Source organism: Rhizomicrobium electricum (assembly GCF_011762045.1).
Classification (GTDB): domain Bacteria; phylum Pseudomonadota; class Alphaproteobacteria; order Micropepsales; family Micropepsaceae; genus Rhizomicrobium; species Rhizomicrobium electricum.
The window spans coordinates 115,344-225,151 of the sequence record NZ_JAASQS010000008.1 but is presented as its reverse complement, the minus strand read 5'-3'; the positions used below and the strand labels follow the sequence as shown (position 1 = coordinate 225,151).

Annotated in this window: 112 protein-coding genes and 2 pseudogenes (2 of these 114 cut by a window edge); 51 read left to right on the top strand and 63 right to left on the bottom strand. The window is 63.8% G+C overall.

Annotated elements, in window-relative coordinates:
* Positions 1 to 876 carry the 5' portion of a malate dehydrogenase gene (gene mdh / locus FHS84_RS16710; RefSeq protein ID WP_166936433.1) on the bottom strand. Its footprint begins 90 nt before the window's first position, so only the first 876 of its 966 coding nucleotides appear in the window; its start codon is at positions 874 to 876; its stop codon lies off the left edge, out of view.
* A gap of 207 nt (positions 877 to 1,083) precedes the next feature.
* Positions 1,084 to 1,395: an HU family DNA-binding protein gene (locus tag FHS84_RS16705; RefSeq protein WP_166936431.1), complete on the bottom strand. Its 312-nt coding sequence runs from the start codon at positions 1,393 to 1,395 to the stop codon at positions 1,084 to 1,086.
* Positions 1,396 to 1,845: 450 nt separating this feature from the next.
* On the opposite strand from FHS84_RS16705, the gene FHS84_RS16700 reads away from it, so the two are divergent.
* Entirely contained in the window at positions 1,846 to 2,223 is a 378-nt protein-coding gene (locus FHS84_RS16700) for a hypothetical protein (protein WP_166936429.1), read from the top strand.
* Positions 2,224 to 2,437: 214 nt separating this feature from the next.
* Complete coding sequence (locus FHS84_RS16695) at positions 2,438 to 2,803, top strand: hypothetical protein (RefSeq protein WP_166936428.1); 366 nt, start codon at positions 2,438 to 2,440, stop codon at positions 2,801 to 2,803.
* Positions 2,804 to 3,034: 231 nt separating this feature from the next.
* Here the strand turns inward: FHS84_RS16695 and rplS are convergent, their stop codons facing one another.
* From rplS to FHS84_RS16660, 7 genes are all read right to left on the bottom strand, one after another.
* Positions 3,035 to 3,433: a 50S ribosomal protein L19 gene (gene rplS / locus FHS84_RS16690; protein WP_166936426.1), complete on the bottom strand. Its 399-nt coding sequence runs from the start codon at positions 3,431 to 3,433 to the stop codon at positions 3,035 to 3,037.
* Between the two features lie 75 nt (positions 3,434 to 3,508).
* On the bottom strand, positions 3,509 to 4,204 hold the full coding sequence (gene trmD / locus FHS84_RS16685; protein ID WP_166936424.1) for a tRNA (guanosine(37)-N1)-methyltransferase TrmD: 696 nt from the start codon (positions 4,202 to 4,204) through the stop codon (positions 3,509 to 3,511).
* Positions 4,205 to 4,206: 2 nt separating this feature from the next.
* Complete coding sequence (gene rimM, locus FHS84_RS16680; protein WP_166936422.1) at positions 4,207 to 4,749, bottom strand: ribosome maturation factor RimM; 543 nt, start codon at positions 4,747 to 4,749, stop codon at positions 4,207 to 4,209.
* An 8-nt stretch (positions 4,750 to 4,757) separates the two neighbouring features.
* Positions 4,758 to 5,108, bottom strand: a complete 351-nt coding sequence (gene rpsP / locus FHS84_RS16675) for a 30S ribosomal protein S16 (RefSeq protein WP_166936420.1) — start codon at positions 5,106 to 5,108, stop codon at positions 4,758 to 4,760.
* A 38-nt stretch (positions 5,109 to 5,146) separates the two neighbouring features.
* On the bottom strand, positions 5,147 to 6,523 hold the full coding sequence (gene ffh, locus FHS84_RS16670) for a signal recognition particle protein (RefSeq protein WP_166936418.1): 1,377 nt from the start codon (positions 6,521 to 6,523) through the stop codon (positions 5,147 to 5,149).
* A gap of 161 nt (positions 6,524 to 6,684) precedes the next feature.
* The gene (locus tag FHS84_RS16665; protein ID WP_166936416.1) at positions 6,685 to 7,227 is read right to left on the bottom strand and encodes a hypothetical protein; all 543 of its coding nucleotides are present in this window, start codon (positions 7,225 to 7,227) and stop codon (positions 6,685 to 6,687) included.
* The gene (locus FHS84_RS16660; protein WP_166936414.1) at positions 7,224 to 7,367 is read right to left on the bottom strand and encodes a hypothetical protein; all 144 of its coding nucleotides are present in this window, start codon (positions 7,365 to 7,367) and stop codon (positions 7,224 to 7,226) included. Before FHS84_RS16660 ends, FHS84_RS16665 begins: the two co-directional genes overlap by 4 nt.
* Before the next feature lie 143 nt (positions 7,368 to 7,510).
* On the opposite strand from FHS84_RS16660, the gene FHS84_RS16655 reads away from it, so the two are divergent.
* The 5 genes from FHS84_RS16655 to FHS84_RS16635 all read left to right on the top strand — a co-directional run bounded on the left by FHS84_RS16655 (position 7,511) and on the right by FHS84_RS16635 (position 8,768).
* Positions 7,511 to 7,759 carry a flagellar hook protein FlgE gene (locus FHS84_RS16655; protein ID WP_166936412.1) on the top strand — a complete coding sequence of 83 codons (249 nt, stop codon included), beginning with the start codon at positions 7,511 to 7,513 and terminating at the stop codon, positions 7,757 to 7,759.
* Positions 7,760 to 7,924: 165 nt separating this feature from the next.
* Positions 7,925 to 8,125, top strand: a complete 201-nt coding sequence (locus FHS84_RS16650) for a hypothetical protein (protein WP_166936410.1) — start codon at positions 7,925 to 7,927, stop codon at positions 8,123 to 8,125.
* A gap of 22 nt (positions 8,126 to 8,147) precedes the next feature.
* Positions 8,148 to 8,357 carry a hypothetical protein gene (locus FHS84_RS16645; RefSeq protein ID WP_166936408.1) on the top strand — a complete coding sequence of 70 codons (210 nt, stop codon included), beginning with the start codon at positions 8,148 to 8,150 and terminating at the stop codon, positions 8,355 to 8,357.
* Positions 8,358 to 8,365: 8 nt separating this feature from the next.
* Entirely contained in the window at positions 8,366 to 8,554 is a 189-nt protein-coding gene (locus FHS84_RS16640; protein ID WP_166936406.1) for a hypothetical protein, read from the top strand.
* A gap of 31 nt (positions 8,555 to 8,585) precedes the next feature.
* On the top strand, positions 8,586 to 8,768 hold the full coding sequence (locus FHS84_RS16635) for a hypothetical protein (RefSeq protein WP_166936404.1): 183 nt from the start codon (positions 8,586 to 8,588) through the stop codon (positions 8,766 to 8,768).
* A 41-nt stretch (positions 8,769 to 8,809) separates the two neighbouring features.
* Here the strand turns inward: FHS84_RS16635 and FHS84_RS16630 are convergent, their stop codons facing one another.
* Complete coding sequence (locus tag FHS84_RS16630) at positions 8,810 to 10,903, bottom strand: prolyl oligopeptidase family serine peptidase (protein WP_166936402.1); 2,094 nt, start codon at positions 10,901 to 10,903, stop codon at positions 8,810 to 8,812.
* Between the two features lie 105 nt (positions 10,904 to 11,008).
* Here FHS84_RS16630 and dapF point away from each other — a divergent pair, with 105 nt between their 5' ends.
* From dapF to FHS84_RS16605, 5 genes are all read left to right on the top strand, one after another.
* A complete protein-coding gene (gene dapF / locus FHS84_RS16625) occupies positions 11,009 to 11,818 on the top strand; it encodes a diaminopimelate epimerase (protein ID WP_166936400.1) in 810 nt (269 codons plus the stop codon).
* Positions 11,819 to 11,853: 35 nt separating this feature from the next.
* Positions 11,854 to 13,107 (top strand): tRNA (N(6)-L-threonylcarbamoyladenosine(37)-C(2))-methylthiotransferase MtaB, encoded by a 1,254-nt coding sequence (gene mtaB / locus FHS84_RS16620; RefSeq protein ID WP_166936398.1) that lies wholly within the window; start codon positions 11,854 to 11,856, stop codon positions 13,105 to 13,107.
* On the top strand, positions 13,104 to 14,039 hold the full coding sequence (ftsY, locus tag FHS84_RS16615) for a signal recognition particle-docking protein FtsY (protein WP_166936396.1): 936 nt from the start codon (positions 13,104 to 13,106) through the stop codon (positions 14,037 to 14,039). The genes mtaB and ftsY overlap by 4 nt, the downstream gene beginning before the upstream one ends.
* Positions 14,036 to 14,593 (top strand): septation protein A, encoded by a 558-nt coding sequence (locus tag FHS84_RS16610; protein WP_166936394.1) that lies wholly within the window; start codon positions 14,036 to 14,038, stop codon positions 14,591 to 14,593. Before ftsY ends, FHS84_RS16610 begins: the two co-directional genes overlap by 4 nt.
* A gap of 193 nt (positions 14,594 to 14,786) precedes the next feature.
* Positions 14,787 to 15,293 carry a MarR family winged helix-turn-helix transcriptional regulator gene (locus tag FHS84_RS16605; protein WP_166936392.1) on the top strand — a complete coding sequence of 169 codons (507 nt, stop codon included), beginning with the start codon at positions 14,787 to 14,789 and terminating at the stop codon, positions 15,291 to 15,293.
* A gap of 10 nt (positions 15,294 to 15,303) precedes the next feature.
* Here FHS84_RS16605 and FHS84_RS16600 read toward each other — a convergent pair whose 3' ends face one another.
* Genes FHS84_RS16600 through ccmA form a run of 5 tightly spaced genes read right to left on the bottom strand, consistent with a single transcriptional unit; the run spans position 15,304 to position 17,695 of the window.
* Positions 15,304 to 15,540 (bottom strand): hypothetical protein, encoded by a 237-nt coding sequence (locus FHS84_RS16600; protein ID WP_166936390.1) that lies wholly within the window; start codon positions 15,538 to 15,540, stop codon positions 15,304 to 15,306.
* A gap of 13 nt (positions 15,541 to 15,553) precedes the next feature.
* Positions 15,554 to 15,709, bottom strand: coding sequence for a heme exporter protein CcmD (gene ccmD, locus FHS84_RS16595; RefSeq protein WP_166936387.1), 156 nt, complete (start codon positions 15,707 to 15,709; stop codon positions 15,554 to 15,556).
* Positions 15,706 to 16,416, bottom strand: a complete 711-nt coding sequence (gene ccmC / locus FHS84_RS16590; RefSeq protein WP_166936385.1) for a heme ABC transporter permease CcmC — start codon at positions 16,414 to 16,416, stop codon at positions 15,706 to 15,708. Before ccmC ends, ccmD begins: the two co-directional genes overlap by 4 nt.
* Before the next feature lie 17 nt (positions 16,417 to 16,433).
* Entirely contained in the window at positions 16,434 to 17,099 is a 666-nt protein-coding gene (gene ccmB / locus FHS84_RS16585) for a heme exporter protein CcmB (protein WP_166936383.1), read from the bottom strand.
* Positions 17,096 to 17,695, bottom strand: a complete 600-nt coding sequence (gene ccmA / locus FHS84_RS16580) for a heme ABC exporter ATP-binding protein CcmA (protein WP_166936381.1) — start codon at positions 17,693 to 17,695, stop codon at positions 17,096 to 17,098. Before ccmA ends, ccmB begins: the two co-directional genes overlap by 4 nt.
* 260 nt (positions 17,696 to 17,955) lie before the next feature.
* Here ccmA and phaR point away from each other — a divergent pair, with 260 nt between their 5' ends.
* Positions 17,956 to 18,525 carry a polyhydroxyalkanoate synthesis repressor PhaR gene (phaR, locus tag FHS84_RS16575; RefSeq protein WP_166936378.1) on the top strand — a complete coding sequence of 190 codons (570 nt, stop codon included), beginning with the start codon at positions 17,956 to 17,958 and terminating at the stop codon, positions 18,523 to 18,525.
* 3 nt (positions 18,526 to 18,528) lie between these two features.
* Here phaR and FHS84_RS16570 read toward each other — a convergent pair whose 3' ends face one another.
* The 4 genes from FHS84_RS16570 to acnA all read right to left on the bottom strand — a co-directional run bounded on the left by FHS84_RS16570 (position 18,529) and on the right by acnA (position 25,068).
* On the bottom strand, positions 18,529 to 20,232 hold the full coding sequence (locus tag FHS84_RS16570; protein WP_166936376.1) for an EAL domain-containing protein: 1,704 nt from the start codon (positions 20,230 to 20,232) through the stop codon (positions 18,529 to 18,531).
* A 417-nt stretch (positions 20,233 to 20,649) separates the two neighbouring features.
* On the bottom strand, positions 20,650 to 21,228 hold the full coding sequence (locus tag FHS84_RS16565; protein ID WP_166936375.1) for a hypothetical protein: 579 nt from the start codon (positions 21,226 to 21,228) through the stop codon (positions 20,650 to 20,652).
* Between the two features lie 44 nt (positions 21,229 to 21,272).
* Positions 21,273 to 22,148: a DUF1223 domain-containing protein gene (locus FHS84_RS16560; RefSeq protein ID WP_166936372.1), complete on the bottom strand. Its 876-nt coding sequence runs from the start codon at positions 22,146 to 22,148 to the stop codon at positions 21,273 to 21,275.
* Between the two features lie 220 nt (positions 22,149 to 22,368).
* Positions 22,369 to 25,068, bottom strand: coding sequence for an aconitate hydratase AcnA (gene acnA / locus FHS84_RS16555; protein WP_166936370.1), 2,700 nt, complete (start codon positions 25,066 to 25,068; stop codon positions 22,369 to 22,371).
* Positions 25,069 to 25,156: 88 nt separating this feature from the next.
* Between acnA and FHS84_RS16550 the strand changes: the two genes are divergently transcribed.
* Together FHS84_RS16550 and FHS84_RS16545 are read left to right on the top strand one after the other, a co-directional pair.
* Entirely contained in the window at positions 25,157 to 25,978 is an 822-nt protein-coding gene (locus FHS84_RS16550; RefSeq protein WP_166936368.1) for a crotonase/enoyl-CoA hydratase family protein, read from the top strand.
* Positions 25,979 to 26,053: 75 nt separating this feature from the next.
* Positions 26,054 to 26,794: a DUF4908 domain-containing protein gene (locus tag FHS84_RS16545; protein WP_166936366.1), complete on the top strand. Its 741-nt coding sequence runs from the start codon at positions 26,054 to 26,056 to the stop codon at positions 26,792 to 26,794.
* A gap of 322 nt (positions 26,795 to 27,116) precedes the next feature.
* Here the strand turns inward: FHS84_RS16545 and FHS84_RS23135 are convergent.
* From FHS84_RS23135 to FHS84_RS16515, 5 genes and pseudogenes are all read right to left on the bottom strand, one after another.
* A pseudogene (locus tag FHS84_RS23135) lies at positions 27,117 to 27,518 on the bottom strand (SRPBCC family protein); the annotation flags it as partial.
* A complete protein-coding gene (locus FHS84_RS16530; RefSeq protein WP_166936364.1) occupies positions 27,515 to 27,835 on the bottom strand; it encodes an ArsR/SmtB family transcription factor in 321 nt (106 codons plus the stop codon). The gene FHS84_RS16530 and the pseudogene FHS84_RS23135, both read right to left, overlap by 4 nt.
* A gap of 145 nt (positions 27,836 to 27,980) precedes the next feature.
* Positions 27,981 to 29,261 (bottom strand): cation:proton antiporter, encoded by a 1,281-nt coding sequence (locus FHS84_RS16525; protein ID WP_166936362.1) that lies wholly within the window; start codon positions 29,259 to 29,261, stop codon positions 27,981 to 27,983.
* Positions 29,262 to 29,381: 120 nt separating this feature from the next.
* Complete coding sequence (locus FHS84_RS16520; RefSeq protein WP_166936360.1) at positions 29,382 to 29,819, bottom strand: cupin domain-containing protein; 438 nt, start codon at positions 29,817 to 29,819, stop codon at positions 29,382 to 29,384.
* The gene (locus tag FHS84_RS16515; RefSeq protein ID WP_166936358.1) at positions 29,816 to 30,427 is read right to left on the bottom strand and encodes a 3'-5' exonuclease; all 612 of its coding nucleotides are present in this window, start codon (positions 30,425 to 30,427) and stop codon (positions 29,816 to 29,818) included. The genes FHS84_RS16520 and FHS84_RS16515 overlap by 4 nt, the downstream gene beginning before the upstream one ends.
* Positions 30,428 to 30,522: 95 nt before the next feature.
* On the opposite strand from FHS84_RS16515, the gene FHS84_RS16510 reads away from it, so the two are divergent.
* The 4 genes from FHS84_RS16510 (at position 30,523) to FHS84_RS16495 (ending at position 36,834) form a co-directional block, all read left to right on the top strand.
* Positions 30,523 to 31,188: a hypothetical protein gene (locus tag FHS84_RS16510; protein ID WP_166936356.1), complete on the top strand. Its 666-nt coding sequence runs from the start codon at positions 30,523 to 30,525 to the stop codon at positions 31,186 to 31,188.
* Positions 31,189 to 31,255: 67 nt separating this feature from the next.
* On the top strand, positions 31,256 to 36,031 hold the full coding sequence (locus FHS84_RS16505) for an NAD-glutamate dehydrogenase (protein WP_166936354.1): 4,776 nt from the start codon (positions 31,256 to 31,258) through the stop codon (positions 36,029 to 36,031).
* A gap of 63 nt (positions 36,032 to 36,094) precedes the next feature.
* Positions 36,095 to 36,448 carry a YkvA family protein gene (locus FHS84_RS16500; protein WP_166936352.1) on the top strand — a complete coding sequence of 118 codons (354 nt, stop codon included), beginning with the start codon at positions 36,095 to 36,097 and terminating at the stop codon, positions 36,446 to 36,448.
* On the top strand, positions 36,448 to 36,834 hold the full coding sequence (locus FHS84_RS16495; protein WP_166936350.1) for an MmcQ/YjbR family DNA-binding protein: 387 nt from the start codon (positions 36,448 to 36,450) through the stop codon (positions 36,832 to 36,834). Before FHS84_RS16500 ends, FHS84_RS16495 begins: the two co-directional genes overlap by 1 nt.
* Here the strand turns inward: FHS84_RS16495 and FHS84_RS16490 are convergent, their stop codons facing one another.
* Positions 36,835 to 37,455, bottom strand: coding sequence for a PilZ domain-containing protein (locus tag FHS84_RS16490; protein ID WP_166936348.1), 621 nt, complete (start codon positions 37,453 to 37,455; stop codon positions 36,835 to 36,837).
* 188 nt (positions 37,456 to 37,643) lie between these two features.
* Between FHS84_RS16490 and FHS84_RS16485 the strand changes: the two genes are divergently transcribed.
* Both FHS84_RS16485 and FHS84_RS16480 read left to right on the top strand, forming a co-directional pair.
* Entirely contained in the window at positions 37,644 to 38,270 is a 627-nt protein-coding gene (locus tag FHS84_RS16485; protein ID WP_166936346.1) for a hypothetical protein, read from the top strand.
* A gap of 103 nt (positions 38,271 to 38,373) precedes the next feature.
* A complete protein-coding gene (locus tag FHS84_RS16480; protein WP_166936344.1) occupies positions 38,374 to 38,706 on the top strand; it encodes a hypothetical protein in 333 nt (110 codons plus the stop codon).
* Between the two features lie 86 nt (positions 38,707 to 38,792).
* Here FHS84_RS16480 and FHS84_RS16475 read toward each other — a convergent pair whose 3' ends face one another.
* Both FHS84_RS16475 and FHS84_RS16470 read right to left on the bottom strand, forming a co-directional pair.
* Positions 38,793 to 39,485, bottom strand: coding sequence for a PAS domain-containing protein (locus FHS84_RS16475; protein WP_166936342.1), 693 nt, complete (start codon positions 39,483 to 39,485; stop codon positions 38,793 to 38,795).
* Between the two features lie 101 nt (positions 39,486 to 39,586).
* Positions 39,587 to 40,294 carry a rhomboid family intramembrane serine protease gene (locus FHS84_RS16470; protein WP_166936340.1) on the bottom strand — a complete coding sequence of 236 codons (708 nt, stop codon included), beginning with the start codon at positions 40,292 to 40,294 and terminating at the stop codon, positions 39,587 to 39,589.
* A 157-nt stretch (positions 40,295 to 40,451) separates the two neighbouring features.
* On the opposite strand from FHS84_RS16470, the gene FHS84_RS16465 reads away from it, so the two are divergent.
* Positions 40,452 to 41,474: a hypothetical protein gene (locus tag FHS84_RS16465; protein WP_166936338.1), complete on the top strand. Its 1,023-nt coding sequence runs from the start codon at positions 40,452 to 40,454 to the stop codon at positions 41,472 to 41,474.
* A gap of 6 nt (positions 41,475 to 41,480) precedes the next feature.
* On the opposite strand, the gene FHS84_RS16460 is transcribed toward FHS84_RS16465, so the two are convergent.
* The gene (locus FHS84_RS16460; RefSeq protein ID WP_166936336.1) at positions 41,481 to 42,482 is read right to left on the bottom strand and encodes a lipid A deacylase LpxR family protein; all 1,002 of its coding nucleotides are present in this window, start codon (positions 42,480 to 42,482) and stop codon (positions 41,481 to 41,483) included.
* 360 nt (positions 42,483 to 42,842) lie between these two features.
* On the opposite strand from FHS84_RS16460, the gene rplU reads away from it, so the two are divergent.
* The 11 genes from rplU to FHS84_RS16405 all read left to right on the top strand — a co-directional run bounded on the left by rplU (position 42,843) and on the right by FHS84_RS16405 (position 50,320).
* A complete protein-coding gene (rplU, locus tag FHS84_RS16455) occupies positions 42,843 to 43,151 on the top strand; it encodes a 50S ribosomal protein L21 (protein WP_166936334.1) in 309 nt (102 codons plus the stop codon).
* A gap of 12 nt (positions 43,152 to 43,163) precedes the next feature.
* The gene (rpmA, locus tag FHS84_RS16450; RefSeq protein WP_166936332.1) at positions 43,164 to 43,442 is read left to right on the top strand and encodes a 50S ribosomal protein L27; all 279 of its coding nucleotides are present in this window, start codon (positions 43,164 to 43,166) and stop codon (positions 43,440 to 43,442) included.
* Between the two features lie 145 nt (positions 43,443 to 43,587).
* Complete coding sequence (locus FHS84_RS16445) at positions 43,588 to 44,157, top strand: GNAT family N-acetyltransferase (RefSeq protein WP_166936330.1); 570 nt, start codon at positions 43,588 to 43,590, stop codon at positions 44,155 to 44,157.
* A gap of 3 nt (positions 44,158 to 44,160) precedes the next feature.
* Positions 44,161 to 44,703, top strand: a complete 543-nt coding sequence (locus FHS84_RS16440) for a GNAT family N-acetyltransferase (RefSeq protein WP_166936328.1) — start codon at positions 44,161 to 44,163, stop codon at positions 44,701 to 44,703.
* A 55-nt stretch (positions 44,704 to 44,758) separates the two neighbouring features.
* On the top strand, positions 44,759 to 45,796 hold the full coding sequence (gene obgE, locus FHS84_RS16435) for a GTPase ObgE (protein WP_166936326.1): 1,038 nt from the start codon (positions 44,759 to 44,761) through the stop codon (positions 45,794 to 45,796).
* The gene (gene proB / locus FHS84_RS16430) at positions 45,793 to 46,920 is read left to right on the top strand and encodes a glutamate 5-kinase (RefSeq protein ID WP_166936324.1); all 1,128 of its coding nucleotides are present in this window, start codon (positions 45,793 to 45,795) and stop codon (positions 46,918 to 46,920) included. The genes obgE and proB overlap by 4 nt, the downstream gene beginning before the upstream one ends.
* A complete protein-coding gene (locus FHS84_RS16425) occupies positions 46,917 to 48,182 on the top strand; it encodes a glutamate-5-semialdehyde dehydrogenase (protein ID WP_208393918.1) in 1,266 nt (421 codons plus the stop codon). The genes proB and FHS84_RS16425 overlap by 4 nt, the downstream gene beginning before the upstream one ends.
* Complete coding sequence (gene nadD, locus FHS84_RS16420) at positions 48,182 to 48,751, top strand: nicotinate (nicotinamide) nucleotide adenylyltransferase (protein WP_166936322.1); 570 nt, start codon at positions 48,182 to 48,184, stop codon at positions 48,749 to 48,751. Before FHS84_RS16425 ends, nadD begins: the two co-directional genes overlap by 1 nt.
* Positions 48,752 to 48,840: 89 nt before the next feature.
* Complete coding sequence (rsfS, locus tag FHS84_RS16415; protein ID WP_341801840.1) at positions 48,841 to 49,308, top strand: ribosome silencing factor; 468 nt, start codon at positions 48,841 to 48,843, stop codon at positions 49,306 to 49,308.
* Position 49,309: 1 nt separating this feature from the next.
* Positions 49,310 to 49,792 (top strand): 23S rRNA (pseudouridine(1915)-N(3))-methyltransferase RlmH, encoded by a 483-nt coding sequence (gene rlmH, locus FHS84_RS16410; RefSeq protein ID WP_166936320.1) that lies wholly within the window; start codon positions 49,310 to 49,312, stop codon positions 49,790 to 49,792.
* 66 nt (positions 49,793 to 49,858) lie between these two features.
* Positions 49,859 to 50,320: a flagellar assembly protein FliX gene (locus tag FHS84_RS16405; protein ID WP_166936318.1), complete on the top strand. Its 462-nt coding sequence runs from the start codon at positions 49,859 to 49,861 to the stop codon at positions 50,318 to 50,320.
* Positions 50,321 to 50,337: 17 nt separating this feature from the next.
* On the opposite strand, the gene FHS84_RS16400 is transcribed toward FHS84_RS16405, so the two are convergent.
* The 3 genes from FHS84_RS16400 to FHS84_RS16390 all read right to left on the bottom strand — a co-directional run bounded on the left by FHS84_RS16400 (position 50,338) and on the right by FHS84_RS16390 (position 55,242).
* Positions 50,338 to 50,916 (bottom strand): TMEM175 family protein, encoded by a 579-nt coding sequence (locus FHS84_RS16400; protein WP_166936316.1) that lies wholly within the window; start codon positions 50,914 to 50,916, stop codon positions 50,338 to 50,340.
* A gap of 157 nt (positions 50,917 to 51,073) precedes the next feature.
* Positions 51,074 to 52,333: a 2-oxoglutarate dehydrogenase complex dihydrolipoyllysine-residue succinyltransferase gene (gene odhB / locus FHS84_RS16395; protein WP_166936314.1), complete on the bottom strand. Its 1,260-nt coding sequence runs from the start codon at positions 52,331 to 52,333 to the stop codon at positions 51,074 to 51,076.
* A complete protein-coding gene (locus FHS84_RS16390) occupies positions 52,330 to 55,242 on the bottom strand; it encodes a 2-oxoglutarate dehydrogenase E1 component (protein ID WP_166936312.1) in 2,913 nt (970 codons plus the stop codon). The genes odhB and FHS84_RS16390 overlap by 4 nt, the downstream gene beginning before the upstream one ends.
* A gap of 131 nt (positions 55,243 to 55,373) precedes the next feature.
* On the opposite strand from FHS84_RS16390, the gene FHS84_RS16385 reads away from it, so the two are divergent.
* Positions 55,374 to 56,540 (top strand): acyltransferase family protein, encoded by a 1,167-nt coding sequence (locus FHS84_RS16385; protein ID WP_166936310.1) that lies wholly within the window; start codon positions 55,374 to 55,376, stop codon positions 56,538 to 56,540.
* A gap of 56 nt (positions 56,541 to 56,596) precedes the next feature.
* Positions 56,597 to 58,126 carry a S41 family peptidase gene (locus FHS84_RS16380; RefSeq protein ID WP_166936308.1) on the top strand — a complete coding sequence of 510 codons (1,530 nt, stop codon included), beginning with the start codon at positions 56,597 to 56,599 and terminating at the stop codon, positions 58,124 to 58,126.
* On the opposite strand, the gene sucD is transcribed toward FHS84_RS16380, so the two are convergent.
* From sucD to sucC, 3 genes are all read right to left on the bottom strand, one after another.
* Positions 58,123 to 59,001: a succinate--CoA ligase subunit alpha gene (sucD, locus tag FHS84_RS16375; RefSeq protein WP_166936307.1), complete on the bottom strand. Its 879-nt coding sequence runs from the start codon at positions 58,999 to 59,001 to the stop codon at positions 58,123 to 58,125. The two genes, FHS84_RS16380 and sucD, sit on opposite strands and share 4 nt — an antisense overlap.
* A 19-nt stretch (positions 59,002 to 59,020) precedes the next feature.
* Positions 59,021 to 59,590, bottom strand: a complete 570-nt coding sequence (locus FHS84_RS16370) for a hypothetical protein (protein ID WP_166936305.1) — start codon at positions 59,588 to 59,590, stop codon at positions 59,021 to 59,023.
* A 79-nt stretch (positions 59,591 to 59,669) separates the two neighbouring features.
* Positions 59,670 to 60,836 carry an ADP-forming succinate--CoA ligase subunit beta gene (gene sucC, locus FHS84_RS16365; protein ID WP_166936303.1) on the bottom strand — a complete coding sequence of 389 codons (1,167 nt, stop codon included), beginning with the start codon at positions 60,834 to 60,836 and terminating at the stop codon, positions 59,670 to 59,672.
* Between the two features lie 165 nt (positions 60,837 to 61,001).
* On the opposite strand from sucC, the gene FHS84_RS16360 reads away from it, so the two are divergent.
* Positions 61,002 to 62,768, top strand: a complete 1,767-nt coding sequence (locus FHS84_RS16360) for a hypothetical protein (protein ID WP_166936301.1) — start codon at positions 61,002 to 61,004, stop codon at positions 62,766 to 62,768.
* On the opposite strand, the gene FHS84_RS16355 is transcribed toward FHS84_RS16360, so the two are convergent.
* Positions 62,765 to 63,298, bottom strand: coding sequence for a hypothetical protein (locus tag FHS84_RS16355; protein WP_166936299.1), 534 nt, complete (start codon positions 63,296 to 63,298; stop codon positions 62,765 to 62,767). The two genes, FHS84_RS16360 and FHS84_RS16355, sit on opposite strands and share 4 nt — an antisense overlap.
* Positions 63,299 to 63,325: 27 nt before the next feature.
* Here FHS84_RS16355 and FHS84_RS16350 point away from each other — a divergent pair, with 27 nt between their 5' ends.
* Positions 63,326 to 63,943: a protein-tyrosine phosphatase family protein gene (locus tag FHS84_RS16350; protein ID WP_166936297.1), complete on the top strand. Its 618-nt coding sequence runs from the start codon at positions 63,326 to 63,328 to the stop codon at positions 63,941 to 63,943.
* A 359-nt stretch (positions 63,944 to 64,302) separates the two neighbouring features.
* On the opposite strand, the gene FHS84_RS16345 is transcribed toward FHS84_RS16350, so the two are convergent.
* A complete protein-coding gene (locus FHS84_RS16345; protein ID WP_166936295.1) occupies positions 64,303 to 64,947 on the bottom strand; it encodes a LolA family protein in 645 nt (214 codons plus the stop codon).
* Positions 64,948 to 65,077: 130 nt separating this feature from the next.
* Here FHS84_RS16345 and FHS84_RS16340 point away from each other — a divergent pair, with 130 nt between their 5' ends.
* Genes FHS84_RS16340 through FHS84_RS16330 form a run of 3 tightly spaced genes read left to right on the top strand, consistent with a single transcriptional unit; the run spans position 65,078 to position 66,825 of the window.
* A complete protein-coding gene (locus FHS84_RS16340) occupies positions 65,078 to 66,091 on the top strand; it encodes an NAD(P)H-dependent glycerol-3-phosphate dehydrogenase (protein ID WP_166936293.1) in 1,014 nt (337 codons plus the stop codon).
* A gap of 21 nt (positions 66,092 to 66,112) precedes the next feature.
* On the top strand, positions 66,113 to 66,403 hold the full coding sequence (locus FHS84_RS16335; RefSeq protein WP_166936291.1) for a YciI family protein: 291 nt from the start codon (positions 66,113 to 66,115) through the stop codon (positions 66,401 to 66,403).
* Positions 66,403 to 66,825 (top strand): EVE domain-containing protein, encoded by a 423-nt coding sequence (locus FHS84_RS16330; protein WP_166936289.1) that lies wholly within the window; start codon positions 66,403 to 66,405, stop codon positions 66,823 to 66,825. Before FHS84_RS16335 ends, FHS84_RS16330 begins: the two co-directional genes overlap by 1 nt.
* Before the next feature lie 29 nt (positions 66,826 to 66,854).
* Here FHS84_RS16330 and FHS84_RS16325 read toward each other — a convergent pair whose 3' ends face one another.
* The 6 genes and pseudogenes from FHS84_RS16325 to FHS84_RS16305 all read right to left on the bottom strand — a co-directional run bounded on the left by FHS84_RS16325 (position 66,855) and on the right by FHS84_RS16305 (position 69,951).
* On the bottom strand, positions 66,855 to 67,454 hold the full coding sequence (locus tag FHS84_RS16325; RefSeq protein ID WP_243851138.1) for a hypothetical protein: 600 nt from the start codon (positions 67,452 to 67,454) through the stop codon (positions 66,855 to 66,857).
* Between the two features lie 42 nt (positions 67,455 to 67,496).
* Positions 67,497 to 67,619, bottom strand: a pseudogene (locus tag FHS84_RS23130) (zinc-ribbon domain-containing protein); the annotation flags it as partial.
* Positions 67,620 to 67,742: 123 nt separating this feature from the next.
* A complete protein-coding gene (locus tag FHS84_RS16320) occupies positions 67,743 to 68,216 on the bottom strand; it encodes a GNAT family N-acetyltransferase (RefSeq protein ID WP_166936285.1) in 474 nt (157 codons plus the stop codon).
* 129 nt (positions 68,217 to 68,345) lie between these two features.
* The gene (locus FHS84_RS16315; RefSeq protein ID WP_166936282.1) at positions 68,346 to 68,696 is read right to left on the bottom strand and encodes a DUF6614 family protein; all 351 of its coding nucleotides are present in this window, start codon (positions 68,694 to 68,696) and stop codon (positions 68,346 to 68,348) included.
* A 70-nt stretch (positions 68,697 to 68,766) separates the two neighbouring features.
* The gene (locus FHS84_RS16310) at positions 68,767 to 69,282 is read right to left on the bottom strand and encodes an AprI/Inh family metalloprotease inhibitor (RefSeq protein WP_166936280.1); all 516 of its coding nucleotides are present in this window, start codon (positions 69,280 to 69,282) and stop codon (positions 68,767 to 68,769) included.
* 114 nt (positions 69,283 to 69,396) lie between these two features.
* Positions 69,397 to 69,951 (bottom strand): GNAT family N-acetyltransferase, encoded by a 555-nt coding sequence (locus tag FHS84_RS16305; protein WP_166936278.1) that lies wholly within the window; start codon positions 69,949 to 69,951, stop codon positions 69,397 to 69,399.
* Positions 69,952 to 70,317: 366 nt separating this feature from the next.
* Here FHS84_RS16305 and FHS84_RS16300 point away from each other — a divergent pair, with 366 nt between their 5' ends.
* Positions 70,318 to 71,001: a methyltransferase family protein gene (locus FHS84_RS16300; protein ID WP_166936276.1), complete on the top strand. Its 684-nt coding sequence runs from the start codon at positions 70,318 to 70,320 to the stop codon at positions 70,999 to 71,001.
* Between the two features lie 99 nt (positions 71,002 to 71,100).
* Positions 71,101 to 73,095, top strand: a complete 1,995-nt coding sequence (locus tag FHS84_RS16295) for an alpha/beta hydrolase family protein (RefSeq protein ID WP_166936274.1) — start codon at positions 71,101 to 71,103, stop codon at positions 73,093 to 73,095.
* Between the two features lie 64 nt (positions 73,096 to 73,159).
* Here the strand turns inward: FHS84_RS16295 and pntB are convergent, their stop codons facing one another.
* From pntB to FHS84_RS16275, 4 genes are all read right to left on the bottom strand, one after another.
* Positions 73,160 to 74,641, bottom strand: a complete 1,482-nt coding sequence (gene pntB / locus FHS84_RS16290) for a Re/Si-specific NAD(P)(+) transhydrogenase subunit beta (RefSeq protein WP_166936272.1) — start codon at positions 74,639 to 74,641, stop codon at positions 73,160 to 73,162.
* 15 nt (positions 74,642 to 74,656) lie between these two features.
* The gene (locus FHS84_RS16285; RefSeq protein WP_166936270.1) at positions 74,657 to 76,210 is read right to left on the bottom strand and encodes a Re/Si-specific NAD(P)(+) transhydrogenase subunit alpha; all 1,554 of its coding nucleotides are present in this window, start codon (positions 76,208 to 76,210) and stop codon (positions 74,657 to 74,659) included.
* Positions 76,211 to 76,485: 275 nt separating this feature from the next.
* A complete protein-coding gene (locus FHS84_RS16280) occupies positions 76,486 to 76,647 on the bottom strand; it encodes an aa3-type cytochrome c oxidase subunit IV (RefSeq protein WP_166936268.1) in 162 nt (53 codons plus the stop codon).
* Positions 76,648 to 76,772: 125 nt separating this feature from the next.
* Positions 76,773 to 77,747, bottom strand: coding sequence for an alpha/beta fold hydrolase (locus FHS84_RS16275; RefSeq protein ID WP_166936266.1), 975 nt, complete (start codon positions 77,745 to 77,747; stop codon positions 76,773 to 76,775).
* An 86-nt stretch (positions 77,748 to 77,833) separates the two neighbouring features.
* Here FHS84_RS16275 and FHS84_RS16270 point away from each other — a divergent pair, with 86 nt between their 5' ends.
* Both FHS84_RS16270 and FHS84_RS16265 read left to right on the top strand, forming a co-directional pair.
* Complete coding sequence (locus FHS84_RS16270; RefSeq protein WP_166936264.1) at positions 77,834 to 79,033, top strand: glycosyltransferase family 87 protein; 1,200 nt, start codon at positions 77,834 to 77,836, stop codon at positions 79,031 to 79,033.
* Positions 79,034 to 79,184: 151 nt separating this feature from the next.
* A complete protein-coding gene (locus FHS84_RS16265) occupies positions 79,185 to 80,681 on the top strand; it encodes a sigma-54-dependent transcriptional regulator (RefSeq protein WP_166936262.1) in 1,497 nt (498 codons plus the stop codon).
* A gap of 76 nt (positions 80,682 to 80,757) precedes the next feature.
* On the opposite strand, the gene FHS84_RS16260 is transcribed toward FHS84_RS16265, so the two are convergent.
* A complete protein-coding gene (locus tag FHS84_RS16260; protein WP_166936260.1) occupies positions 80,758 to 81,936 on the bottom strand; it encodes an alpha/beta hydrolase in 1,179 nt (392 codons plus the stop codon).
* Between the two features lie 225 nt (positions 81,937 to 82,161).
* On the opposite strand from FHS84_RS16260, the gene FHS84_RS16255 reads away from it, so the two are divergent.
* Positions 82,162 to 82,998: an alpha/beta hydrolase gene (locus tag FHS84_RS16255; RefSeq protein ID WP_166936258.1), complete on the top strand. Its 837-nt coding sequence runs from the start codon at positions 82,162 to 82,164 to the stop codon at positions 82,996 to 82,998.
* Here the strand turns inward: FHS84_RS16255 and FHS84_RS16250 are convergent, their stop codons facing one another.
* Both FHS84_RS16250 and FHS84_RS16245 read right to left on the bottom strand, forming a co-directional pair.
* A complete protein-coding gene (locus FHS84_RS16250; RefSeq protein WP_166936256.1) occupies positions 82,999 to 83,241 on the bottom strand; it encodes a DUF2312 domain-containing protein in 243 nt (80 codons plus the stop codon).
* A gap of 74 nt (positions 83,242 to 83,315) precedes the next feature.
* Positions 83,316 to 84,092: an N-formylglutamate amidohydrolase gene (locus FHS84_RS16245; RefSeq protein ID WP_166936254.1), complete on the bottom strand. Its 777-nt coding sequence runs from the start codon at positions 84,090 to 84,092 to the stop codon at positions 83,316 to 83,318.
* A gap of 93 nt (positions 84,093 to 84,185) precedes the next feature.
* On the opposite strand from FHS84_RS16245, the gene FHS84_RS16240 reads away from it, so the two are divergent.
* The 3 genes from FHS84_RS16240 to FHS84_RS16230 all read left to right on the top strand — a co-directional run bounded on the left by FHS84_RS16240 (position 84,186) and on the right by FHS84_RS16230 (position 86,840).
* Positions 84,186 to 84,587, top strand: coding sequence for a DUF1036 domain-containing protein (locus FHS84_RS16240; RefSeq protein ID WP_166936252.1), 402 nt, complete (start codon positions 84,186 to 84,188; stop codon positions 84,585 to 84,587).
* Positions 84,588 to 84,602: 15 nt separating this feature from the next.
* Positions 84,603 to 86,033, top strand: coding sequence for a pyruvate kinase (pyk, locus tag FHS84_RS16235; protein WP_166936250.1), 1,431 nt, complete (start codon positions 84,603 to 84,605; stop codon positions 86,031 to 86,033).
* A gap of 147 nt (positions 86,034 to 86,180) precedes the next feature.
* Positions 86,181 to 86,840, top strand: coding sequence for a hypothetical protein (locus tag FHS84_RS16230; protein WP_166936247.1), 660 nt, complete (start codon positions 86,181 to 86,183; stop codon positions 86,838 to 86,840).
* An 11-nt stretch (positions 86,841 to 86,851) separates the two neighbouring features.
* Here FHS84_RS16230 and FHS84_RS16225 read toward each other — a convergent pair whose 3' ends face one another.
* From FHS84_RS16225 to ykgO, 3 genes are all read right to left on the bottom strand, one after another.
* Entirely contained in the window at positions 86,852 to 87,616 is a 765-nt protein-coding gene (locus FHS84_RS16225) for an SDR family NAD(P)-dependent oxidoreductase (RefSeq protein ID WP_166936245.1), read from the bottom strand.
* Between the two features lie 105 nt (positions 87,617 to 87,721).
* A complete protein-coding gene (locus FHS84_RS16220) occupies positions 87,722 to 88,267 on the bottom strand; it encodes a tetratricopeptide repeat protein (RefSeq protein ID WP_166936243.1) in 546 nt (181 codons plus the stop codon).
* A gap of 64 nt (positions 88,268 to 88,331) precedes the next feature.
* Positions 88,332 to 88,457, bottom strand: a complete 126-nt coding sequence (gene ykgO / locus FHS84_RS16215; RefSeq protein WP_166936241.1) for a type B 50S ribosomal protein L36 — start codon at positions 88,455 to 88,457, stop codon at positions 88,332 to 88,334.
* Between the two features lie 173 nt (positions 88,458 to 88,630).
* On the opposite strand from ykgO, the gene FHS84_RS16210 reads away from it, so the two are divergent.
* The gene (locus FHS84_RS16210) at positions 88,631 to 89,905 is read left to right on the top strand and encodes a lytic murein transglycosylase (protein ID WP_166936238.1); all 1,275 of its coding nucleotides are present in this window, start codon (positions 88,631 to 88,633) and stop codon (positions 89,903 to 89,905) included.
* 12 nt (positions 89,906 to 89,917) lie between these two features.
* Here the strand turns inward: FHS84_RS16210 and FHS84_RS16205 are convergent, their stop codons facing one another.
* Entirely contained in the window at positions 89,918 to 90,475 is a 558-nt protein-coding gene (locus FHS84_RS16205) for a hypothetical protein (RefSeq protein WP_166936235.1), read from the bottom strand.
* 151 nt (positions 90,476 to 90,626) lie between these two features.
* Here FHS84_RS16205 and FHS84_RS16200 point away from each other — a divergent pair, with 151 nt between their 5' ends.
* Positions 90,627 to 91,415, top strand: a complete 789-nt coding sequence (locus tag FHS84_RS16200) for a TSUP family transporter (protein WP_166936233.1) — start codon at positions 90,627 to 90,629, stop codon at positions 91,413 to 91,415.
* A gap of 54 nt (positions 91,416 to 91,469) precedes the next feature.
* On the opposite strand, the gene FHS84_RS16195 is transcribed toward FHS84_RS16200, so the two are convergent.
* The 7 genes from FHS84_RS16195 to FHS84_RS16165 form a co-directional block, all read right to left on the bottom strand.
* Positions 91,470 to 92,552: a glycoside hydrolase family 5 protein gene (locus FHS84_RS16195; RefSeq protein ID WP_166936231.1), complete on the bottom strand. Its 1,083-nt coding sequence runs from the start codon at positions 92,550 to 92,552 to the stop codon at positions 91,470 to 91,472.
* Positions 92,553 to 92,566: 14 nt separating this feature from the next.
* Entirely contained in the window at positions 92,567 to 93,607 is a 1,041-nt protein-coding gene (locus FHS84_RS16190) for a glycoside hydrolase family 5 protein (protein WP_166936229.1), read from the bottom strand.
* Positions 93,608 to 93,619: 12 nt separating this feature from the next.
* Positions 93,620 to 94,648 carry a glycoside hydrolase family 5 protein gene (locus tag FHS84_RS16185; protein ID WP_166936227.1) on the bottom strand — a complete coding sequence of 343 codons (1,029 nt, stop codon included), beginning with the start codon at positions 94,646 to 94,648 and terminating at the stop codon, positions 93,620 to 93,622.
* Between the two features lie 138 nt (positions 94,649 to 94,786).
* Complete coding sequence (gene pbpC, locus FHS84_RS16180; RefSeq protein ID WP_166936225.1) at positions 94,787 to 96,886, bottom strand: penicillin-binding protein 1C; 2,100 nt, start codon at positions 96,884 to 96,886, stop codon at positions 94,787 to 94,789.
* 368 nt (positions 96,887 to 97,254) lie between these two features.
* Positions 97,255 to 97,449, bottom strand: coding sequence for a hypothetical protein (locus FHS84_RS16175; RefSeq protein ID WP_166936222.1), 195 nt, complete (start codon positions 97,447 to 97,449; stop codon positions 97,255 to 97,257).
* Positions 97,450 to 97,513: 64 nt separating this feature from the next.
* Complete coding sequence (locus tag FHS84_RS16170; RefSeq protein WP_166936220.1) at positions 97,514 to 102,406, bottom strand: alpha-2-macroglobulin family protein; 4,893 nt, start codon at positions 102,404 to 102,406, stop codon at positions 97,514 to 97,516.
* Positions 102,407 to 102,581: 175 nt separating this feature from the next.
* Positions 102,582 to 104,099 carry a metallophosphoesterase family protein gene (locus FHS84_RS16165; RefSeq protein ID WP_166936218.1) on the bottom strand — a complete coding sequence of 506 codons (1,518 nt, stop codon included), beginning with the start codon at positions 104,097 to 104,099 and terminating at the stop codon, positions 102,582 to 102,584.
* A 254-nt stretch (positions 104,100 to 104,353) separates the two neighbouring features.
* Between FHS84_RS16165 and FHS84_RS16160 the strand changes: the two genes are divergently transcribed.
* Positions 104,354 to 105,304, top strand: a complete 951-nt coding sequence (locus tag FHS84_RS16160; RefSeq protein WP_166936216.1) for a 1-phosphofructokinase family hexose kinase — start codon at positions 104,354 to 104,356, stop codon at positions 105,302 to 105,304.
* A 502-nt stretch (positions 105,305 to 105,806) separates the two neighbouring features.
* Here FHS84_RS16160 and FHS84_RS16155 read toward each other — a convergent pair.
* The 3 genes from FHS84_RS16155 to FHS84_RS16145 all read right to left on the bottom strand — a co-directional run.
* Complete coding sequence (locus tag FHS84_RS16155; RefSeq protein WP_166936214.1) at positions 105,807 to 107,942, bottom strand: amylo-alpha-1,6-glucosidase; 2,136 nt, start codon at positions 107,940 to 107,942, stop codon at positions 105,807 to 105,809.
* A gap of 3 nt (positions 107,943 to 107,945) precedes the next feature.
* Positions 107,946 to 109,010 (bottom strand): glycosyltransferase, encoded by a 1,065-nt coding sequence (locus FHS84_RS16150; protein ID WP_166936654.1) that lies wholly within the window; start codon positions 109,008 to 109,010, stop codon positions 107,946 to 107,948.
* A 158-nt stretch (positions 109,011 to 109,168) separates the two neighbouring features.
* Positions 109,169 to 109,808, bottom strand: the 3' portion of a protein-coding gene (locus tag FHS84_RS16145; protein ID WP_166936212.1) for an MBL fold metallo-hydrolase. It continues 302 nt past the right edge of the window; only the last 640 of its 942 coding nucleotides appear in the window; the start codon falls outside the window, past its right edge; its stop codon occupies positions 109,169 to 109,171.

The following is a 109,808-nucleotide window of genomic DNA, read 5'->3' as shown; positions in this document are numbered from 1 at the left end:
CGGCAGAAGGTTCAGTTCGACGATGCGTTCGACGCCGCCTTCGCCGATCACCACCGGAACGCCGACATAAAGGTCTTTGATCCCGTAGGGCCCGTTCACATAGGCAGCCACCGGCAATACGCGTTTTTCATCCTTGAGATAGGCTTCGGCCATCTCGATCGCCGACGACGCGGGCGCATAGAACGCCGAGCCGGTCTTGAGCAGGCCGACAATCTCGGCGCCGCCGTCACGGGTGCGCTGGATGATGGAGCCGAGGCGCTCCTCGGTGATCCAGCCCATCTTGATGAGCTCGGGGAGCGGAATGCCGGCCACGGTCGAGAAACGCGGCATCGGCACCATGGTGTCGCCGTGGCCGCCGAGCACGAAGGCCGAAACGTCTTCGACACTGACCCGGAATTCCGTCGCCAGGAAATGACGGAAACGCGCGCTGTCCAAAACGCCCGCCATGCCGACGATCTTGTGCGGCGGATGATCGGCAAAGGTCCGAAGCGCCCAAACCATGGCGTCGAGCGGATTGGTGATGCAGATCACGAAGGCGTCGGGGGCGTAATTCTTGATGCCCTCGCCGACCGCGCTCATGACTTTGAGATTGATCTGCAAAAGGTCGTCGCGGCTCATGCCGGGCTTGCGCGGCACGCCGGCAGTGACGATCACCACGTCGGCGCCGGCAATATCGGCGTACGAATTGGTGCCCTTATATTGGGTATTGTAGCCCTCGATGGCGCCGCCCTGGATGATATCCAGGCACTTCCCTTGCGGAAGGCCGCCGACGATATCGAACAGAACAACGTCGCCAAGCTCCTTGAGCCCCACCATGTGGGCGAGCGTGCCGCCGATCTGTCCGCCGCCGATCAGTGCGATTTTGGGATGCGCCATGGACCGTTCCTTCCTGCCTGACTTAGAGTCACTCAAAACTAGCAGGCAAGGCTTAACGCGCGTTTAGCCGCAGGGCAAGCGAAAGGGCTGCAATGCTGGATCGGCGTTATCGCGCCGGTACGTCAGCAGGGTTAAGCGCCTCCGCCAAAAGAAAACGGCCGCACGGAAACCCGCACGGCCGTCCCCTCAAAAAACGAAAGGCTGCGATTAGATCGCTTCCTTCAGCTCCTTGGCGGCGCGGAACGCGACCTTCTTCGAAGCCTTGATCTTGATGGCTTCGCCGGTGGCCGGGTTGCGGCCCATACGAGCGGCGCGCTTGCGGACCTGCAGGATGCCAAGACCGTTCAGACGGACGCGGGCGCCCTTCTTGAGGTGCTTGGTGATCGTGGCGATCACGTCGTCCAGATAGGCCAGCGAAGCCTTGTTCGACAGTTCGTGCTTGGGCGCGAGCTGAGCAGCCAGCTGGCGGGTGGAAATCGTCTCAACCTTCGCCTTAGCGGCGGCGGCGGCTTTTGCCATGGGTGTTATCCTCTGCGAATCAAAACGTGCCCTATTTTACGGCATTTTTTGCAGGTGCAAGAGAGGGGAAAGCCTCAAAACCCCCAAAAACAGGGCTTTTTTTGCTCTTTCGGAGGGGCCTGAGACGGTTTGACTCGGATCGGGGTGCTATTTGGTGCCGATACGCGGGCCTTAGAGGGATCGCCCCCCTTGCATGCGGGGCTTGTCACGCTGCGGAATGGGGGACCGGGAAGGCCGTCGTGAGCAGCGCTGCACGGCCGTACAAAATCCCCTTCACCCCCGCCGCACGCCCCCCATCGCCGCCTTTTCCGCGGTTCGAACAGCAATAACGAGAATTAATCCTGACACGGACAATGCCCGCATAAGGTGTAACACCTATGCACGCAATTCTTAAGAATTCGTTCGGCGATGTGGCGCACGATGTCGCGCATCAAGGCTGAGGATACGCATATGCTGCATACCTCCGATGTCCTACGCGCTCATGCGCAATGCAAGCAACGGCTCGCCGAACTTCTCGACGCCAAGCGGCTTCACGATCCCTATTTCTGCGAACTGGCACCGGACCAGGAATGCCTTGTCGTCCGCTTCATGCGTGAAAACGCAGGCGACGAAGCGCTCGAACCGGAGCTGACCCATCTTCGTACCGCCCATGCCGAGATGCATTGCGCGGCCATCGCTCTGGCGCAGAAGCGCAGCGCCGGTCAGGTCATCGATATCGCGCACGAGTTCGGCAGCAACGGCGAACTCGGAATGGCGTCGTCGGAACTGATCGACAATATCTGGCGGATCGAGCGGAAGCTGGAGCAGATGACCCCGTGCGCTGCGTGACGCGACATACGCCCGGCGGGATCGGCGCGCGCGGACGGCATGTCTTCGCACGGCATGTAAAACCGGCGTCGCGCGCAGTATTCGTACAGTCGAACAGAAATATTGTTTGCGACATATACTGTCGCGAATACGTACGAATACATAGAAATTCTACTTTTAATTGCCGATTCAGCATTGATCGTGACAATGCGCGCGTCGGATAGGACGGACGGCCATGTTGGATGCTTCCGATGCATTGCACGCCCACATTCACTGCAGGGCCATGCTCGTTCAGTGTTTGAAGCAGCGGCAGGCCTGTCTCGAATACGTGGATTTCGCGCCGCATACCAATTGCGCCCTGGTGCGCTTCGTCAACGAATGCGCCGCCCGGCATGCCGACTGGCCCGAGATCGACATCCTGCGTTCGGCGCACAACAACCTCCATGTGCTGGCGAAGGATATCGCGCGCAGACTGATTGCCGGGGAGTACGTCGACATCAACGCTGAGAACGCCCCCAACGGCCGCATCGACAATGCGTCGGCGGCACTGGTGGCGGCGGTCTGGAGAGTAGAGAGGCGTTTGCATTCCCTGGCCGGGTGACCCGGTTATGGTGGGAAGACGGCTGCGGCCAAACCAGCGCGAAGAACGCACCGCAGTCAGTTTCAGGTAGGTTCGGCGGCGGCGGCAACCCCCGACCCACGCTCCGCGAGCCCGCCGACGGAAGCGGTCGCTATGGCCATGGCGGCCGCTTTTTTCTGTGCCGCGCGAACGCCAGCAAAAAAGGGCGCGGACCTTGCGATCCGCGCCCTTTTATCCCCTCGTAGCCGGAATTTACTCGGCGACGGTGTCCTGGCGTTCGGCGATACGCGCCGACTTGCCGCGACGGCCGCGCAGGTAATACAGCTTCGCCCGGCGGACGCGGCCCTTGCGGATCACTTCCACGCTGTCGACCAGCGGCGAATAAATCGGGAAGACGCGCTCGACGCCTTCGCCATAGGAAATCTTGCGAACCGTGAAGGCCTCGTTGAGGCCCTGGCCCTGACGGGCAATGCAGACGCCTTCGAAGGCCTGCAGGCGCTCGCGGGTCTTGTTCTGCTTGGTCTTCTCGTCAAAGGTCACATCAACCACCTTGACGTTGACCTTGAGCGTGTCGCCGGCGCGAAAATCGGGAAGCGGGGTGGCGCGCAGCGCCTTCATCTGCTCGGCTTCGAGCGTCTGGATCAGGTTCATTTTACTGTCTCCGCACAGTTGTTCTTTTGCTACTGCGATGGGCGTCTAATCGCAGTTTGAGGCGGGGCCTATAGCCTACCGCTTGCCTTTTTCATAGAGGGTCATGAGATCGGGACGCCGCAGGGCCGTTAACGATTCCGCCTGGGCCCGCCGCCATTTGGCGATTTCCTTATGATTCCCGTTATTTAGAACTTCAGGAATGGGGCGCCCTTCGAATTCCTGCGGCCGCGTATATTGCGGATACTCCAAAAGACCCTCGGAAAAGCTCTCCTCGGACGGACTGTCGGCGGCCCCCAGGACCCCAGGGATCAACCGCACGGCGGCCTCCATCAAGGCCATGGCGGCGATCTCCCCGCCCGCCAGGACGAAGTCCCCGAGCGAAATCTCCTCCATCCCGCGGGCCTCTATGGCGCGCTGATCGACGCCCTCGAAACGGCCGCAAAACAGGATCACGCCCGGCCCGTCCGACAGGGCTTTCACCCGCGTCTGGGTCAGCGGGGCGCCGCGCGGCGACAGATAAATGAGCGGCCGCTCCGCCCGTTCGACGGCATCGATGGCGGCGCAGGCGACGTCCGCCCGCATCACCATGCCCGGCCCGCCGCCCGATGGCGTGTCGTCGACCACGCGATGCTTGCCGAGACCGTGCTCGCGGATATCGCGAACCTCGAGCGACCACAGTCCGTTCGCCAGCGCCTTGCCCGGCAAGGTCATGCCGAGCGGCCCCGGAAACATCTCAGGGAAAAGGGTGAGAACGGTGGCGGACCAGGGCATGACTATTCCTCGCCCCGGTCCCCTTCGTCGCCCGCGTCGATCTCGTCCGGCACGGCGACGATGACGCGGCCGTTGGCAAAGTCGATGTCGGGAACGTTGTCTTTGGTGAAGGCGAGCAGGATTTCCTCGCCTTCGTCGGCGGCGATCACCAGGACATCGCCGGCGCCGTAATTCTGGATCGACTGCACCGCGCCGATGCGCCGTCCGTCCGTGTCGAAGGCTTCGAGGCCGACGAGATCGGCGTGATAGAATTCGTTGCCCTCGGCTTCGGGCAGCTTATCGCGCGCGACGAACAACTCGGTGCCTTTGAGGGCTTCGGACGCGTTGCGGTCCTTGACCTCGGCAAAGGCGACGATGGCCTCATCATCGCGGCCGCCGACAGGGCGCAGCACTTCGACGGTGAAGCGCCGCCCGTCTTTGGCATGCAGGGGCCCATAGGCGCCCAGCGTTTCGGGATCGACGGTGAAGGCTTTCACCTTCACCTCGCCTTTCAAGCCGTGGGCGCCGATAACGGCCGCCATCAGCACGTCGCGAGCGCGCGACATGGTGCGCGTCAGGCCGCCGGAGCTTCAGCCGCTTTTGCGGCCGCAGCAGCGCGTTCCTGCGCCTTCTTCTTCGGCTGGGACTTCTCGGGATTGTTCTTCTTGAGCGGCTTGACCAGGCCGGCGTTGGCCAGGAAGCGATGGACGCGGTCGGTCGGGGTGGCGCCCTTCTTGAGCCACTCGGCAGCCTTTTCGGTGTCGAGCTTCACGCGGGCCGGATCGTCCTTCTTGAGGAGCGGATTGTAGTAGCCGATCTTCTCGATGAAGCGGCCGTCGCGCGGGAAACGCGTGTCGGCGATGACGATGGCATAGTGCGGACGCTTCTTGGTGCCGCCGCGGGACAGTTTGATCTTAACGGACATGACGTCTTCCTTCTTTCGTCAGTAATTACACAAAAACTCTAGCGGCGCCCGAACATGCCGCCCGGCGGAGGACCGCCGCGCCCCATGTTCATCATCGCCGCAAACGGATTGGCGCGCCCGCCCTTCTTCATCGCCTTGATGGCGTCGGACATGGTGCGGTGCATCTTCAAAAGCTTGTTCACGTCGGAGACTTCCATCCCGCAGCCGGCCGCTATGCGCTTGCGGCGCGAGCCATTGATGAGATCGGGATTGGAGCGTTCCTTCTTGGTCATCGACTGGATGATGGCCTGCTGGCGGGTCAGGATCTTGTCGTCGAGACCGGCTTCGTCGAGCTTGTCCTTGATCTTGCCGACGCCGGGCAGCATGCCCATCAGGCCCTGCAGGCCGCCCATCTTCTTCATCTGATTGAGCTGATCGAACAGGTCGTTCATGTCGAACGCCCCCTTCTTCAGCTTCTTGGCGAGGGCTTCGGCCTTTTCCTTGTCGACCGTCTCGGTCGCCTTCTCGACCAGGGAGACGACGTCGCCCATGTCGAGGATGCGGCCCGCCACGCGCTCGGGATAGAACGGCTCGAGGGCATCGAGCTTTTCGCCCATGCCGAGGAACTTGATCGGCGCGCCGGTCACCGCACGCATCGAGAGCGCGGCGCCGCCGCGGGCATCGCCGTCGGCACGGGTCAGGATGATGCCGGAGAGCGGCATGCGCGTATGAAACGACTTGGCGATGTTCACCGCGTCCTGGCCGGTGAGACTGTCGGCGACCAGGATGGTTTCGTGCGGGTTGGTGAGGTCGCGCACCGCCGCGGCTTCGGCCATCAACTGCTCGTCGACGTGCTGGCGGCCGGCGGTGTCGAGAATGAGAACGTCATAGCCGCCGACGCGGGCCGCCGCGAGAGCGCGCTTGGCGATGGTGAGCGGGGTCTGGCCGGCAATGATCGGCAGCGTGGGCACGCCCGCCTGCTCGCCCAATATCTTCAACTGCTCCATGGCGGCCGGACGGGCGACGTCCAGCGAGGCCATCAGGACCTTCTTCTTCTCCTTGGTCTGGAGCAGAAGGCCGAGCTTGGCGGAGGTGGTGGTCTTGCCCGAGCCCTGCAAGCCGACCATCAGGATCGGCGCCGGCGGCGAACCGAGCTGAAGGCCGGTGCCTTCGCTGCCCAGGGTTTCGATCAGGGTATCGTGGACGATCTTGACGACTTGCTGGGCCGGCGTGACGGACCGGATCACCGCCTCGCCTTCGGCCCGCGGCTTCACCTTTTTGATGAAGTCCTCGACAACCCCAAGCTCCACGTCGGCTTCGATCAGCGCCGTGCGGACTTCCTTCAGCGCCTCCTCGACATCGCCTTCCGTGAGCGCGCCGCGGCCACGAAGCTTGTCGAACACGCCGCCGAGGCGGGATTGCAAAGAGTCGAACATCGTCAACCTATTATCCAAAGCACTAGCGCCCCAGGGGGCGCCACGCGCTGCCTGGGGGCGATCCCAGGCCGAGCCTGGGACCGGAAAGCGTAGGGCTTTCCGGAGTTGTGCGGGTTTTAAAGGGCCGGCGCAGCCGAGTCAAATTCGCCCGATCCGGGGCTTTACCCGCCCTTGGCGAACCGGATCGTCTTGAACATCATCATGGCGTCGTCGAGGCCATCGCGGTTTTCGACCGAGACGTCCAGCGACAGGGTGTCCCCGCCCGGCAGCGCTTTGGGCACCGTCAGGCCGAGATAAAGCGAGGCGCCGCAGCCGGGGAACCAGTAGTCCTGTTCGTTCTTGGCCAGCGTGGTCTTGCGCAGGCTCGCGGCCCGGCCATCCACCTCAAGATCACTGTCGGAGAAATTGGGATGGGTCTTGGCATTCACCACCGGCCCGACCGTCTTGCCGGCCTGGAAGCGGATGCAGAGATACGACCCGGCGATGTCGCCATAGATGAAGCCGTTGCCTTTGGCCTGGCGCAGCACCGCGCCTTCCGGCGCATAGACCGTGAACCCCGGTCCGTCGAGCTTCACCCAGCCCGGCGGCGTGGTGATGATCGCCGCGGGCTCGGCCACCGGCGGGGCTTTGAATCCGCTCCAGGCGAAAAAGCCGACCACGGCGACGAGAAGAAGCGTCACGACCAGCGGCAGTACCCGGTTCATCCCAACCCTCCGTGTGCCGGCGTCACCTGCGCCGCAGCGTCTTCGATATCATATTGCAGGCCGATCGTCGTCGCGCTCGCACCGGCGGCGAACGCCATCGCCAGCATCAGCATCAGCATCAGCGACAGGATCCGGACCATGCTTCGCCCCCCGCGACATATGAGCAGCTTCGTCAACAAACCCGGCAAAAAGACGACGCGACGCGCCGTTCGATGAAAATTTGATTCAAATCGTCGGTCGCAGCGAAAGAAGGGCGCAGCACTTTAGCCGTTAAGGTTCTCCCATGATCGACGCGATCTCCACCTCCGCCCTCGGCCTGCGCAGCAGCGCCAATCGCTTTGAAAATGCTGCACAAAGGGTCGTGCAAGCGACCACGCCCGAGACCGGCGAGACGGACGGAGCCAAGGGCTTCGACGACCTGCCGGCGGCGATCGTCGATACCAAAATGAGCGCATTGTCGTTCAAAGCCAACGCCGCAGTGTTCAAGACGGCGGACAAAATGATCGGCACGCTGCTCGACACAATCGCGTAAGCGGAAAAAAATTCCCTCTCCCGTTGCTCCGAATCCCGCAGGAATCGGGGGTGCGGACAATTTGAATTGAACCAGTCTAAAATCCGCATACGGATATTCACCCGAGCGCAACAGGCGCTAGGCAAAATCGTCCGTATGAGTGCTATAGGAAGCGCAACGTCTGTTATGAATTCGGTCGGTCCGATGCGTACCGCCGTGCAGATCGCTGTGCCCCAGGCGCAAGTGCAAACCCAACAAGCACCGTCGGATTTCATGCTGGAGGCGGCCGTCCAGCGCGTCGCCACCCTCCTCTACATGCGGTCGCGGTTCGAGGTTCCGCCGGATGTCATCGACATGGGCGGAGGACTGTTCAACGTCGTCGTCTGAAGCGGCGGGGAAGGAATAACGAATGACATCGTCCATGGGCTTTTCACCGGCCAACATGCAGGCGAGTGCGGCCGTCTTTAATGTCGAGGCCACCGCCAAGGCGCCGCTCAAGGCCCGCGACGACGTCGTGGCGCCAGTCGATACCAGCGGCGGCGATGCCTCCGAAACCCAATTTTCGTCGCTCAAAATGAGCCATTCCCATCTGGGCAAAAACGTCGACTTGAAGGTCTGAACACAGCCATGAGCAGCGAAATCGGTTACGGCGCCGCCGCCATCCGCGCCGGCGAAACCAAGTACCAGGAAAAACTCGTCGAACTGATGAAGCAGGCCGCCTCGCGCAAGCCGGCGAACGACGCCGAACCGGCGGAGACCAAGTCCGCCAAGCCGTCCGACTCCTCGGTCGGGCGCAAGGTCGACATCAAGGCCTGATATCGGCACCGACGCTCGAAGGAGCGGAGCGATGGCGATTACCCTCGACAACAGCGCAGCGATCTTTGCGGCGATGCGGGCCCTGGCGGCCATGCGCACGATGCAGGCGGCCAGTACCGCCTCGCAAGCCGCCGCGACGGTGCGCAAGGCCGAAGCGGCCGAGACCGCCGCACGCGCCACCCAATCCCAAAGTAAGGTCGACGTGAAGGCTTGAAGGGGCGCTCCAACCGGGCGCCCCTTTTCTTTCGCCGGGCCTTATTTGAGGCCGAGCTTCTCCGCGAAATAGACGAAGGTGAGCCCCCACAGCTCCGCCGACTGCTTGTGATCGGCCGCCGCGGCGTGACCGCCGTCGGTGTTTTCGTAGAACAGCACCTCGTGGCCCTGCTCCATCATGCGCGCCGCCATCTTGCGGGCATGCACCGGCGTGACGCGGTCGTCCGAGGTGGCGGTGACGAAGAACACCGGCGGATAGGTCTTGTCCTTGGCGACGTTCTGATAGGGGGAGTACTTGCCGATATACTCCGCCGCCTTGGGATCGGCCGGATCGCCGTATTCGGCAATCCACGAGGCGCCGGCACCGATCCCCGTGTAGCGGATCATGTCGATCAGCGGCACCTGACAGACCACGGCCCCGAGCAGCTCGGGATGCTGGGTCATCACGGTCGACACCAACAGGCCGCCGTTCGAGCCGCCGACGATGCCGAGCTGTTTGGCCGTGGTGATTTTGCGGGCGATCAGATCCGCGGCAACGGCCGCGAAATCGTCAAACGCCTTCTGGCGGTTTTCCTTCAGCGCCGCCTCGTGCCAGGCCGGGCCGAATTCGCCGCCGCCGCGGATGTTGGCGAGCACGTAAACGCCGCCGCGTCCCACCCACAGCTTGCCGAAATTGGCCGAATAGAACGGCGTCTCGGAAATCTCGAAACCGCCGTAGCCGTTGAGAATGGTCGGGGCCGGACCCTTCAGGGCTTTCGGCCGCATCACGAAATAGGGAATCTTGGTGCCGTCGGTCGAAGTCGCCTCGTACTGCACGGTTTCCATGCCGGCGGCATCGAAGCGCGCGGGCAGCGCCTTGATCTCTTTCGGCGCATCCTTGCCGTCATCGAAGTAGAGCGTCGGCGCCTTCAGAAAACTCTGGAACGACAGATAGACTTCCGAACCGTAATCGTTGGTGGACACGATGTTGGCCGAACCGCCCGCCGGCAACGGCAGCGTCTTGCCGGCCCAGGCGCCGTTGGCGAGACGGTACGCGTGGACCTCGCCAATCACATTGTTCAGTACCGCAACGTAGACCGCATCGCGGCCGGTGGCGACCGATTCAACCGATGCACGCGGCCCCGGCGTATAGAGCACGCTGATCGGCGTCAGATGATCGGGCTGCAGACCGTCGACGGCGAACGAAATCAAGGTGCCTTTGCCGAGCTTGGCGCCGCCCGGCGGCGTCCAGTCCTCGCGCAGCGAGAACAGAAGCTGGCCTTTGAAATAGCCCTGCAACTGCGCCGACAGCGGCACTGGAATTTTCCACCAGGTCTGATTGGCCGCCGCAAGATAGTACTCGGCCTCGAAGAAACTCGTGCCGCGGACGATCACCGGCAGCGTGTCGGCGCCGTTGCGCAGCACCGTGGCCGCCACCGACACGTCGCCATCTTTGCCTTCGAGCTGGGTCGCAGCCGCATCGATCGCTTCGCCGCGATGCCACATCTTGACGATGCGCGGATAACCGGAACTCGTCATCGAGCCGGCGCCGAAATCGGTTCCGAACAGGACGGTGTCGTCATCCACCAGCGTGACGTCGGACTTGGCTTCCTTGAGAGCGAAGCCGTCCTTGACGAAGGATTTGGTGCCCAGATCGAACTCGCGCACCACCACGGCATCGCCGCCGCCGCGCGACAGGTTGACGAGGCAGCGCTTCTGGCTCGGCGAACACGCTGAGCCCTTCCACACCCAGTTCTCCTTCTCGTCGGCCGCCAGCTTGTCGAGATCGATCAGCACCTCCCATTGGGGCTCGGCCTTGGCGTACTCGGCAATCGTCGTACGCCGCCAGAGGCCCTTGGGATGCTCCTGGTCCTGCCAGTAATTGTAGACGAAGCCGTGATCGACGCCGCCGTAGGGAATGCGGTCCTTGGCGTCGAGCACCTTGAGGATGAAATCGTAGTTCTTCTGATAGTCCGGGTCGGCCTTGAGCAGGCCGAGCGATTTGACGTTCTGCTCCTTGACCCAGGCGAGCGGCTTTTGGCCGTGGACATCCTCGAGCCAGATATACGGATCTTTCATGTGGTTACCTTGGTCGGCCGCCATACCAGCGGTGGTGGCGGCAAAAACGGCAAAAAACAGTGCGGCGGCGCGGCGCATACGTACTCTCCAGCCCGGAAATCAGGGCCGGAAAGTGGGGCCGCCCGCCCCTTCCGTCAACCCGGCTCTGGCCGAAACGAGGCCTACCGCCTATATAGGCGCCAAATGACACCGTTCCTGAAAATGCATGGCCTCGGCAACGATTTCGCCGTCTTCGACGCGCGAAACCAGCCGCTTGCGCTCGATGCCCACACGGCCCGCGCGATCGGCAACCGCCGTCGCGGCGTCGGCTGCGATCAGATTATCGTGATCGAGACCTCACCCGAGGCCGACGCGTTCATGCGCATCCGCAACGCCGACGGCGACGAAGTCGAGATCTGCGGCAATGCCGCCCGCTGCGTCGCGCGGCTGCTGCTCGACGAAACCGGCAAGAGCGCCGTCACCCTGATGACGCTGGCCGGACCGCTCGTCTGCCGCGATGCGGGCAACGGACTTGTCACGGTGGACATGGGCGCACCCGAACTGTTGTGGGACCGCATTCCACTGGCCCGGCCGGTGGACACCAACCTCTTCGCCCTCAATGTCGACGGCGAGACCTATAATTGCGCCGCGGTGTCGATGGGCAATCCGCACTGCATCCTGTTCGTCGACGATGCCGACGTCGCGCCGGTGGCGACACTCGGCCCGCGCATCGAAACCCATCCGATGTTTCCCAAGCGGACCAATGTCGAATTCGTCAGCGTGCGCGATTCCGGCCACTTACGGATGCGGGTGTGGGAGCGTGGCGCCGGGATCACCGAAGCCTGCGGATCGGGAACATGTGCGACGGCTGTCGCCGCCCATCGCCGCGGCCTCACCGGCGACAAAGTGGATGTGACGCTGGATGGCGGCATGCTCACCATCGAACTGACGAACGGCCGCGTCCTGATGACCGGCCCTGCCACCCTTGCCTATCGCGGCGAGATCGCGCTTTGAGCGCTTCACCGAAAAGTGGGAACCGGCTTTCGGACATGAAGCGCGACCAGCAAAAAGGCGGCGTCGACATCATCACGTTCGGCTGCCGGCTCAACGCCTACGAGTCGGAGGCGATCCGGGAACGCACCGCGGGTCTCGATAACACGGTGGTGGTGAACACATGTGCCGTGACGGCGGAAGCCGTGCGCCAGTCGCGCCAGCAGATCCGCAAGATTCGCCGCGAACGGCCGGATGCGCGCATCATCGTCACCGGCTGCGCCGCACAGACCGATCCCGACGGCTATGCCAAGATGCCGGAAGTCGATTTCGTGCTCGGCAACGCCGACAAGCTCGATCCCAAGGCCTATGCGCTCGGCGTCAACGAACGCGTCCGCGTCAACGACATCATGAGCGTTAAGGAAACCGCGGCCCAGTTCGTGGATTACTTCGAAGGGCGCACCCGCGCCTTCCTGCAAGTCCAGAACGGCTGCGATCACCGCTGCACCTTCTGCATCATCCCTTACGGCCGCGGCAACTCGCGCAGCGTCGGCATGGGCGCGGTGGTGGAAGAGGCTCGCCGCCTTTGCGCCAACGGCTACGGCGAGATCGTGCTCACCGGCGTCGATCTGACCAGCTACGGCCACGACCTGCCCGGCACGCCGAGCCTCGGCGATCTGGTGCGCAAGATTCTGAAACTGGTGCCGGACCTGAAGCGTCTGCGCCTGTCGTCCATCGACTCCATCGAAGCCGACGACGCGCTGATGACGGCCATCGCCGAGGAAGAACGGCTGATGCCGCATTTCCATCTCTCGGTGCAGTCCGGCGACGATATGATCCTGAAACGGATGAAACGCCGCCACTCGCGGGCCGACACCATCCGCTTCTGCGAGGCGGTGCGCGCGCTGCGGCCCGAAGCGGCGTTCGGCGCCGACCTGATTGCCGGATTTCCGACGGAAACCGACGAGATGTTCGCCAACACGTTGAAGCTGGTCGACGAAGCGGGCCTTCAGATGCTGCACGTGTTCCCGTTCAGTCCGCGGACCGGAACACCCGCGGCGAGGATGCCGCAGGTACCGCGAGAACTGGTCAAGGATCGCGCCGCCCGCCTGCGGGCCAAGGGCGCCGAGGCCTTGCAGCAATACTATTCCACGTTGATCGGCCGCGAAGAGACGCTTCTGGTCGAAAAAGCGGGTCTCGGGCGCACGCCCACGTTTGTTCCGGTTGCATTTGCCGGCGAGGCGGGCGATTTCGTCCGCGTGCGTATTACCGGCGCCGCGTCAGACCATCTTACCGGAGACATCGTTTCATGAGGCAATTCGGCGAAGCCCCTCCCCCGCCGACCTTTTTCGAGAAACTCAAGGCCGGCCTGTCGAAGAGCGCGAGCGCGCTCGGTCTCGAGGCCCTGGTCAAGAAGAAGCTCGACGATGTTTCGCTGGGCGAACTCGAAGAAGCCCTGATCCGGGCCGATCTCGGCGCCGCCCAGGCCCAGGCGATCACCGCCGCGATCGGCAAAGGACGTTACGATTCAGAAGTTTCGACCTTCGATCTGCGTCAGGTCCTGGCCGACGAAATCGCCAAAATTCTCGCGCCGGTGGCCAAGCCGCTGGCGATCGATGCGGCAATCAAGCCTTACGTGATCCTGGTTGCCGGCGTGAACGGCACCGGCAAGACCACGACCATCGGCAAGATCGCCGTCAAACTCACGCGCGAAGGCAAGAAAGTCGTGCTGGCGGCAGGCGATACGTTCCGCGCTGCGGCCATCGAACAATTGCAGGTCTGGGGCGAACGGGCCGGCTGCGAAGTGGTGGCGCGGGCACCGGGATCGGATGCCGCCGGTCTTTGTTTCGATGCCTACGCGCGCGCGCGCCAGAGCGGCGCCGACGTGCTTCTGATCGACACCGCCGGACGGCTGCAGAACAAAGCCGGTTTGATGGCCGAACTGCAGAAGATTGCACGCGTTCTCAAAAAGCAGGACCCTGCGGCACCTCACGGCACACTTTTGATACTGGACGCCACGACCGGGCAGAACGCAGTGTCGCAAGTGGAAGCCTTTGCGGCCGCCGTTCCGCTCACTGGTCTCGTTATGACCAAGCTGGACGGCACGGCGAAAGGCGGTATTCTCGTGGCGCTCGCGGCCAAGTTCGGTATCGCTGTTCATTTTGTCGGCGTCGGCGAGCGCGAAGAGGATCTGCAAGATTTTTCGGCGGATGCCTTCGCCAGAGCGCTGACGGGGGCGGCATGAATCCGCAAGTTAGACGCAGCTTGGTCGACTTCGGCCCGCTGGTCCTGTTTTTCGTCGCATACAGACTATTCGGCCTTTACGCGGCCACCGCCACGGTAATGGTCGCGGCGGTCGCTGCGGTGATCCTCGGCTATGTCTTCGACAAGAAGTTGCATCCGGTGCCGCTGGCGACGGCCGTGATCGTCGTGATTTTCGGCGGGCTGACGCTGTACCTGAACGACAAGATGTTCATCAAAATCAAGCCCACCATGATTTATGGGCTGTTCGCGGCGACGCTTTTGGGCGGCCTCGCATTCAACCGCTTGTTCATCAAGTACATCTTCGGGACTGCCGTAACGCTCGCTGAGAACCATTGGCGTGCACTGACGCTGCGCTTCGGCGGTTTCTGCATCGTCATGGCGCTGATCAACGAATTGATATGGCGGAACTTTTCGGAGAACGTCTGGGTTTACTTCCATACGTTCGGCGCCATTGGTCTGACGCTGTTATTTTCGTTCAGCCAAGTGCCGTTTCTGCTCAAGCACCAGATCGTGAGCGAAACGAAGAAAGAATAATCATCGACGACGCGTTGCCGAGACGCACCTATCGGCGACAGACGGAGTTGTCGACCGCGTTGGGGTTGGTTATTGTCCGGCCCCTCACGTCCGTCTGCGACGTTGAACGTCCAGCGTTATGGTGATGTAAGGGCTTGTCGTGCAGCCGTGTACGGACTGCCGATAGGATATTGCGGAGGCAGGGGTCATAACGATGAAGGGTCAGCGCAAAGTGAACGGGGGCTTTGAGCTTGCGGAAGCACCCTCCCACCTGATCAAGCGTTGTCAGCAGTATTTCGGCGATCTCTATGCGCGCGAAGCCGGTTCCAGCGAACTGACCAAGCAGCAGTTCACCGTGCTTGCCGCGCTCGAAAACAACGAAGGCGTCAGCCAGACGGCGCTCGTCGAAATGACCGGCATCGATCGTTCGACCCTGGCCGAAATGGTTCGCCGCATGCTCGAGCGGGGCTTGGTTTCGCGCGAACGCACCGAGAAGGACGCCCGCGCCAACGCCGTCGCCATCACCGCCAGCGGCCGCAAGGCCTTGCGGTCGGCGCGCACCGCTGCCGACAGGGCGGAAAAGGCTCTGCTCGATCCGCTGCCGCCGTCGGAGCGTTCCAAGTTCATCAAGGCGTTGGCGATGATCGCGACCGCCGGTGAGCAGTTCGCCGCCAACGGCGCGCCGAAAGCCCGCACCAAATCGCGCAAGCGCCGCGGTTGAAACGGTTCTGCTAGATCTTGATGTCGATATGGGTTCCCGGACGGGTGTAGCCCGTGGCGGGGCTGGTCGGTGGCGTGAAATCGACATTCGCCGCCGGTGTCGGCGCCGCTTTCTTGGCGGTGTCCTGGACGACGGACGCGGCCGGCGCCTCTTTGAACGCGATCGGCTCGAAGGCCGGGGCAGGCGCCTGCCGCCGAACGGTCGTCTGGCTTTGGGCGGCCAGGAGATTTGAGGCGCTGATCTGCATGGCGCCGAGGATTTCAGAGATTGGTTTCCGAATCCTTTAGAAGCGCCAAGCGCTTCTTCGCGCTACGCCATTTCGCCCAGGTGACGGCCACCACCGCACCGAGCACCGCGAATGTGATGAGATAGGCGCTCCAGATATAGGCGGCATAGTCAGGAAGGACCACGGTCATGCCCTCCCCGTCGCGACGAGGACATTGGCCTTCCGGTCCAGGATTGCTGTCCGTATACGAACGATCCAGAGGGTCGCGAACAACAGCGTATAAGCCAGCGCCATGATGCCCAGCGGCCACAGGAACACAGGTGCGATCGCCGGTCCGCCCTGCCGCAGAATACTCGCGCCCTGATGGAGCGTCGCCCACCATTGCACCGAGAAGTGGATGATGGGCAGATTCACGGCTCCGACAATCGCCAGAACCGCAGCGGCACGCGCGGCGCGCGTTTCGTCTTCGATCGCGTTCGCCAGCGCGACGATGCCGAGATAAAGAAACAGCAGGAGCAGGAACGAGGTCAGCCGTCCGTCCCACACCCAGAATGCGCCCCACATCGGCCGTCCCCACAAGGAGCCGGTCACAAGCCCGAGCGCGGTGAACACCGCTCCGAGCGGCGCTGCCGTCTTCACGGCGATGTCGGCCAGCGGATGACGGCCGACCAAGGCCACCGCTCCGGCCAATGCCATCAATCCGTAGGCCATCATCGCGACCCAGGCGGCGGGAACATGCAGGAACATGATGCGGACAGTGTCGCCCTGCTGATAATCCGGCGGGACGCCGAGCGCGAGCACGATGCCGACGGCAAACAAAACGGCCGTCGCGACAGCGAGCCACGGCAGCACTTTGCCGGTCGCGTCCAGGAAACGTCTGGGATTGCCGAGTAGCATCGGTTTTCTATAGCACCTTACGAACCGAGATTGAGCCGCACGGCGGCGGCGGCCGCAAACGGCGCCAGCGCAACGGCAAGAAGCGAAAACGCCGCCAGGAAAAGTAACGCGCCGCTCGGAAGACCGTCGAGCACCGCCACCACCACCCCCGAGCCGAAGATCACCACCGGCGCCACCAGCGGCAGTACGATGAACGGCAGGATCAGTCCGCCGCGCCGGATCGACAGCGTCAGCGCCGCGCCGATGCCGCCGACCGCGCTCACCGCAGGCGTGCCGATCAGCAGCGCCAGCACCAGCGCGCCCGTAGCGTCCGGCGGCAGCCCGTAAGCGACCGCCAGCAGCGCAGCGATCAACGTCAGCGGCAGACCGGTGGCAAGCCAATGGGCGGCAATCTTGGCGAACGCCAACGCTTCCAGCGGCAACGGCGACAGCATCATCAGATCCAGACTGCCGTCCTCGAAATCGGCCTGGAACAGCCGGTCGAGCGACAACAGCGCCGCCAGGACCGCCGCCACCCATAAGACGCCGGCCGCGATGCGGGCGAGCAATTTCAAATCCGGCCCAATGCCGAGCGGTACCAAAGTCGCAACCGCCGCGAAGAACGCCAGCGCCAACGCCGCGCCGCCGCCTGCCCGCACCGCCAGCAGGAGATCGCGCGCCATCACGGCCCGAAAGGCGATCATGGCTCCCCCAAACGCAAGGTAAGCCCGTCAAGCCCGAGCGGTTCATGGGTCGCGGCAATGGCAATGCCGCCGCTGGCGCAATGAGCGGTCAGTTTTTCGGCAACGAGGGCCTTGCCGCCGACATCGAGCGCGGCGAGCGGTTCGTCGAGCAGCCATAGTTTGCGGCCGGTGAGCACCAGACGCGCCAGCGCCAGCCGCCGCTTCTGACCTGCCGAAAGAAACTGTCCGGGCATCTGCGGCTTGAGGCCGAAAGCCTCGGGTTCGGGGGCATCGGCGCCGTAGAGCCTGGCCCAGAAACGAAGCTGCTCGCCGACAGCGAGTTGCGGCTTCACCGCGTCCCGGTCGCCCAACCAGCCGATACAGCGGGCACGATCCTCGCCATCGACGAGATCGCCGGCTTCCGTCCGGATACGGACGATTCCCCCGGTCGGCGCCAGCAGCCCGGCGATGACGCGCATGAGGCTGGTCTTGCCCGCGCCGTTCGGTCCGGTGAGCGACAGGAAATCGCCCTCGCGCAAAGAAAGATCGAGACCCGCGAACAGCTTGTGGTGGCCGCGGACCAAGGCGAGGCGTTCGAGGGCAAGCGCGAAGGTCATCCCAACCGATGTTTAGCCGGTCGCGGCCGTTCTGTCGCCGGTGCTGGCGTGTCGAGGGCCGGGCGGATTTCACCCACAAATTGCCGCGGGTGCGAGACCGCTTGCGGCGGTGAAAAATCTCGGGCAATGTCAGTACGTTACCAAGTCATTTGCGCCGCACCCCGTGCTGCAATTGCGCAAAAAGGCTGGACAGGGCCCTGATTGTGGGCTTGGCTGGGGCCCCACCAAAAGCCCCACCCAAGAGGCGGCAAATAGCGGGTATGCGCGTGGCGGAAGATTCCAAGGCCGAAACGGCTGTCGTCATCAAGAAGTATGCGAACCGGCGGCTCTACAACACGCAGTCCTCCAGCTATGTGACGCTCGACCATCTGAGCGAGATGGTGAAACAGGGTGTGGAGTTCGAAGTGCGCGATGCGCGCACCGGCGAAGACATCACCCGCTCGGTGCTGACCCAGATCATTTTCGAAGAAGAGGCCAAAGGCCAAAACCTGCTGCCGATCCGTTTCCTGCGCCAGCTCATCCGCTTCTACGGCGATCCGATGCAGTCGTTCGTGCCGGGCTATCTCGACCTCTCGATGCAGAGCTTCATCAAGAACCAGGAAGAGATGCGCGAGCGCATCGCCAAGGTGTTCGGCAGCGGCCATCAGGCGGTCGAGCAGCTGGCGCGCCAGAACATGGCGATGTTCGAACACTCGATGCAGGTCTTCGCGCCGTTCGCCACACCGCAGGAGCCGCCGTCGCCCCCGCCGGCCAGCACCGACATCAACGATCTCAAGACGCAGATGGAAGAAATGCGCCGCCAGCTGGCGGAACTGAGCCAGCGCAAATAGGCCTCAGCCCTTCTTCCAGCCCGGATCCAGCTTCGGTTCGCCGAAGAAGAAGCCCTGGAAGTGGTCGACGCCGAAGCCTTCGAGCAGAGCCGCTTCCTCTTCGGACCCGACCCACTCCGCCGTGGTCTTGAGATTGAAGCTCTTGGCGAGATCGACCAGGGTGCGCACGAAGATCTGGTTCTCGGGCGAGGACTTGAGCGCGGCGACATAAGAGCCGTCGATCTTGACCTTGTCGACGCGCAGCATCTGTAGATTGCGGAACGAGGTGTAGCCGGCGCCGAAATCGTCGATGGCGACGCGGCAGCCCATTTCCCTGAGGCGTGAAACGAAGCGCGCATTCTCTTCGAAATGATGCAGCGCCGCGGTCTCGGTCAGTTCCACCACCAGCCGGTTGGCGATGGCCGAATTCTGCTTCACGTATTCGACGAAGCTTTGCAGGAACGCCGAATCCTGCGCCGTGGTGCCCGAGACGTTGACGCTGAGATTGATCTCGGGATTGGTGTGCAGCGCCGCCACCGCCATTTCGAGCGCCCGCCGGTCGACCAGGCGCACCAGTCCGAGCTGCTCGGCCGCCGGAATGAAATGACCGGCCGGCGCGATGGTGCCGTCGGGTTTGATCATCCGCAACAGGCATTCGTATTCGGCCACTTCGCGCGTCTTGGCGTCGACGATCGGCTGATAGGCGAAGACGAGACGGTCTTCCTTGAGCGCGGCGACGACTTCGTCGGCCACGGCCATCAGGCGCAGGCGCGCGCCTTCGCGCAGTTCGGAATGATGGTAGATCGTGAAGCCGTCGCGGCCGTGGCTGCGGGCCCGTTCGAGCGCCTCTTCGGCGCGCAGCATCGCTTCCTGACTCGAGGAGGCGCTGCCGGGCAGCCACACCGCACCGACCGACGAGGTCACGGCCACGCGTCCGGCGCGGGTATCCACCACGTCGCCGCGTACCGCCGCCCGCAGGCGCTCGGCCACCACCGTGATGTCGCCTTCGGTGCAGTTCTTGAGGATGACGCCGAACTTGTTGCCGGCGGTGCGTCCGATCACGTCGGTCGTGCGCAGCGAGCGCGCCAGCCGTTCGCCTACCGCCACGATCACTTCGTCGGCGGCATCGAAGCCGTAGGAATCGTTGATGATCGCCAGCCGGTCGATCGAGAACACCAGGAAGCCGCAATGGCGCTCCTGGCTCTGGGCCGTGGCGATGGCTTCGGCGAGTTCGGCACGCAGCGAATTGCGGTTGAGATGGCCGGTCAGCTCGTCGCGCGTGGCCAGATAGGTCAGGCGATGGATCTGATGCTTGCGCTCGGTGATTTCGCGCACCACGCCGGTCAGCCGCTCGGTCTGGCCGCTCGCATCGGGCACGCGGGAGCCGAGGAACACGTACCACACGGTGCCGAGCGCCGAGGCCATTTCGACGTCGATGTCGAAGGTCAGGGTTTCCGGGCTGCGGCTGTCGATCAGGGCGGTGAAGCGCTGGCGTACCTGGCTGTTCATGCCGGCGAGCAATTGGCGGCCCTGGCTGCGGTCCCGCTGCAGGATCTGTCCGGGCAGGATATCGACCGCGCCGTCCCATAGGATCCGGTCGTCGGCAAGCGTCCAATTGAATGCGACAATGCCCGCGCCCGACACCGCGAGCGCAAGTCTTTCGGAGTCCTGAACCGCCTTCAGCGCGGCGAGCGACCCCCCTGGCTTCTTCTGAAGCGACTGTTCCACCACGACCACCACCAGTTGGCCTTTGTTTCCGGCCTTATCGGTCGATGATGGGCGGGGGGGCTTAAAAAACCCGTAACTCTTGAAACAAACGCGCACCTCGCCGCCACGGCCCGCACTTTGCCTGAACAAAGGGTTATGACGGCGATTTCGACATTTCCAATTGTCAGGACGGGCGCGGCAAACCGCGGAACTTCGTCCGTGCATGCCGTCGAAAAAATCAGCGCCAGCGCCGGAATCGATGGTGAATATACGTCGCGCCGCGAACCGCAGAGCTGGATCTGCACACCGGCCGCCAAGCGCGCATCGTCCCAGTCCGGCACAGAGCAGAGCGACCCATATTGGGACGCTCCGCGGCTGACGCCGACTTTCGTCGCCCACGTCATGGGTCAGGTCTATTGCCCGCATGCCCCACTGCCGTCAGCGGGCGCGGCGTATCGCGCGACCCCGGCGCCTCGTCCCGTCGTGTTCGACAAGAAAATCTGACGCCAGCGCAACGCCGACCACGCCCGCCGCCGCGAACAGCAAGAGGCCGGCACGTGCCGCCGTTCCGGGCGCCAGACTCGACGCCGACGCCGCCAGCATCGAAAGCGCCGCCAGCGCGAGATAAACGCTCGGGCGCTTCATCAGGCCGGGACGCGCAATCACGAAGGTGAAGATGGCGCTTGCCACCTGCGGCGCCGCTGCCAGAACCCGCCAGTCGGTCGCCGCAGCACAAATCCCGGCCACGGTCGCGACGAGAAGAACCAGAAACGCCGTCAGCGGCCGCGGCGCCCGGCGGAATGCGGAAAACGCCGCCACGCATAGCGATGCCGATCCGAGCGTGGCGGCAATATCGGTGACCGCGGCGGCCGCGATCCCCGCGCCTTGGGACAGCGCCAGCGCGGCGTAGAGCACCGCAGCGAGCTTGAGATAGGCTTGCGCGCGCACCGGCGCCCCACCGGCCGCGATCCAGGCCGCCGCGGCTCCGAGCAACAGAACGAGCGCAAACGCAGTCATGAGGTGACGTTAGGGCGAAATGCGGCGTCAGCGGAAGAGGCGTCTCACCACGGCGCGTAGAACGTGGCGTTATTCACCATCGTGGCGCCGAGCACGCGGCCGTAGCCCGATTGCTGCACCACCACGGCGATCGCATCGTGCGCCGGCACCGTGTTGCCTGCCTTGGGCACGGTGATGGTGAGCGGCTCGCCGCGCCAGCGGCCGACATTGGCGATGTTGGTCACCACGTTGCGGTAGGCGACCGTCTTGCCGTTGTTTTCGCCGCCGCCGATCTTGACCTGCGCCATCGAGCGGACGCGGAACAGCCAGATGGTGGCGTCGACATTGCCGTGCCGGACCGCTTCGGGAACGCGATCGACCACGACACGCAAATTGTTGGGACGCTTGGAGACCTGCACCGGCACCGACCACGCCGCGCGCATCGGAGTCTTGACCCGCATCGCCGCCACGAAGGTGACGTCGGACGAAGGCCCGTCGCGCCGCGCGATTGCGGGCGTGTTGACATCGGGAGTCTGGCCGTCGTCGCGAGTCATGCTGGCCAGCGCCAGAGCATACGACACCGCATCCTCGCGAGCCGCCGGGACGTCCTTGACCCCGTCGACGATCATTTGCGGGGTGTAGACGCCGCCCCGGCGCAGCGCGTTGGCATAGGCCTTCTGGCGCCGCGTATTCTCTTCGCTCGCCAGCGTGTCCTTCCAGCCGAACATGTCCCAATAGGTCACAGGAAAGCTGAGCAGCAGCACGCCCGGCTTCTGCGCCACCTTGGCGGCCATCAGATTGGCGGCAACGCAAGAGCTACAGCCTTGGCTGGTATAGACTTCCACCACAATCGGGCGCGATTCCACACTCGCGCCGGAGCCCGCAGGGGCGCTCGCAGCGGTAAACGTAAACAATGCAAGCGCGGCGGCTGCAATTTTCATGCACGTAACCATACGCCCGAGCGCCTCATGCGGCCAGTCACTTCGACTTGAACGATACCGGTTCACCCCGGTCAGAAACCGGCTCATTCGGAATTCCGGTGTGGGAGCGGACTTTAGTCTCTTCCCGTATCTCGTTCGTGCCGGCAGCGGATGAACCGATTTTGTGGCAAAAAGGGCCCCACGGCTGCCCGCGAGGCCCATTTCCAAAAAGCGAGGCCGATCAGCCTGCCATCAACTGCCGGAGGACGTACGGCAGGATGCCGCCGTTCTTGAAATAGGCGACTTCGTCGGCGGTCAGCAGCATCAAAACCAGCGGCAGGTCGGCGGTACGGCCGTCCTTGTAGGTGATGGTGGCGGTGACACGCTTCAGCGGCTTGAGATCGTCGGCGATGCCGGGGATGTCGATCACCTCTTCGCCGGTGAAGCCGTAGTCCTTGCGGGTCTTGCCGGCTTCGAACGCGAACGGCGCTACGCCCATGCCGACGAGATTGGAGCGATGGATACGCTCGAAGCTCTCGACGATCACCGCCTTGACGCCTTGCAGCTTCGGCCCCTTCGCCGCCCAGTCGCGCGACGAGCCGGTGCCGTATTCCTTGCCGCCGATGACGACCGCCGGAATGTTCTCGGCCTTGTACTTCTCAGCCGCATCGAAGATCGACATCTCTTCGCCGGACGGCTGATGAATGGTGTTGCCGCCTTCCTTGCCGCCGAGCATCTCGTTCCGGATGCGGATGTTGGCGAAGGTGCCGCGCTCCATCACTTCGTGATTGCCGCGACGCGAGCCATACGAATTGAAGTCCTTCGGCGTGATGCCGCGTTCCTGCAAATAGAGACCTGCAGGCGCTTGCGGCTTGATCGATCCGGCAGGCGAGATGTGATCGGTGGTGATGGAATCGCCGAACACCGCCAGCACGCGCGCGCCCTTGATGTCGGACAGCGGCGCCGGGGCCTTTTCCATGCCTTCGAAATAGGGCGGATGCTTCACATAGGTCGACTCCGAATCCCATGTGTAGGTCTGGCCATTGATGACCTTGACCTTCCGCCAGTTGGCATCGCCCTCGAACACATCGGCGTACCGCGAACGGAAGGCGGAGGCCTTCACGGCTTTCTTGACCGCGTCGGCGATTTCCTTCGCACTCGGCCAGATGTCCTTCAGGTAGACCGGCTTCTTGCCTTTGCCGAGGCCGATCGGCTCTTCCAAAAGATTGATGTTCATCGATCCGGCCAGCGCATAGGCGACGACCAGCATCGGCGAGGCGAGGAAGTTTGCCCGCACCTGCTGATGCACGCGACCTTCGAAATTGCGGTTGCCCGAGAGTACCGACGCCACCGCGAGATCGTTGGCGGTAATCGCCTTGGCGACCGGCTCCGGCAGCGGACCCGAATTACCGATGCAGGTGGTGCAGCCGTAACCGACGAGATTGAAGCCGAGCTTGTCGAGGTATTTGTCGACCCCGGCGCGCTGCAGATACTCGGTCACCACCTGGCTTCCCGGCGCCAGCGAGGTCTTCACCCACGGCTTCACCTTGAGGCCGAGTTCGACCGCCTTCTTGGCGACGAGACCGGCTCCCATCATCACACTGGGATTGGAGGTGTTGGTGCAGGAGGTGATCGCCGCGATCACGACGTCGCCATGGCCGAGGGTGTAGTCCTCGCCTTCCACGGCAACCCGCGCCTCATCGGCGTTCTTCTTGTAGCGGGTGGAGAGCGCTTCGCGGAACACGGTCGGGGCGGTGACCAGCGGCACGCGATCCTGCGGACGGGCCGGACCGGCGAGCGACGGCACCACGAGGCCGAGATCGAGTTCGAGGGTCACGGTGAATTCCGGATCGGCGCTCTTGGCGTCGCGCCACAGGCCTTGTGCCTTGGCATATTTTTCCACCAGCGCCACCGTTGCGGGCTTGCGGGCGGAGTTCTTCAGATACGCCACGGTTTCCGCATCGATCGGGAAAAAGCCGCAGGTAGCACCGTATTCGGGCGCCATGTTGGCGATGGTGGCGCGATCTTCGAGAGTCATCTCGTCGAGGCCGGGGCCGTAGAATTCGACGAACTTGCCGACCACGCCCTGCTTGCGCAGCATCTGCGTGACGGTCAGCACCAGATCGGTGGCGGTGCAGCCTTCCGGCAATTTGCCGGTGAGCCTGAAGCCGACCACTTCCGGAATCAGCATCGAGATCGGCTGGCCCAGCATCGCCGCTTCCGCTTCGATACCGCCGACGCCCCAGCCGAGCACCGAAAGACCGTTGATCATCGTGGTGTGGCTGTCGGTGCCGACCAGCGTATCGGGGAAGGCATAGGTCACGGCGTTGCCGCGCTTATCCTTGCCTTTGCGGGTCCACACCGTCTGCGCCAGATATTCGAGATTGACCTGATGGCAGATGCCGGTGCCCGGCGGCACGACGCGGAAATTGGCGAAGGCCTGCTGGCCCCAGCGCAGGAAGGCATAGCGCTCGCGGTTGCGGTCGTATTCGATGGCAACGTTCTGCTTGAACGCGGTCTTGGCGCCGAAATTGTCGACCATCACCGAATGGTCGATGACGAGATCGACTTCGGCGAGCGGATTGATCTTGGCCGGATCGCCGCCCAGCGCCTTCATGGCATCGCGCATGGCGGCGAGATCGACCACCGCCGGAACGCCGGTCAGGTCCTGCATCAGGACGCGCGCCGGGCGGAAGGCGATTTCACGGGTCGATTTTTTCTCTTTGAGCCATGCGGCCACCGCCTTGATGTCGCTGGCGGTGACGGTCACGCCGTCCTCATGGCGGAGCAGGTTCTCGAGGAGAACCTTCATCGAATAGGGCAGCCGGGAAATTCCCTTGAGCCCGTTCTTCTCCGCCTGGGTGAGGCTGAAATAGACATAGCTTTTGCCGCCCACCGAAAGAGTCCGGCGGGATTTGAAGGAGTCGAGGCTGGTCTTCACGGAAAGCGCGCCTTTGAAAAAGGGGTGGAAGCGCCCCCGGTTTAGTGGAATTCTAAACGAATTCCAAGTCAGCCGAGGGGAGGCTCTGATGAGCAGGTCGGTTTACGCGGAGAAAATCGGCGCGGTTACCACGGTGATACTCGACCGCCCTGAGGCCGGTAACACACTCGATCGGACCGCTGCCGATGCCCTCGCCGAAGCCTTCGCGGCCTTCGAAGAGGATACCGCGGCGCGCGCCGCGGTCCTGTGGGGCGCGGGCGGAAATTTCTCGGCCGGACTTGATCTTGCGGCGATGTCGGGCGGACGCGGCAACCGGCTGGCGTTTCCGGCCAAGCATCCCGATCCCCTCACCTGCGACGCCCCGATGGGCCCGACGCGCATGCGGCTGTCGAAGCCCGTCATCGCAGCAGTGGCCGGGCTGGCGACCGGCGGCGGCCTCGAACTTGCCCTTTGGTGCGATCTGAGAATCGCCGAGGAGGACGCGGTCTTCGGTGCCGATAACCGGCGCTCGGGCCTGCCGATGATGGACGGCGGCACGGTGCGGCTGCCGCGGCTGGTCGGCCAGAGCCATGCGCTCGATATCATCCTCACCGGCCGCCCGGTGGGCGCTCGCGAGGCGCTCGCGATGGGTCTCGTCAACCGCGTCGTGACTCCCGGCACATCCCGCCGCGAGGCCGAATCACTGGCGGCTGCCATGGTAGCGCTGCCACAAGCCTCGCTGGGCAGCGATAGATCATCCGTCTACGAACAATTCGACCTCGCCTTCACGGCGGCGATGGAGAACGAATTTGTCCACGGAATGAAGGCCCTAGCTTCCGGAGAGGGACGGCGGGGGGCGGCGCTTTTCGCCGCAGGGGCGGCCAGCGGACAGGACTTCGGTCGCAACGCAGGCGTGCCGGGCATAAAATAGCCCGATTTGCCTCGATACTCATCACCCGTGAGGGAAGGCGTGCGGGTGCGCGACCCGAACGAGTTAAAGAATCTGATGCGTGCGTTCGCTCTCCTTTTCGGCGCGTTGCTGTTGTGCGCGTCTGCAACGCAGGCGCAAGCAGGCGTGTTCGATCGCTCGCCGCGCTTTAGCGACATCAATTCCGGGACCTATCAGGCGGGCGACCGCCGCTTTTCGCTCGACCGCTATCAGAACGCCTTCCTGATGCGGTTCGCCGGCCAGCCGGAGATCTTCGTTTTGTATGCTAATTACGGCGCCATGGGGAACCGGGTGCTGCAATACGATTCCGGCGCCATCGCGATCCAAGTCACCGGCTGGGGCGGCATGACCCTCTATACCGACGATCATCCCGAAGGCTTGCCGACGAGCCGTGTCGGGGACTCATCGGCGCCGGTGCTGCCGGCGATCTCGATGCAGCAGATGCAGAGCGCCGCCGACGACGAGACCAGTCATCTCGGTTACGTGCGCGGCATCAAGATCAGTTTCTTCGCCGATCAGAATGCGGTGGCCGAGAACGCGGTCCGGGCGCTCGCTTTCGATACCATGGAGAACGCCGCCCGCGGCATCGACCGTTTCACCGCCAATCCCGCCGCGCGGGGGGCCTTCGGCCAACGCATTTCCTCTGTGCGCATCGCGCTGAGCGACAGGCCTTACATCAAGATCGAAAACCGGGTCCTGGTCGTGACCTTCAATCCCCGCACCGGCTATTTCGGCCGCGCCTCTTCGAACGCGATCTCGACCGCGCTCGGCAAGCTGTTCGGCATTCCGTCGAACTAACGCCTGTTTCCGTCGTTTACCGGCCGCTCCCGATTTCCGGAAGCTCCATGCTGCTTTGCGCCGGAGCCTGCGGGGCCGGATTTCTCGACAGCACGCGCAGAACGACATGTCCTTTCCACATCCAGAGCCCGGTCAGGAGCATGACCGGCAGAAAGACAAAGCGCGTCGCTGGTGCGTAGTCCGGAATTTTGTCGAACGGACTGTAAATGTAGCCAATGATCGGGATGGAGCAGACGATGTGGATCCAGCGATAAAGCGGACGCCTGGCAAGGTTCGACATATCCGTTACCCCCCCCCGGCCGGAAGCGGCCGGCGACGCATCGCGCGCCAAGACCTGCTCCAGTTTGCCAAGGAACTGCTGCCAGCCGTATTTGGCCCCGCTATAGGCCTGCTTCTGATCCGGTCGGAAGCCCGACTGTTCCATGCGCAACTGGGTTCCCATTTCCGTCGGAGTCAGAGTCCAGGTCACGACGCTCTCGAGACCCATAGCGTTCCAGGTATAAGAGAGAGCCTTGTTCGGCTCGACAATCCGGACCTCGCAGTCGACCGAACCCCAGTCGGCGCGGAGCGTAAAGCGGTGGCCCGCCATGGGGCTGAAATCGTTCTGCATCAGCCATTCGGCGATCAAATGCGGCTGGGTCAGGGCGCGCCAGACCTTCTCCGGCGCAAAGGGCAGGTCTCGTTCGACAGTCACGGAGAGCGTTTCGGACGCGGCGTTGCTCATTGGTCCATCCTTCTGAGGAGATCTTCGAGGCGATCGAACCGGTTCTGCCAGAACCCGGCCATCTGGCTCGTCCAGTCGACCAGGGGAGCGAGAGCGCCGATCTGCGCGCTATAGTGGGTCTGACGTCCTTCATGGCGATCGCGCACCAATCCGGCTTCTTTCAAAACCCCGAGATGCTTGGAGACCGCCGGCTGCGAGACCCCGGCTTCAAGTGTCAAAGCACCGACCGTTTGTTCCCCATCGCGGCACAATCGTTCGAAGATCGCCCGCCGGGTCGGATCGGCCAAAGACCGGAACAGCATGTCGTGCGGCGCCATAATTCATAACTGCCTGGTTATTGATTTTCATATAATCAATTCGGAATCGACGAGTCAATCGTATGCAGCGCTGCCTATCGTAGAAAATTATCGGGCAGACATATGCGCCAGAGGTTATGTGTATTCACCGCTGACGTATCGACACCTATGCTTCCACGCCTTGCGGCACCGCATAGCCGGCGCGCGGCAGAAGCACCCGCAAGAGCGGTCCCGTCATCACCGTCGTGAACACCGCCATGATGACCAGCATGGTGAAGACATTCTGCGGCAGGAAGCCCATGTCGTAGCCGATGTTGAGCACGATCAGTTCCATAAGCGCGCGGGTGTTCATCAGGGTGCCGAGAATGGCCGATTCGGTCAGCGAGAACCGCGCCATGCGGCTCGCCACGAACACCGGAACGATCTTGCCGCCGACGGCGGCCGCAAGAATCGCAGCGAGCCACATCCAGTCGCTCGCGGCGGTGAGTCCGAGCACGTTGGTGCGCAGGCCGGTGTAGGTGAAGAACACCGGCAGGAAAAATACCAGGACGAAACGGCCGACCTGCCGCCGCCACGCCTCGACGAACGCCTTGTCGTCGTGGAACAGAAGGCCGGCAAGGAAGCCGCCAAAGATTGCAAAAATGCCGAGCTGATACGTGCAGATCGCCATCGCAAACGTGATCGCAATCACGGCCGTCATCACGTTCGGCGAAATCTCGCCTGCCGTCACCGGATAGCGGTCGAGCACCCAACGGATGACGCGCCGCAGACCGAACCAGGCGAAAGCCGCGAGCAGCAGAATGCCGCCGATCTGCAGCGCCATGTTCTCGAGCGAAAACTTCGCCGCCGCGTAGGCCGAAATGCCGGCCAGCAACACCCAGCCGATGACGTCGTTCAAGGCCGCCGCGGAAATCGCCACCACGCCGATTTCGGTGCGGGTGAGATCGAACTCCTTGAGGATGCGCCCCAGGATCGGCACCGCCGTGATGGCGAGCCCGACGCCGCAGAACAGGCTGTAGGTGGTCGGGTCGATCTTGGGGGCCAGCAGCGGTGCCGAAAACTGCCCGATGATAAATCCGAGCGCGAACGGCACCGTGATCGACGCGGCGGTGATGCCGAGCGAGCCGTTGCGGTTCTTGCGCCGTCCGAGATGGCCGAATTCGAAATCCATGCCGATCTGGAACATCAACAGCACCAGACCGATCTGACTGATGATGGTGATGGGCGAAGAGGCCTTGGCGCCGAACAGCGCCAGCGCGGCGTCGGGAAAGAAGTGGCCGAACAGCGACGGACCGAGCACCAAGCCGGCGACGATCTCGCCGATCACCCCAGGCTGGCCGAACTTGCGGGCGACGACATTGCCGGCACGGGCCGCCAGTACCATCACGATGATCTGTAAGAGGGTGGAAAACAGCAACGACTCGGTCGCGTGAACGCTGGAATGCATGATCTCGACGCCCCTCTTGCAAACTAGAACTATTCTAGCGAGCAAGACGCGGCAAAGGAAGCGCTTTCATCCTACCACGCCGCTTGGTCGATACCGGATTTCTGGCGCCGGGCCGGCCGCCTAAAACCCAAAACCGTCTGGGGCCATTTCGAAGGTCTCGAACCGGAATCCCGGTGCCACCGTGCAGCCAACCAGGGTGTAGTCCCCGAGCGGCCGTGCCGCCTGCCAGGCATGCGCCGGCACCACGAGTTGGGGCCGCTCGTCGAACTCGACGCCGGCGCCAAGAACGTGGAATTCGGCCGGACGGCCTTCGGCTTGAATGGTCAGTTCCAGCGGACTGCCGCGGTAAAAATGCCAGACCTCCGCAGCGTCAATCCGGTGCGCCCGCGACACCTCTCCCTTCTTGAGGAGGTAATAGATCGCGGTCGAATGGGCCCGCCCGCCGGTGCCCGCCGGATCCAGGAACATCTGGCGGTAATAGCCGCCTTCGGGATGCGGCTTGAGATCCAGCACTTCGATGATGCGGTCGGCTTCGTCTTTCACGGCGACTTCCTTCATGGATACATTTTCGGCACGGCGGCGACCGGCGGTACAGCCCCCCGCTCCACCAAGGCCTTGATTCCGGACGCCACCGACAACGCGTCCGCGAGCGCGTCGTGGGTATGGCCGTCGAACGGAACACCGGCTGCCGGACCGACGTCGCAGGCATGCATGCCACGGATATCGATGCCGTTTTCGATCAGCCAGGGGCGCAAGTCCACCACCTTGGGCAGCCGCAGCACCGTATGAAGCCCATACAGTCTGAGGTTATCCATGAGCACGAGGTCGTCACGGCCGAAGGCTATGACCGGCAACGTGCCGGCGAACGAAACGAAGCTGCGATAGGCTTCCTCGAAATCGACCCCGCGCGCGGTCACGGCGGCGTTGGTGATTCGTGTGAGTTTTTCGAGATAAGGCGACAGCACCGGATTGAGTCGCGGCCGGACGAGGCACTCGAAACGTTCGATCGGGGAAAATGCGGAGGTGACTTTGACCGCTCCGATCTGGACTACTTCCTTGTACTCCCCCGGCGCCAGCCAGCGCCGCGCCATGGAACCATCCCAGGCGGTGAATTCGAGGTCGTAGACCACGGCGTAAGGAATCTGCAGGTGAGAAGAACTTGTCATATTGACCAACCGAATCAGGTAAAGGGCTCCGTTAAGACATTTTTAAGAGTCCAAGTCGACGCTAGCGCTGGGAAAATCCTGGGGTGGAGAGCCACATGGTCGCAATCGTGAAATCGCTGTTCCCCGAGCAGCGCCCCGCCCCCGAAGCGAAACCCGTACGGGGCTCGCTGGCCAAGCTCAAGGCCCTGCATGCCGAGGCGGAAGAAACCGCGCGGCTCGCAAACCTGTTGGGCCGCAGCGGTGCGGTCGGCGCCGCCCTGCCCTTCCTCGCCATCGTCACCATCGGTTTGTCGGTCAGTGTCAATCCGGCCTCGCAGATCGTGTGGCTGATTCTGGTCGGTGCGGTGGCCCTCGCCATGCTGATCGCCTACCGCCACGCCATGAAGCGTCCGTTCGAGCGCGACGCCCTCAAGGATTACGCCAAGGACCTTTCCGCCATTCTCCTGTTCGCCGGCTTCGCCTGGGGCGCCGGAGCCTTCCTCGCCCTGCCGAGCGGTCTTTCGACCGGCGCCACCATCGCCTTCGCGCTGCTGCCCGCCGCGAGCATCGCGTATTTGTTGCGGGACCGCGAGGCGCTGTTTCTGTTTCTTGCGCCCACGACCGTACTGACAGCCGCCGCATGTCTTCTCAAGCCGTTTGCCGGCGGTTGGATCGCAGCGGTCACACTCATTGCTGCTGCAGCCATACTGGTCGGTGCGGCCCGTTTGTATGAACGGCTGACAGGCATTCAAAGCAAGCCTGCCATGCTGTCATTGCCCTAGAGCCTAAGTTTTTTCGTGAGCCTGTGAGGCATAGACTGTTCCGGACATTCTGTTCGAACAGGCCGCCATGGTTCTCGCCGACATCACCCCCCGCAAATCCGATCTCCTCACCCGCTGCGTCGAAGAACTGCGCGGCGAACCGGAACTCATCGCCTTCATCGAGGCATTGACGAAGAATGCCTCGCCCGAAGACGTCATGCGTTATACGCCGCAGCAACTCGCGGCGCTGGCCCGGCTGATCCACGCCCGCATCGGCGCGCGCGCCGCCGGCACTTCGCTGGTGACGCTGATCGATCCGGCCCTCGAGAGCGCAGACTTCATCCGCAAGGAAACCGTGCTCGTCGCCATCAACGACGATGCGCCGTTCCTGTTCGATTCCCTGATGGGCGAAATCACCGCGCAAGGCTTCGCGCCGCGGGCGGTGTTCCATCCCATCCTCGACAGTGCCGGCCATCCCACCAGCGTGATCGTCGTGGTGATGGACACCATCGTCGAAGAGGACCTGCGCGAATTGCTGCTCAAGGGCGCCGAAGCGGTGTTCGCCCAGGTGCGGCTCGCCGTGCGCGACTGGCAAGCCATGCGCGACCGCCTCAAGGACGCCGTCAGCGAACTCAAGCTGACCTCCTCGCGCGCGCCGGCACAGGAGATCCGCGAGACCGTCGAGTTCCTCGAATGGCTCGGCAACGACCATTTCACCTTCCTCGGCAGCCGCGACTATTCCTATTCCCCTCAGGACGGCGGCCAACTCGTTCCCGTCGAAGGCTCCGGCCTCGGTGTCTTGACCGACGCCAAAGCCCGCGTGGTGCGCCGCTCCGCCGACGATACCGCCCTGACCGAGAAGCTGCGCGAATTCCTGTTCCGTCCCGATCCGCTCATCATCACCAAATCGAACGAGAAGAGTCTCGTTCACCGCCGCGTGTTCATGGACTATATCGGCGTCAAGCTGTTCGGCGCCGACGGCAGCTTCAAAGGCGAGCGCCGCTTCGTCGGACTGTTCACCTCGGGCGCCTACAGCCGCACGCCGGCCGACATTCCGCTGTTGCGCTTCAAGGCGGGCAACGTGATGGCGCGCGCCGGACTTCCGGCCGGCGGCCACGACGCCAAGACGTTGGCGCACATCCTCGACACCTTCCCGCGCGACGAGTTGTTCCAGGTCGGCGAGGACGAGCTTTATACGACCGCAATGGGCATGCTGCGCCTGACCGAGCGGCCGAAGCTGAAGCTGTTCCTGCGCTTCGACCGCTTCGACCGCTTCGCCGCCGCCATCGTGTTCGTGCCGCGCGAGCGCTTTAATTCCGCCGTGCATGTCCGCCTGCACGAAATCCTCGCCGAAGCGCTCGGCGGCCATCCGATGGAAGCAGTCCCGAGCCTCACCGATTCCGTGCTGGCGCGGCTCTATTATACCGTCGGCTTCGACGAAGGCGCGCCCGCCTCGGCCGACGTCGCCGCCATCGAGCATGAAATGCGCGCCGCCATCCGCACCTGGGAAGACGGCTATCTCGACGTCTTGAAGGCGCGCTACGGCGAAATCGAAGGCACCCGCCTGTTCCGTCAGCAGGCGCCGGGCATTCCCGCACGCTATCGCGACGCCTTCACCCCGACCGAAGGCGCCGAAGACCTCGCCGCCATCGACAGTCTCGCCCGTTCGGGCAAGAAGCCTGCCGTCGAAGCACGGGTGATGCGGCGCGTGTCCGACCGCCGCTCGACCCTGCGCATCAAGCTCTACGGCCTCGGGCCGGCGCTGCCGCTGTCGGTGTCGCTGCCGATCTTCGAGAATTTCGGCCTCAAGGTGATCGCCGAAGACGCCTATCCGATCGTCGCCGAAGCCGGCGAAGCCTTCGTGCTCGATTTCCTGATGGAGCGCGCCGATCAAGGCCCCGCCCAAGGCACCGAGATCAAGCATCTCTTGCAGTCGGCGTTTCATGCGGTGATCGCAGGCGATGCGGAAAGCGACGGGTTCAACCGCCTCACCATCGTTGCCGGACTTTCCTGGCGCGACATCACCATTCTGCGCGCGGTCGCGAAATTCCTGCGCCAAGCCGCGATCCCGTTCAGCCAGGACTATATGGAGCAGGCGCTGACGCGCAATCCCGACCTCGCCCGCATGCTGGTCGAACTGTTCCATGCCCAGTTGTCGCCCGATCTCGCGAACGAAGAAGCGGCCACCGACCTCCAGGCGCGTATCGCCGCCGCGTTGCACGACGTCGCCAGTCTCGACGACGACCGCATCATCCGGCGCATCCGCAATGTGATCGTCAACGTCCTGCGCACCAATTTCTATCAGCAGAGCGAAGACGGACGGCCGAAGCCGTATCTCTCCATGAAACTGGCGTCGGGCAAGCTCGACGAGCTGCCGGCACCGCGTCCGCATGTCGAAATCTTCGTCTACTCGCCGCAAGTCGAAGGCGTGCATCTGCGCTTCGGCAAAGTGGCGCGCGGCGGCCTTCGCTGGAGCGACCGGCGCGAAGACTTTCGCACCGAAATTCTCGGCCTCGTCAAGGCGCAGCAGGTCAAGAACGCTTGCATCGTGCCGGTAGGCTCGAAGGGCGGCTTCTATCCCAAGCAGATGCCGGCCGGTGCGAACCGCGAAGAAACGATGGCGACGGGCATTGCCGCCTACAAGACGTTCATCAACGCGTTGCTCGACGTCACCGACAATCTCGGCCCGGATGGCACGGTGGTGCCGCCGGAACAGGTGGTGCGCCGCGACGAAGACGATCCCTATCTGGTCGTCGCCGCCGACAAAGGGACGGCAACCTTCTCCGACATCGCCAACGGCATTGCCGAAGGACGCGGCTTCTGGCTTGGCGATGCGTTCGCCTCCGGCGGCAGCCACGGCTACGATCACAAGGTGATGGGCATCACCGCCCGCGGCGCCTGGGAAGCGGTCAAACGCCACTTCCGCGAAATGGGCCGCGACATCCAATCGACGCCGTTCACGGCGGTCGGCGTCGGCGACATGTCGGGCGACGTGTTCGGCAACGGCGTGCTGCTGTCGAGATGCCTGAAGCTTCTCGCCGCTTTCGATCACCGCCACATCTTCATCGACCCCGATCCCGATCCGGCGGCGAGCTGGAACGAGCGCAAGCGCCTGTTCGATCTGCCGCGTTCCTCCTGGGCCGATTACGACAAGGCGCTCATCTCCAAAGGCGGCGGCATTTTCGCTCGCACGCTGAAGGAAATCCCACTCTCTGCCGAGATGAAGGCGCTGACCGGCCTCAGTGCCGACACCGCAACGCCCGCCGAAGTAATGAAGGCGATTCTCAAGGCCGACGTCGACCTGCTCTGGCTCGGCGGTATCGGCACCTATGTGAAGGCCTCGACCCAGTCCAACCTTGAAGTCGGCGACCGCGCCAACGATGCAGTGCGCATCAACGGCAAGGAATTGCGCGCCAAGGTGATCGGCGAGGGCGCCAATCTGGGCCTGACCCAGCTCGGCCGCATCGAATGCGCCATGAGCGGCATCCGCCTCAACACCGACGCCATCGACAATTCCGCCGGCGTCGACACCTCCGACCATGAAGTGAATCTCAAGATCCTGATGGGCGGTGCGATGCGGCGCGGCGAAATGACGGGCGTTGAGCGCGACACGCTGCTCGCCAGCATGACCGACGAAGTCGCAGCCCTCGTGCTGAAGGACAATTACGACCAGACGCTGGCGATCACCGTCGCCGAGGCGCGGGGCGTGGGCGATGTCGATGCCTGCGGCCGTTATATGCGCGACCTCGAAGCACGCGGCCGGCTCGATCGCGCGGTGGAGTTCCTGCCCGACGACGCCGAACTGCGCCGCCGCGCGCAAGCGGGCAAAGGTCTCACGCGTCCCGAACTCTCGGTGCTGCTGGCCTATGCCAAACTCGATCTCAAGGCCGAGCTGCTCGCCAGCGATCTGCCCGACGATCCGCACTTCCTGCCGTCACTTGCCGGCTACTTCCCGCCGGAAGCGGTCACAGCCCTGCCGGACGAACTCGGGCGCCATCGCTTGAAGCGCGAAATCATCACCGATGTCGTCGCCAATTCGCTCATCAATCTCGCCGGCCCCTTGTTCGTCGCCCGCATGAAGGAGATGAGCGGGGCACCCGCCGCCCGCATCGTACGCGCCTTTGCGGTGGCCGACGGCGCCTTCGGACTGTCGGTTCTCAAGAAGCGCATCGACGCGCTGGATCTCAAGGTCGACGCCAAGCTGCAGACCTCGATGTATGGCGATATCGTCGCCGTGCTGCGCCGCCTCGGCTTGTGGTTCCTCATCAACGTGCCGGCCGATGCGGACCTTTCGACCATCGTCGCGCTTTATCGCGACGGCGCCGAAAAGCTGCGCGGCACCTTCTCGACCCTGGTATCGCCGTACGAAGCCCACGACACCGAAGCGCGCATCGCCGAACTCGTCCAAGGCGGCGTGCCGCACGATCTCGCCGAGGACGTCGCGGTGCTGCCGCTGATGGCGGGCCTGCCGGAAATCGCGCTGATGGCGGCTAGCCACGCTCTGCCGCTCGATCTCGTCGCCGGTGCCTACTTTGCGATGGGCGCGGCGGTCGGTATCGACCGGCTGCGTGGTCACGCCGGACGCATCACCGCCGCCGAGCACTGGGACCGCCTCGCCATCCGCCGGATCATCGACGATCTTTACGCCGGTCAGCGGGCGCTGACCGCTTCGGCATTGAAGGCGGGAACCGAAGGCGAAGACCGGGCGGCCGGCGCTGCCGCCGTCACGCGCTGGACCGAAGCCCATGCCGACGCGCTGAAACGCGCCACGTCGTTCCTCCGGGCACTGGAATCGTCGGGCGAATTGTCGGTGGCCAAACTGACACTGGCCGGGAGCCAGATCCACGAATTGGCGGCCCGTTAGGAAAGCGGGAGGGGACTGCAACAAGTCCCTTCCCTGCTTCCGCACTCCGGGCGAAGATAGGGTATGTCCTATCAACTGCCCGCCACCGTCGCCAAAAACGAGCGCACCGTCGAACAGGGCTTCTGGAAGAAGCTGCTCGGCCTTGCCGGCAAGCTGCCGTTCGCCGAAGAGTTGGCGGCCGCGTATTACTGCGCCTTCGATCGCAACACGCCGGGCAAAGTGCGGGCGATGCTGATGGCGGCGCTGGCCTATTTCGTGCTGCCGTTCGACGTCATTCCCGATTTCCTCGCCGGCCTCGGCTACACCGACGATGCCGCCGTGCTGGCGGCGACCATTATGATGGTGGGCAGGCACATCACGCCGGAGCATTATGCCAAAGCCCGCGCCGCGCTGGGCCTGAAGCCGAAGGAAAACTAATGCGCCACGCCGACGTCGAGAAATTCTGTCTGTCGCTGCCGGCGACCACGCTGGTCGTGCAATGGGGCGAAAGCCGCGTCTACAAGGTCGGCGGCAAGGTGTTCGCCGTCATGGGCCCCGCCTTCGACAAGCCGCACCACATCACCTTCCGGGTTGCCGAGGACAGTTTCGAAATTCTCACCGAAGACCCGGAGTTCGTGCAGGCGCCTTATTTCGCCAAGCGGCGCTGGATCCTGCTGCAGCGCCTCGACGCGCTGTCGACCAAGGAACTGAAAGCCTATCTCACCCGCGCCCACGCCCTGGTGGCGGCGGGACTACCGAAGAAGAAGCAGGCGGAGTTCGGGCTGGAAGCCATCGCGCAAGACGTGGCAGCGCTGGCGGACTGATCAGCGCGCCAGGGCGATCTTGGTGCGGACGCGGTCGGCGGTCGCATTGGTGTTGCCGACGAACTCGATGCCGAGGCCCTGGTCGTGATGACGGGCGATGCGGCCCGCAAGCTGCCCGATGAGAACGAACTCGCCGACCGGCGGCTTGATGTCGGTCTTGACCGAAATGCCGCTCATCGACAGATCGAGCACCTCGCAAGGCACTACCTGTCCGTCGTAGCGCACGAAGCGGGTCAGCCCCCGAGTCGGCGACCGCTCGTCGCGGCGCAACTCGGATTCGTCGAGCAGCGACTTGTTGAGGAACAGGGTGAGCTGCTCGGCCGTGCGCTCGCGCTTGAGGGCGGTGGAGGCGAATCTGAGGCCCAGGCGCGGCCCGTCGTGGCGCGCGATGGTGCCTTCGAAGCGGCCGAAGGTGTTGGCATAGAGGACGACCGGGGTCTCGAGCGACAACTTGGCATCGGTCGCCACCGACGCCCCACCCGGCGACAAATCGACCACAGTGCAGGCGAATTCCTCGGACGTGGCGGGCACGAACAGCTTGCCCGGCAGGTCGACGGGAACACGGCGGTACCGGCGTCGTTCGGCACGCGCCCTGGCCAGCACGGGGTCTTTATCGTTCATGCCGGGCACGCGGGCACCCCTCCTCACGAAGCGTCCCGCCAGTCTGCGTCCGATTATCTAACGGACGGTTTATGACCGAACGTTTAGGTGGATAGCCGTTCATGGTGAATCCTGCGGCGTAAACTCCTGCTTAACCCCGGTGGCAAGACGCGGTATAGGAAGTTCCCCCGGTCTTCGGAGAAAAGTGAATGGCGACGAAAATTGATGCGCGGCCGCTCCTCGTGTTGTGTGCGGTTTCTTTGGCCGGCTGTATCAATTTCAGCCCGCTCGACGATCTCGATGCCACAACCCCGCCGGCCGATCCGTTCCAGGCCGCGCTTTATAAGAACTACAGCTTCCTGGCGAAGTCGTTCGGCCAGGTGGGACAGGCCCAATACGGCTCGTTCGACCAGGATTCCTCGATCCCGCTGACCGAGACCCAGGGCACTGTCGCCGATCTCGCCAATACCTATGCCGACAAGGCGATGCGGCTGACGCGCGACGAAGTGGTCGATCCCGAACCCAGCCGCGACATCAAAACCCACGATCAGCGCGACCGGCTGGTGCGGGCGCTGTCCACCGCCAAGGACGTCTATCCTCGCGACGCAGCCCGCGCCCAGGCCGATTGGGACTGCTGGCGCTTGAATCTGCGGGTCGCCTCGCAAGTTCCCTCGGCCGAAAAATGCCGTCAGTCCTTCGAAATCACCCTGGCCCGGCTCGAGACCGAAGCGGCCGCGGTTGCGGCCGAAAAGGCGAAGGAGGACGAAGCCAAGAAGAAAGCCGCGGCGGAACAGGGGCAAAAGACCGCGCCGGGCGAAATCACCGAGAATCCGTGATCGTCGGCAGCCGGCAATACGACACTTTTTGACAATTTCACCGACTGTCTTGACCGGGCCGAAGCCGCTTCCGCAACTGGGCTGCAAGGCGTAAGCTTAATCCATGAACCGGACCCTCGCCGCCTTGAGCCTTGCCGCCGTCTTCGCGTTGCCCGCGGGCGCACAGACCTTGCGCTATCCCGTCAAGACGGTCGATTTCGACATCTGGTGCACCGAAATCCAACGCCTGTCCTGGCAGCGCTGCGATGAACGGCGCAAGGACGACGTGACCAAGTTCGAGGCCTACCGTCACACCGTCGAGAAGTACGAAATTCCGTATCTGCGGAACAAAGAGAACGTGATCCACTTCGACGACGCGATCTTCGGCTACGACCCCGTCGACAAGCGGCCCGACTCCACCGTCGCCCGGCCGCCAAGCCCGGTCGCAGGAGAATAAAAGAAAGGCCGGGATCGCTCCCGGCCTTCAGTTTATCCAAGCATCAACGGGTGTCCGGAAAAGGTCCCCACCTTCCGGACAATGTTTCAGTACTCGACCCAGGCTTCGACCGGCTCGGGCCCGAATACCTGGAACATGCGCTCCGTCTTGGTGGCGGTGCGGAAATTCGAATTGGCCGGACGATCGTGGCTCACCACCAAACGCAGGTGCGGCGCGCGCGGATGGCTGCGGAACACCGGCGGCGGCGGGGGCGGCGGCAGAGTCGTGTTGGTCATGCTGTAGGGATCGTCCTCGCGGATGATCTGGCTGGCGGCGAGACGCTGGAAGGCGATCGGGCGGCCGTGAAGCTGGCTCATGTCCGACAGGATCTGGATCATGCCGAGGAAACGGGTCGGGCCGTTCTCGCCGAACTTGATCGGCAGCAGCACGGTTTCGAGTTCGACCATGCCGCAGTCGGCGGTGGCGCCGATCGAGGTCAGGCACACCGGCTGCTTGAGATGCAGCGCCTGCTGCAACAGCGAGCCGAGCGCCATCGAGGATTGGGCTTCCCAGTGGGCGAGGAACCCGGTGCCCTTGAGCTCGAAGCCGAAGCGTTCGCACATCGCGGTGCCGGCCAGGCGGTAGATCGGGCGGTTGGGGTTCTCGGCGTCCAGGATGAAGACGAACGGAAGAAGGCGCTTGATCGAGCGAGGATCGATATCGGTTTGATCCGGAACGTCACGCCCAGCGCGGAGCCGCGACCAATACCCGACCAGCAAATGGCTATTCTTGTGTTTCATAACCTGATGCCTTCCTCGCTAGCGGGCCGTTCCCAGTTCGGAACAGCTTCTCGCCGCTCGGAAGGACACACAGCGAAAGCCGTGCCACCCGCGTCTCGGGGTCAGTTATTCCAAGGTCCGCGGCGAATGTGGGGGCCGAAGAACGGCACGGTGGAGGATTTGAAGAACGGCGTCAGCACGATGCCGGCCGCGAATCCGCCGACATGAGCCCACCAGGCGATACCGCTGGTATCGGGGCCGGTCAGCGCCAGAAGCTGCATCGCGAACCACACACCCACCACCCATACCGCGTTGATCCGGAAGGGATAAAGGATGATGAGCAGAGGCACGAGCACGGTCACGCGGGCGCGCGGATAAAGCAGCATATAAGCGCCCAGGGCACCGGAAATCGCCCCCGACGCGCCCACCATCGGCTGTACCGACGAGGGATCCATGAACGCCATGGTCAATGCCGCCGCCACGCCGGAGAGCAGATAAAACACCAGGAAACGGGCGTGTCCCATGGCGTCTTCGATGTTGTTGCCGAAGATCCAGAGGTACAGCATGTTGCCGATCAGGTGCAGCACGCCGCCGTGCAGGAACATGGCGGTGAAAATCGAGACGATCGCCGGCACCGCCGGGATTCCGGTTGCCTCGAATTGGGGCGACATCAGCGTCGACGGCGTGAAGCCGTAATGCAGCATGAAATCGCCATAGGCATCGCCCTGGAGGTGAAACTGCCAAGCGTAGACGCCGACGCACGCGAGAATCAGCGCGCCCGTTACATAGGGCGTCAGCTTGGTCGGGTTTTCGTCCGAGATCGGGATCATGCCGCTTCCCCCGTCCGGGCCGGGCCGGGCGTTGTTCCGATTTGAACCAGCGATTGCGGCTTTCGCAAGACGGGAAGTGGCATGGATCGTGAAGCGAGGTCGGCGGTCATTCAGTTGTTCCAGGCCCCGTGGGCCGGGACACCGACGGAGCTATAGCATGTCGCCCAGGCCTTTGAAGTTGGCTGCTGCCGCACTGGTCACTACCGCCCTCACCGTCCTCCCGCTCGGGTCGGCGGCCCAAGCCGGCGGCCTTCCGCAGGTCAGCACGGGCAAGACGAACTGCGCGCCGGCCTGCTCGAGCGGATGCGGCGGCGGCGTCACCATCGTCAAGCCGGTGACGATCAACAAGAACGTCAATATCTACAAGCCGGTGACGATCAACAAAGACGTCAACATCTATAAGCCTGTGACGATCGACAAGAGCGTGACCATCAACAAGCCGATCACGATCGACAAGTCGATCAACATCACCAAGAACATCGACGCTTCGAAGAACATCAATATCAACAAGACGATCATCATCAACAAAGGCGGCGGGGCCGAAGCCTCGGCGTGGGCCGCGGCATGGGCGCAGGCGAGCGCGAATGCCAGCGCTAGTGCGAGCGCGTCGACCAACATCGTGATCTATTCCGGCTACAACGAATACATCACCGTCAACAACAAGATCGGCGGCGGCGGCGAGATCGGCGCGGCGGCGATTTCCACCGTGCATGGCGGCGCCTGCGAGATGCAGGACGCGACCGTCATCAAGGCGGTGCATGCGGTGTGCGTGTCGCCCGACGGCCGCGAATTCCCGGCCTCGCACATGACCGGCGACACATGGATCGATTCCGGCTTCGAAGGCGAAGTCCTGCGCTGCATTCCGGGTTCGCACCTGAAAGTCACGCTCGGCGACGTTTCCCAGTCCGATCAGGGCATGGCCGGCACGTTTGCGAACGGAGCCTCGCTCGAATGCGCCCCGAACGAAGCACTGCGCCACTTCAAGGACGGCATGCTGAAATGCGTGCCCAAGCTCCCGGTCAAGGACTGCACCGAGCGCACCAACCTGCGCCGCTGGGGCACCGGCGACGTGTTCTTCTCGTTCCGCACCAAGGTCTGCGCACCGGGAAAGACCACCACGGCGCAGCGCGAACTGGAACTGAGCGGCATGAGCCTCACCGGCGGCGTGGGCGATCAGTGAGCGTCGCTAGAGCCTGAAGCTCACATTCACCGCGCCGAATTGGGACGACTTGTCTTGCGTCTTGTACTCGCGGGTGCGGAAGACGTGGGTGAAAGCGACGCGCACGCCTGAGAGCGTCATCGCGGCACCGAGGGTGAGATCGCCGACGGCCCAATACTTGTCGACCGAAGGACTGTCGCGCCAGGTATTGCCGTCGAGGAAAATGTTGCGCGCGACCGCCCGCCCGTCGACACCGGCAAAGGCATAAAGGCTGAAACCGCCGTTCGGCTCGAAATAACTGGTGCCCGGCAGATTGGGTTCGATCCGCGGCGGCCCGAAATCGTCCGGCAGATTGAAGCCGAGCCGCACCATGGCGCCGGCATTGGCGTAATCGTAGACCGTCCCGACGGCTCCGCCGAAATGCGGTTCGACATCGAGCACCAGCCCCAGCAGCGATTGCGGCGGGATGAGCTTCATACTGCGGTCGTAGGTAACGTTGAACGCCGGCTCGTTGTGAAGCTGGTAATGCCAGCCTTTCGGCTTTGTGTCGTCGATGATCGAATGCACCCAGTCCTGGCTCTCTTTGGCGAGCGCCATCGGGCCGACGACGCCGATCTGCACCGAAAGCTGGTCGAGCCGGTCGGGGTTGGCCTCGATCAAACCGAGCGTGGCGTAGAGATAACCGGCGTACGGCCGCTCGGTCGGCAGCGGCACGGCGAGCTCGGTGTGCTTCGGCGTGAAGATCGACTGGCCGAGCGAATAGCTGGTGCGTACCAGCCCGTGATCGGCGAACAGCGGCAGGGCGCGGGCCAGACTCACCATCGCGTCGACGTTCTGGCTCGGCCGCGTCGTGTAGGTCAGTTCGATGCCATTGGTGTAGTCGCGGTCTTCATTGAAGAAGACATCGTTCTCGAAGATCAGCGATAAGGCCGGGGACGGTTCCGCCGCCGCCGACTGTTGCGCCGCGGCCGGGAGTGCCGCTGCCGCAGCGATACCGCACGCGAAAAACACCCGCCGCATCCAAGCCATACCGCCGTCCGCTCTCGCCTATTGCGATGCAATAACGCGCGGGATGACGGGTGGATCACTGCGAATGCGGAGGTTTTTTCGATGCCCGCGCCATGTATTGCGACTCTCTCGCAATAAGCCGGCCCGACGGGCCGCCGCGCTCCCCTTCCGTTCGCTTCCTCGTCCCTCTTTGGCCCTTCCGGGGTTCTCCAAATTTTCCTATGTTCACAGCGGTGGGGCCGGGCCCTAACAGCCTGAGGCGATTGGATACAGGAATCTGTCGCCGCCGACCTTGACCCTTGGGTTTTGGTGCGTATATTGCGCCGCTCCCTGGGAAACCCCTCGTTTCCCGGAAAACACATTTATTCAGGGACTTAGCTCATGTTCGCGGTAGTCCGCACGGGCGGCAAGCAGTACAAGGTGGCCAAGGACGACGTCCTGTCCATCGAAAAAGTCGCAGGCGAGGTCGGCGCCGAACTGAAACTCGGCGAAGTCCTTCTCATCGGCGGCGAGACCGTCAAGACCGGCGCTCCGCTGGTCGAAGGCGCCTCGGTTACGGCCGAAATCCTCGCGCAGGGCAAAGGCGAGAAGGTGGTGGCGTTCAAGAAGAAGCGCCGCAAGAATACCCACCGCAAGCGCGGTCATCGCCAGTGCTTTACTGAAATCAAGATCACGGCCATCTCGGCTTAAGGAGTTCGACCCATGGCACATAAGAAAGCAGGCGGTTCATCCCGCAACGGTCGCGACTCAGCCGGTCAGCGCCTTGGCGTCAAAGTGTTCGGTGGCGAAGCCATTGCCGCCGGCAACGTGATTATTCGTCAGCGCGGCACCCAGTTCCATCCCGGCAAGAACGTCGGCATGGGCAAGGATCACACCCTTTTCGCGCTTTCGGACGGTCATGTGGCCTTCAAGAAGGGCTTCAAGCGCCGCACGTTCGTATCGGTGATGCCGGCGACGGCCACGAAGCAAGCGGCGGAATAGGCGGCTGAAGACATAGGCCGCCACGAATTGGCGGCCCATTGAGGCAAGGGAGATGGTCCGCCATCTCCCTTTTTTGTTTTCCCTTGCACCGGAGCGTCGGACGGCAATGAGGACCGTGCGGCGCCCCAAAACCGAGGGAAGTGTCATGCCGAGTTTTGAAACCGAGCGCCTGATCCTGCGTGCTCCCGAAGCCTCCGATGCGAGCGCCGTTGCGCGCTGGCTCGGCGACTACGAAGTGGCCCGCAACATGGCGACGATCGCGCACCCCTTCACCGAGGACGATGCGACGGCTCTCATTGCCAAGGCGGCCGAAGGGCTTGCCAAGGGCGAGGCCTATGCGTTCGCGGTGGAGCACAAGCAGACGCGCGAGCTGCTCGGCATGGTGACGCTGACCTTGAGCGAGGGCTTCTACAAGCTCTCCTACTGGTTCGGACGGCCCTATTGGGGCTTCGGCTATGCCAGCGAGGCGGCGCGCAAGATCGTTGCCTTCGCGTTCAATACGCTGAAGGCGGAAACCGTGCTGGCCAGTTGGTTCGACGGCAATCCGGGCTCGGAACGCGTGCTGGAAAAGCTGGGATTCGCGCCGGTGGCCGATTACCGGCGGGAAAATCTCGCCCGCGGCAGCCTCGCCTGGTGCCATCGCATGGCGCTCCATCGCGAGAATTTCGGCCGCAAGCGGAGCGGTCGGCTTCAACGCGAACTGGTGGAGGCCTGAGCCATGATCGCGCTGGAAACCGAGCGCCTGGAATTGCGCCCTCCCGTCCCGGAAGACGCCGCCTTCTTCGTGGAGGCCCTGGCCGATTATGAGGTCTCGCGGCAGCTTGCGACCGCCCCGCACCCCTATACGGAGGCGGACGCCAAGGCCTTTATCGAGATCGTGACCAAGGCTCGCGCCATGGGCGAAGGCTGGGTGTTCACCATCCACACCAAGGCCACCGGCACGCCGGTCGGCTGCTGCGGCGTCCACCTTAAGGACGGCCGCTACGAACTCGGCTATTGGATCGCCAAGCCCTATTGGGGCCGCGGTTTTGCCACTGAAGCCGCGCATAGACTGCTGGCGTTCGCCTTCGGGGTCGTCCAGGCCGAGGTGGTGGAAGCCGGCTGGTTCCACGACAATCCCGCCTCCGGCCGGGTTCTGGCCCGGCTGGGGTTCGAAGCCGACCACGTCGAATCCTGGCCCAGCCGGGCCAGGGGCGAGACGGTCCTGTGCAACCGGGCGATGTTGACGCGCGAGCGTTTCGGGCGAAAAAAGGCGGCCTAGCGCGAGGTCCGCAAACGTGTGAAGCGGTTTCGCACCCGCGCCAAAAGGAACGAAGATGAAATTTCTCGATACCGCCAAGGTCTACATCCAGTCGGGACACGGCGGGAACGGCTGCATCGCCTTCCGGCGCGAGAAGTTCATCGAATTCGGCGGACCCTGGGGCGGCGACGGCGGCAAGGGCGGCGACGTGTGGGCCGAGGCGGTGGAGAATCTCAACACCCTGATCGACTACCGCTATCAGCAGCATATTCGCGCCCAGGCCGGCGAGCCCGGTGCGGGCAAGGACATGCACGGCGCCAACGGCGACGACGCGGTGATGAAAGTCCCGGTCGGCACCCAGATCTTCGAAGAGGACGGCGAGACTCTCATCGCCGATCTGTCGACACCCGGTCAGCGCGTCCAGCTTCTGCGCGGCGGCAATGGCGGCTTCGGCAATACGCGGTTCAAGAGTTCGACCAATCAGGCGCCGCGCTTTGCCAAGCCGGGGCAGCTTGGGGAAGAAAAGACGGTCATCCTCAAGCTGAAGCTGATCGCCGATGCCGGGCTGATCGGCCTGCCGAACGCCGGCAAGTCGACATTTCTTTCGCGCGTCTCCGAAGCCCGGCCCAAGATTGCCGATTATCCGTTCACGACGCTGGCGCCGCAGCTCGGCGTCGTGCGTGTCGACACCACCGATTTCGTCCTCGCCGACCTGCCCGGCCTGATCGAAGGGGCGCACGAAGGCGTCGGCCTCGGCGACAAGTTTCTCGGCCATGCCGAACGCTGCAATGCCATCCTGCATCTGATCGACGGCACCGAAAGCGAGATCGTCAAGGCATACAAGACCATCCGCGACGAAATCGAAGCGTATGGCCAAGGTCTCGCCGACAAGCCGGAGATCGTCGCCCTCAACAAAGTCGATGCCATTCCGCAAGCGGCGCTGACCAAGAAGCTCGCGTCGCTCAAGAAGGCGTGCGGTCACGACGTGTTCGCGATCTCCGGCGTATCCGGCGACGGCGTTCCCGAAGTGCTGCGCGCGCTCGCCAAGTTGGTCGGCAAGAAACGCACCGCCGACAAAAAGGCGAAAGAGCCCAAGCGCGAGTGGCGGCCGTGACCGATCTTCTTTCCTCCGCCCGCCTGATCGTCATCAAGGTCGGATCGTCACTGCTGGTCGACACCGTGACGGGTTCGGTGCGCCGCGAATGGTTGAAATCGCTCGCCGCGGACATCGCCACTCTGAAGCGCGAAGGCAAGCATGTGGTGCTGGTCTCGTCGGGCGCCATCGCACTCGGCCGACGGGCGCTGAAACTGAAGCCGGGGCCGCTGAGACTCGAAGAAAGCCAGGCGGCCGCCGCCGCAGGACAAGTTCGTTTGGCGGGCGCCTGGGCCGAAACGCTGAAGGGCGAAGACATCGCCGCGGCGCAAGTGTTGTTGATCCTCGACGACACCGAAAACCGCCGCCGTTATCTCAATGCCCGCGCCACGCTGAAGACGCTGATGGAACTCGGCGCCGTGCCGGTCATCAACGAGAACGACACGGTGGCGACCAGCGAAATCCAGTTCGGCGACAACGACCAGCTCGCCGCCCGCGTCGCCTCGATGATGGAAGCCGATTGCCTGATCCTCCTGTCGGACGTCGATGGTCTGTACACGGCCAATCCGAGCCTCGACACAACGGCCGAGCATATTGCCGAAGTTCCCGCGATCACGGCGGAGATCGAAGCCATGGCGGGCGGATCGGTATCCGGTCTCGGCCGCGGCGGCATGACCTCGAAAATCATCGCCGCCAAGATCGCCATCTCGGCCGGCTCCGACGTGATCATCGCCAAAGGCAAGACACTGAATCCGATCGCCGCGATCCGCTCGGGCGCGGCGCGTTCGACCCGCTTCTTCGCCTGCGAAAGCCCGGCAGCAGCCCGCAAGCGCTGGATCGGCGGCGTGCTCCATCCCCAAGGCGCCCTCATCATCGATGACGGCGCGGTCAAGGCGCTGCTCTCGGGCTCCAGCCTTCTGCCGATCGGCATCCGCCAGATCGACGGCCGCTTCGAACGCGGCGATCCGGTGGCGGTGCTCGATCAGCAGGGCCACGAAATCGCCCGCGGTCTCGTTGCCTACAACGCCGCCGATGCCGAACGTATCGCCGGCAAGCGCAGCCTCGAGATCGAGGCCATTCTCGGCTATCGTGGCCGCGATGAGATGATCCATCGCGACGACCTCACTTTGATGGTGGACGCATGAGCGACGATCTGAGCCTTCAAATGAACGCCCTCGGTGCCGCCGCGCGCGTAGCCGCCCGCGCAATCCGCGAAGCCTCGACCGAAGCCAAGAACGCCGCTCTCCTCGCTGCCGCCGCCGCGCTGCGCACGCGCAAAGGCGAGATCCTTGCCGCCAACGACGAGGACATGGCCGCCGCGCGCGAACGCGGATTGTCGAACGCAATGCTCGACCGGCTGATGCTCGACGGCAAGCGCGTCGAAGCCATGGCCCAAGGCGTTGAAGCCATTGCCGCCCTCGCCGATCCGGTCGGTCGCGAACTGGCGCGGTGGACGCGTCCCAACGGACTCGACATCGCCCGCGTCGCGACGCCGATCGGTGTCATCGGCATCATCTATGAAAGCCGCCCGAACGTGACGGCCGATGCGGCCGCGCTGTGCCTGAAATCCGGCAATGCCGTGATCCTGCGCGGCGGATCGGAAAGCGCCCGTTCGTCGGCGGCCATTCTCGCCGCCTTGCGCGAAGGCCTTGCCGATGCCGGCCTGCCGGCCGAAATCGTCCAGTTGGTGCCGACGACGGATCGCGCCGCCGTGGGCCTTCTGCTGCAAGGGTTGAACGGCAGCGTCGATCTCATCATTCCGCGCGGCGGCAAATCGCTGGTCGCCCGCGTGCAAAATGAAGCGCGCGTGCCGGTGCTCGCCCATCTCGAAGGCATCTGCCACACCTACATCGACGCCGCCGCCGATCCCGACAAGGCGCGCGCCGTGACGGTCAACGCCAAGATGCGGCGCACCGGCATCTGTGGCGCCACCGAAACGCTGCTGATCGATCGCGGCGTGGCGAAGGAACTGGTGGTGCAGATTCTCGACGATCTTGCCGCCAAAGGCTGCGAAATCCGCGCCGACGACGCGGTCTGGGCGCTCTATCCCGCTGCCAAGCCGGCGAGCGAAGAGGACTGGCGCACCGAATATCTCGACGCCATCATCTCGGTGAAACTGGTCGACGGCGTCGAAGAAGCCATCGCGCATATCGAGAAATACGGTTCGCACCACACCGAAGCCATCATCACCGAAGACCGGCTGGCGGCCGAGCGCTTCCTCGACGGGATCGACAGCGCCATCGTCTTGTGGAACGCGTCCACCCAGTTCGCCGACGGCGGCGAGTTCGGCATGGGCGCCGAGATCGGCATCGGCACCGGCAAACTGCATGCCCGCGGACCGGTCGGCGTCGAACAGCTTTGCACCTTCAAATACGTGGTGCGCGGCAACGGACAAACCAGACCCTGATGAGCATCCTTCGCCCGCCCGGTCCGGTCGGACAAGGCCTTCGCATCGGCCTGATGGGCGGCTCGTTCAATCCGGCGCACGAAGGCCATCTCTACGTCGCCGAAACCGCGATCCGGCGGCTCGGGCTCGATTACGTCTGGATGCTGGTGGCACCGCAGAATCCATTGAAGCCGGTCGCCGGCATGGCGAGCCTCGAAGATCGCCTCGCCGGAGCGCGAAAACTCGTCGGCAACAACCGCCGCCTGATCGTCACCGGTATCGAACAAGCGATGCGGAGCCGCTACACCGTCGATACCGTCCGGACGATCAAGACCCGGTTCGGCGGTGTCGCGTTCGTCTGGCTGATGGGCAGCGACAATCTGGAACAGTTTCATCGCTGGCGCCGCTGGCGTGCCATTCTGGCGGCCGTGCCGGCCGCGGTGGTGCTGAGGCCCGGCTCGACGCTGGCGCCGCTCAAGGCCAAGGCCAGCCGCATCTGCCCCGGCCGCTTCACTATCATCGACGGCCGCCGCAATTCGGAGAGCGCAACGGCCATCCGGGCGCGATTGGCGAGTGCGTCGGGGGCGTGATACATAGGCCCCCACCGCGCTCAACCGGCGCGCGACCGCAACGGAGAACGACCCTGGTTACGAAGAAGGCGCCTGCCAAGAAGCCGGCCGTGAAGAAAACGGCGGCGAAGAAGACCGTCAAGAAATCCATCAAGAAGACCGTGAAGAAGGTGGCGCCGAAAAAGACGACCGCCAAGAAGCCCGTCGCCGTACCGGTGGAGCAGCCGGAAGTGCTGGCCCGCATTCTCGCCTCGCTCGAAGACGACAAGGCCGAGGAGATCGTGGCGATCAATCTGGCCGGGCGCTCGTCGTTGTGCGACGCCGTCGTGGTGGCGAGCGGACGCTCGTCGCGCCACGTCGCCTCGATCGCCGAGCATCTGGCACGGCGGCTGAAGGAAGCGGGCTACGGCACGCGGCCGATGAACGGCACCCAGCAGGGCGACTGGGCCCTGGTCGATGCCGGCGACGTGATCGTGCACGTCTTCCGCCCCGAAGTGCGCGCTTATTACGACCTCGAAAGCATGTGGAGCGTCGAAGAGCCGAAGCACACGCGGTCCAGAAAACGAGATCGACCGTAAGATGAGACTGACCGTTTTGGCCGTCGGGTTTTCGCGCGGCACCTCGGAAGGGGCGCTGACCGACGACTATATCCATCGCGCCGCCGTCATGGGCCGCAACATGGGATTCCCGGCGGTGACGGTGGAAGAGGTCGCGGTGTCGAAGGCGCGCGATACCAAGACCCGCATGGCCGAGGAAGCCGAAAAGCTGTCGGATCGCGTGCCGGCCGGTGCCCACATCGTCGTGCTGGATGCCAAGGGCAAAGGCATGACGAGCGAGGACTTCGCCGAAATGCTGGGCGCCTTGCGCGACGCCGGCACCAAGGACCTTGTGTTCGTGATCGGCGGGCCCGACGGCCTCGCCCCCCTGCCGGGCAAGCGCGCCGGACGCAGCCTTGCCTTCGGGCCGCAAACCTGGCCGCACCTCCTGGTCCGCGCCATGCTGTCCGAGCAGGTGTACCGCGCCCTGACCATTCTGGCCGGCCATCCCTACCACCGCGCGTAACGGTTAGCCCCCGGCGCAGCGGTTGTTTTCCTAAACCAAGCCTTAACCAGACTCTGCGATGCTGTGATGTCGCAGAAGGCGAGCAAGGCGATGGAAGTCAACGGCCCAGGTAAAGTCGATCGTACCAGCGGTGTCCGCCGCAGTGCCAAACCCTCGGGGGCGGCAGGCGGCAGCACGTTCACGGTATCGAGCGCGCCCGAAGAGCCGCATGCCGCCATGGTGGCTGGTCCAGGACCGATCGCCGCACTGGATTCCATCCTCGCCCTTCAAGGTCTCGAAGATTCGACCGACGGCCGGTCCCGCGGCCTCAAACACGGCGAACAGCTGCTCGACATGCTGGATCAGGTGCGCGACGGCCTCCTCGCCGGCGGCATTCCGCGCGCCACGCTCAACCGCCTCGCCAACGCCGTCAGCCGCCGCCACGAACAATTCGCCGATCCACGCCTGCAAAGCGTGCTCGACGAAATCGAGCTGCGCGCCCACGTCGAACTCGCCAAGCTCGAGATGCTGGACAAGCGACTGGGCTAACGCCGGCATTTCATGCCCTATTCTTCCGGCAGCACCCGCTCGATGCGGCGGTCGGGGATCAGCCACATCAAGGCCACAGCGGCATAGAGAGTCTGCGCCGCCCAAGGCGCGACGAACGCCAGTCCGATGCCCAGCGCATAGGCCACCAAAGAGAGCTTGCCCTTGAGATCGCGGCCGATGGCGCGAGCAAGGAGCGAGGTCTTGCCGTCGGAGCGGATGATCGCCGCCTCCAGAATGGAATAGGCTGCGGCGGCCAGGAGCAACACGACGCCATAAAGGGCGACCGGCATCGCCGCGGTGTGATTCTCGCCCATCCAGCCGGTCACGAAGGGCAGCAGCGACAGCCAGAACAGCAGATGCAGATTGGCCCACAAAATCCCGCCGCTGACCCGGCGCAACGTGTGCAGCAGGTGATGGTGATTGTTCCAATAGATGCCGACGTAAATGAAGCTGAGACCGTAGTTCAGGAAAATAGGCACGAGCTTATGGAGGGCGGCAAGCGTGTCGCCCTCGGGGATATGCAGCTCCAGCACCATGATCGTGATGATGATCGCTAGAACGCCATCACTGAACGCTTCCAGCCGTGACTTTCCCATCGGGCCCTCGGACGCTACGCCGCCGTGATGATGGCAGAGAATTTCGCTGGCTGGCGATCAGAATTGGCGGCCGAGGCCCTGCTCCGATGCGGAGGTCTGACACTGCGTGCCAGCCGCGAAGCATTAGTGCCGTGTCCCCGGCTGCGCCGAATGAGGTTTAAATCTCCAGCAACAGCCGCTGCGGGTCTTCGATCGCCTCTTTCACCTTGACCAGGAACGTCACGGCCTCCTTGCCGTCGACGATGCGGTGGTCGTAGCTGAGCGCCACATACATCATCGGGCGGATGACGATATTGTTGCCGTCGGCAATCGGGCGTGGCTGGATCTTGTGCATGCCGAGAATGCCGGACTGCGGCGAGTTCAGGATCGGCGTCGACATCAAGGAGCCGAACACGCCGCCGTTGGTGATCGAGAACGAGCCGCCTTGCAGCTCATCGATCTTCAGCTTGTTGTCGCGGGCCCGCGCGCCGAAGTCGCCAATCGCCGCTTCCACGCCGGCGAGCGACAGTTGATCGGCATCGCGCAGCACCGGCACCACCAGACCGCGTTCGGTCGAGACCGCAACGCCGATGTCGTAATAGTTCTTGTAGACGATATCGTCGCCTTCGATCTCGGCATTGATCGACGGGATATCCTTCAGCGCCGCGATGCACGCCTTCACGAAGAAGCCCATGAAGCCGAGCTTGACCTTGTGTTTCTTCTCGAAGCTGTCCTTGTACTGAGACCGCAGCGCCATGACATGGCTCATGTCGATCTCATTGAAGGTGGTGAGCTGGGCGGCGGTGTTCTGCGATTCCTTGAGGCGCAGCGCGATGGTTTTGCGCAGCCGCGTCATGGTCACGCGTTCTTCTTGGGTCGCGCGCGGGCGCGGGCCAGCAGAGACCGGCGTTGCCGGTGCAGCGGAACGTTGTTGCGCGCGCGCTTCCAGTTCGGCGAGGACATCGCCTTTGGTGACGCGACCGTCCTTGCCGGTTCCCGCGAGCGCCGCAGCGTTCACATCGTTCTCTTCCGCGACGCGGCGCGCGGCGGGCATAACCGCAGCAGCCGGTTTGGCGGGAGCCGGTGCGGGCGCCGGCGGCGCGGTCACGGGCGCCTTCAGCGCTTCTTTGGGCGGCTCGGCCTGTTGCGGTGCGACCGCATCGGGATTGGAGGACGTCACCGGCGCATGACGGCCTTCGGCGCCTTCGGCAATCGCGCCCAGGATGGCGCCGACCTGAACCGTATCACCCGGCTTGACGGAAATGGTCTGCAACGCGCCGTCGGCGGGCGCCGGCACTTCGACCGTCACCTTGTCGGTTTCGAGTTCCAGCAAAGGCTCGTCGCGGGTGACCGCATCGCCTTCCTTCTTGAACCAGCGCGCGACAGTGGCTTCGGTGACGGACTCGCCCATCGCCGGTACTTTGATCTCGATGCTCATTGATCGTCCTCGGTACGAATCTTGAGGTCGAACCGCATGGCCTCATCCATGATGTAATGCAGTTCGGCCGTATGCTGGCTCATCAGACCGGCCGCCGTGGCGGCGTATTCCGGACGCCCGATGTAGCGCGGCCGTACGCGCCGCCCCAGCTTTTCCATAAGGTACTCGATTCGCTGGCGCACGAAAGTCCAGGCGCCTTGATTGCGCGGCTCTTCCTGTACCCAGACGATTTCCGCGTTGGGGAAGCGCTCCAGCACCTCGCCCAGCGGGCCTTCGGGGAACGGATAAAGCTGCTCCAGGCGCAGCATCTGCACCTGTTGCTGATTGTGCTTTTCGCGCGCATCGACGAGATCGAAATAGACCTTGCCGGAGCACAGGATCACGCGACGGATATCCTCGTCGGGCGCGAGCTGCACGGTCGTGGCGCCGGGCACGCATTCGGCCTGATCGCGGAAGACGCGGTGGAACGACGTGCCGGGGGAGAGATCGTCGAGAAACGAAACGCAGCGCTTGTGACGCAGCAGCGATTTCGGCGTCATCAGCACCAGGGGCTTGCGGAAATTGCGCAGCATCTGGCGGCGCAGCACATGGAAATAGTTCGCCGGCGTGGTCGGATTGCAGACCTGCCAATTGTCCTGGGCGCAAAGCTGCAGATAGCGCTCCAGGCGCGCCGAGGAATGCTCCGGTCCTTGGCCTTCATAGCCGTGCGGCAACAGCATCACGAGGCCGCACATGCGCAGCCACTTCATTTCGCCCGAAGCGATGAACTGGTCGATGATGACCTGGGCGTTGTTGGCGAAATCGCCGAACTGGGCTTCCCACAACACCAGCGCCTTGGGCTCGCTGGTGGCGTAGCCGTATTCGAAGCCGAGCACCGCCGCTTCCGACAAGAGCGAGTCGATCACCTCGAACGGTGCCTGGTCCTTGGCGACATTGGCGAGCGGGATGTAGCGGGCTTCAGTTTCCTGATCGACCAGCACCGAATGGCGCTGGCTGAAGGTGCCGCGGCCGGAATCCTGGCCCGACAGACGGACCGGGAAACCCTCTTTGAGCAGCGTGCCGAACGCCAGCGCTTCCGCGGTCGCCCAGTCGATGCCCTCGCCGGTCTCGAACATGCGCGCCTTGTTCTGCAACTGGCGGGCAACGGTCTTGTGGGCGTTGAAGCCCTCGGGAACGGTGGAGAGCGCCTTGCCGACCTGCAACAGCGCATCCTTGTCGACGCCGGTATCGGCGCGGTGATACGACTTGGGCGCGACCTCGAAACCGGTCCAGTTGGATTGCAGCCAGTCGGCGCGCTCCGGCTTGTGAGCCTTGGACGCCTCGAACTCGGAATCGAGCCGGGCATTGAAGTCTCCGACCATATGCTCAACGTCGGACGCCGCCATGCTCGATTCCGCCACCAGCTTCTTGGCGTAGATTTCGAGCGTGGTCGGATGATCCTTGATGGCGCGATACATCAAGGGCTGGGTGAACGCCGGCTCGTCGGTTTCGTTGTGACCGAACCGCCGGTAGCAGTACATGTCGATCACCACGTCCTTGTGGAACAACTGCCGGAACTCGGTGGCGATGCGCGCGGCATGCACCACGGCTTCGGGATCGTCGCCGTTCACATGGAAGATCGGCGCCTGCACCATCAGGGCGATGTCGGTGCAATAGGCCGACGAACGCGAATACTGCGGCGAGGTGGTGAAGCCGATCTGGTTGTTGATGACGAAATGAATGGTGCCGCCGGTGCGATAGCCGCGCGTGCCCGACATGGCGAAGCACTCGGCGACGATGCCCTGGCCGGCGAACGCCGCATCGCCGTGGAGCAGCATCGGCAGCACGCTGGTACGCGCTTCGGTATCGCCGAGCTGGAACTGCTTCGCGCGGGCTTTGCCGAGCACTACCGGATCGGCCGCTTCGAGGTGCGAAGGATTCGGCGTCAACGTCAGATGCACGTCGTTGCCGTCGAAGGACCGGTCGGAAGAGGCGCCGAGATGGTATTTCACGTCGCCGGTGACTTCGTCGATGCCTTCCGGATTGGCGCTGCCGCCGCGGAATTCGTGGAAGATCTGGCGATAGGATTTCGACAGCACATTGGCGAGCACGTTGAGGCGTCCGCGATGGGCCATGCCGATCACGATCTTCGACACGCCGAGCTGGCCGCCGCGCTTGATGATCTGTTCCAGCGCCGGAATCATCGCCTCGCCGCCGTCGAGCCCGAATCGCTTGGTGCCGAGGAAGCGCAGCGCGCAGAACTTCTCGAAGCCTTCGGCCTCGATCAGCTTGTTGAGAATGGCGCGCTTGCCCGCCGGCGTGAAGGTGATCTCCTTATCGGGACCTTCGATCCGCCGTTGCAACCAGTCCTTCTCTTCGGCGTCGTTGATGTGCATGAACTCGTAGCCGATGCGCCCGCAATAGGTGCGCTTCAGCAAGTCCACCATCTCGCGCGGGGTCGCGCTTTGAAGGCCCAACACGCCGTCGATGAAGACCGGCTTGTCGAGATCGGCATCCTTGAAGCCGTAGAATTTGGGATCGAGCTGCGGATGCGGCGTCTTCGGCGCCAGCCCGAGCGGATCGAGATCGGCTTCGAAATGGCCGATCACGCGATAGGCGCGCACCAGCTGGATGGCGCGGATCGAGGCTTGCGCCGCGGCGCGCACATCTTCGGCGCCGCTCACCGGTGCGGCGATCGGAGCGCCTGCAGTCTTGGCACGGCTTGCCCAGGACGGGGTAGAAGGTCCGCGTGGACCCTCCAGGCCGGCAAAGTACCGCGCCCAGGAAGGATCGACGGAGGCCGGGTCTTCCAGATACTGGGCGTATAGCGATTCGACGAATTCGGCGTTGGCGCCGAACAGGAAGGCGGTTTCCTCGAAAATGGCGTTGGACGCCCGGTTCAACCGCTCAGCAGGGTTTTGGCTGGTCATCTCGGGGGAGTTTAGAACTATTCGAATTGAACGGTGTACCGCAATCCCGCGGCAAAAACTACGACTTTCCTCCCGTTCCGGTGGCCATTGGTAACAGAGCGTAAATCCCGGAAGTTGCGAAGGATTTGCAAATGAAGCGGCTCTATTCCCTCGATGCCATTCGTGGTCTGGCGGCGCTGACCATCGTGATTTGGCATTGGCAGCATTTTTTCGCGATGTCCGGCAGTTATCCGCCGGTCTGGCCGCGGGACGCCCAGCCGTTCTTTCACCTGCTGGAGCCGTTCTATCTCGAAGCTTGGGCGGCAGTGGACCTGTTCTTCGCGCTCTCCGGGTTCGTGTTCTTCTGGTTGTACCGGGAGGCGATCCGCGAGCGGAAAGTGGCGGCGGGCAAGTTCGCGCTGTTGCGATTCTCGCGGCTATGGCCGTTGCACGCCTTGATGCTGGTCGCCGTCGCGCTGCTGCAAAGCGCGTTTCACGCCCGCACCGGCACCTACTTCATCTTCCCGGCCGGCGCCTGGGACCGGTTCGTGGCGAACCTGTTCATGGTCCAGCAGTGGGTGCCGCTCAATTTCGACCAGACCTTCAACGGCCCGGCCTGGACGGTATCGGTCGAAGCCGGACTGTACGTGCTGTTTTTCGTGCTCTGCCGCCTCGGTCTCAACGGCTGGAAAAGCGCGGCAGCCGCCGTGGTTGCGGGTCTGCTGCTCTATAGCTGGAATCAGATGATCGGCCGCGGGATGATGGGCTTCTTCTTCGGCGGCGTGGCTTATTTCGCGGTCGAGAAAATCCGCACCCTGAAATCGGCGCGACGGGTGTCGCAGGCGATCGGGCTTCTGTGCCTGGCGGTGTGGGCCCTGGTTGTGATCGAGATCGAATTCGGCCCGCTGCATCAGGCGGTGGAATGGATCACCGATCGGCTGCCCGACGACTGGTACGATCCCGACTACACCAACGTCTATTTCCACATCGCCTATATTCTCACGGCGGTGCCGCTGACCGTAACCGCGCTCGCCTTGAGCGAGACGGTGCTAAACCTGTTTCCGCGCTTCTACAAAAAAACGACCTATCTCGGCGATATATCCTATTCCGTCTACATGCTGCATTTTCCGCTGCAGACGGCGTGCGCGCTGACGGCGCTGAGCATCGGCCTGACGCCGATGGCGTTCATGCACTGGTGGTCGATGCTGGGGTTCTATGCCGTCCTGCTGGTGCTCGCGACGCTGTCGTACCGCTATTACGAAAAGCCGATGCAGAAGTGGATCCGCGGACTGGTGGAGAAGCCCGTCGCCTCGCCGTGATTTGACGACCGCGGAACCAAGGTCGAGAATGCTCCCGTTTTCGGGGGGCATCGAAAATGACCATGCATGGCACGCGCGCGGCAGTCCGCCGGTTCTGCACAGTTCTTCTTCTGATGCTTTGCGGTCCCGCCTGGGGCGGCGACCCGACGCCGAACTATCCGACTGATCCAAAAGGCTGGTCCGATGCCGCGACCAGGGACATCAACGCGGCGTACGCCGTGCTCGTTGAAAATCATCCGGGGGTCTACGACCCGGCCAATCCCGGCTTCCGCGACCTCCTGAAAAAAGCGCAGCAGCAAAGCCTTGCGCTGGCGGCGCAGACCCGTGACGCCGCCGGGTATGCCGCGGCGATTTCGCGCTTCCGCGCCGTGCTCAGCGACGGCCACGCCGGCGTTTTTCCGACGCTCGGCAAGACCGATATCGGCGAACCGACATGGCCGGGTTTCGTCGCGGTGTGGCGCGGCAACGGCCTTTATGTCTTCGGGTCGGAAGCGGACGGGATCGCGCGCGGGGCCAAAGTCGTTTCGTGCGACGGCGTTGCGATCAAGGACCTCATCGTGCGCAATGTCTTCCGTTTCATGGGGCGGGCGGATCAACCCGGTCAGTGGTGGTCGATGGCCGGTCTGATTTTCGCGGATACGAAAAACCCGTTCGTCACCTTACCGAAATCTTGCGTTTTCGAAACCTCCGGCAAGACCTCGACACAGACCCTGGCGTGGCGGCCGGCGGGCCAAAGCGGCAAGACAATGCGCGAATGGTCCAACCAAGGGATCAGAGGAGATGTGCTTGCGCCCGGCATGACCGAGCCGGAACCGGGAATTTTCTGGATCGCGATGCCGACCTTCTCGCTCGACGAGAAAGTCAAAGCCGTCTATGGCGACCTGATCGCGAAGATCACCAGCGATCGCGGCAAACTCCTCGGCGCACGCGCGATCGTGCTCGATTTGCGAGGCAATCACGGCGGCAGTTCGAGCTACAGCCGCGATATCGCCGGAGCCTTGTGGGGCAAAGCCTTGGTCGACGCCGAAATGAAAGCGCATTTCAAGGACGTCGAGATCTGGTGGCGCGCATCGCCCGGCAATACCGAGTATGTGCGCCGCAGCGCCGGCGAAGCCTCTGCCAAGGGCTTCCCCGATATGGCCGCGAGTTGGACGAAAGTCGCTGAGGGAATGCAGGCGGCGCTCGACAAAGGCGACAAATTCTATGTCGCGCGAAATTCCTCCGATGCGAAGCCCTCGACCGCTCCGGCCGAGCCGGCGTTGAAAACGCCGGTTTACGTCATCGTGCCGGGCCAATGTGCCAGCGCCTGCAACGATGCGCTCGACGTCTTCACCCGTTTTCCCAATACTAAACTGATCGGCGCTCCGAGTTCGGCGGATTCGAACTATCTCGAAGTCCGCCTCGAAAAGCTGCCCTCCGGCCTCGCCAGCGTCGTCATTCCCAACAAGGTCTGGGTCCATCGCCCGCGGGCATCCGGCGGCTTCTACAGTCCGGCGATCACGCTGAGCGATCTCGAATGGTCGACGGCCGCGTTTCTGGTCGTCGTGATCCAGGATCTGGCCGAGCGGAAGACACGCGGAGGCTAAACGCCCTTCAGCAGGTCCATCATCGTCGTGCCCAGCGCGGCCGGGTTTGGCGACACGCGGATGCCGGCGGACTTCATCGCCTCGATCTTGGACTCGGCACCACCCTTGCCGCCGGAAATGATCGCGCCGGCATGGCCCATGCGGCGGCCCGGAGGCGCAGTGACGCCGGCAATGAAGCCGACCATCGGCTTTTTCACCTTCGAATGCTTGATGAAATCGGCCGCGTCTTCTTCCGCGGTGCCGCCGATCTCGCCGATCATGACGATGCTTTTGGTCTCCGGATCGGCAAGCAGCATTTCGAGCACGTCGATATGCTCGGTGCCTTTCACCGGATCGCCGCCGATGCCGACGCAAGTCGATTGGCCGAGACCGACCGCGGTCGTCTGCGCCACCGCTTCATAGGTCAGCGTGCCCGAACGCGACACGATGCCGACCGAACCGCGGCGATGGATATGGCCCGGCATGATGCCGATCTTGCACTCGCCCGGCGTGATGACGCCCGGACAATTGGGCCCGATCAGCCGCGACTTGGAGCCGTCGAGGACGCGCTTCACCTTCACCATGTCGATCACCGGGATGCCCTCGGTGATGCAGACGATCAGCGGAATTTCGGCATCGATGGCTTCGAGGATCGCATCGGCAGCAAACGGCGGCGGTACATAGATCACCGAAGCGTCGGCGCCGGTCGCCTCTCGCGCGTCCTTCACCGTATCGAACACCGGCAGACCGAGATGGGTGGTGCCGCCTTTGCCCGGCGAGGTGCCGCCGACCATCTTGGTGCCGTAGGCAATCGCCTGCTCGGAATGAAACGTGCCTTGATTGCCGGTGAAGCCCTGGCAGATCACACGGGTGTTCTTTTCGACAAGAATGGACATGCTCAGGGCTCCAGTAAGGCTAGGGTTTGGCGGGCGTGGTCCCCGGAACCGCCAGCATGACCATCGAAATCTTGGCGTTCCCGAGTGTCACGAGGAAGTTGAGGTTGCCGTTGGCGACGTAGGTTTTCAAATCCCGCGAATTGCGGTCGACTTTGATGTGCTTGCCGTTCTCTTCGCGCCAGATGAAGGCAGTCTTGCTGAACGATGCGTCTTTTTCCACACCGGCCAGATCCGCGGCCTGCTTGTCGAAGCCCTCGGCGCGGGTGGGCAGCACCGCAACGGCGCAGACCCTGATTTCCGTGTCGGGCGAAAACAGCGGCGCGCCGTGGCCGACGACCAGCATGATGAACTCGTCGTCCGTGGTCCGCAGACGGCCGCGCGGATCCTTGAACTCGCCCTTGGGAAACTGATCGAGCATCGCCTTGGGAATGGGCATCCAACCCAAGCTGTCGCCGATCGCCAAGGCCTTGTCGCCATCGGCATGGGATTCGATGCAGATTTGTTTGAAGGCATCGAACGCCGTATCGGCGCGGGCGCCCGCAGACGCGAACACCAACGCGGCGGCTATCGTCAGAATACTGGAACGCATAATTCCCCCCTTCGCTACGGGCCGGACATCCGGCCGGTATGAGGGTATCACTGGTCCGAAGCTGCGGCATAGGCCGGCCTTACGCGTTTGCGACCGCCTTGACGATCTTCTCGGCGCCGTCGGCGAGATCGTCGCCGGAAATGATCGGCAGACCCGATTGGCTAAGGATTTCCTTGCCTTTTTCGACATTGGTGCCTTCGAGCCGGACCACCAGCGGCACGGCGAGATGCACTTCCTTGGCGGCAGCGACGATGCCTTCCGCGATGATGTCGCATTTCATGATGCCGCCGAAGATATTGACCAGAATGCCTTTCACGTTGGCGTCGCTGAGGATGATCTTGAAGGCCGCGGTGACTTTTTCCTTGGTGGCGCCGCCGCCGACATCGAGGAAGTTCGCCGGTTCGCCGCCGTACAGCTTGATGATGTCCATCGTCGCCATGGCAAGACCGGCGCCGTTGACCATGCAGCCGATCGAACCGTCGAGCTTGATGTAGGAAAGATCGTAGCGCGAGGCCTCGATCTCGGTCGGCTCCTCTTCGCCGAAGTCGCGCAGCTCCATCACGTCCTTGTGGCGGTAGAGTGCGTTGTCGTCGAAATTCACCTTGGCATCGAGACAGACGAGTTTGCCGTCCTTGGTGACCACCAGCGGGTTGATCTCCAGAAGGCTCATGTCCTTGGCGGTGAAGGCGTCGTAGAGGCTCTTCACCAGCGCCACGCACTGCTTGATCTGGGCGCCGTCGAGTTTCAGCGCGGCCGCGATCTGGACGCCGATGAACGGCGAATAGCCGACCGCCGGATCGATCGAGAAAGTGTGGATCTTGTCCGGCGTGTTCTTGGCCACCTCTTCGATATCCATGCCGCCTTCGGTCGAGACGATGAACGAAATGCGGGAGGTGGCGCGGTCGACCAGTGCCGACAGATAAAGTTCGCGCGCGATGGCGGAGCCGTCTTCGATATAGAGCCGCTTCACTTCGCGGCCCTGCGGCCCCGTCTGATGCGTGACCAGGGTCATGCCCAGCATGCGCCGGGCTTCCTTTTCGACGTCCTCGATCGATTTGACGACTTTGACGCCGCCGCCTTTGCCGCGGCCGCCGGCATGAATCTGCGCTTTCACCACCCACACCGGACCGGGCAGCATCTTGGCGAGATGCACCGCTTCTTCGACGCTGAACGCCGCTTTCCCCAAGGGAACAGGGGCACCGAAGGAACGCAGGATGTCTTTGGCCTGGTATTCGTGGATGTTCATGGAAGCTCGCTCGGCGGGAACCGGCGGAACAATAGCAGCCGAATTTGGTCGCGCAAACTTTTTTAGAAGTGTTCAAAACGCGAATCACGCCGCGCCGTGTCCGGCGGTGACGAAACGGGACGCGAACGACGGTATTTTAACCGTGAGCTGGCACATAGGAGTGCCATGAAAGAGTGGTCCCTTTCGCGAACGGCGCTTCTGGCCGGCATCCTGGTGATTGCCGTCGAAGCGATCCTCTTGGCCGGCGGCAACAACGCCGTGCTGCATGGCGTCCTGCTCGATCCCGACTGCTACATGCATCTGCAGCGGGCCTTGCGGCTGATGACCGAAGGCGGCTGGCACGACACCGTCGATCCGCGCATCAACGCCCCGTTCGGCTTCACCATTCATTGGACGGCGGTTTTCGACACGTTGCTGGTCGCGGGCGCGGCGCCGTTGAAGGCGCTAGGGCTCGATCCGCATAGCGCGCTCTATGTCTGGGGCAGCGCGATCAGCCCGCTGCTGCTGGTGGCGGCGCTGGCGGTCTTTGCCTGGGGCGTGAAGCCCCGCATCGCCGGACCGGCGTTCCTGTGGCTGACGATTTTGATTTTCACCCAGCCGCAGCTCGCGGGCTCCTTCATCGCCGGCCGGCCGGATCATCAAAGCCTGGTGCTTGGCCTTTTGCTGGCGCAGCTTGCTTGGGCCTATGCCCTGTTCGACGGCCGTGCGGGGTCGCGCTGGGCGCTCGCGGCCGGCGTCATGGCCGGACTGCAGCTGGCGACCTCGGTCGAAGCCTTGCTGACCATTTTTCTCGTGTCGGCGGCGCTGGCGCTGGCGTGGCTGTTCTACGGCCGCAAGACGCTGCGCCCGCTGCTTCTCTATTTCGCCGGCGCCGTCTTCACCGTCGTGGCATGGCTGACATGGGAGGGCGGCCATTTCCTCGTCATCGCCGCGTACGACCGTGTCTCCATTGCCCATGTGCTGGCGCTGGCGAGCGGTACGTTTGGCATGGCCGCGGTCGTGTTCACCGACGCGCGCGGGCTCCTCGCCGGAACCGGACGCAAGCTCGCGGCCCTCGGGCTCGCGCTCGTATTCGCAGCAGGCGTGATGGCAGCGGCGTATCCCGATTTCTTCCTCGGACCGTGGCCGCATCTCGATCCGGTGATCGTCGCCTGGCACGCGCAAATTGGCGAATTGCAGCCGCTGGCCAAAGGCGGCTGGTTCGGCCTCGCCGCCTTCTTCGCTCAGATGACGGCGCCTCTGCTGGCTTTGCCGCTGGTGATTTGGCGGCTCGTCCGTGGCCCCACGGCCGACAAACCGGCGATGGTTTTGTCGCTGATCGGCTTCGTCCTGTTCGGTGGGCTGGCGCTGGTTCAAATGCGCTGGTCGGGCGAGACCCAGGCGGTGATGCTGCTGCCGTGGACGCTGACGACCATCGCCATCATGCAGAGCGAGGTAGCGCTTCGCATCGGCCGCTCTCGCATTCCCTTGCGCACGTTTGCCCTCGGCGGCGCGTTGCTGCTTCAGGTCCTGCCCACCATCGCGACGCAAACCGCGAAAGGCCTCGATCAATTCGACACGCATCCGCACGCGGCCTGCAATTGGAGCGGTGCCATCCGGGTCCTGCAACAAAGCCTTCCCGACAACGCGATCGTCATGGCGCCGCTCGATCACGGGCCGGAAATCCTCTGGCGCACCAAGGCGCGCGTGATCGCCGGGCCTTACGAGATTCTACCGGCCGTGAAGGACACCGCTGCCTTCCTGCATGGCGGCAAAGCGGCGGCGCGCGATGTCGTGCAGCGGCGCGGGATTTCGCACGCCTTGGTCTGCCGGCACGACAACTGGCCCGGTTTCGGCGGCGAAATCGCGGTCGGCCGCTATCCCGCGTGGCTGAAGCCGGTGCCGCTGAAGAACGGCCCCAAGGAGTTCCGGCTTTATCGCGTGAGCCGCTAGTCCCGCTTCTTGATTATCCGCCCGACCAGCGCCGCCAGCGACAGCAGAACGCCGATCAGAATGCCGAGCCATTTGGCGGCGGTGGCTTCGAGCGCGAACGAGGCCATGATGTCGGTCGAGGCGTGGGTCAGCATGTAAAGCTGAAGCACATTCTCGATCGCATCGCAGATCGCGGCGCCGACCGGCGCCAGCGCCAAGAGGGTGAGAATCCGCTTCAGCCGTCCGCCGTAAGCGGCGAAGCGGTCGACCGCCGCCAGTGCGCCGTAGAACAGCGCCGCGCCGTAGAGCGGGATGAAGAGGAAATCGAGGCCGAGCAGGAAGCCGGCCAACGCGGCGTCGGGCGGGCTGGTCCAGTGATCGACGATCACCCGGACGCCCCAGCCGGAACCGATCCCCTGCAGGCTGGTGGTGCCGTAGCCGGTCTTGGCCTTCAGCGCGCCATCGAGCACATTCAGGATCACCAGGAGGACGATTGCCGCGGCCGTGGTCCAGGCCCAACGAGCGGTCAGCGTTTTTCTGCTAAGCTGCATATGATCCTCCCTCATCCGGCGACGAACATGCCTCTCACCGACACCTTGTACAACTTCCATTGGGTTCGCGAAGGCGAGGCGGCGCGTTCGTCACAGGCCTTTTTCGGCGGCCTCGAGGGCTTGATGACGCGCCACGGGCTCAAGGCGATCATCAATCTCCGCGGCGAGAACGGCGACCTCAGCTGGTACCGATACGAGCGGGCGGTCTGCGAACGGCTCGGCGCGCAGCACATCGATGCCCAGCTTGATTCCCGCCACCTGCCCACCCGGAGCATGTTGGCGACGCTGGTCGGGGCATTCGAGACGGCGCCGCGCCCCTTTCTGATGAAATGCTCCGGCGGCCACGACCGGACCGCGTTCGCCTGCGCCCTCTATCTGCTTCACCGCGACGGCTGGGCGGCGATGCCTGCGGCAGAAGCGCAGTTCGATCCGCATCGCTATGGCTACAAGCCGAAAGCCGGCCAGCATTGGCTGAAGCCGTTCCTCGCATTTGCTGCCGAGAATGCCGCCGGCCGGCCGCTCGCGGCCTGGGTCCGTGAGGTTTATGACCCCGCCGACCTCGATCAGTGGTTGTCGGCCCGCGGCCTCGCGGACAGCCACAAAGGCATCTTCGAGAAGCCGCATCGCAGCCCGTTCCAGCTCTGATACACGGCAAAAAAGAAAACGCCCGGCTGGGGGGCCAGCCGGGCGTCGTTTGCGCCGTTACGCGCTAGTGCCGGGAGGGGATGACCGACACCGCTTTTGTGAAGAGCGGCTCGGCTTGCGAGCGGGGGGGCAGTGCGTGCCGAACACTCTCTCTTCACACCAGGATCATATGCAAATTGGCCACACTTTGCAACTATTTTCCGCGTCAAGGGCTTAAGTGAATGTTTTTAAATGACAGAGGTAAATCAGCAACACACCTCTGATTTCCCTAACGGACTCATCCCAACGCTTGTTGCTCGCGGGCATCGCTGCGGCAGGGGCCGTGACGGTTCCCAACTTTCTTACGAAAGGAATGAACTTCAGTCGCGCGTCTTGGCGCCGACCCCTTTGGAGTCGCGCAACACGAACAGCGACGGATCGGGATTGGTGCCGGTCTTGAGGTTGCGCAGCGCCACCGTCGTCGGCAGGCCCTGATCGTCGATCACCGTCCACTGCCGCAGCTCCAGCTCCGGATAGGAGAAGGTGATGGCGATGTTGGCCTTGCTGCGGTTCTTGGAGGTGCGCGCCTCGATCACCAAGGTACCGGGCGAGCGCTGCAGCTTGACGATGGAACCGTCCTTCTTGAGATCGACATTCTCGCCCAGCAAAACATCGAGCGGAATCGAGGACAGCGGATAGCGGTCGACCGTCTTCATCTTCTTGTTGAAGACCGCGAAGGTGTTCCCGTCGCAGACCACCAGAAGCGGGCTCGGCGGCTGGTACTCGAAGCGCAGCTTGCCCGGCTTGACGAGATAGAACTTGCCCTGGTCGATCTGACCGTTGGGTCCGATCTGGACGAAACCGCCTTCCAGCGAACGGATGCCGTTGAGATACGTGGTTACCTTATCGAGATCGGCGCGGTCGGCGTCGCTGAATTCGATGTGGCGGGCGGGCGGCGGCTGTCCGGCTCCGGTCGCAACGACCGCAGCGGCAGCCAGGACAAGAATTTGAACGAAACGGCGCATGATTCCCTGATAGTACCCGATTGCGGCGGAAGCTAGGGTGAGAGGTCCTTAACGTTGCCGACACTCCGGCGCTAGGCTCACCGCAAGAGGCGCGACTCGGGTTAGGAGGAGCGCTTTCGGGAGGCACACCATGGCAGAGACGGCATCCACACCAACGCCTTACGGCACCATCGGAGTGATCGGCGCCGGCGCCTGGGGCACTTCGCTGGCCATCACGGCCGCCCGTGCGGGCAGTGCCGTCCGGTTGTGGGCGCGCGAGCCGGAGGTGGTCGAGGCGATCGCGCGCGACCATCAGAACCCGATGTTCCTGCCCGGCGTGCCGCTGCCCGCCACCATCACCGGAACCGGCGATCTCGCCGCCGCCGCCGATGCCGAGGCGCTGCTGGTGGTGCCGCCGGCCCAGCATCTGCGCGCCACTCTCACCGCCCTTGCCAAGGTCGCCCGGCCCGGTACGCCGCTGGTGGTCTGCGCCAAAGGCATCGAACGCGGCAGCGGCAAGATGGTCTACGAAGTCCTCGCCGAAACCGCGCAGGCGTGCGAACCGGCTATTCTGTCGGGCCCATCTTTCGCGCACGACGCCGCCAAGGGCTTGCCGACGGCCGTGACCATCGCCGCGCACGGGGCAATTGCCGGACGGCTGCAGGCCAGCCTCAGCCACGCCACCTTCCGACCCTATGCCACGGACGATCTCATCGGCGTCGCGCTCGGCGGTGCGGCCAAGAACGTCTATGCCATCGCTTGCGGGATCGTTGACGGCATGGGCCTTGGCGAAAGCGCCCGCGCCGCGCTCATCGCCCGCTCGTTTGCCGAACTGACCCGGCTGGGCGTGAAACTCGGCGCCCGTGCGGAGACGCTGGTGGGACTGTCCGGCCTCGGCGATCTGGTGCTGACGGCGACCAGCCCGAACTCGCGCAATTTCCATTTCGGTCTCGATGTCGGCCGCGGCCGCACCATCGCTTCGCTGCGCCAGCCGGGACAGCCGCTGGCCGAAGGCGTCGAGACGGCACCGGCCCTGGTCACCCGCGCGCGCGCGGAAAATATCGAACTGCCGATTGCCGAGACCATGGCGAGCGTTCTCGACGGCACTCTGCCGCTCGACCAATCCATCGGCCGGCTGATGAGCCGTCCCCTCAAACCCGAATAGTCGAACCCGACAGGAGGACCGATGCTGTTCATACTCACCGCCCTCGACAAACCCGATTCGCTCGCCTTGCGTCTCAAGGTCCGCGAAGACCATCTCGCCTTCGCCCGCGAAACCGGACGCATCAAACTCGGCGGACCATTCCTCAATGACAAAGGCGAGATGTGCGGCAGCATGATGATCGTCGAGGCGCCCGATCTGGAAACCGCGAAGGCGTGGCACGCCTCCGACCCTTACGTGAAAGCGGGTCTGTTCGCGACCTCCGACATCCGTCCGTGGAAGCCGACCTTCAATCCGATCGAGGCCAAACTCTGATGGCATACTGGCTGTTCAAGACCGAGGCATCGACCTGGTCGTGGGACCAGCAGGTCAAGAAAGGCGCCAAAGGCGAGCCGTGGAGCGGCGTGCGCAACTATCAGGCGGCCAATCACATGAAGGCGATGGCCAAAGGCGATCTCGGCTTCTTCTATCATTCGGGCGACGAGAAACGCATCGTCGGCATCGTCGAAGTGATCGGCCTTTATCGCCCCGATCCGACCGACGAAACCGGCAAGTTCGGCCTCGTCGACGTCAAGGCGGTCCACGCCGTGCCGAAGCCTGTGACGCTCGCCGAGATCAAGGCGACGCCCGCGCTCAAGGACATGGTGCTGGTGAAAAATTCGCGCCTCAGCGTGCAGCCGGTGACGCCCGCCGAATGGCGGTGCGTCTGCAAAATGGCAGGCTTGGTGTCGTTGTAGGCCGGGTGCGTCTCAGCAATACGCGCCGATTACTCTTCTATCGGCGCGCTTTGCTGCTGCTGTTGCTGCTGCTGCGGCGCCTGCGCCGGAGCCGACTGCATGCCGCCCGAATTGTCGACTGCGGTTTCGGAATCGAGACCGCCCGCGGTTTCGCTGCCGCCGCCGGTGCTGGTTCCGGCCGGCGGAATGCCGAGCAGGCCTTCTTTCGCCAGCGCTTCGTCGGTCTCGTTCGGCGGAATTTCGCGCACCTGATAGGTGGTGGTGCCGTCGGCCCGCACGGCGTTGTAAAGCGCGACGCATCCCGGCTGCTTGAGGTAATCGCGGCAGGCCTTGTGCGCGTTGTCGACGCTCTTGATGTCGGCCGTCAGCGTGTAGGTTTCCTCGCCCACTTTGGCGATGCAGGATTTGCGGTTCTTGACGTCGGTCGACTTCGCCGACATTTCGTCGAGCACAGCCGACGGCGAGATCACGCCGTAGTCGCGCGCCTGATTGAGCGTGGCGGTGCAGATGGTCTTGCCGCTCGGCCCGAAGATGCCGCCGACGAACGCCAGCACGGCGATCGCCACCACCGCGACGCCGCCGATCCAAAGGCCCGGCTTGGTCTTGAGGCTATGAGCAACTGCGGCCATGCCCTTGGGGCCAGGACCGGCCGGAGCGCCATGCACGGGGCCGCCGCACTCGGGGCACGCCGTCGCGGTCGGCTCCAAATTCGTTCCGCAGTTCGGGCAGAAATCTCTTGTATCGGACACCGGACGGACCTTTCGCTGCGCGCTGAACCAAGCGCTGAGGTTCATATCGCCAAACGGGACGCGGTTCCACCCCTCCGGCTCGGACAGATCACCGCCTTAACCGTCTCACCCGCAAAGATTTCTCGGATTTAAGGAGAACCGGCCCCGGCGTGGAACGGAGGAGGAACCTTAGTGGAGCTTCTTCCGCCGTAGTTGCACATAAGGAGCAAAACCGGCTTTCTCGTAGACCGTGGCGGCCCGTTCGTTCTGCGACAAATGGCCGATATGGATGACCGGCAGCCCCCGCCCCCGCGCCCACACCTCGCAGGCCGATAGCAGCGCCCGCCCGGCGCCCTGGCCGCGCACCGCTTCTTCGACGAAGGCTTCGCAGATCACGGCACAGCGCCGCTCCTCCTCGACCACATAGGTGGGGGCCTGGTGTTCGTAAACCGCAGCCCAGCCGACCGCCTCGCCATCCATCTCGGCGATCAGGAAAACCCCGTTTTCGGCCTGTTTCTGGACCGCGGCAAACTGGTCTTCCGGATACGTCGGATCGAGCCGGCGGTCGGATTCGAACGCAGCTTCATAGCGCTGCAGTCCGTCGATGAACCGCAGGATGGCCGGCTTGTCGTCCGGCAGTTTGGCCGGGCGAACGGTGATCATGGCTTGCCTCGTACCTGTTTGACGCGAAGATACCGGCGGCGGTTTGCCCTGGCCAGCGCCGCAGCCGCGCGCCTGGATGGGAGCAGCCCTGCAGCGAAGGCTCCACTCCAAACCATTGGGAAGTTCCGGTCAGAACTTCTCCTCGCCTTCGCGGCGCTGCGGGTCGGGAAAATCGCGGTAAAGCGCGAATGTGACGTTGGCCGCGTGCCGGTTGACGGCAAAATGCAGGCTTTCGGCCGGCTCGCCGCGGCTGGAGACATGCCGGAACGCCGCATCGAGCTGCGCCAGGTCGGTCGTATCCATGACGACCTGAAATTCGCCGAGGTCGCGCGGCCCTAGCCCCAGCTTGCGACGGGTCAGGTGCCACCCCTCGATCAGTCCGGCAGCCTTCAGGTGCTCCATGAAAGCGGCAACGGCCCGCGCGAACGCGATATCGCTGGTGCCGGACTTGAGGTCGAAGAACGCGTGGTAATGGTCCATGACAAGCCTCCTGCCGGCAGTCTTCCCGGCAGCAGGCCATCTCGTCCAGCCCAAACAGCCGGCCGCGAGGTCAGTCGCGCGCCATGAAGATCTCGAGACCCTGCTCGGTCTTGCCGCGCCAGCGGCCGTTCGGTCCCGGATGCAGCTTGGCCAGTACCGACCCGCCGGGGCTCATCAGCCTGACCTCATCGCCCAGCAAAAGCCAGCTCGACACCCCGAACATCCCATCGGGGCAGCCGATGCTGGTGCGGGCGCCGTAATTGGAGATAAATTTCTTCGACTCCAAGGTCAGATCGCAAATCTTGTTGCCGGCGGCTTCGCCGATCTTCCACTGGCCACCGAGACTCTCGTAGGTCGGCGCCGACGGTGCGGGCGGATGGCCGAACATATTGCCCAAAGTGAATCCGCCGCCAGCCGACGTGGTTTCGCTGCGCGTCGTCGTGGTTGTCGTCGTGGTGTCGCCGCTCTGCGTTTTGGTGGTGGTCGTCTCAGTGGTGGTGGTCGCCTGTTGCGACGATCCCCCGATCCCCTGCGCCATCGCCGGAACCGCACACGCGACCAGCGCCGCGATGAATGCAATCCGCATCAGTAGCCTCCGCTCGAATCCGCAACCCGATCCTACGACGGATCGGGACAGCAGATTGCGACTGCGCCCGGCTTTCAAGCAGAGAGCATAACGATAAGAAACCGGACCGCCGGCTCAGGCTGCCGACAGAGGCAGACGCTTGGCGGGCATGAATTTCAGCGGCATGAGGGTCTGGGCGCCGTCGGTCTCTTCGACCAGCGGGGTCAGACGCTTCTTCACTTCCTGGCAATAGGGCTGATATCCCGCCTTGGCATAGGCATGTGCCGCACCCTGATTGCGCGCCAGAAGATCGATGCGCATCGAGGCAAAGCCATGCGTCACCGCCCATTGCTCGCAAGCCTTGATCAGGGCCGTGCCCGCACCGGCTCCGCGACCGGTCTCGGCGACATAGAGTTCTGCGAGATAAGCGAAGACGCGCTCGTCGGCGCGGATGAAGGCTTCGGTCTGCTCTTCGTAGACCACCGCCCAGCCGATGCTGCGGCCCTCGGCATCGTCCGCCATGAAAATGGCGCCCCGGCGCTCGAGCAGCCAGTCAAAGTATTCTTCGGCTTTGACGTGATCGATGAGGTGATTGGGTTCGAGGGACGATTCATAGCGCTGCAGCGCGACGATGAAATCGAGGATCATCGGCTTGTCGTCCGGCAGCCGCGCCTCTCTGATGGTACACACGACGATGGGTGTTCCTGGCCTTCCCGGCGGACGGGTTGCCAATACCACGCGCGTGTCCGACGCGGATCAGGCCCGTCACTTTGCTGAAGGCGAGTCTACCGGCGCTGCGGGGGCGGCCACAAGGCGGAGAAAAATATAAATCGCGCCCTCCCCGCTTTGGCATGATGCGAACCAATGCGGCAACCTGCTGGCCGATATGCGCGAATTCATTTCCGCCCCAATGACGCCATGTTGATGAAGGGAGAATTCATGACGCGCCCATGCGGAAAATCACGCGCGTGTGATGGATCGGGACAAGTTGTACCGCTCACCCGCATGCCGCGAATATTATAGTCGCGCCTGCAACGTCCACCCGTGAACGGACCTATGATTTCAGCGCGATCGATCCTGTTGCGGCTCGTGAAAACGGCCGTCGGCTCTTCCGTCTACGTCGCGCTGGCATTCGTCGGAGCCTGGCGCATCGATTGGGATCGCGGCTGGACGTATGCCACGGTGTTCGTCGGCGTGTCGGTGTTGGGCAGTCTCATCGTGGAGATCGCCAATCCCGGACTTTTGGCCGCGCGCGCCAAAGGAATCCGCAAAGACACCAAATCGTTCGACCGCCTATTCTATCGCCTGTTCCTGCCGCTCATCGCCGTCTATCCGCTGCTGGCCGGCCTCGACGCGGCGAACTTCGCCTGGGCGCCGCTGCCCGGCTGGACGCTTTATCCCGGCATCGCCTTGTTCGTCGCCAGTTCGGCGTTCGGAGGCTGGACGATGATCGTCAATCGCCATGCCGAGACGACGGTGCGAATCCAGGAAGGCCAAACGGTCATCACCACCGGCCCCTACCGCCTGGCGCGCCACCCGATGTATCTCGGCACGCTGATCGGCCTGCCCGGCACGGCGTTGATGCTGGGATCGGCCTGGGCCCTGGTGCCGGCGGGGCTGATCGCGGTGCTGTTCGTCTGGCGGACCGCCCGCGAAGACCACACTTTGCAGCAGGAATTGGCAGGCTACGAAGCCTACGCCGCGAGCACGCGGTATCGCCTCCTGCCCGGCGTTTGGTGAACCGCCCAGGTCGGCCATTCTGTCCCATGGATTGTGCCCACGCTTGTGCAACTATTGCGTGCCGGTCGCAAATGTCCGGCACAAAGCATGGGGGGGAGGATGTTCCACAGGGGTTGGTTGGCGGCCGCTGCAGCCGCATTGGTCTTGTGGGCGGCTGCTGCGCAAGGCGCGCCGCTGGAGGCGTACGGCAAATTGCCGACGCTCAGCAACGTCATCATATCGCCGGACGGAGCCACGCTCGCTTACGTCAAAGAACTCGACACGAAGCGGGTGATGGTGGCGCAATCGATCGCCAACCGACAGGTGCTCGGCATTATCAACATCACCGATTCCAAGGTGCGCAACCTGCAATGGGCCGACAATCAGACCCTGATCCTCACCACGTCGGTCACTGCGCTGCCGCGCGGCCTCACGGGCCGCCGCCAGGAATACATGCTGGCGCAGAGTTTCAATACACAGAGCAAGCAGCAGCGTGCCCTGCTTGACCATGTCGGAAACCTCAAGGAAGACGTTGAAGTGATGAACGTGGTGGCCGGCGTACCGCAGCCGCGCACCATCGACGGCCATACCGTTATCTTCGTGAAAGGAATTTATTTTCCCAACAACGTCGGACATCTGGCGCTGTTCAGCATCGATCTGACCGCCAACTCGACCCGCATCGTTTCGCGCCAGAACGACTCCCGTGCCGAGGACTGGGTGGTCGACGACGCCGGCAATATCGTCGCCGAGTCGAGCTATGACGAGGAGGAGCAGCACTGGAAGCTTGAAATCTTCCGCGACGGCGAGAGGACAACGGTGATGGACGTGCCGGCGCCGATCGAATCGCCGTCGCTCGAGGGCCTTAGCGAGGATGGAACCGCCGTCATCGTCAGCCTGCCCGGCAACGATGGCAACCCGACCTACAAGCAGATATCATTGAAAGACGGCACCGCCTCCGCGTGGGCCCACGCCGAGGTCGGCTTCGGCGGCGTGATCACGTCGCTAAAGACCGGCCGCGTGACCGGCGGCACCCGGCTGACCGAAACGAATGACTATGTGTTTTTCGATCCGCACGCCGACAGGATGTGGCGCAGCGTCAAGGCCGCCTTCAAGTCCGCCACCGATGTCGACCTCGAGTCATGGTCCGACGACAGGATGAAAGTGGTGGCGCATGTGTTCGGCACCGATTACGGCGAAGGCTATTTCCTCGTCGACATGACCCAGCACCACGCAAGTCCGGTCGGACCGGCTTATGCCGGCATCGACGACGTCGCACCGCGGCGCTGGATCGAATACAAGGCCGCCGACGGACGCGTGCTGCACGCCTATCTCACCCTGCCGATCGGCAAGGACGGCAAGGACGCCAAGAACCTGCCGCTGATCGTGATGCCGCACGGCGGTCCGCATGCGCGCGATTACCCCGGCTTCGACTGGTTCTCGCAGGCGCTCGCCTCGCGCGGCTACGTGGTGCTGCAGCCGCAGTTCCGCGGCTCCGACGGATTCGGCCTGGATCTGCTCACCGCCGGCTACGGCGAATTCGGCAAAAAGATGCAGACGGATTTGTCCGACGGCGTGCGGGCGCTGGCGGCGCAAGGAATGATCGATCCCAAGCGGGTCTGCATCGTCGGCGCGAGCTACGGGGGCTACGCCGCGCTGGCCGGCGCCACCATCGACACCGGGATCTACCGCTGTGCCGTTTCGATCGCCGGCCTGTCCGACATTCGCGCCCAGCTGCGCTACTGGCGCTGGCCGCGCAACAATGTCGACGCCCGCAGCGATCGGTTCTGGGACCGCTTCCTTGCCGTCGGGGATCCCGACGATCCCAAGCTGAAGGACATCTCGCCGATCAAGCACGTCGACAAGGTGTCGATCCCGATCCTTTTGATCCACGGCAAGGACGATACCGTCGTTCCGTATTCGCAAAGCGACGACATGGCGGACGAACTGAAGGACGCCAAGAAGCCCTACGAGTTCGTCACCCTCAGGCACGAGGACCACTGGCTGTCGAAGAGCGAAACCCGCCTGCAGATGCTGCAGGCGACGGTGAAGTTCCTCGAAGCCAACAACCCGCCCGATCCACCGGCCCCGCCAACCCCGGTCGCCTCGGCGCAGTAAAGTCCAAACGAAAACCCCGCCGGATCGCTCCGGCGGGGTTTTTAGTTGCGATGACGAATGTGCCTCAGGCCTTAAGGGCGGTCAGCACTTCTTCGAGCATCTTCTTGGCGTCGCCGAACAGCATCCGGTTGTTCTCCTTGTAGAACAGCGGATTGTCGACGCCGGCGTAGCCGGAGGCCATCGAGCGCTTCATCACGATCGAGGTCTTGGCCTTCCAGACCTGCAACACCGGCATGCCGGCGATCGGGCTGGTGGGATCGTCCTCGGCCGCCGGATTGACGATGTCGTTGGCACCGATGACCATCGACACGTCGGTATCCGGGAAGTCCTCATTGAGCTCGTCCATTTCGAGCACGATGTCGTACGGCACCTTGGCCTCGGCGAGGAGCACGTTCATGTGTCCTGGCATGCGGCCCGCGACCGGGTGGATGCCGAAGCGCACGTTGACGCCCTTTTCCCGCAGGAACTTGGTGATCTCGTATACGGTGTGCTGCGCCTGGGCGACCGCCATGCCGTAGCCCGGAACGATGATGACGTTCTTGGCGTTCTTGAGCAGTTCGGCCGTATCGGACGAGCTGATCGGCGTGACTTCGCCCTGCGGTTCGCCATCGGCCTTCTTGGCCACGGCGCCGCCGCCGGTGCCGAAGCCGCCGGAGATCACCGCCAGGAACTTGCGATTCATCGCCCGGCACATGATGTACGACAGGATCGCACCCGACGAGCCGACCAGCGCGCCGACCACGATCAGAAGGTCGTTCGACAGCATGAAGCCGGTCGCCGCCGCCGCCCACCCCGAGTAGGAGTTGAGCATCGACACCACCACCGGCATATCGGCGCCGCCGATCGCCATCACCATGTGGATGCCGAACAACAGCGAGATCACCGTCATCACGATCAACGGCAGCAGGATCTGCACCGTCGGAGCTTGCTCGTGGATCCCGCCTTGGGCGACGAAGACGTAGCCGTAGTAGAGGACCACCAGAAGGCCGACGATGTTGATCAGGTTGCGGCCCGGCAGAATCACCGGCTTGCCGCCGATCTTGCCCGACAGCTTGCCGAACGCGATCACCGAGCCCGAGAAGGTGACAGCACCGATCAGGATGCCGACATAGATCTCGATCAGGTGGATCGTCTCCGAGGCCGCCAGATCGGCCGCCGGAACGTCGAGCGGCGTGGTGTCGATGAAGCTGGCAAAGCCGATGGTGCAGGCCGCCAGACCGACCAAGCTGTGCATGATGGCGACCAGTTCCGGCATCTGGGTCATCTTCACGGTCTTGGCCGCGATGATGCCGATGGTGCCGCCGATGGCCATCGCGCCGACGATCCACGGCAAGCCGTGGAAGGCGACGATCTGCACGTCACCGGTCAGGCTGCCGCGGAAGCCGAACACGGTGGCAATCACCGCAATCGTCATACCGATGATGCCGAACCAGTTGCCGCGCCGGCTGGTCTCCGGATTGGAGAGACCGCCGAGGCTGAGGATGAACAGGATGGTTGCCGCGATATAGGCGACCGTCGTCAGATTTGCAGGATGTGCAAGGTTCATTGCTGCGGTCCCCCCTTATTTGTGGAACATCATCAGCATGCGCCGCGTCACCGCGAAGCCGCCGAAGGTGTTGATCGAGGTGAGCGTGATGCCGACCACCGCAATGATCAGAATGAGGAAGTCCGGACGACCGGGAGCGGCCGGCGGAGCAACCTGCAACAACGCACCGATGGTGATGATCGAGGAGATCGCGTTGGTCACGCTCATCAGCGGCGTATGCAGCGCCGGCGTGACGTTCCAGACCACCATGTAACCGACGAACACCGCCAGCACGAACACCGTGAAGTGCCCGATGAACGCCGTCGGCGCCGTGGCGCCGATCAGCGCGAAGAGGCACGCGGCCACCAGCGCCATGATCGCCATGCCGGCACCGGACTTCTTCGGCTCTTCCTTGACGACCGGAGCGGCGGCCGGCTTGGGAGCCGGGGGCGCCGGAAGCTTCAGCGGCGGCGGCGGCCAGGTGATCTCGCCGTCCTTGATCACGGTGAAGCCGCGGATGGCATCGTCTTCCATGTTGACGACGATCTGGCCGTCCTTGGCCTTGCACAGCTCTTCGGTCAGGCGCAGCAGGTTGGTCGCGTAAAGCGTCGAGGACTGCTTGGCCAGGCGCGACGCCAGATCGGTATAGCCGATGATGGTGACGCCGTTCTTGACCACGGCCTTGTCGGGCTCGGTCAGTTCGCAGTTGCCGCCGCGTTCGGCCGCCATGTCGACGATCACCGAACCCGGCTTCATCGAGGCAACCATTTCGGCGGTGATCAGGCGCGGGGCCGGCTTGCCCGGAATCAGCGCCGTCGTGATGATGATGTCGACGTCTTTGGCCTGCTTCGCGTACATCTCGCGCTGGGCCTTCTGGAAGCCTTCGCTCATCACCTTGGCGTAACCGCCGCCGCCCGAGCCTTCTTCCTCGTAGTCGACCTTGATGAACTCGGCACCCATCGACTTGACCTGATCGGCGACTTCGGCGCGCGTATCATTGGCGCGCACGACGGCACCGAGGCCGACGCTGGTTCCGATCGCGGCAAGACCCGCCACGCCGGCACCGGCGATGAACACCTTGGCCGGCGGGATCTTGCCCGCGGCCGTGATCTGGCCGTTGAAATAGCGGCCGAATGCGTTGGCCGCCTCGATCACCGCGCGATACCCGCCGATGCCCGCCATAGACGTCAGCGCGTCCATCTTCTGCGCGCGCGACAACAGGCGCGGAACGCAGTCCATCGCCAGGACGGTGAGCTTCTTGGCGGCGAGCGCCTTCATCAGCTCGGGATTCTGAGCAGGCCAGACGAAGCTGATCAGCGTCGTGCCGTCTTTCAGCTTGGCGACGTCGTTCAGATCCGGCTCGCGGACCTTGAAGACGATGTCGCTCGACGCATACAGCTCGGCGGCGCTGACGATCTTGGCTCCGGCAGCCGCAAGCGCATCATCGTAAAAACTGGCGCCCTCTCCGGCACCCGTTTCCACCTGCACCGCGAATCCGAGCTTGATCAGTTTTTCAACGACGTCCGGCGATATCGCTACGCGCTTCTCGCCAGTAAACGTCTCTTTCGGGATTCCGATTCTTTGAGGCATGGTTCACGCATCTCGTTGGTTGATCGAGGGCAACGGGTCCCCCATACGGGCCACGGACTTGTGAGCAGAAATTAGGCCGCTATTTACGCAGCAAAAACGTGCCCTACGGCCAATACCGCCCCCAAATTTAGCCGTCGCGGGCATAACCCAAACGCGCCGCAAGGGCAACGCTGACGCATGCGGCATTCCACACCAATACGGCCCGTTTTCCTGGGTTTTTTGACAATTCGCAATCGCTTGAAAACACACTCTGTTTCGAATTCTTACGGACGCGCTCAGCCGTGTGTTCGGAACGCCAGGAGCAGCGCCAGCACGAGTACCGCCGCCACCGCGCCCCAGCGCAGTTTGATCAGGAACATGCGCCATGTGCGCAGATGTTCGCTGAGGTCGGCCGTTGCGACAGGAATATCGCTGTCGCTGTCGTCTTGCTCGTCCATCCGCCGGCTCCAAGAGGCGGGCGGACTATAGGCAAAGCTCCCCTGGCGGAAAATGGAGGTGCGGCAAGGGGGCCCGCCCGCGCCGCCCAGAGCGGTTCGAAAGTCCGTCACGGCGACCGTCCGGTTCAGTCCGGCTCGTCCGGCGAGCGCGATACCTCGGAATGGCGCCAGTCGGCGAGCAGCGCCCGCAGCGCCGCCACCAGGGCCAGAGGCTGATCGAGCATCACGTGATGCTGCGCCCCCGGAATTTCCACCACCGGAGCGGTGCGGCCGAGCAGGCTCGACATGAAATTCCCGATCTCGGGCGGCATCAGGAACGAGTTCTCGCCGCGGAAGAAGGCGATGCGGCACTTGGTGTCGCGCAAACGCGCTTCCAGGTTGCCGATCGAGAAATCGCGCCAAATCTGGGGATCGAACTTCCAGCGCCAGCCGCCGTCGACTTCGCGCAGCGACTGACGGGCGACGTAATCGAGCAGATAGAGGTTCTCGCACGCCTGCGGCGGCAACAGGCGGAAGCGCGCCAGCGCGCGGGCCAGCGTCGGATAATGGTGATGGGCGCGCGCCGTGAACGGGCTCGAATGCGGCCGGTCGGGCGGATTGACCGGGGCATCGAGAATGATCGAACCGCCCAGCCGTTCGCCGTAGAGAGCGCCGGCCAGGATGGTGACGAAGCCGCCGAAACTGTGGCCGACGATCACCGGCGGCTCGTCGATCGCCAGCGTCCCGGAATGCTCGGCCACCGCCAGAAGTTCGGCGGCGAAGGTTTCCATCGAATAGCCGTCGGGCCGCCAGGCGGAATCACCCATGCCCGACAGGTCGGGCGCCACCACATGATAATCGCGCGACAGGAACGGTGCGATGAAACTCCACCAGCCGGCATGGGCGGCGTTGCCGTGCACCAGCAAAAGCCCCTGCTTGGCCGGACTGCCCCAGCTCAGATAATGGATCGGCGCGCCTTCGACCTCGATGACGGTGCTTTGCGGGCGGACCGCAACGGCATCCTTGAACCATTGTGGAGCAGGCGGTACGGCGCCTTCGAGCGCCGCGAGCGGGGTCTGAAGCTCTGGGACATCGACCGGATTGGCAGGTTTGTCGCTCATAGTAGGAAGCTCGCACACCAGCCTGGTTATCTCAAGACCGCGGTTCGGTAACACGGCCGCAACCGCTGGCCTGATAAGATTTCCCCATGTCGTCCGCCGGGAGCCCACGTCGAACCGCGAAGACGCTCGCCTTATTGGGGGCGCTGGCGACGCTGGCGTTTGCAATCGCCTTCTACCGTGCAACGGACTGGACCGCACAATTTCCGCGCGATGCCACCACACTGGCAGCCGGACGCGACTTTCTCAATTTCTGGATGGTGGGACGGGCCGCCTACGCACCCGACCCCGGCCGGTATTACGATCCGGCGACGTACAACCGCGCCCTCACCGGAACGGTCGGCCAAGGCTATCCGCCACAGAGCTGGTCCTATCCGCCGACGCTGCTGATTGCCGCCGCGCCATTCGGGCTGCTGCCCTATCGCCTCGCGCTGGCCCTATGGACACTCCTCGGTGGCGCAGCTCTGTTCGCCGCCGCCCGACAAATCTTGCGCGACAGAGGAAGTGCCGTGTTCGTCTTCGCGGCGCCCGCGGCCTTGTTCGCGCTGATGTCGGGACAATGGAGTTTCTTCACCACCGCGCTGCTGTTCGGGGGATTGGCGCTGCTGGAGAAACGGCCCGTCGTTGCCGGCATTCTCTTCGGTCTCTTGTCGCTCAAGCCGCAGGTTGCGTTGCTGGTGCCGGTGTTGCTGATCGCCGGACGTCATTGGCGAACATTGGCAAGCGCAGCGGCGACGGCTGCCGCGCTCGCGGGCCTCACAGTTGCTCTCTATGGCATCGAGGTCTGGCGCGACTACATCGCGATCGGCATTCCGGCGCAGAACACGGTGCTGGTCCATACCGAGATCTTGGCGACTCAGGCGATGCCGACGGTATTCATGAACCTGCATCGCATCGGCTTCGGCTACGGCGCCGCGATGGCGGTGCAGATCGCGGTGGCGCTCGCGGCCGCGGTTTGCGTCTACCGTATGTGGAGGCGGCCGGGCGATCCGGCAGTGAAGACCACGCAGTTCCTCGCCGCGTCCGTAGCCGCAACGCCCTACCTGATGCCGTACGACACCCTGCCGCTCGCGCTCGCCGGGCTGTGGCTTTTGCAACGGAACCTTGCCGACAATCGTGGCGACCTCCTCGTCAAACTCGCGTGGTGGCTGCCGTTCGTGCAAATGGCGCTCGGACGCTATTCGATCCCCGGTGCTGCGCTGATCGCACCCGCCCTGATGTTGTGGGCGATGCTGCGGCAGAACGCTATGGATGTGAAGCAAACTGCGTTCCGGCAGCAACATCCGTAATTACCGAGATGCCGCAAAACTCGCGGAAAAATGACGTTTACTGTATCTTTACCAAACCGATCTTGGGAGGAATCTGTGCCGCAAAAGGACACATCTTAAACCCGTTTTTACCCTCACCGGACCACATTGGGCCATAACACTAGAGGATGTGATGGCCCAGACTATACTCATCGTGGACGACGATCCGGTGCAGCGGCGCTTGCTGGAAGCAGCAATCAGCCGTTCCGGCATGACCGTGATAACCGCTCCCGGCGGCGGTCCGGCGCTCGATCTCGTCAACGGCCCGCGCGGCGACCAGATCGCCCTCATCCTCCTCGATCTCATCATGCCCGATATCGACGGCATCGAAGTGCTGTCGAAAGTGCGTGTCAGCCATCCCGATTTGCCGGTGATCGTGCTCACCGCCAAGGGCGGCATCGATTCCGCCGTCGAGGCCATGCGCGCCGGTGCCAACGACTTTCTGGTCAAGCCGGCCAGTCCCGAACGCATCACCGTATCGATCCGCAACCAGCTCAAGATCGGCACATTGTCGGGCGAAGTCACGCGCCTCAAGAAGAAGAGCGACAACCGTCTCTCGTTCGAAGACCTGATTGCCAAGTCGGACGAGATGAAGCAGGTGGCGCGGCTCGGCGTGCGCGCGGCGCAATCGACCATTCCGATTCTGATCGAAGGCGAATCCGGCGTCGGCAAGGAACTCGTCGCACGGGCCATCCAGGGCTCGTCCGACCGCGCCGGCCGGCCGTTCGTCACCGTCAACTGCGGCGCGATCCCCGAGAACCTGATCGAATCCATCCTGTTCGGCCACGAGAAGGGCTCGTTCACCGGCGCCAGCGAGCGTCACCTCGGCAAATTCCAGGAAGCCGACGGCGGCACCCTGTTCCTTGACGAAATTGGCGAGCTCAGGCTCGACATGCAGGTGAAACTGCTGCGCGCGCTGCAGGAAGGCGAAGTCGATCCGGTCGGCGCCAAGCGGCCGGTCAAGGTCGATGTGCGCATCATCTCCGCCACCAATCGCGACCTCGCCGAACTGACCCGCGAAGGGCGGTTCCGCGAAGACCTGTTCTATCGCCTCAACGTGTTCCCGATCTTCGTGCCGCCGCTGCGCGAGAGGCGCGACGATATCCCGGCGCTGGCGCGCCATTTCATCACCCGGTTCGCGGTGGAAGAGCACAAGCCCGTCGCCGGTCTCACGCCGGAAGCCGCCGATCTGATGGAACGCTATTCCTGGCCCGGCAACGTGCGTCAACTCGAAAACACCATCTTCCGCGCCGTGGTATTGTGCGACGGTTCGCTGCTCGATGTCTGCGACTTCCCGCAGATCGCCAGCGCCATGGGTGTCGAAGCCCGGCCGCGCCGCGCCGCCACCGTCGCCGATGCCCAGGCCCTGCAGGCCGCCACGTTCGCACCCGCCCTGCCGTCGGCGCCCTACACCATGAACGTCGTCGATGCGGCCGGTCACATGCGCAAGATGGACGACATGGAATCCGAGATCATCCGCACCGCCATCGCCCGTTACGACGGCCATATGTCGGAAGTCGCCCGCCGTCTCGGCATCGGCCGCTCGACCTTGTACCGCAAGCTGAAGGAATTCGGCCTCGAAGAGCCCGGCCAGGGCGAGCCCACGGACGAAGAGCGTAAGGTCGGATAGCGCGCAGCCGTTCCAAAAAAGAAACGGCGACAGGAGGCTGAGTAGTGCTCCTGCCGCCGTTTTTATTGCCTGGTCGTCAATCCTTGAACAGCACCGGTGCAAGCTCGCGCAGGCTGCGCCGCCATGACAGGAACTCGTGCGCCGTGTTGGGCGAGACGTAGAATATGCTGTTGATGCCGGCTTTCTTCAGCGCGTCGGCGTTCGCCTTGGGATCGATTTTCGGGGCGCCGGGAAAGCCGGTTTTGCCGTCGGGAATTTCGCGGCTGCCGAAACTGACGAACACCAGCTTGACCTTTTCGCGGAAGCCCGGAGCCTTGTCGACGTCTTCCATGGACACCGTACCGCCGCTCAACAGAGCGATGCGCGAGAACGTATCCAGGTTCGCGAAGGTGATCATCTTGGTTTCGACGCCGCCCATGGAGAGTCCTGCCATGGCGCGATGGGGCTGATCGGCGATCGTACGGAAGTGAGAATCGACATACGGGATCAGTTCGTTGACCAGAACGGTCTGGAACGGCTTGATGTCGAATGTGAAGAGCTTGCCGAACTTGACGTCGTTGGTCATGCCGTAGGTCATCACGATGATGAACGGCTTGGCTTTGCCCTCGGCGATCAGGTTGTCCATGATCAGGTTGGCATGGCCCTGAACGCTCCAGGCGGTTTCGTCTTCGCCCCAGCCGTGCTGCAGATAGAGCACCGGATAACGCGCCGACGTATCCTTGTCGTAGCCCGGCGGCGTGTAGACGAACGCCCGGCGCTGCGTATTGGTGCTGGGCGAATTGAACAGGATTTGCTGCACCTTGCCGTGCGGCACGTTCTTGAGCGCATAGAAATCCTGATCGTGCGCCGGAATTTCGATACCGCTTTCCCAACGGACCGAGCCGTAGAAGTTCTGCGTACCGGGATCGTTGAAGACGCCGCCATCCATTTTCAGATGGTAATAGTGAAAGCCCTCGTCGAGCGGACCGGCCGTCGTTCCCGTCCATGCGCCGTCGGCGCTTTTGGTGAGCACGGTGCCGCCGCTGCCGCCGAGGCCCAAAGTCACGGCGACGCTCTTCGCATCGGGTGCTTCGATGCGGAAGCGCGCATATCCCTGGGAATTGACCTGCGGATACTGCTGGCCGGGCTGATTCAATGACGACGGCTTGAAATCATCCTTGATGGCCGGCGCGCCCGTCTCGGCCGCTGCGGCTCCGACGGACAGGAGCAAAGCGAACAGAATGCCGTTCGCCGCGGCAAAAGCCCTATGGTGCATGGTGATCAACTCCCTTGCGATGTGTGTTTGGTTTTTCGACTGCTGGTTAGCGATCAAGGCGCGTCCCGGCGCCAGGATGAAAGTGCTTCGCATCGGCGTCCTAAAGGTTGACGTCTTCGCGTCCGAGAAACGCACACGTCGAGACAACCCGCCGCACATCCAGATTCGGCGCTGACGGCATCGTCATCGTGCCGGCCGCATCGGCTGGAGCGGAAGGATGTCCCTATGCGCGCGGTTTTCATAATGGTTTTGGCGTGGGCCCTGTGCGGCGGCGCCGCGGCGGAGCCAATCCCGCTGTGGCCGGGCGTGGCGCCGGGCTCGGAAAGCTGGAACTGGAGCGAGGAACAACCCGCTTCGGCGGCGGAACCGCTGCGCTTCATCCATAACATCGTCCGCCCGACGCTCACGGTATTCAAGCCGCAGAAAGCAAACGGCACCGCCGTGCTGGTGATCCCCGGCGGCGGTTTCGAGAGCGTGGCCTGGGCGGGCGAAGGCGAAGAGGTTGCGCACTGGCTGACGGCGCGCGGCATCACGGCGATCGTGCTCAAGTACCGCGTCGCCCATTTCCCGCCGGGCGAAACGCTGACCCGCGAGGCGCGCGAACAACGGCAGGTCACCGCCATTCCGTTCGCCAAGGAGGATGCCAAACAGGCGATGCGTCTCGTCCGCCGGCATGCGCGCGACTGGGGCGTGATGGCCGACCGGATCGGCGTGATGGGCTTTTCGGCCGGCGGCCTGCTCTCGGTCTATCTCGGCAGCAACAATGACGCCGGCATCCGTCCCGATTTCGTGGCGGGGATCTATCCGGCCACCTCACGCGACCTCAGTGCCGTTCCCGCCGATGCACCGCCGCTGTTCATGGCGGTGGCCGCCGACGATTACATGCCGCAATCGCTGCGCGCCTTCGATGTCTGGAACAAAGCGCAGCACTCGGTCGAACTGCACGTCTACGCCAAAGGCGGCCACGGCTTCGCGGTCAGCAAGCGGAACCTTCCGGTCGATACCTGGACCGACCGGTTCGAAGACTGGCTGAAATGGCTGGGCTATCTGCCGGCGAAGTGATCAGCGCATTCCGAGCGCGCTGAGATAGAGATCCAGCATCGCTTCGGTTTCCTGGAAATCGGCCTTGTCCATTTTGCGCAGACGCACGACCTGGCGCAGGATCTTGACGTCGAAGCCTTCGCCTTTGGCTTCGGCATAGACCTCCTTGATGTCGTCGGAGAGGGCTTTCTTTTCCTCTTCCAGACGCTCCACGCGCTCGACGAACGAACGCAGACGATCTTTTGCGAAAGCCGACTTGGCCATATCAAACGCCTTCAAGTGAACAGGGGGCCGGAACCTAGCCGCCGCGTCCCGCCCGCGCAACGCGGCCGGATGTGCTAGCTGTGAATCGTTTGGGACAGCCTTTCTGACGGTCCCATATCGGCCAAGGCGGCCCGGAGGATCGGTTCCAGCCGCGCGGCGAAACGCCGGGCATGGTTCGTATCGCCGATGCGGTCCTGACGGATTTCGATCAGGACATGCGGCAGCCCCCGGCAGGTGCCGTGGCGGTTGAGGGTGTCGCCCTCCAGCGCCCCCGTATAGGGCTCGTTGTCGCCGACCGCCAAGCCGGCCTCGGCAAGCCGGGCGATCAGGGGATCGGCCAGCCGCCGGTCGCGGTCCGACAGCACGGCGACATCCCATTTTCGTTTGCGGCCCTTCCAAACCGGGGTGAAGGAGTGGATCGAAACCACCGTCGGCACCAAGCCGCGCGCCTCCAGACCGCCAATTTCGGCGGCAATGGCGGCATGATAGGGGGCATGGAAGGCACGGAGACGGCAGGCGATTTCCTCGGGACCGGCGTCGCGATTGCCCGCAATGATGCTGCCGTCCGAGAGTTTCATCACCAGCGTAGGGTCGTCGGGGCCGCGGTTGAGGTCGATTAAAAGCCGCGACCAGCGCCCCAAAATCGCGGCGGACGCGAACCGGACGGCCAGATCGCGGGTCACTGCGGCGGCGCCGATGTCGTAGGCGATATGGGTGGCCAACAATTCGGACCTAAGCCCAAGGGTGCCATAGCCTTCTGGCATGGCATTTGCGGCGTGATCGCAGACGAACAGGAGGCCGGCCCGTGAGCCCGGAGGCTCCGGGATATACTCGAAAGGAGGTTCCGTCATAGAATGGTCATCATTGCCGGGAGGGCTTTATTGAGCAAGGACTTGTTCCGGCGTTGACGAACCCCCCGCTTTGCGCGACATCCTGACAGCGCCATGCGCCTTTCTGTTGCCCTGATTCTCCTTTTAACGGTGCCCCTGGCGACCGTGCCGGCCTCGGCCGAGTTCACGGTCTGCAATAAGGCAAGCGTGCCCGCCAAAGTGGCGCTGGGCGAGTACAACGGAACGGAGTGGGAGAGCCGAGGCTGGTGGACAATTCTTTCGCAAAAATGCGAGACCCTCATCCCTGGCCGGCTCAATGCGCGCTACTACTACCTCTACGGAACGGACGGCGAGTCGGGCACCTGGAGCGGCAGCACCTATTTTTGCACGCTGCCGCAGCCGAAGTTCACGATTACCGGGCGGGGCAACTGCGCTCTGCGCGGCTATGACCGCAAAGGTTTTTTTGCCGTCGACACGGGCAACAGCCCAAATTGGAAGCAATCTTTATCGAACTAGGACTATACGGAGAACATGAGGCGCAGACGGAAAACCAAGATTCTCGCAACTATCGGGCCGGCCAGCTCGACGCCTGAAATGATACGGGCGTTGTTCGAGGCGGGCGCGGACGTCTTCCGCATCAACATGAGCCACAACAGCCATGCGGAGCTGGCGGACAAGGTCCGCGTCATTCGCGAGCTGGAAGAGAATGTCGGCCGCCCGATCGCCATCCTCGCCGACCTTCAGGGCCCCAAGATCCGCCTCGGCACCCTGCCGAACGGCGAACGCGACCTCGCCAAGGGCGAGAAGGTCCATCTCGTGCGCAAGCCGAGCGTGGAGAGCGGCGACGACATTCCGATCCCCCATGCCGAGATCTTCGCGGCGATTCAGCCGGGTGAAGTGATCCTGATCGACGACGGCAAGGTCCGTCTCAAGATCGAGGATGTCGGCAAGGACGAGGCCGATGCGATCGTCGAAAACGGCGGCGTCATCAAGAACAAGAAGGGCATCAACCTGCCCGACACGGTGCTGCCGATCCCGGCGATGACGCCGAAGGACCGGAGCGACCTCGATGCCGCGCTGGCGCTCGGCGTCGACTGGATCGCGCTCAGCTTCGTGCAGCGTCCCGACGACATGGCCGATCTCAAGAAGATCGTCGGCAACAAGGCCGGCTGTCTCGCCAAGATCGAGAAGCCCCGCGCCATCGACTGGCTGCCGGAAATCCTCGATCTCTCCGACGCCATCATGGTGGCGCGCGGCGATCTCGGCGTCGAACTGCCGGTGCAGGAAGTTCCCGGCAAGCAGAAGCTGATCACCAAGATGGCCCGCAAGGCCGGCAAGCCCGTGGTAGTGGCGACCCAGATGCTGGAGTCGATGATCACCGCCCCGGTGCCGACCCGCGCCGAAGTCACCGACGTCGCCAACGCCGTGTTCGACGGTGCCGATGCAGTGATGCTGTCGGCCGAAAGCGCCGCCGGTGATTATCCGGTCGAAGCGGTGTCGATGATGGACAAGATCGCCATGACCGTGGAAGGCGATCCGCAGTACATCCCGATCATGAACAGCCAGCGCAACGAGCCGGAGTCGACGACCCCGGATGCGATCATGGCGGCGGTTCACGAGGTGACGAGCACCATTCACGCCCGCGCCGTGGTGTGCTGGACCAAGTCCGGTTCGACCGCGCTTCGCGCCGCGCGCGAACGCTCGGATGCGCCGATCATCGCGTTGACGCCGCAACTCGAAGTCTCGCGCCGCCTGTCGCTCGTCTGGGGCCTGCATTGCATCTACACCGAAGATGCCCAGGACCTCGACGACATGGTCGATCGCGCCGCGCGCTTTGCCTTCCTCGAAGGCTTCGCCAAGCCGGGCGAGCGTATCGTCGTGACGGCGGGCGTGCCGCTGCGCACGCCGGGCGCCACCAACATGCTGCGCGTCGCTTTCGTCGGTCCGCAGAAGTCGCTCTGACCGCAGCGGATCTTAATAAACAAGGGGAGCAGCGGATCCGCTGCTCCCTTTTTGTTTGGGCCGATCAAACCAAGTCCTCTGCGGCAATTGGTATATATTGTTAACGCTACGTGATTACATTTGTGACCGGTCTCGCGGGGGGCCGTGATGCAAAGGTCATGGAAACAGCGATTGTCGGACTCGACCGTTCACGGCGGATTGCATTCGCTCGCCGTCCAGATCTTCACCGCCACGGCCGTGCTGATGATCGGCGCCCTGGTTCTGATGAGCTTTTCGGTATCGGGCCTGAGGGTCAGCCGGCTTGACGCCGAGGCGACCGGAAACACACTGCTCGAGATCACCACCGTAGAATCCCGGCTGCTCGATTCGGACCGCCTGCTGAAGGGTGAAGTCATCCGTCCAAATCCGAGCTTTCCGGCCCGCAACGCCTGTATTTGCGGCGAAATCGACGCGGCCATGAAGAAGCTCGGCCGTTCGGTTGCCGGCGATCCGGCGGCCACGCAGATGTATCGGGTGATTGCGGACCGTCTGGCGGTGCGCCAGCAACGTTTCCGGTATCTCGTCGCGCATCTGGACGAAGTCGACCGGTCGCCCGTTGCTACGGCGGAGCAGAACCTCACCACCGAACTTCGGGTCCGCCTGTGGGTGCTGTTGGAGCACGAACGCCACAAGCGCTTCGTCGAACACGCCGACATGATCCGCGAAGCCGAACGCAGCCTTTGGATCGCCGTCGGCATCGTCGCGCTGGCGATCATTTCCGGAGCCGCCAGCCTTTACCTCGCCGGTCTCGGGCGCCGGCCGGTGTAGGCCTCTCCGCGTCAGCCTGCCAGCCAGCCGCCGTCGACCATCAGCGATGATCCGGTCATCAGCGTGGACGCGTCGGACGCCAGCAGCAGCAGGGCGCCGCTCAACTCGTCCATGCGTCCGAGGCGGCCGATCTTGATGCGGCCGAGCACGAAATCGCGGAAGCCGGGCGTGTCCAGAATCGGACGCGTCAGCGCGGTATCGATGAAGGTCGGGCAAATGGTGTTGACGCGAATACCGTGCGGCGCCAGATCGATCGCCATGCACCGCGTCAGCCCTTCGAGTCCCCATTTCGACGAGGCGTACAGACAGCGGCCGCCCAATCCGGTATGGCCCATCTGCGACGATACGTTGATGATCGATCCGGGCTTTTTTGCCTCCAGCAGCCCTTTCGCCACCGCCTGCGCCACGAACAGCGCCGATTTCAAATTGAGATCGAGCACCGCGTCATAGTCGTCCTCGGTAATCTCGGTGATGCTGCGGATGCGGTTCATGCCGGCGTTGTTGAGAAGAACGTCGAACGGCCCGCGCGCGGCGATTTCGCGCTGCACGGCCGCGATATCTTTGACGTCGAGCGCGAAGGCGTCGGCTTGAAATCCGGCCGTGCGAATTTCGGCTGCGACCGCTTCGACTTCACTGCCGGTGCGGGCGCACAGCGTGACCGCAGCACCTGCCTGGGCGAAAAGCGCGGCCGCCGCCGCTCCGATTCCGCGTCCGGCGCCGGTAACGAGCGCCGTCTTGCCGTCGAGCCGGAAAGTGGGAAGCGGCGGAAGGGTCATGGCAGATCTCCGAAAGCAAAGCGCGGTGGGCCGTGCCGCCTTCGCATCATTCACTATTTAATTAATGAAAATCAAGAGCGTGCACAGCCGGGCGGTGGGCGACGCTTAGATCCCCTGCCCTTCGACCGCCCGCGACAAACCGTCGATATGGCGCTGGAGACCTTCGAACTGGGGATCGAGGGCGATGGCGCGGCGATAGAGCTTCAGCGCCTCTTCTTTCTGGCCGAATTCCTCCAGCATCTCGCCGAGCTGGGTCATGGCTTCGAAATGGCGGGGATTGAGCTCCACCGCCTTCTGCAGCGACACCATGGCGGCCGCGGCATCGCCCGCATCCTGCTGCAGCAAACCGCGGCGATGCCAGCCCTCGGCGAAGCGAGGGGCTATGACGACGATTTCATCGAGAAGGTGGCGGGCGACGTCTTTCTTGCCGGTCGCCTGCGCGGCTTCGGCCCGTGTCATCAGAACGTCGATCGAGGGACTGCCGGAGCGCAGGAAACTCGCCAGAATCTGAGACTCGAGCGGCTTGGCGTCTTCCGGGCGTTCGGCCTGCTTGAGCTGGGAGAACAGCCTGTCCACAGGTTGGACCGGCGGTGCGGCCACCGCCCCGGCGAGAGGCAGCAGCAACATCAGCGCTGAAAGGAACGTCCGCATGGCGCAAGCGTAAACCACACGGCGGGTGGCCGGGTAGTGCGAATGACCGCTTTGTGGCCTGGAATTAACCCTGGCGCGCCTTGAAACGGGGGTTCTTCTTATTGATGACGTAGGTGCGACCGCGGCGGCGGATCACGCGACAGTCCTTGTCGCGCTTCTTGAGCGAGCGGAGCGAGTTGCGGATCTTCATGGCACGCCTTTTGAAACTTCGGAAACTGCGGATTGGCCCCGCCGAGGAGGCGCGGTTCTAGTCGGCGGGAATAAGGGTGTCAACTGTGCGGATTCCGTCGCAAATGGTCGCGAGGAGCATGGTAAAGAAGCTCCAGCGGAGTGTGCCGAATTGAGCTTGGGGGCGCAATAAAAGTGCGTGGAATTGTTCTGTTTCTGGCCTGGCTGTTCAGCCTGATGCTGGTTGCCGCAGCCTATGGCGCGGACTCCAGCGTTCCGGTGCCGTCTCCTTCGCCGCTGGCGGCCATGGAGGCCGAGGACGCCGCCTTCACCGCCTTCCTGACCGATTTCCGCAGCCAGGCGCTTGCCGCCGGAATCACGCCGGAGACCTACGACAACGCCACCCGGATCATCCGCCGCAACCAGCGGATTTCCGATCACAATCTCAATCAGCCGGAATTCGTCACCCCGATCTGGCAGTACCTCGACAACGCGGTCTCGGCCGAGCGGATCACCAACGGGCGTGCGCTTCTGGTCGGCGATGCCGATATCCTCGCCGCCGTGACGGCCCGCTTCCATGTGCCGCCGGAAATCCTGGTGGCGATCTGGGGCAACGAGAGCGACTACGGCCGCGGCAGCATGGGCCGCTACAACATGTTCGAGGCGCTGGCGACGCTCGCCTACGACGGCCCCCGCATGGACTACGCCCGGCCCCAGCTTCTCGCTGCGCTCAAGATGATGCAGCGCGAAGGCTATGCTCCCGAGACAATGACGAGTTCCTGGGCCGGCGCTTTCGGCCAGACCCAGTTCGTGCCCACCACCTTCCTCGCCCAAGCCGTCGACGGCGACGGCGACGGCCGCATCGATTTGTGGAACAGCCCCGGCGATGCGCTCGCCTCCACCGCCAATGTCATCCGCAGTGCCGGCTGGGTCGATGGTAAGCCGTGGGGCACTGAAGTGGCGCTGCCCGCAGGGTTTGCCTACGAGAACGCCGATCTCGATATCGTCAAGCCGGTGGCGGCGTGGAAGAAACTGGGCGTCAAGACGATCCAGGGCGGCGAGTTGGAAGCCGCCGATCAGCCCGCCAGCCTCTATCTTCCCGCCGGCGCTTATGGTCCGGCGTTCCTGGTGTTTCCCAATTTCAAGGTCATCCTGCGCTACAACAATGCCGCCTCGTATGCACTGGCGGTGTGCCTTCTGGCCGACCAGTTGAAAGGCGCGCCGGCGGTGATCGCGACCTGGCCGCGGGGCCTCGCGCCGCTCAATCGCGACGAACGGCTGGCGCTGCAAACCTCACTCAGCACGCTCGGTTTCGATATCGGCAAGGCCGACGGAATGATCGGCGCCAAATCGCGCGCCGCCGTACGCGGCTGGCAAAAGGCACACAATCTGCCCGCCGATGGCTATCCCACCCAGGATCTGCTCACGCGCATCGCCAGCGAAGCCCACAGTCCGGTAGCGAACCGCTAAAGTCCTTTTGTTTTAGGCCTGTTCGCCCACATGGGCGAGGAAGTGGCAGGTCTTGTAGCCGCGCCGCACCGATTCCAGGATCTCGACCTTTACCGGCCGCCCCAGCGCAGTCTCGAAAATGGCCTGATGCGTGGCGCGGGAGCATTCGCAGTGCATGTCGTGCTTGTGCCGCGGGTGGTACTGGGAGACCGGGCAGAAGCACTTGCGCACCTCAGGCCCGAAACGCACGTGGACGAGATCGCCCTGGCGCCAGACTTCGAAGCTGCGCGTGTAGGCCTTCAAGAGCTTGTCGATGTCGCCTTTGCCGTCGCGTGCGATATCGGTCTTGAAGGAATGCCGCAGGAAGCAGCCTTTGCCGCACGCGGCCATCAGCTTGACCTTGGTTTCCTCATCGAGGCCGGTCTCCATGGCCTCAAACAGATCGGTGAGCCAATTGGTCACGAATTCCTTTTCCTGGGCCGCGGCGGCGCAATCGGCATCGCTGGCAGCGGCCGCACGGCCCATGACGGCCAATGCGCAGCAGCCAAGTCCGGCCTTGGCCGAGGCAGCGAAGAATTCTTTGCGATTCATGATGCCCTCCCCCATAGGTAGACAAAAGTCGTAGCACCACAACGCTGGTTCTGCCGCTATTAACGGCATCAAAGCCATCACAGATGCGCGAGGCCTTGCGGGCTGGGACGGGGCCGAATATGGAACCGGGCCTGCCGCGAGTGATGGCGTAATGTTCGATCCCCTTCAGCTTTTCGGTCTGTTCGTCCTGGCGCTCGTCGCCGGCACCATCGACGCCATGGCGGGCGGCGGCGGTTTGCTCACCATTCCCGGCCTGATGGCGACCGGCCTGCCGCCGGTGACAGCGCTTGCCACCAACAAGTTCCAGGCGATCTTCTCGCCACTTAGCGCTGCTCGGCATTTCTGGAAAAGCGGCCGCCTGCCGGTTCTGAAGCTGTGGAAGCCGGCGCTCCTCGCCATGCTCGCATCGGCGTGCGGCGCCGCCAGCCTGACCTTCATCAACCCCGGCGTACTGCGCAGTCTCGTACCGTTCTTCCTGATCGCGATCTGCGGCTGGCTGCTATTGAGCGACGATCTCGGCAAAGAACCGGGCGCGGCCCGGATGAAGTTCTCGATGTTCGCCGTGAGCGTGGTGCCGCTGATCGCCTTCTACGACGGCTTCTTCGGCCCCGGCACCGGCACGTTCTTCGCGATGAGCATGGTGGGGCTGGCCGGTCTGGCGCTCGATTCTGCGACGATGCAGGCCAAGCTCTACAACTTCATGAGCAATCTCGGCGCGCTGATCTTCTTCCTGTTCACCGGCCACATCGTCTGGATCGTCGCCATCGTGATGGCCTGCGGCATGGTCAGCGGCGGCGCGATCGGTGCCCGGCTGGTGCTGAAGCACGGCACCGGCCTGATCAAGCCGCTCTTGATCGTGACCTCGCTGGCGATGAGCGCGCGCCTGCTGTGGCAGAACGGAACCCTGGCGGCGTGGGCGAAGGCGCTGGGGCTGCACTGAAAAAGGCGCGAGAGTTGCCTCCCGCGCCTTTGGTTACGTGCCGACAGATCCGGATTACGGCTTCGGCGGAATGAGCGCGTTCAGGATCGGCTCGACCCATTTGTCGTTGGCGATGTCGTAGACGATGAAGTCCTTGTCGAACTGCCAATAGGCCCAGGCAAAGCCGCGCTTCTCGGCCGCCCGCGCCACCGCCGACGTGTATTTGAGGCGGCTTTCCATCGGTGCGGTTTCATAAGCGCCGAACTCGCCGAGCAGGATCGGACGGTTCCACTTGTCGCTCCAGGCCTTGACGATATCGAAGTCCTTGTTGAGGAGCGCGAAGTCCGCCTCGGATCCCCAGGTCTGGCCGTTCAGCTTGTATTGCGACACCCAAGGCGAGCCCTGATGGGTGAACTCCATCGGCGAATAATAGTGATAGGTCACGATGATGTGGCGGTCGGTGATCGGCAGAACGAGCTTGTCGAGATATCCGAGGCCGTTCCACTGGCCGGGTCCGATGATGACATTGCGCACCGGATTGGAGGCGCGGATGATCGGCAGGGTCTGCTTGATCTGGTCGTTCCACATCTCGGGCGTGAAGTCCTGATGCGGCTCGTTCATGACTTCGAAGATGAGGCGTGCCGGCGCATCCTTGTAACGCGGCGCCACTTGCGCCCAGAACGCGTTCAGCTTCTGGCGGCAGCCCCAGGTATCGACGGCGCAGTAATTGAAATCATGCTCGTCAAGAATGACCGTCAGCCCGGCATCGAGCGCGGCATTGACCATCGTGTCGAGGCGGTTGAGATAGCCGGTCTCGAGCACGAAATAGTCGTCCATATGGCCCATCGCGTTGAGCACGATGCGGACATGGCCGAACCCGGCCGCCTTGATCTTGGCGAACAGTTCAGGCTTGAAGCGCGCCTTGGACGCGTCGGTCCAGCCGGGATCTTCCGACAGCACGTTGACGCCCGGCCCCATCTGGCCGACCTGCACGAAGGCATCCATGCCGGCAAAGCCGGATTGGATCGCCGCAGGCCGGACCGGCGCGGCAGGGGCCGCCACCGGCGCCGGCGCGGGCTTGGCCTTCGGCGCGGCAAGGCCCGGCGCGGCCAGAAGCGCCAGCGCACCGGCGATGGCGAGGGTCGATTTCAAATTCATGGGGCGTCCTCCAGTTATTGTTTGGTCTTGTCGGCAGGCGGAACGAGAGCGTTGAGCAGCGGCTCGACCCAGCTGTTGGTCTTGAAGTCGTAGAGAATGAAATCGCCGTCGAGCTGCCAATACGCCCAGGCGAAGCCGTACTTCTCGGCAAAGCGGGCGACCGCCGCGGTCCATTTGGCGCGCGATTCCATCGGAGCCTTGTCGTAGGCGCCGAACTCGCCGAGATAGATCGGCCGCTTGTTGGCGTCACCCCAGGTCTTGGCGATGTAGAGCTCTTCTTCCATCACCTGATATTCGGATCTGCTGCCCCACGACACGCCGGTTTGGGCGTTGACCGGCTCCCACGGCGCGCCCTGATGGGTGAACGGCCGCGGCAGATAATAGTGCACCACCGCAATGATGTGACGGTCGTCTTCCGGCAGCTTCAGCCAGGGCAGGCCTTCGAGATTGTTCCAGAACGGTCCGCCGATCAGCACGTTGCGCGTCGGATTGGTCTGGCGCACCACGCTCAGGAGTTCGCGCGACAGGCCGATCCAGACCTCCGGCGTGATGGCGCCGTTGGGTTCGTTGAGCAATTCGAACACGAGCTTGTTGGGCGCGTCCTTGAAATGCGGCGCCAGTTGCGACCAGATCGCGGTCATCTTGGTGCGGCACACCTCGGCGGACTCGGAGCACTTGAGGAAATCGTGGTCGTCGAGAACCACGGTAAGGCCTTCCTTCAGCGCCGCGTCCACCATGGTGTCGAGCGTCTTCAGCCATTTGGGATCGAGCTTGTTCGCCGCGTCGAGGTGATCGAACACCTGCAGCACGACGCGCACGTTCGAAAATCCCGCGTCATGGATTTTCTTGAACATGGCCGGCGTGAAGCGGCCCTTTTGGGGGTCGCTCCACACCGGGTCGTATCCGAGGACATTGACCCCGCGCTTCATTTCGGCGACTTGCGCGAACGGATCGATCGGCGCGAACGCCGCGGCCTTGTCCGCCTTCGGAGCAGCAGTACCGGCCGTGCTCGCCAAAAGGAGCACGGCAGCGGCGAAAATCCGCGATAGGGTCATGGCGACCTCCTGTCAGTTCTTGGGCGGAATGAGCGCGTTGTGGATCGGCTCGACAAAGCCGGGCTTGGCATAGTCCCACAGGATGAAATTGCCGTCCCACTGCCACCACGCCCACGAGAAGCCGCGCGCTTCGGCCGTTTCACGCACCGCCTTGGTCCACTTGATGCGATCGGCGGCGGGCGCCTGATCGTAGGGGCCGAATTCGCCGAGATAGAGCGGGCGGTCATGCGCCACCGACCAGGCCTTCGCCTGATCGAATTTGTCGGCGAGGAATTTGTATTCCGCCGGCGTGCCCCAGGTGATGCCGGACAGCGCGGTGATCTTGGGATCGGCCCACGGCGCCCCCTGATGGGTGAATTCCATCGGCAGATAATAGTGGAAGGTCGCGATGATGTGGCGGTCGTTTTCCGGCAGTTGCAACAGCGGCAGGCTGTCGAGGCCGTTCCAGTTGCCGGGTCCGATGATCAGATTGCGGGTCGGGTTGGTGGCGCGGATGATGGCCACGGTCTCGACAAGCTGCTTGTTCCACAGCTCGGGCGTCAACACGCCATGCGGCTCGTTGAGGACTTCGAAGATGACTCGGTTGGGGGCGTCCTTGTAACGGGGCGCGATCTGCTGCCAGAACTTGTTCAGCTTGGTGCCGCAGGTGACGGCATCCTTGGCGCAGAATTCGAAATCGTGCTCGTCGAGAATGACGGTCAGGCCGGCATCGAGCGCCGCCTTCACGAAGGTGTCGAGCTGGTTCAGCCAGCGCGTCGGCAGATTGCCGTCGGCGTCCTGGTACTGGAAGGCCTGCAGCACGATGCGGACATGCTTGAAGCCGCCGTCGTGGATGACCTTGAAATACTCGGGCTTGAAGCGGAACAGGGCGGGATCGCCCCAGCCCGGATCGTAGCCGAGGACATTGACGCCGCCGCCCATTGCGGCGTTCTGCGCCGCCGCATCGATCGGCGTGAAGGGTTCCTGAAACGTCGGCGGTGCCGCCAACGCCGTTGCGGCCAAACCGGCCACGGCCACGGCAGCCGCTAGAAATTTCCTCATCTTCCTCCCCATTTCTGATTGGTTATGTTTTCCGGGAAGCCTAATGACAGCGCTTACGGTCAACAAGTCACGATCCAGGGAAGATGACGGGCGAAAGCGCTTTCCATGGAGACCTGCGGCGAACTGTCCAAAACCGTGTCAGCGGTCCCGCTTGAACCGCACCGTGGCAGTGTCGCTGCGCCCTTCGGAATCGACCACGGTGATGCGGGCGTTGCCCTCACCGGTGGGCTGGTAGAGCGCCGGCTGGAAGCGGTCGAAGCTGCCGACCAGCATGCCGTTGACCAGCCAAGTCAACGGCGCCTTGCCGCCGTCGGCCTTGAGCATAATGGTTTTATCGGGATCGCGCGGGCCGGGCAGCGGGATCACGGTGCCGTTGGGCGGATAGGCAATGGCGGGCGGCGGCAGCGGCGCGGCGGTCTCGACCGGCTGCTCGGTGGTGCGGGTGAAAACCCTGAGCGAAGGGGGCAGCGCGTCGGTGGTTTCGGCCAGGATGGCGCCCGAGGGCGGGCTCGGCGCCGGTTCGCGGTCGGCCGGCAGCAGCCCGAATACCTTCAGCAGGAGCGGCGCGGCGGTATCGACCCCGACTTTGCCCGGCCGCGGCGTACCGTCGGCCCGCCCGACCCAGACCCCGACCGTGTAGTCGTTGGAAAATCCGGCGCTCCAGGCATCGCGAAAACCGTACGACGTGCCGGTCTTGAACCCGATGGTGCGCCCGCGCGCCAGCCCTTCGCCCATCGCCCAGCCTTCCGGCAGCGACACGCCGATCAGGATCTGATGCAGGTAATACGCCGCCACCGGCCCGAACAAGCGATGCGTCGGCGCATCGGGCGTGCCTTCGACCAGACGCAACGCCCGTGCCTCGCCGCCATTGGCGATGCCGGCATAGAGCATGGTGAGATCGGCGGGCGAAATGCCGAGCCCCCCGAGCGCGAACGCCGGATTGGGCGCGGTGTCGGCGGTGGGGAAGTAGAGTTTCGCGCCGGCATTCTTGAGTGCCAGCGTGAAGGCGAGCGGCCCCACCCGCTCCAGCACCGCCACCGCCGGCACATTGAGCGACATGCGCAGCGCATCGCGCGCCGTCACCTGCCCCTGGAAATCGCCGGAGAAATCGCGCGGCGCGTAATCGCCGAAATTCATCGGCGTGTCTTCCATCATGGTCGAAGGGTGCAGGATGAGATCGTCGAAGGCGAGACCGTAGATGAACGGCTTCAGCGCCGATCCGGGCGAACGCGGCGCACGGGCGAGATCGATCTGCCCCGCTTTGCCCCAGTAATTGGTGCCGCCGATCCAGGCGACGACATTGCGGGTCTTGTTCTCGACCACGACGATGGCGGTGGTGGCGCCGTCGCCCATATAGCGCACTTCCTGCACCGCCATCTGTTCGAGCGCGATCTGCACATCGGCGTCGAGCGTGGTGACGATGTGCGTGGCGTTGGTGGTGCGCGCCAGACGCTCCGCCAGATGCGGCGCGATCAGCGGCATGGCTTGGCGCGCGAACGGCACGCCTTCCTTCTTCGCCACCGCCGCGTCGGAGGCGGTGACGACGGCTTCCGACACCATCCGCGCCAGCACCTTGTCGCGCCCCTTCAGCGCCGCGATGGCGTGACGGTCGGGGCGCTGCTTCACCGGCGATTGCGGCAACGCCACCAGCAGCGCGGCCTGGGCAAGATCGATCTGGTTCGCCGGTTTGCCGAAATAACTGAGCGAAGCCGCGCGCACGCCTTCCAGATTGCCGCCGAACGGCGCCAGGGTCAGATAGAAGGAGAGAATTTCGTCCTTGGAATAGCGCTCCTCCAATTGCACCGCGCGGATCATCTGGAACAGCTTGGTGCCGATGCCGCGCTTCTTGGTCGGCTCCAACAGCCGCGCCACCTGCATGGTCAAGGTCGAGCCGCCCGACACCACATGCCCGACGCCCAGCCACTGCTTGGCCGCGCGCGCCATGGCCAAAGGATCGACGCCCGCATGATGATCGAAGCGCTTGTCCTCGTACGCCTTCAGCATGGCGAGATAGCGGGGCGATACCTCGTTCACATGCGTGCGCATGCGCCAGGTGCCATCCGCCGTGAGAAACGCGCGCAACAGCACGCCATGCCGGTCCACCACCTCGGGCGAAACATTGGCGATGCGATCCATCGGCGGCGGATTGGCAAGATCCGCGACCACCACCGCCGACACGAGGCCGAGGGCGGAGAACAATCCCCGCACAAACCAGCGCGATGACGCTATCGCTTGCATTCGCGCCTACCACACCTCCGCTGTCATCCCCGGCTGAGCCAGCGCAGCGCAGCGAGGGGAAGGGGACCCAGGTAACGACAACGGCACGATTTCGAAGAACTTGCTCCAGTGCTTTTCACACGGAGACGCGGAGCCGCGGAGTTCTTTTCTGCCCTCCACGGGCGCTAAAATTTTCGCGTTGGCACGTGGACCGTGGGGGGAAGTGTCAGCCGGCGCTACAAGCGACGGATGACGAAGGGGGGTGAATTCGTGCAAAATTAATCCCCCCTTCCCGCGCTCCGCACGGACTTCCCCCCGCGGTCCACGTGCGGAAAGAAAGAACCGTGCGCCCGCGTGGGGCAGAAAAACATCCGCGTCACAACACGCCCCTACTTCGGCTTTGCGAAATAGACGATCGCGAAGGTGCCGATCAGCGCCAGCGCCACGGCGATCACCACCACCAGCGGCGTTTCGACGAAGTCCGGAAAGATGCGGTGCAGCACGCTCACACTACCGGCGACGACGAACCACCACACGGCGCCAAGCGCGAAGAACCGCGGACCGCCGAACTCTCTCTTGGCCATGGTCTCTCCTTGCTCTTCCGTCGCGCGTCCCATCCGAAAACCGCTTCACACGTTTCGGGAAGCGCTACTTGCCTTGCGGCTTGATCGTCACCGTTTTCGCCGTCGTACGTGCCATCACGCCGGGCGCGTACATGTCTTCCGCCACGGCCGCCGGATACTGGAAGGTTCCGACCGCCACCGCCCGCACCACATAGGCGATGCGGAAGCCCGGCTGCAGGTCGGCACCTTTGGCGCCGTAGTCGTAGCGCGAGCCCAGCGTGAACGCGCCGACGAAACGGTCGTCGCGCTTGTCGGCTAAGCTGAGATCGGTCAGCGTGCCAGTGACATTATAGGGCTTGCCCTCCTCGCCTTTCAGCACCTGCTCGATCTCGAACCCGGCCGGCAACAGATCGATCACGCCCACCTGCCGCGCGAAATTGTTCGGCAGCCGCCCCGTCAGTACGATCACGACACGGTCGTTCTGATGGATATTGGCGAGATCGACCGGCGAGCCGGACAGCGTCCATTGCGTTTTTTCGAGGCTGAGCCCGTTCGCCAGCGCCGGCAATGTCGTCGCCGGCAGGCCTTGCACCGACGCGGTGCGCCAGACGTCGGCATCGCCCCGGTTGAGGAAGGTGAGACCCGCCTCAAGCTGACCGTACGACGGCGACAAGCGGATGGCGCCGTTGCGCGGCTGGGCCGGTTGGCCGTTCACCAGGATGTTCAGCTTGGTGCGCTGCTTGGTCAGTTCGTAGGCGGCGCGCAGCATCCAGGCTTTTTCCTGGGTCGTCGTATAATTGAGGCGCATGTCGATGCTTTCGACCTTCGACAGGAAGGCCGGAATCATCGGCGTCATGCCGCTTTCCGCCGCCAGCGCCAGCGCCGCCGATACGTCGCGCAAGTACGAGCCGTACATGCCGCCCGGATATTTCGGATTGGGCTTGAAGGCGATGTCGCGCGCCTTGTTGAAGGCGAACGCCGTCCGCGAACGGTCGCCGACTTCCGCCGCCGCCGCGCCGGTCAGGGCCGCTGCGATCACGGTGTTCCACTCGTTGCCGCGGGTGTCGGAGAAATAGCGCAGATCCGACACGTTCACCTGCCCCGCCCGCGCCAACAGATAGAAGGCATACGCGCGGGTGGCATCGTCGTGACTGGTGGACGACGCGGTGCGCTTCAGCCATGCGAGGCCGCGGCGCAGCGCATCGTTGGGCACGATGTAGCCTTTGTCCTTGGCCTGCATCAGGAAATCGAGCGCATAGGCGCTGATCCACGGATCGGCGTCGGAACCCGGTCCCCACATGCCGAAATTGCCGCTGGGGTTCTGCATGTCGAGCACGGCATCGACCGCCTTCTGCTCGCGCGCCCGCAACGCCTGATCCTTCGGCAGTCCCGCCAGATCGGCCATGTCGTTGAACACCAGCAACGGCATGGCGCGCGACGTGGTCTGTTCGATGCAGCCGTAGGGATATTTGTCGAGCCACTTCAGAAGGCCCGGCACGTTGGCAAAGCCGTGCGCCGCCGACACCGTCAGCGCCACCGATTGCGTGCCCGGCACAACACCCGCGATCAGACCCTTGTTGGCGACCCAGCTCTTGCCCGCGGGCAACCGCTGCACGTCTTCGCTGGCGATTTCGAGTTGATGGGCGCGGACTTCGATGCCGTAGGAATGACTGACGGCAAAGCCGCCGGGGCCGGTCAGCTTGAGTGTGACGCTGCCGACGCCCAGGCCCTTGCCGAACACGTCCACCGGCACCAGCACGCGCTTGCCCTTCGCCAGCGCCTGCTTGATCACCACCCGGCCGTTGCCGACGCCGACCGGACCGGAAGACGAAACCTCGGCGGTATAGTCGCCGGACTTGCCGTCGACATTGTCGAGATTGAGCGCGACCTGCGCCTTGTCTCCCGGCGCCAGGAAGCGCGGCAGCACGACGTCCGCCACCACCGGATCGCGCACCGTCAGCGGCCGGTCGGCATGACCGATCTTGCCCGCCGACACCGCCACCGCCATCAGGCGAAGCTCGCCGTTGAAGTCCGGAACCTCGACCGGAATGTTGGCGAGGCCGTTGGCGCCGACTTTCACCAGACCGGAATAAAGCGACACGGTTTTCACCGGCACCACCGCCAGCGCCCGGCCGCCGAACATGTCGCCGCCTTCGCGCATCGGCCCGACGAGGCCGCGTTCCGGTTTGATCAACCGGCCGTAATCGTCGCGCATCTCGACCCCGAGACGGCGCTTGCCGAAATAATAGGAATTGGGATCGGGCGACTTGTAGTCCGTGAGCTGAAGAATGCCCTCGTCCACCGCCGCCAGCGTCAGATAGGCCTCTTCGCCGCGCGCCAGTCCTTTCACCCACACCGGCAGCACCAGCTTCTGCCGCGGCAGGATTTGTTTCGGCCCGGCGATCCAGGTCGTCAGCGTGCGCGGCGCGTTGTCGAGCGCCAGCCACACCAATCCCACCGAGCGCACCGGCTCGTGCCCGCGCGCATCGTTCAGCGGGCGGTAATCGGTGACGAGCACATAAGCGCCCGCGCCCCAATCGGCCGACACCGGAATGTCGATGGTTGCCCCGCTCGCCGGAGCATCCACGGTCTTCGACAGGAACACTTTGTCCGAAGCCACCACCACCAGCGCCTTGCCGTTGGCGGTCGGCTTGATGCGGACGTGCGCGGTCTCGCCCACCTTATAGGTCGGCTTGTCGGCTGCGACCGGCATGCGGTCGGGACGGTCGCCCGCACTCGAAGCCGCCCAGCCGGAATAATAGCGGTAGGACGCCGCCGCGCCGGATTTGGGATCGGTCAGCGTCAGGCGATAGGTGCCCCACGCCATCGCTTGGCCCATCTTGAGCGGCGCCCCGGCACCGATCTTGATCGTGCCCGACGTGACGAGGCGGTCGCGCGTGACCGACTTGTATTTCCAGTTCCCTTCGTCCTGATACCATTGATACGAGGTGTCTTCGCGCACCCACGAATAGGTCACGCCGGACACATCGATGCGCTGGCCGTCGGCATTGAGCGCGACGATCTGGAAATTTGCCCGCTGGCCTTCGGCGACGCTGCCGTTCTGGAAGTCGGGACGGATGCCGATCAGCACCTCGTGATTGCGCACCGGAATTTCGGTCGTTTTCGCCGTGGTGCGTCCGCCGGGCTCATGAATGGCGACGCGGATGCGGGCGCGCAGCGGCAGCGTCGTGTCGGCAAGCTGGTTGACGGTGCCGGTCGCAGTGGTCACGCCCGCGGTATCGGTCGGCGGCACGGTGAGCTGGACATCGACATCGGAGAACTTGTCGTCCATACGGCCGAACTGCCAGCCGTGATAGCCTTCGAACGGCGTCGGATCGACGCTGATGCGCGCTTCGGCTTCGCCGGTCAGCCCGCTCGCAGGCGCCCCATAAAGGAAGCGGCTTTCCGCCTTCACCTTGATCTCGCCGCCCGGCTTCACCGATTTGGTTTCCGCCGTGAGCACGACTTTCAGTTTCTGCGGGATGAAATCCTGCACATCGAACTGCACCCGCCCGATCGGCGCGGCATCCTTCGAGGTGTCGACATACGCGGCAATCTGCCAGCGCCCGTGCGGCGCGCTCGACGACAGCGGCAGCTTCCACGACGCGGCGCCGGCTTGCAGATTCGCGCCCGCAATGGTGACGCGCCCGACTTCCAATCCGTCGGGACGGGTCGCCACCAGCGTCAGCGGCGCATTCGACACCGCCGCACCAACCCGGTCGCGCAGCAGCGCGGTGAGATACACCACTTCGCCGCCGCGATAGACGCCGCGCTCGGTATACAGGAACGCATCGAGCGGTCCCGGTACTTCGCGTCCCGACACGCCGCGGTCGGTGAGATCGAACGCCGAGCGGCGCAAATCGATGAACGAGAAATCGCCGCCGTCGCCATAGGCCATCACCACCACAGGCTCGTCGCCGCCTTTGGCGCGCATCAGCCCGGCATCGAAATCGGCGCGGCCGTCGCTGTTGGTCTTGACGGTGGCGAGCTCGTTGTTGTTGCGCGCCACCAGCGCCAGCTTGACGCCGGACAACGGCTTGGCATTAGCGTAGGAGCGCACGAACACGGAAAGTCCGCCGGCGCCCTTGAAGGTGGTGAGCGCCATGTCGGAATCGACCACCCACTGTACCGCCATATCGCCGGTTTCGTATTCCTCGCCGTCTTCCGAGGTGTTCGGCTTCTTGGCAGCATCGGAGGCGATCAGCACATAGGCGCCGGGCTTGCGATTCTTGAGCAGGCTGTCGATGGGAATGAGCGTCACCACCGTGTCGTTCTTGACATTGGCGACGTCCATCGTGCCTTGCCAGACGAGCGAGCCCTGGTTGTTCTCGATCTCGTGCGCGCTCCAGGAATAGAGCGTGGTCTCGTCGACGGTGCCGGATTCGATCTGCGACAGCAGGCGGTCGCCGACCCGGATCAGCTTGATCTTGACCTTCGCGACGTTGATCGTGGTCAGCGGCACGCCCTTCATGTTCTGCCGCGGCAGGATGATGCCGCCGGAGAACTGCACGATCGACGGCTTGTCGCGCAGCTCGACCGGAATGGTTTCGTCTTCCAGGAGTTTGTCGCCGCGGGCCGAGGGCAAACCGGCCTTGAGGGTGATGTTGTAGGTCTTGGCGAAATCGAGACCGGCCAGGCACAGCCGCTCGCCGACGACGCGCGCCGCAACGCGGGTGTCGGGATCGATGGCGATATAGTCCTTGTAATTGGTGCGGCCGCTATCCAGCGGACGGGTGAAGACGATGCAGGCTTCGGCCTGGGGCTTGGTGGTGTCGATGTCGACGCGGCGGAAGGCGAAGCTTTCGTTGTCGGCTTCGGCCGTGGAGACGCCGCTGACATCGCTGAGCCCGCCGGCGATGCGGTCAAGCACGTTCCCGCCGTGCTTGGCACCCATGATGTAGAGCGTGATGACGACTGCGAGAACCGTTGCCACCAGCGCGCCGCCGCCGATGATCAGCCACTTACGATACTGCCCCATATCGCACCCCACCATTGACCCAAACGAAGACTATCGCGGGTTGAGCGGCGTGGATAGGCGCGGGAGCGCGATGGCTGGGGAGAATTCAGTGGCGGCGCATATCACCCAAGATTGTCATCCCCGGCCGACCCGGCATAGCGCGTAGCGCGACGACGGGGATGACACGCTGCTCCGCCTACCGTTTCGCCACCGGACAATCGACTCGGCTGTTGTGAAACTGACAAACGCGCTGGATGCGGCCGTGTCCGTCGTAGACGTCGATCCGCCAGCCGTCTTCCGTCCTTGTCATCAGCGAGAAGCCGAACTCGGGCACCGAAATGCCGTCCTTGACGTGCACCCCCGACGAGCCCTGGAAGATGGCGCCATGGAGATTGGCCGGCGTCGGGTCCATCAGGTCGCCGCCCCGCCCCGAGAGGATTTGCGGTGGCACGCGCGGCTCGGGCGTGTAGTTGATCGCCTCGAAGGTATGGATATGGCCGGACAGCATCAGCTCGACCGGCGCCGGGATTCCGCTTTCCGGAACCGCCGCGATCAAAGTCTGGTTGCCGCCGATCGGAACGCCCAGCGGCCCCGAGATCAGACCCCAGACCGGCCGGTGCAGCACCCACCAGGTCGGCGCCTTCTCATTGGCGAGATTGGCGATTTCGGTGCGGTACACCGGCACCGACGGCTCCACCACGCTGGTCTCCGGCGCATCGGCATTGTCGGACACGACGAGATTGAGACGCGCGAACGGTACCGAATAGGGCGGCAGATGCGGGATGCAACCCGCCTTGGGATCGAACGGCTGCGGTCCCAAGAGCCGCAAGAAGCCGAGGCCTTCGCGATTGCAGTCCTCGTGATTGCCGCGCGTGAACACCACCGGCGCCACGGCGAGCAGCGGCTTCAACGGCGTAAAAGTGTCGGCATCCCAGGCCGCCCAGTTGTCGCCGAACGGCTGGTTCTGGCAGACCGCGACGTTGGCCGGGCACGCCTGCTCGCGCGAGACGTAATCGCCGACATGGATGACGAGATCGGGTTTCAGTTTTGCCGCCTCGGCCGCCACTTGCGCGAACGGCCACGCTTCCGGCTTCAAACAGTCCTGATGCTTGTCTCCTTTGGAGCGGCAGCCGCCGTCCCCAATAATGATAATGCGCTGCGGATCGGCGACAGGGACGGGCAGCGGGACGAGGTCGTATTTGGTCTTTGCTTCAATGCGCTGACGCCATTCTTCGTTTGCAACCGGAGCGCTTGGATGCGTCGGAATAGGACTGCCGTATTCCTTTTCTATCCATGTCTTCCAGGCCGTCTCATCGGCTCCAATTTTCGGAGGTTTGTTGTCGAACTTCCGAAAAGCGAGCGCGGCCTGCTTGGTTCCGGCGGGGACCGGCGCCGAACACACGGTCAGAAACCCGCTGTCGGCCGACGCGCGCAGCTGCATCGGCTGCCGTTTTAAGTCGAAGGCGATATCCGGACACGTCTTCCCGCTGACCACGACGCGGGCCTCAAGGACACCCCCAGGGCCATACTGGGTCCAGGCCGCGCGAACGGTCTCAGTCGCCACTTCCTCGACCAAGTATCCTGTGATGACAACAACGTGGCTGTCGTCCGGAGGAGGGCTAGGCATCACCCTCTTCTTCCCCGCCTCCGCCCCGGTCAGGGCAACGGCGAGGGTCAGGGCGGCGGCAAGACCGGCGCGGGTGAACGGACTCATCGGGTCTCTCCGATTCGCGGGATTCGCGATTTGTTTACGCTGCTCGCGGGAAGATGCGAACGGATCTTGCGCAAGCCTGCCACAATCTCGGCCGGTTTGCGCCGCAAGAAGGCAATGAGACCGGTCCCACTTGCGACTGTGACCTTAAATCCCGAGAAATAGGTCCTCGTCCGCATATAAGCGTCCGCAGTGTTATGGTATCCGGTCGAAAAGACAGGGCTGTCATTTTGGGGGCGGGCCTCGAGAGGAAGGGAATGAAGACCGAGAACATTGTAACCCTTACGATGAACCCGGCCATCGACATGGGCGTGTCGGTCAAGCAGATGATGACCGAACACAAGATGCGCGCGCTCAAAACGCGGCGCGATCCCGGCGGCGGCGGTATCAACGTGGCCCGCGTGCTGAAGCGCTTCGGGGCCGAACCCCTGGCGATCTTCCCGCTCGGCGGTCCGTCCGGCCACATGCTGGAGCGTCTGGTCGCGGCCGAAGAGGTCCGCCATCAGTCGTTCATGATCGCTCGCGATTGCCGCGCCAACTTCACGGCCAACGATCTGTCGACCGGCCAGCAGTTCCGCTTCGTGATGCCCGGCCCGACGCTGGGTGAAGAAGAGTGGACCGCAGGTCTCGGCCTGACGACCGCGGCTTCGGGCAGCGGATTTTCGGTGGCTTCCGGCTCACTGCCGCGCGGCGTGCCGCATGACTTCTATGCCCGCCTCGCCCGCAATTTGCGGGTTTCGGGTGGCGCCCGGCTGGTGCTCGACACCTCCGGCCCGCCGCTGAAGCATGCCCTCGATGTCGGCTGCTATCTGGTCAAACCGAGCCTGTCGGAGTTCACCGACCTGATCGGCGAGACCCCCGATACCAAAGCCTGCCACGACGCCGCCAAGAATCTGGTCGTCAACGGCAAGGCCGAGATCGTGGCTCTGACCATGGGTGCCGACGGCGCCATGCTGATCAGCCGCGATATCTCAATCCATGCCAAGCCGCCGCCGGTTCAGGTGCGCGGCACGGTCGGCGCCGGCGACAGCTTCGTCGCCCTGCTGATCCTGTCGCTGGCCCAGCGCAAGTCGCTGACCGAGGCCTTCCGCATGGCGATTGCCGGTGGCTGCGCCGCGTTGCTGTCGCCCGGTACGGGCCTGGCCTCGCCGGACGTGGTCAACCAGCTCGCACCGCAGGTCGAAGTTCAGAATTTGGCCGTCGCGTAAGGCAACGGACAGAAAGTGTTCAGACGGCGGGCCGCAAGGTCCGCCGTTTTTGTTTGCGGGCAGTCCCCCGTGCCCTCACCAGCCTTCTTTCCTCCCCCGCGGGTCTCCAGCGCCCACCCGCACAGCCCATTCTTTCCTCCCTCGGGATCTCAACCCGGCAAGCCGCACTCCGCATGGATAGCGAGGGATGTGGCCCGCAGGGCCGGAGGGGGCTGCGACAGAATGGTGCGAACGCGAACCGCTCGCATACCCCATTTCGATCAACCCTCTGATTTGTACTCGTTTTGTTCAGTTTGTCACACCCCCAAAACTCCCCTTGAAGCGTGCGGGTAGTTTCCCCATTTGTTCTATATCCGATGAATTGTATCGAGGCCTCACCTCCCACTTGTGGGTAGGTCGAAAAATCGCGAGCACCCAAATTCTCTGAAGCAAGCCTTCACTGGCTGGTGAGCGATTTTTCGGGTGGGGGCGGTGCCAGCCGTGCGCCCCGCAGGAGAGGTATTTAAAGCCGCAACATCACCGGCACGTCGTGGTGCAGCGCGGCGTCGGACGACACCACCACGTGATCGGCCAGGCGCTCGAATTTCAGCGTAATGACCTGATCGCCGACTGCGATGTTGGAGACGCTCAGTTTGTTGACGTGCGGCGGCAGCCAGGGCCGCTCGACCGTCACTGCCTTGGCCCAGCCGTCGACCTGCACGCCGAGACAGGCCTGCAGCAGCATGAACGGCGCACCCGCCGCCCAGGCTTGCGGCAGGCAGGCGACGGGATAATGCACCGGCGGCTCGCCGGGACGGCGGGCGAAACCGCAGAAGAGTTCGGGCAGTTGCATGCCGAAATGCCCGGCGGCTTCGAACATCTGATTGAGCAGACGCACGCAGGCGGCGCGTTCGCCATACCGCGCCATGCCGGCGACGCACAGGCCGGTGTCGTGCGGCCACACCGAGCCGTTGTGATAGGACATCGGATTGAAGTTGGCTTCGGTGCTGGCAAGCGTGCGAATGCCCCAGCCGCTGTCGAAGGCGGGCGTGAGGAAGCCCATCGTCACTTTCCTGGCGCGGGAAAATTCGGGAAGACCGCTGAACAGCAGGTGGCCCGGATTGGAGGTGCGCACTTCGCACAGCCGGCCCTCGCCATCGAGGGCAATGCCGTAGGTGCCGAGACGCTCGCTCCAGAAGCGGCTTTCGACCGTCTGGCGCAATGTGTTGGCGCGTTCGTTCCATTTGGCGGCGGTATCGCGGTCGCCGCGCCGTTCCGCCAGTCGCGCCATGCCGCGGAAGGCGGCGTAGGCATAGCCTTGCACTTCGACCAAGGCGATGGGGCCTTGGGCCATCGTCCCGTCGGCATGGAAGATGGAATCTTCGGAGTCCTTCCAGCCCTGGTTGGCGAGGCCGGATTTCTCGCCGCGTTGATAGGAGAGCAGCCCGTTGCCGAACCGTGCCTGCATCTGTTCGATCCAGCCGAGCGCGGCTTCGACCGACGGCCATAACGCATCGACGGTCGTAAGATCGCCGGTGCGCTCGGCATAAGCCGACACCAGCATCAGGAACAGCGGCGTGGTGTCGACGCCTCCGTAGTATTGGCCGAAAGGAAGCTCGTTGAGCGCCGTCATTTCGCCCTTGCGGGTCTCGTGCATGATTTTGCCGGGCTCGGAATCCTGGAACGAGGAGGTTTCCGTCGCTTGATTGCGCGCCAGGAAGCGCAGCACGCCGCGCGCCAGTTGCGGATCGAGCCACAGCGTCTGCAGCGCGGTGATGATGGAATCGCGGCCGAAGGCGGTCGAGAACCACGGAATGCCGGCATAAGGAAACGGCCCGGTTTCCATTTCGGTGGTGAGCAGTGCGAGATCGTTGCGCGAGCGTTCGATCCAGTCGTTGAAGCGCAGGCCCGACGATTTGAGCCGCCCCCCGCGCCGCGTGTTTTCGCGCATGGCTTTGCAGGCCGCCGCCGCCGCCGCGCGATAGCGGTCCCGGTCGGGACGGGCGCTGCGGTCGATGCCGTATTCGATGTAGATCGCATGGCGCCCGCGCGGCTTGAGGTGAACGAGGAAATGCGCCTCGTCGAGCGTCAGCTGTTGCGGCGGTTCGGAGAAAGATACCGAGGTGGTGCGCACGACATGATCGAGGCCTTCATAGATCAGCAGCACCTGGTCGTCGCCGTTGATCCGGCGTTGCAGGGCGCCGTGACGATGGCGGGTGGTGCCGCGCACTTCGAAAATGTCGGCGAAGTCGGCGGCGAAGCGCAGCATCATCGGCACCTCGGCATCGGCGCTGCCGTAGTTGGTGCAGGTGACGCGTTCGTAGAGCGTGCCGTTCCACAACAGTTTGGTGCGTTCGATATGGACGTTGCCGGTTTCCGAATGCCCGCCCAGCGGCCGGTTCACCAGATGGGCGGTGAGAAAAACGTTGTCGCGCGAACGGGCGGTGTTGAGCACCACCGGCTTCATGCCGTCGGCGCGGAACTGCAGATAGGAGAGGATGCGCGTATCGTTGCGAAAAAGTCCGTCGCCGAGGCCCGATATGTCGCCGACGGAATCGGTGACGACGAACATGTCGCCGTCTTTGAGCGAGAACAGCCTGAGCCGCGGCGGCGGATCGGGACGCAGATGTTCGGCGTGCGGTTGCGGCTGGGACGACATGGCCTAGCCCACGTTTTCCAGGCCTTCGTTGCGCACCTGCCCGCCCGATACGAGGTAGTAAAGCCGCTGGTAGTTGCGCGCCATCACCAGCGAGGTGAAGCGCTGTTCGAATTCGGCCCGCACCCGGCGGCGGTCGAGCCAATGCAGCGATTTGATCGCCACGATCGCTTCGTCCATGGAGGAGACGATGCGCCCCGATACGCCGTCGGTGACGATCTCGGGCACCGAGCCGCAATTCCAGGCGATCACCGGCGTGCCGCAGGCCATCGCTTCGATCATCACGAGACCGAACGGCTCCGGCCAGTCGATCGGGAACAGCAGCGCCAGCGCCCCGCCGAGGAAGTCGACCTTCTGCGCGTCGTTGATCTCGCCGATGAACTCGATCAGCGGGTGATCCAGCAGCGGCTCGATTTCGGCATGGAAATAGGCCATGTCGGCATTGTCGACCTTGGCCGCGATCTTGAGCGGAATGCCGGTCGCCTTGGCGAGCGTAATGGCGCGGTCCGGCCGCTTTTCCGGCGAGATGCGTCCGAGGAAGGCGAGATAGCCGCCGTTGGGATGACCGCTGAACGTGTAGACATGCGGCGGCAGTCCGTGATGCACCGTCGCCATCCAGTTGGCATCCGGCATGGCAACGCGCTGATTGTCGGAAATGGAAACCAGCGGATATTCGCTGAAACGGCTGTAGACCTCCGCCAGGTCCTTCATGTCGAGGCGCCCGTGCAGCGTCGTCAGCGTGCGGTCGGCGATGTCGGTGAAGAACGGCAGATGCAGAAGATCGACATGGAAATGCAGCACGTCGAATTTATGCGCTTCGCGTTTGACGTCGGCGAGCATCGCCAGATGGGCGGCGCAGTCGGATTTCAGCGACGCCGGATCGAGCCTTACCGCCTGCGGGCGGCACGCCACCAGTTTCGCATTGGTGATCGAATCGCCCGACGCGTACAACGTCACCTGATGGCCGAGCCCGACCAGCGCATCGGTCAGATTGGCCACCACCCGCTCGGTGCCGCCGTACAATCGCGGCGGTGTGGCCTCGCACAACGGAGCAACCATGCCGATGCGCAAAGGCTTGAGAGGACGGATAGCCATGATATCCCTGCTGCTGGACGCTTGTCTCAACGTCAGGCAGCAGGGTTTGTTCCCGGTTTAGAGCGCTTTCAGGAGCCGATAGCGCCAGCGTATTCGGCGGTATCCGGTTTTCCGTTTGAAAGCGCGACAATTCTTTAAGGCAGCGGCGCGTACTCCGCCGGCACGTAGGCGGTTCCGCTCGCGTCCTTGCGCAGATGGCCGATGCCGGGGAACGGCAGATGCGCTCCGCCGAAACTCAACTTCTCTTTGGCGAGGCGGTCGAACAGTGCGAGCCGCGCCGCGCGGGCCGCCGCCTGATCGGTATCGTAATCGATCGTGACCTCGGGATGGGAGAACTGCACCGCATGCACGTGCACGATGTCGCCGAGCGCCAGGAAGCTCTGGCCGGACGACTGGAACAGATAAGAGACGTGGCCCGGCGTATGACCCTTGGTGTCCACCGCCGTGACACCGGGGAACAGGACGGTGCCGGGCTTGAAGCCCTTCAGCACGCCGGCGGCCTTATAGGGCTGCACCATCTGCTGCACGCCCTTTTTCCACTCCGCGGCGGGGTCGTTGGGCTGGGTGGTCAGCCAATAGGCGAGGTCGGCGTCGGCGGCGTAAACGGTGGCGTTCGGGAACAGCCGCGCGCCCGCTTTGCTGAGACCGCAGACATGGTCGCCATGCATATGGGTGATCAGGACGGCGTCCACATCCTCCGGCCGGTAACCGGCGGCTTTCAGGTTGTCGATCAGGTGGCCGGTCGCCGGCCCGCCGCAGGTTCCGAGCCCGGCA

Excerpts from the sequence above, each read along its gene's own strand:
- FHS84_RS16240 (WP_166936252.1), top strand. The coding sequence starts at position 84,186 with ATGCGCCTTTCTGTTGCCCTGATTCTCCTTTTAACGGTGCCCCTGGCG.
- FHS84_RS16385 (WP_166936310.1), top strand. The coding sequence starts at position 55,374 with ATGAAGCGGCTCTATTCCCTCGATGCCATTCGTGGTCTGGCGGCGCTG.
- sucC (WP_166936303.1), bottom strand. The coding sequence starts at position 60,836 with ATGAACATCCACGAATACCAGGCCAAAGACATCCTGCGTTCCTTCGGT.
- odhB (WP_166936314.1), bottom strand. The coding sequence starts at position 52,333 with ATGAGCATCGAGATCAAAGTACCGGCGATGGGCGAGTCCGTCACCGAA.
- FHS84_RS16485 (WP_166936346.1), top strand. The coding sequence starts at position 37,644 with ATGGCGACGAAAATTGATGCGCGGCCGCTCCTCGTGTTGTGTGCGGTT.
- FHS84_RS16165 (WP_166936218.1), bottom strand. The coding sequence starts at position 104,099 with ATGAGTCCGTTCACCCGCGCCGGTCTTGCCGCCGCCCTGACCCTCGCC.
- FHS84_RS16185 (WP_166936227.1), bottom strand. The coding sequence starts at position 94,648 with ATGAGGAAATTTCTAGCGGCTGCCGTGGCCGTGGCCGGTTTGGCCGCA.
- FHS84_RS16225 (WP_166936245.1), bottom strand. The coding sequence starts at position 87,616 with ATGACCCTTCCGCCGCTTCCCACTTTCCGGCTCGACGGCAAGACGGCG.
- FHS84_RS16700 (WP_166936429.1), top strand. The coding sequence starts at position 1,846 with ATGCTGCATACCTCCGATGTCCTACGCGCTCATGCGCAATGCAAGCAA.
- ccmB (WP_166936383.1), bottom strand. The coding sequence starts at position 17,099 with ATGATCGCCTTTCGGGCCGTGATGGCGCGCGATCTCCTGCTGGCGGTG.
- FHS84_RS16195 (WP_166936231.1), bottom strand. The coding sequence starts at position 92,552 with ATGAATTTGAAATCGACCCTCGCCATCGCCGGTGCGCTGGCGCTTCTG.
- FHS84_RS16190 (WP_166936229.1), bottom strand. The coding sequence starts at position 93,607 with ATGACCCTATCGCGGATTTTCGCCGCTGCCGTGCTCCTTTTGGCGAGC.
- rpmA (WP_166936332.1), top strand. The coding sequence starts at position 43,164 with ATGGCACATAAGAAAGCAGGCGGTTCATCCCGCAACGGTCGCGACTCA.
- FHS84_RS16440 (WP_166936328.1), top strand. The coding sequence starts at position 44,161 with ATGATCGCGCTGGAAACCGAGCGCCTGGAATTGCGCCCTCCCGTCCCG.
- sucD (WP_166936307.1), bottom strand. The coding sequence starts at position 59,001 with ATGTCCATTCTTGTCGAAAAGAACACCCGTGTGATCTGCCAGGGCTTC.
- rplS (WP_166936426.1), bottom strand. The coding sequence starts at position 3,433 with ATGAACCTGATCCAGACGCTCGAAGCCGAGCAGATGAAGGCGCTGCGC.
- FHS84_RS16635 (WP_166936404.1), top strand. The coding sequence starts at position 8,586 with ATGGCGATTACCCTCGACAACAGCGCAGCGATCTTTGCGGCGATGCGG.
- rlmH (WP_166936320.1), top strand. The coding sequence starts at position 49,310 with ATGAGACTGACCGTTTTGGCCGTCGGGTTTTCGCGCGGCACCTCGGAA.
- FHS84_RS16250 (WP_166936256.1), bottom strand. The coding sequence starts at position 83,241 with ATGGCCAAGTCGGCTTTCGCAAAAGATCGTCTGCGTTCGTTCGTCGAG.
- obgE (WP_166936326.1), top strand. The coding sequence starts at position 44,759 with ATGAAATTTCTCGATACCGCCAAGGTCTACATCCAGTCGGGACACGGC.
- FHS84_RS16610 (WP_166936394.1), top strand. The coding sequence starts at position 14,036 with ATGAATCCGCAAGTTAGACGCAGCTTGGTCGACTTCGGCCCGCTGGTC.
- mtaB (WP_166936398.1), top strand. The coding sequence starts at position 11,854 with ATGAAGCGCGACCAGCAAAAAGGCGGCGTCGACATCATCACGTTCGGC.
- pyk (WP_166936250.1), top strand. The coding sequence starts at position 84,603 with ATGAGGCGCAGACGGAAAACCAAGATTCTCGCAACTATCGGGCCGGCC.
- FHS84_RS16605 (WP_166936392.1), top strand. The coding sequence starts at position 14,787 with ATGAAGGGTCAGCGCAAAGTGAACGGGGGCTTTGAGCTTGCGGAAGCA.
- FHS84_RS16500 (WP_166936352.1), top strand. The coding sequence starts at position 36,095 with ATGTCCTATCAACTGCCCGCCACCGTCGCCAAAAACGAGCGCACCGTC.
- FHS84_RS16695 (WP_166936428.1), top strand. The coding sequence starts at position 2,438 with ATGTTGGATGCTTCCGATGCATTGCACGCCCACATTCACTGCAGGGCC.
- FHS84_RS16530 (WP_166936364.1), bottom strand. The coding sequence starts at position 27,835 with ATGGCGCCGCACGACATGCTGTTCCGGTCTTTGGCCGATCCGACCCGG.
- FHS84_RS16160 (WP_166936216.1), top strand. The coding sequence starts at position 104,354 with ATGAAGACCGAGAACATTGTAACCCTTACGATGAACCCGGCCATCGAC.
- FHS84_RS16285 (WP_166936270.1), bottom strand. The coding sequence starts at position 76,210 with ATGCCTCAAAGAATCGGAATCCCGAAAGAGACGTTTACTGGCGAGAAG.
- FHS84_RS16645 (WP_166936408.1), top strand. The coding sequence starts at position 8,148 with ATGACATCGTCCATGGGCTTTTCACCGGCCAACATGCAGGCGAGTGCG.
- FHS84_RS16405 (WP_166936318.1), top strand. The coding sequence starts at position 49,859 with ATGTCGCAGAAGGCGAGCAAGGCGATGGAAGTCAACGGCCCAGGTAAA.
- FHS84_RS16275 (WP_166936266.1), bottom strand. The coding sequence starts at position 77,747 with ATGAGCGACAAACCTGCCAATCCGGTCGATGTCCCAGAGCTTCAGACC.
- FHS84_RS16170 (WP_166936220.1), bottom strand. The coding sequence starts at position 102,406 with ATGGGGCAGTATCGTAAGTGGCTGATCATCGGCGGCGGCGCGCTGGTG.
- ykgO (WP_166936241.1), bottom strand. The coding sequence starts at position 88,457 with ATGAAGATCCGCAACTCGCTCCGCTCGCTCAAGAAGCGCGACAAGGAC.
- nadD (WP_166936322.1), top strand. The coding sequence starts at position 48,182 with ATGAGCATCCTTCGCCCGCCCGGTCCGGTCGGACAAGGCCTTCGCATC.
- pntB (WP_166936272.1), bottom strand. The coding sequence starts at position 74,641 with ATGAACCTTGCACATCCTGCAAATCTGACGACGGTCGCCTATATCGCG.
- FHS84_RS16470 (WP_166936340.1), bottom strand. The coding sequence starts at position 40,294 with ATGATCCCGATCTCGGACGAAAACCCGACCAAGCTGACGCCCTATGTA.
- FHS84_RS16300 (WP_166936276.1), top strand. The coding sequence starts at position 70,318 with ATGATTTCAGCGCGATCGATCCTGTTGCGGCTCGTGAAAACGGCCGTC.
- FHS84_RS16220 (WP_166936243.1), bottom strand. The coding sequence starts at position 88,267 with ATGCGGACGTTCCTTTCAGCGCTGATGTTGCTGCTGCCTCTCGCCGGG.
- FHS84_RS16640 (WP_166936406.1), top strand. The coding sequence starts at position 8,366 with ATGAGCAGCGAAATCGGTTACGGCGCCGCCGCCATCCGCGCCGGCGAA.
- ffh (WP_166936418.1), bottom strand. The coding sequence starts at position 6,523 with ATGTTCGACTCTTTGCAATCCCGCCTCGGCGGCGTGTTCGACAAGCTT.
- FHS84_RS16505 (WP_166936354.1), top strand. The coding sequence starts at position 31,256 with ATGGTTCTCGCCGACATCACCCCCCGCAAATCCGATCTCCTCACCCGC.
- FHS84_RS16600 (WP_166936390.1), bottom strand. The coding sequence starts at position 15,540 with ATGCAGATCAGCGCCTCAAATCTCCTGGCCGCCCAAAGCCAGACGACC.
- FHS84_RS16665 (WP_166936416.1), bottom strand. The coding sequence starts at position 7,227 with ATGAACCGGGTACTGCCGCTGGTCGTGACGCTTCTTCTCGTCGCCGTG.
- ccmD (WP_166936387.1), bottom strand. The coding sequence starts at position 15,709 with ATGACCGTGGTCCTTCCTGACTATGCCGCCTATATCTGGAGCGCCTAT.
- FHS84_RS16525 (WP_166936362.1), bottom strand. The coding sequence starts at position 29,261 with ATGCATTCCAGCGTTCACGCGACCGAGTCGTTGCTGTTTTCCACCCTC.
- FHS84_RS16550 (WP_166936368.1), top strand. The coding sequence starts at position 25,157 with ATGAGCAGGTCGGTTTACGCGGAGAAAATCGGCGCGGTTACCACGGTG.
- rimM (WP_166936422.1), bottom strand. The coding sequence starts at position 4,749 with ATGTCGCGCGCTCGCGACGTGCTGATGGCGGCCGTTATCGGCGCCCAC.
- FHS84_RS16425 (WP_208393918.1), top strand. The coding sequence starts at position 46,917 with ATGAGCGACGATCTGAGCCTTCAAATGAACGCCCTCGGTGCCGCCGCG.
- pbpC (WP_166936225.1), bottom strand. The coding sequence starts at position 96,886 with ATGCAAGCGATAGCGTCATCGCGCTGGTTTGTGCGGGGATTGTTCTCC.
- FHS84_RS16630 (WP_166936402.1), bottom strand. The coding sequence starts at position 10,903 with ATGCGCCGCGCCGCCGCACTGTTTTTTGCCGTTTTTGCCGCCACCACC.
- FHS84_RS16380 (WP_166936308.1), top strand. The coding sequence starts at position 56,597 with ATGACCATGCATGGCACGCGCGCGGCAGTCCGCCGGTTCTGCACAGTT.
- trmD (WP_166936424.1), bottom strand. The coding sequence starts at position 4,204 with ATGCCCTGGTCCGCCACCGTTCTCACCCTTTTCCCTGAGATGTTTCCG.
- FHS84_RS16320 (WP_166936285.1), bottom strand. The coding sequence starts at position 68,216 with ATGATCACCGTTCGCCCGGCCAAACTGCCGGACGACAAGCCGGCCATC.
- ccmC (WP_166936385.1), bottom strand. The coding sequence starts at position 16,416 with ATGCTACTCGGCAATCCCAGACGTTTCCTGGACGCGACCGGCAAAGTG.
- FHS84_RS16475 (WP_166936342.1), bottom strand. The coding sequence starts at position 39,485 with ATGAAACACAAGAATAGCCATTTGCTGGTCGGGTATTGGTCGCGGCTC.
- phaR (WP_166936378.1), top strand. The coding sequence starts at position 17,956 with ATGCGCGTGGCGGAAGATTCCAAGGCCGAAACGGCTGTCGTCATCAAG.
- FHS84_RS16340 (WP_166936293.1), top strand. The coding sequence starts at position 65,078 with ATGGCAGAGACGGCATCCACACCAACGCCTTACGGCACCATCGGAGTG.
- FHS84_RS16465 (WP_166936338.1), top strand. The coding sequence starts at position 40,452 with ATGTCGCCCAGGCCTTTGAAGTTGGCTGCTGCCGCACTGGTCACTACC.
- FHS84_RS16245 (WP_166936254.1), bottom strand. The coding sequence starts at position 84,092 with ATGACGGAACCTCCTTTCGAGTATATCCCGGAGCCTCCGGGCTCACGG.
- FHS84_RS16255 (WP_166936258.1), top strand. The coding sequence starts at position 82,162 with ATGCGCGCGGTTTTCATAATGGTTTTGGCGTGGGCCCTGTGCGGCGGC.
- FHS84_RS16175 (WP_166936222.1), bottom strand. The coding sequence starts at position 97,449 with ATGGCCAAGAGAGAGTTCGGCGGTCCGCGGTTCTTCGCGCTTGGCGCC.
- ftsY (WP_166936396.1), top strand. The coding sequence starts at position 13,104 with ATGAGGCAATTCGGCGAAGCCCCTCCCCCGCCGACCTTTTTCGAGAAA.
- rpsP (WP_166936420.1), bottom strand. The coding sequence starts at position 5,108 with ATGTCCGTTAAGATCAAACTGTCCCGCGGCGGCACCAAGAAGCGTCCG.
- FHS84_RS16490 (WP_166936348.1), bottom strand. The coding sequence starts at position 37,455 with ATGAACGATAAAGACCCCGTGCTGGCCAGGGCGCGTGCCGAACGACGC.
- FHS84_RS16205 (WP_166936235.1), bottom strand. The coding sequence starts at position 90,475 with ATGAATCGCAAAGAATTCTTCGCTGCCTCGGCCAAGGCCGGACTTGGC.
- FHS84_RS16515 (WP_166936358.1), bottom strand. The coding sequence starts at position 30,427 with ATGACAAGTTCTTCTCACCTGCAGATTCCTTACGCCGTGGTCTACGAC.
- FHS84_RS16155 (WP_166936214.1), bottom strand. The coding sequence starts at position 107,942 with ATGTCGTCCCAGCCGCAACCGCACGCCGAACATCTGCGTCCCGATCCG.
- FHS84_RS16280 (WP_166936268.1), bottom strand. The coding sequence starts at position 76,647 with ATGGACGAGCAAGACGACAGCGACAGCGATATTCCTGTCGCAACGGCC.
- FHS84_RS16445 (WP_166936330.1), top strand. The coding sequence starts at position 43,588 with ATGCCGAGTTTTGAAACCGAGCGCCTGATCCTGCGTGCTCCCGAAGCC.
- FHS84_RS16350 (WP_166936297.1), top strand. The coding sequence starts at position 63,326 with ATGCCTCTCACCGACACCTTGTACAACTTCCATTGGGTTCGCGAAGGC.
- FHS84_RS16325 (WP_243851138.1), bottom strand. The coding sequence starts at position 67,454 with ATGGCCGCAGTTGCTCATAGCCTCAAGACCAAGCCGGGCCTTTGGATC.
- FHS84_RS16265 (WP_166936262.1), top strand. The coding sequence starts at position 79,185 with ATGGCCCAGACTATACTCATCGTGGACGACGATCCGGTGCAGCGGCGC.
- FHS84_RS16655 (WP_166936412.1), top strand. The coding sequence starts at position 7,511 with ATGATCGACGCGATCTCCACCTCCGCCCTCGGCCTGCGCAGCAGCGCC.
- FHS84_RS16315 (WP_166936282.1), bottom strand. The coding sequence starts at position 68,696 with ATGGACCATTACCACGCGTTCTTCGACCTCAAGTCCGGCACCAGCGAT.
- FHS84_RS16460 (WP_166936336.1), bottom strand. The coding sequence starts at position 42,482 with ATGGCTTGGATGCGGCGGGTGTTTTTCGCGTGCGGTATCGCTGCGGCA.
- FHS84_RS16230 (WP_166936247.1), top strand. The coding sequence starts at position 86,181 with ATGCAAAGGTCATGGAAACAGCGATTGTCGGACTCGACCGTTCACGGC.
- FHS84_RS16495 (WP_166936350.1), top strand. The coding sequence starts at position 36,448 with ATGCGCCACGCCGACGTCGAGAAATTCTGTCTGTCGCTGCCGGCGACC.
- ccmA (WP_166936381.1), bottom strand. The coding sequence starts at position 17,695 with ATGACCTTCGCGCTTGCCCTCGAACGCCTCGCCTTGGTCCGCGGCCAC.
- FHS84_RS16345 (WP_166936295.1), bottom strand. The coding sequence starts at position 64,947 with ATGCGCCGTTTCGTTCAAATTCTTGTCCTGGCTGCCGCTGCGGTCGTT.
- FHS84_RS16650 (WP_166936410.1), top strand. The coding sequence starts at position 7,925 with ATGAATTCGGTCGGTCCGATGCGTACCGCCGTGCAGATCGCTGTGCCC.
- FHS84_RS16360 (WP_166936301.1), top strand. The coding sequence starts at position 61,002 with ATGAAAGAGTGGTCCCTTTCGCGAACGGCGCTTCTGGCCGGCATCCTG.
- FHS84_RS16310 (WP_166936280.1), bottom strand. The coding sequence starts at position 69,282 with ATGCGGATTGCATTCATCGCGGCGCTGGTCGCGTGTGCGGTTCCGGCG.
- FHS84_RS16565 (WP_166936375.1), bottom strand. The coding sequence starts at position 21,228 with ATGACTGCGTTTGCGCTCGTTCTGTTGCTCGGAGCCGCGGCGGCCTGG.
- FHS84_RS16705 (WP_166936431.1), bottom strand. The coding sequence starts at position 1,395 with ATGGCAAAAGCCGCCGCCGCCGCTAAGGCGAAGGTTGAGACGATTTCC.
- FHS84_RS16660 (WP_166936414.1), bottom strand. The coding sequence starts at position 7,367 with ATGGTCCGGATCCTGTCGCTGATGCTGATGCTGATGCTGGCGATGGCG.
- FHS84_RS16295 (WP_166936274.1), top strand. The coding sequence starts at position 71,101 with ATGTTCCACAGGGGTTGGTTGGCGGCCGCTGCAGCCGCATTGGTCTTG.
- FHS84_RS16330 (WP_166936289.1), top strand. The coding sequence starts at position 66,403 with ATGGCATACTGGCTGTTCAAGACCGAGGCATCGACCTGGTCGTGGGAC.
- FHS84_RS16560 (WP_166936372.1), bottom strand. The coding sequence starts at position 22,148 with ATGAAAATTGCAGCCGCCGCGCTTGCATTGTTTACGTTTACCGCTGCG.
- FHS84_RS16520 (WP_166936360.1), bottom strand. The coding sequence starts at position 29,819 with ATGAAGGAAGTCGCCGTGAAAGACGAAGCCGACCGCATCATCGAAGTG.
- FHS84_RS16370 (WP_166936305.1), bottom strand. The coding sequence starts at position 59,590 with ATGCGTTCCAGTATTCTGACGATAGCCGCCGCGTTGGTGTTCGCGTCT.
- FHS84_RS16335 (WP_166936291.1), top strand. The coding sequence starts at position 66,113 with ATGCTGTTCATACTCACCGCCCTCGACAAACCCGATTCGCTCGCCTTG.
- FHS84_RS16510 (WP_166936356.1), top strand. The coding sequence starts at position 30,523 with ATGGTCGCAATCGTGAAATCGCTGTTCCCCGAGCAGCGCCCCGCCCCC.
- FHS84_RS16260 (WP_166936260.1), bottom strand. The coding sequence starts at position 81,936 with ATGCACCATAGGGCTTTTGCCGCGGCGAACGGCATTCTGTTCGCTTTG.
- FHS84_RS16270 (WP_166936264.1), top strand. The coding sequence starts at position 77,834 with ATGTCGTCCGCCGGGAGCCCACGTCGAACCGCGAAGACGCTCGCCTTA.
- FHS84_RS16200 (WP_166936233.1), top strand. The coding sequence starts at position 90,627 with ATGTTCGATCCCCTTCAGCTTTTCGGTCTGTTCGTCCTGGCGCTCGTC.
- FHS84_RS16400 (WP_166936316.1), bottom strand. The coding sequence starts at position 50,916 with ATGGGAAAGTCACGGCTGGAAGCGTTCAGTGATGGCGTTCTAGCGATC.
- FHS84_RS16355 (WP_166936299.1), bottom strand. The coding sequence starts at position 63,298 with ATGCAGCTTAGCAGAAAAACGCTGACCGCTCGTTGGGCCTGGACCACG.
- FHS84_RS16480 (WP_166936344.1), top strand. The coding sequence starts at position 38,374 with ATGAACCGGACCCTCGCCGCCTTGAGCCTTGCCGCCGTCTTCGCGTTG.
- FHS84_RS16545 (WP_166936366.1), top strand. The coding sequence starts at position 26,054 with ATGCGTGCGTTCGCTCTCCTTTTCGGCGCGTTGCTGTTGTGCGCGTCT.
- dapF (WP_166936400.1), top strand. The coding sequence starts at position 11,009 with ATGACACCGTTCCTGAAAATGCATGGCCTCGGCAACGATTTCGCCGTC.
- rplU (WP_166936334.1), top strand. The coding sequence starts at position 42,843 with ATGTTCGCGGTAGTCCGCACGGGCGGCAAGCAGTACAAGGTGGCCAAG.
- FHS84_RS16390 (WP_166936312.1), bottom strand. The coding sequence starts at position 55,242 with ATGACCAGCCAAAACCCTGCTGAGCGGTTGAACCGGGCGTCCAACGCC.